The sequence below is a fragment of the Collinsella sp. TF09-1AT genome (assembly GCF_003436895.1).
In the GTDB taxonomy this organism is placed as follows: Bacteria; Actinomycetota; Coriobacteriia; order Coriobacteriales; family Coriobacteriaceae; genus Collinsella.
Genome location: NZ_QSRC01000005.1, coordinates 57,672 through 168,507, shown reverse-complemented (window position 1 = coordinate 168,507; position 110,836 = coordinate 57,672). Strand labels below are relative to the sequence as shown.

Below are 110,836 nucleotides of genomic sequence, written 5' to 3'. Positions count from 1 at the left end.
CACAAGGTCAAAGGCGGCACCATGATCCTCCTGGTCGACAAGATCGAAAAAAGCTTCGGCGCGCGCGTCCTCTTTAGCGGCGCGTCCTTCCAGATCAACCCCGGCGAGCGCTTCGCGCTCGTGGGCCCCAACGGCGCCGGCAAAACCACCATGCTCAAAATCATCATGGGCATCGACAGCCCCGACGCAGGCCAGGTCCAGTATGCCAAGGACTGCCAGGTGGGATACCTAGAGCAGGAAACCAACCTAGAGCAAAAGGACACCACCATCCTTGCCGAGGTCATGGCCGCTGCCAAGGAAATCCGCCGCATGGGCGAGCGCGCCAACGAGCTGCAGGCCCAGATCACCGAGCTCTCCGAACAGGGGAAGGACGTCGACGCGCTCCTCAACGAGTACGGCCAGGTCCAGGACCGCTTTGAGCACCTGGGCGGCTACGAGCTCGAGAGCAACGCCCGTAAAATCCTGTCCGGCCTGGGTTTCAAGGTTACCGACTTTGAGCGCCCTTGCTCCGAGTTCTCTGGCGGCTGGCAGATGCGCATTGCGCTCGCCAAGCTCTTCCTGCGCCACCCAGACCTGCTGCTCCTGGACGAGCCCACCAACCACTTGGACCTCGAAAGCGTCCAGTGGCTGCGCGGCTTTATCGCCAACTACGACGGCGCCGTGCTCATCATCAGCCACGACCGTGCCTTTATGGACGCCTGCGTCGACCACGTCGCCGCTCTCGAAAACCGTCGCGTGACCACCTACACCGGCAACTACAGCAGCTACCTCAAGCAGCGCGAGGACAACCTGGAGCAGATGCGCGCCAAGCGTGCCGCCCAGGAGCGCGACATCGCCCACATGCAGGTCTTCGTCGACAAGTTCCGCTACAAGCCCACCAAGGCAGCCCAGGCTCAGGAGCGCATCCGAAAGATCGAGCAGATCAAAAAGGAGCTCGTCATCCTGCCCGAGGGCCACAAGCACATCGACTTTAAGTTCCCCGATCCGCCGCGCTCCGGCGACATGGTCGTGGGCCTGGAGGGCGTCTCCAAGTCCTACGGCAAAAAGCACATCTACAGCGACATCGACCTCAAGCTCTACCGCGGCGAGCATGTGGCGCTCGTCGGCCCCAACGGCGCCGGCAAGTCTACCCTCATGAAGATCCTCGCCGGTCTGGAGCCGCCAACTACCGGCACGCGTGATCTGGGCACCAACGTGGGCGTGGCCTACTACGCCCAGCACGCACTCGAGGGCATGACCGAGTCCAATACCGTCCTGCAAGAGATCGACACCGTCACGCCCAAATGGACCGTGCCGCAGCAGCGCAGCCTGCTGGGCGCCTTCCTGTTTAGCGACAACGATTCCATCGAGAAGCAGGTCCGCGTCCTCTCCGGCGGCGAAAAGGCGCGTCTGGCACTGGCCAAGATGCTTGTGGCCCCCGAGGCACTTCTGTGCCTGGACGAGCCCACCAACCACCTGGACATCGACTCGGTGGACATGCTCGAGAACGCCCTGCAGAACTTCCCCGGCACCATCGTGCTGATCAGCCACGACGAGCACCTGGTACGCGCTGTGGCCAACCGCATCATTGACATCCGCGATGGCAAGGTCACGGTCTACGACGGCGACTACGACTACTACCTCTACAAGCGCGAGGACCTCGCGGCCCGCGCCGCCGCCGAGGCGGCAGGGGAGGGTGCATCGGCCGCGACCAAGTCCGCTAAGGTCACCGCGGCCCAGCCCGACGCCCCCGCCACCGCTTCCAAGCCTGCCGAAGGCAAAAAGACCAAGGAGCAAAAGCGCGCCGAGGCCCAGGCCCGCGCTGCGCTCAACAAAAAGCTCAAGGGCGTGCGCAACCAGCTCAAGAAGATCGAGGCGGAGCTCGACAAAAAGCGCGCCCGCTATGACGAGCTTATGGAATTGATGGCAAGCGAAGAGCTTTATGCAGATCAGGTCAAGTTCAATGCCGCGCTAGGAGAATATAACGGCCTTAAGCAAGAGCTGCCCAAGCTCGAGGACGAATGGCTGGAGCTTTCCACCCAGATCGAAGAGGAGACCGCGCGTGAACTCTCGTAAGGCCGCTGCCGTGGCGATGAGCATTATCGCCATCGCGTGCCGCATCTGCGGCATCTTTATGAGCGCGATGACCGTGCTGCTGTGCTTTAGCGGCCTGACCGCCAAGCTGCAGATCGTAGGCTTTGTCGTCGAGCTTTCACGCGCGCTGCCGAGCGCCATCGCCGGCTACGGTGTCATCACGTCGCCCTTTGGCGGCGTCTTCCGCCTGGATTACGCCATCGTCGCTGTCATCCTGTTTGTGGCCGACTACCTGCTCACGCGCGCCTCGCGCCGCGTCCGCTAGGGGAGCGATATGTCCAGCAGCTACCTCATGAACCTGCTTGCCAGCGCCGTCGCCGTCATCGTCGGCATCGTGATCCACGAGAGCGCGCACGCCGCCGCGGCCTGGGCACTCGGCGACAAGACGGCGCGTTCGCGCGGCCGCGTGTCGCTCAATCCGCTCAACCATATCGACCCATTTGGCACCATCATCTTGCCGCTGCTCATGCTCGCCGCCGGCGGCCCGGTGTTCGCCTTCGCCAAGCCCGTGCCCGTCTACCTCAACAACCTCAAGCACCCCAAGCGCGACGAGGTCCTGGTGAGCGTGGCCGGCCCTGCGTCGAACATCGCCCTCGCGTGCCTCGCGGCCGCCCTCATGCACGCAACGTACGGCAACCTCTACACCAGCATGTCCTTTGCCGTGGCATCACAGATCATGAACTTCGGCGCCACGTTCATCGTAGTCAACCTGTCACTCGCGTTCTTCAACCTCATCCCGATTCCGCCGCTCGACGGATCGTCGATTATCGTGCCGTTCCTCAAGGGCAAGGCACTCGCCAACTACTATCGTCTGCAGCAATACGCCATGCCTATCCTCATCATTGTGCTGTACCTGCTGCCCATGTGGACCGGCATCGACGTGATCGGCCGCTATTTCGACGTTACCGTGTATCCGCTGGCCGAGTGGCTGCTCAACTTCGCAATCGCCGGCATCTAAGGTAAACTTACAGGTCGACCGTGCAAAATGGTCGTAACATGCACCCAAACCGCGCCGCGAAGGCGCCGTCAAAGGAGGTCGAAGATGTCGTATCGCGTGTCGACGCAGGTCTACAGCGGACCGTTCGACCTGCTGCTGCAGCTGGTAACCCGCCAAAAAGTAGATATCGGCGCCATCTCCATCAGCGAGGTGGCCGAGCAGTACCTTGCCGAGGCCGAGCGCATCGAGGCGCTGGACCTGGACGTGGCGAGCGACTTTTTGCTGGTCGCGGCAACCCTTTTGGACATCAAGGCCGCCTCGCTGGTGCCGCAGGAAGCCCCGCGCAAAGCCGATGACGACGATGACGAGCTCGATGAAGACCTCGAGGAGCTCAGCACGCTCGACGGCGACGCCTTGCGCGAGGTCCTGATCCAGCGCCTGATCGCCTACAAGCAGTTTAAGGGCGCGGCTGCGGCCCTCGGTGCCCGCATGCAGGCCGAAAGCCGCATGCACCCGCGTGTGGCCGGCCCCGACCCGGAGTTTTTGGGCCTCATGCCCGACTACCTAGCTGGCATCACCCTGCGCGGCCTGGCCGTCATCTGTGCCGACCTGGACGGCAAGCGCCAGACCTTCCTGCTCGAGGCCGAGCATGTGGCGCCGCATCGCGTGCCGCTCGACCTGACCGTGGCCTCAGTCGACCGCTTTACGATGGCACACCAAACCTGCACCTTCCGCGAGCTGCTGGACGGCGACGCCACCACCGAGCAGCTCGTCGTCACTTTCCTGGCCATGCTCGAGCTCGCCAAACGCGGCTCGCTTACGCTGAGTCAGGACGAAATCTTTGGGACCATTCAAATCAACCGAGTCGAGGGCGCCGAGGCATACGTGCCCGGCGAGGACCCCGAGCTCACCGAATAGGAGCGGCAACCATGTCAACCCTTTCCACGCTAGAGGCAAACAGCCTCAAAGGCGCCCTCGAGGCGCTTCTGCTGGTGTCGAGCGACCCGGTGAGCGCGCCCGCGCTGGCAGGCGCGCTGGATATCGCCCCCGGCGAGTGCGCGTCGCTGCTCGCCGAGCTCAAGGTTGAGTACGAGGAGGCCAACCGCGGCTTTCAGCTGCGCGAGGTCGCCGGCGGCTGGCGCCTGTTTACGCACCCCGCCTACCACGACGTAGTCGAGGCCTATGTGTTGAGCTGGGACACGCAAAAGCTGTCGCAAGCGGCGCTCGAAACCCTGGCCGTCATCGCATACCACCAGCCCGTGACGCGCGAGGTGGTCAAGGGCATCCGCGGCGTCAATTCCGACGGCGTCATCGCGTCGCTCGTGGACAAAGGTCTAGTGCGCGAGCTCGGCCGCGACCCCCAGCGAGGTCAAGCCATCATCTACGGCACGACCAACGCCTTCTTGGAAAAGTTCGGTCTGCGCTCCACCCGCGACCTGCCCGACCTGGAGCAGTTTGCCCCCGACGAGCAGTCGCGCCAGTTTATCCGCGAGCGCCTGAGCGGCCGCAGTATTCAGTCCACGCTCGAGGAGCAGGCCGAGGACCTAGACGAAGAGCGCGAACTGCTCGATACCGATGTTGAAGATGTTGAGGCAGTCGACGAATCGGAGACCCTAGTCGTCGACGAGACCTCGGAGGATTTGCATGACGAGGACTAACGAAGTGGGGGAGACGCGCGCCATAAGCAACGCAGCACCCGCAACCGACGCCCAGTCCGTCTATCCGCACACTATGCGCCTGCAGCGCTTTTTGGCACGTGCGGGCGTGGCGAGCCGCCGCGGCTCGGAGGACCTGATGACCGCCGGCCGCGTGACCGTCAACGGCCAGGTCGCGACCGAACTAGGTACCAAGGTCGATGTCGACCGCGATCACATCGAGGTCGACGGCATGCCCGTCAAGCTCAACCAGGGCGCCGTGTACCTGATGCTCTACAAGCCGACCGGCTACCTCACCACCATGAGCGACCCGCAGGAGCGTCCCTGTGTGGCGGACCTGGTCCCCCGCGACCGCTTTCCGGGGCTCTTCCCGGTGGGCCGCCTGGACCGCGACACCACGGGCCTTTTGCTCTTTACCACCGACGGCGACCTGTCGCAGGACTTGTTGCACCCCAGCAAGCACGTCTACAAGACCTACCAGGCACTCGTGGACGGGCAGCTGACCGACCGCGATCTCACGCCGCTGCGTCGCGGCATAGAGCTCGACGACGGCCTGTGCCAGCCGGCAATCTGCCGCGTCATCACCGCACGCGAGGCCGAGGCCGTGGCGCCACAGGGCGTCAAGCCCGGCACCACCGCCGTCGAGGTCATCATCCGCGAGGGTCGCAAAAACCAGGTTAAGCGCATGCTGAGCAAGATTCACCATCCGGTAATCCGTCTGCATCGCTGCAACTTTGCCGGCCTTGAGCTCGAGGGCGTGGCCAAGGGCTCGTGGCGCGAGCTCACCGACCGCGAGGTGCAGATCCTCAAAGGCGGCGGCATCCCGCCCAAGCATGCCAGCGCCATGCGCGGCGGCAAGCCCCAAGACACGCCCGCCAGCCGCACGCGTCACCACGGCAGCCACGGCTCCGCACCCAAGCGCAACACCTACCGCGAGCGCTATACGGGCTAGGCAACCCGCCGCGCCCCAACGCCCGCGAACCATACCAGCACATCAACCACCGAAAGGAAGCACTGCATGATCGTCGCCATCGACGGCCCCGCCGGTTCCGGCAAGTCCACCATCGCCAAGGAGATCGCCCGCCAGCTGGGCTTTAACAAGCTCGACACGGGCGCCATGTATCGCGCCGTCACCTTCGCCGCGCTCGACCGCAGCATCGACCTGGACGACGAGGCGGCAATCGACGCCCTCGCCGAGCAGATCGAGATCCGCTTTACCAACGGCACCGGAGAGGACACGCGCCTGACCGTTGACGGCCAGGACGCTTCGACCGCCATCCGCACCCCGCAGGTCGACGCCAACGTGTCCAAGGTCTCGGCCTATCCGGGCGTGCGCGCCGCCATGCTCATCCACCAGCGCCGCGCCGCCGAGGACCGCGATATCGTCGCCGAGGGTCGCGACATCGGAACCGTCGTGTTCCCCAACGCCCAGGTCAAGATCTTCCTGACTGCCGACCCGCGTGAGCGCGCCCGCCGCCGCGTGCTGCAGCGTCACCAAAACGACGCCCAGCCGCTCACGCCCGCGCAACTCGAGGCCGAGGTCGACGAGACCCTCGACGCCCTTAAACAGCGCGACAAGCTTGACAGCAGCCGCGAGGTCGCCCCGCTCGTGCCCGCCGAGGACGCCGTGCACGTCGACTCCACCGCCCACACCATCGACGAGGTCGTCTCGATAATAGAGGACCTCATCAACCAAAGGAGGTAGCCCATGCGCCTGTTTAAGCAGACGCCCGAGGACTATTACAACGCCCCCTACGCCGAGTTCCCGGTGCTCATCCGCGGCACCGTCGTCGTGGTCATGGCCATCCTGTGGGCCTTCTCCAAGCTCATGTGGCGTTGGAAGGTCGAGGATGCCGACCTGCTGTTTGAGCGCCAGGACGACCGCGGCAGCGTGGTCATCTGCAACCACACCTCGATGGCCGAGCTCTTGGCCGTGGAGACGGCGCTGTTCTTTGGGGGCCGCCGCATTCGTCCCATCTTTAAATCCGAGTTTGCCAAGAGCAAGATTGTGCGCTGGGCCTTTAGCCGCGTTGGCGGCATCCCCGTGGAACGTGGTGCTGCCGATATGAAGTGCCTGCGCGCCGCCCAGCATGCGCTGCAGCGCGGCGAGGACGTCCTGATCTTCCCCGAGGGCACGCGCATCCGCTCGCGCGAGATCAAGCCCGAGGTCCACGGCGGTTTTGCGCTCATCGCTCAGATGGGCAAGGCGCCCGTCAACCCGCTCGCCATCTGTGGCTGGTCCGACATCACGCCTGCGGGCAAAATGCTCATGCGTCCCAAGAAGTGCTGGATCCGCGCCGGCAAGGCCGTCTCGCTTTCCGACGCGCCGGCCGGGCTTAAACGCACGGAGCGCTTGGCCTGGTTTGAATCCGAAGCCATGAACCGTGTCTATAAGATGCGCGACGAGCTGTGCGCTGAACATCCGGGCAGGTTCTAGCCATGAGCGACAACGTGACAAACACTGCCGCGACTACGTCCGACCAGGACAACGCGCCCACTATCGAGATCGCAGCCCACGCCGGCACTTGCTATGGCGTACAGCGTGCGCTCGATATGGCGCTAGCCGCCGCGCCGCAGGCAGGGGAGAGCGTTCAGGTCCACACGCTGGGACCGCTCATCCATAACCCGATCGTGGTACGCGAGCTCGCCGAGGCAGGCGTCGGTCTGGCCGACACCTTGGACGACGCCACATCGGGCACCGTGATCATCCGCGCCCACGGCGTGGTGCCGCAGGTCATCGATGCCGCTCGCGAGCGTGGCCTTAACGTCGTCGACGCCACGTGCCCCTACGTGAAGAAGGTCCATGTGGCCGCCGAGCGCCTGGTACGCGAGGGCTACCGCGTGGTAGTCGTGGGCGAGCCGGGCCACCCCGAAGTCGAGGGCATCCTGGGCCACGCCGGCAATGATGCGCAGGTCGTGAGCTGTGCCGCCGACGCCGATGCCCTGCCGCTCAAGGGCAAGGTAGGCCTCGTCGTACAGACCACCCAGACCGCGCAGAACCTCGCCGAGGTCGTGGCCGCTATCACGCCGCGCGTGCAGGAACTGCGTGTGATCAACACCATCTGCGCCGCCACGAGTGAGCGTCAACAGGCAGCAGCCACGCTTGCCAACCGCTGCGACTGCATGGTCGTGGTGGGCGGCAAGAACTCGGGCAACACCCGCCGCCTGGCACAGATTTGCGCGGACGCCTGCGAGCGCACGTATCACATCGAGGAAGCTTCCGAGCTCCAGGCCGCGTGGTTTATCGACGCTCAGCACATCGGCATCACCGCCGGAGCCTCCACCCCGCAAGAACATATCGAACGCGCCGTCACGCGCATCAAGGAGCTTTGCCGCTAACCATGGACCAGACCGTACCCGCATACACCGCCGAGGTGGCCGATTACGGGCGCAGCCGCGACCCTGAGCCGGGTGAGGGCGCGCTCGTTAAGAACGTTCGTCCCGATTCGCCCGCATGGGATGTGGGTATCGAGCCGGGCATGCGCGTGCTCACGGTCAACGGCGAGCAGCTCACCGACATGATAGTCTGGCTCTGGGAGGCCGACGACGACACCGTCGAGCTGGAGGTATTCGACCCGCGCGACGGCACCGTCACCCCCGTGGAGCTCGACCGCTTCCCGGGCGAGGACTGGGGCCTGGAGTTCGATGGCCCCATCTTTGATGGCATGCGTACCTGTGTCAACGCCTGCGTGTTCTGCTTTATGACCATGCTGCCCAAGGGCGGTCGCTCCACGCTCTACATCCGCGACGACGACTACCGCCTGAGCTTTTTGCAGGGCAACTTTGTCACGCTCACGAACCTCTCCGACGAGGACGTACAAAACGTCATCGAGCGCAACATGAGCCCCATGAACGTGTCGGTCCATGCCGTGAGCCCAGATATCCGCCGCCGTATGATGGGCCGAAACGCCCAACGTGGCATGGACGTGCTCGAGGCCATCATGGCCGCCGGCATCGAAATCCACGCGCAGATCGTGCTGTGCCCCGGCATGAATGACGGCGAGGAGCTGCAGAAGACCCTGCGCTTTTGCGAGGAGCACGAGCAAATCACCAGCCTGGGCATTGTGCCCCTTGGATTTACCAAACACCAGAATCGCTTTAGCTGGTCCTACAGCGACAAGCCCGAGCTGGCGCGCGAGACCATCGACATGATCCGGCCCTTCCAGGACCGTGCCTTCGAGCGCTTTGGCCGCCACACCTTCCAGATGAGCGACGAGTTCTATCTGGACGCCGGCATCGAGCCGCCCGAGGCCGATTTCTACGACGGCTACCCGCAGTACTACGACGGCATCGGCATGATCCGCTCGTATCTGGACGAGACCGACGACGTGATGGCTACCGATGCCGAGCGACTGGCCCGCGTCCGCGCTGGCATCGCCGCCCGTGGCCAGCGTCTGCTGTGCCTCTCGGGCGCCAGCGCACGCGATACGGTGGCCCGCTTTGTGGAGTCGCCCCAGGGCCTTGCCGGCACTGTCACGGCTATCAAGAACCGCTACTTTGGCGGCAACGTGGACGTGACCGGGCTTATTGTCGCCTGCGACATCTTGGAGCAGCTGCCACAGGGCCTCTCGGGGGTTATGCTCTTTGTGCCTAAGCTCATGTTCAACGCTGACGGCATGACGCTTGACGAGTATCATCGTGACGATTTACTCGCAAGTCTTACCAGTCGCGGCGCCGAGGTTCATGTGGTGTCGACCATGCCGCATGAGCTGCTCGATACCCTAGAGCACATCCTTGGCATTGTGCCTGCCGACTCTACTAATTCCGCTGACCCTACCCATTAAAGGAGAGCAGATGAAACCTATCGTCGCCGTCGTCGGACGCCCCAACGTGGGCAAGTCCACGCTCGTCAACCGCCTGGCCCAGACTTCGGACGCCATCGTCCACGAGTCCCGAGGCGTCACGCGCGACCGCTCATATCACACGGCCGATTGGAACGGTCGTGAATTCACCATTGTCGACACGGGCGGCATCGAGCCGCTCAAGAGCGATGACGTCTTTGCAACGTCCATCCGCGACCAGGCCCTCGCCGCCGCCGAGGAAGCCGCCGTCATCCTGTTTGTGGTCGACGGCCGCACCGGTGTCACCGAGGAGGACGAGTCGGTCGCCCGCATGCTCAAGCGCTGCGACAAGCCGGTCTTTCTACTGGTGAACAAGCTCGACAACCCCGATCGCGAGAACGACAGCATCTGGGAGTTCTATTCGCTCGGCATCGGCGAGCCCACGCCGCTCTCGGCCCTGCATGGCCATGGCACGGGCGACCTGCTCGACGATATCGTGGCCCTGCTTCCGGAAGAAGAGGACGAGGTCGCCGACGAGTTCCCCGATGCGCTGAACGTGGCCATCATCGGCCGCCCCAACGCCGGTAAGTCCTCGCTGTTCAACCGTATCCTGGGTGCCGACCGCTCCATCGTCTCGAACATCGCCGGCACCACGCGCGACGCCATCGACACGGTCGTCGAGCGCAACGGCAGGCACTACCGCATGGTCGATACCGCGGGCATCCGTAAGAAGAGCACCGTGTACGAAAACATCGAGTACTACTCCATGGTCCGTGGCCTGCGCGCCATCGACCGCGCCGACGTGGCGCTGCTCGTCGTCGACGCCTCCGTGGGCGTCACCGAGCAGGACCAGAAGGTCATGGGCTTGGCCATCGAACGCGGCTGCGCCATCGTGGTGCTGCTCAACAAGTGGGACCTGCTCGACGACGACCGCAAGCGCGAGGCCTGCATGGAGACCGTCGACCGCCGTCTAGGCGTCATGGCTCCCTGGGCCCAGTACCTGCGCATCTCTGCCCTGACCGGCCGCAGCGTGGAAAAGATCTGGGCAATGGTCGACGCAGCCGAAAAGACACGCTCGCAGAAGATCAGCACCTCGCGCCTCAACACGTTCCTCACCGACCTGCGCGAGTTCGGCCATACCGTGGTGGACGGCAAGCGCCGCCTGCGTATGCACTACGTGACCCAGACGGGCGTCAACCCGCCGACGTTCACGTTTTTCGTCAACCACAGCGACCTGGTCAACGACACCTACCAGCGCTATGTAGAGAACCGCATGCGCTCGACCTTCGACTTTGCCGGCACGCCCATTCGACTCTTCTTTAGGAAGAAGGAGCAAAAGGATGCTTAATCCGATTCTGCTGACCGCCATCTGCGCCGTGGTCTCGTTCTTTATCGGAGCGATTCCGTTTGGCCTGATCCTGGGCCGCGTGTTCAACCACACGGACATCCGCAAGGCGGGCTCCGGCAACATCGGCACCACCAACGCCCTGCGCGTGGCCGGTCCCAAGGTGGCCGCGCTCACCCTGCTGCTCGACTGCCTTAAGGGCGCCATCTGCGTCCTTATCGCGCGTCCGCTCATCGCGAGCGTGGGCTACGGCTTTCCGCCGAACATTATGGCGCCCGGTGCCCCTGGCGACTGGATGCTCGGCGTCATTTGCCTGGCAGCCGTGTGGGGCCATATCTTCTCGCCCTACCTCAACTTCCATGGCGGCAAGGGTATCGCAGTTGGTCTGGGCGTGATTCTTGCCTGGTACTGGCCCATTGGCCTGTCGCTGCTAGGCATGTTTATCGTGGCCGTCGCCATCACCAAGTATGTGTCGGTGGGCTCGCTCGCCGCTGCCATCGGACTTCCCATCGCTGCCTGCGCGGTCTTTCCGTACAGCAGCCTGGGCCTCAAGTTTTGCATGGCGATGATCGGCATCACCGTAGTGTGGGCCCATCGCTCGAATATCCAAAAGCTCATGGCCGGTAAGGAGTCCAAGCTCTCGTTTACCAAGCGCGTCACCGAGCCCGACGATAAGTAGGAGAGAGTCATGAATGTTGCGCTGATTGGCTCCGGCTCCTGGGGAACCGCCGTCGCCGGCCTTGCTGCCGCGCGAGCCGAGCGCGTGACCATGTGGGCCCACAGCGAGCAGACGGCCGCCGGCATCAATGGCGAGCACCGCAACCCCCGGTATCTGGTGGGCTACGAGCTGCCCAAAAACGTTGTCGCCACGACGGAGCTGGCGCAGGCGCTCGACGGCGCCGAGGCCATCATCTTTGCCGTTCCTTCGACGCACCTTCGCAGCGTGTGCCACCAGGCCGCGCCCTTTATCGCCGCCGATACCCCGGTTCTGTGCCTCACCAAGGGCATTGAGCCCGAGTCCGGCCTGCTCATGAGCGAGGTCATCGCCAGCGAGATCGACAACGAGGCGCGTGTCGCGGCGCTTTCGGGCCCCAACCATGCTGAGGAAATCTGCCGCGGCGGGCTTTCGGCCGCCGTCATCGCCAGCGAGGACCAGCAGGTGGGGGAGACCTTTAAGGACCTGCTCCTGTCCACTGCCTTCCGAATCTATCTGTCGCAAGACATGACCGGTGTAGAGGTCTGCGGCGCTATGAAAAATGTCATCGCCATCGTGTGCGGCATCTCCGCCGGCACCGGTGCGGGCGACAATACGCTCGCCCTTATCATGACGCGCGGCCTGGCCGAGATCAGCCGACTGGCGCACGCACGCGGCGGTCAGGCCATAACCTGCATGGGGCTCGCCGGCATGGGCGACCTCATCGCCACCTGCACCTCGGAGCATTCGCGCAACCGCACCTTTGGCTACGAGTTTGCCCACGGCGTGTCACTCGACGAGTATCAGGAGCGTACGCATATGGTGGTTGAGGGCGCCGTCGCGGCCCGCAGCGTCAGCGAACTTGCCCGTTCACTGGGCGTAGACATTCCGCTTACCTTTGCCGTGGAGCAAACGCTCTACAACGGTGTTACCTTGGATAGGGCGCTCGAAATTCTTACCGATCGCGTCCCCTCTCAAGAGTTCTACGGACTCACCGACTAACGCAGAAAGGCTTCTACCATGGGTTCCATCAAAATCGCTCCATCCGTCCTCTCGGCCGATATGGCCAACCTCAAGGGCGAGCTCGACAAGATCGCCGGTGCCGACTACGTGCACTTTGACGTTATGGACGGTCACTTTACCGGCAACCTCACCTTTGGCGTTGACATCCTCAAAGCTGTCAAGCGTTCTACCAACGTGCCGGTCGATGCGCACCTCATGGTGTCGAACCCCGACGAGACGGTCGATTGGTACGCCGACGCCGGTGCCGACATGATCACCGTGCACTACGAGGCCTCCACGCACCTGCACCGCACGCTCACGCACCTGCAGCAGCGCGGCGTTAAAGCCGGCGTGGTGCTTAACCCCGCCACGCCCGTCTGCGTACTCGAGAGCATCATCGACGTCGTCGACATGGTGCTGCTCATGAGCGTGAACCCCGGCTTTGGCGGCCAGAGCTTTATTCCCGGTACCATTGCCAAACTGCACGAGCTCAAGGCCATGTGCGAGCGTCACGGCGTTTCGCCCCTCATCGAGGTCGACGGCGGCATCTCTTCCAAGAACATCGCCGATGTCGTCAATGCCGGCGCCAACGTGCTCGTGGCCGGTTCCGCCGTATTTAAGTTCGAAGATCCCGCTGCCGAGGTTGCGCTGCTGCAGAAGCTGGGCAACGAGGCCGCACAGGAGGCATAATCCCTTATGACCGCAGGTCAAAACCGCATACCCGTGAATCTTGACTATGCCGCCTCGACGCCCATGCGCGCCGAGGCGCTCCTTGCGCAGCGCGAGTACGACGACAGCGAGCTTGCCGGCGTCAACCCCAACTCGCTGCATTCGCTTGGGCGCAAGGCCGCTGCGCGCCTAGAAGTGGCACGTCGCGAGATCGCCCGCAGCTTTGGCGCGCGCGTCCGCCCGTCCGAGATCATTTTGACCAACGGCGGCACCGAGGCAAACCAGCTGGCGCTCCTCGGACTTGCCGAGGGCGCTCGTCAGCGCGATCGTAAGCGCGACCGTGTCATCGTTTCGGCCATCGAGCACGATTCGATTCTGGACAACCTGCCGCTGCTGCGCGCCGCCGGCTTTTCCGTCGACCTGGTGCAGCCCTGCCGTGCGGGCTACATTGAGCCCGCCGCGCTTGTCGAACTGCTAGGCGACGACGTGGCGCTCGTGAGCGTTATGGTCGCCAACAACGAAACCGGCGTGGTGCAGCCCATCCGCGAGCTTGCCGCCGCCGCACATGCTGCCGGCGCCTTGTTTCATACCGATGCCATCCAGGGCTACTTACATATTCCGCTCGATGTCACCGAGCTGGGAGTTGACGCTATGACCGTTGCAGCGCACAAGATTGGCGGCCCCGTGGCATCCGGCGCGCTCTACCTTAAGAGCCGCACGCCGCTGCGCCCGCGCATCTTTGGCGGCGGACAGGAGGCCGGTCGTCGTGCCGGCACGCAGGACCTGCGCACGCAGTTGGCTTTTGCCGCTGCCGCTTCCGCGCTGTTGCCGAATGTTGCCCAGGAGCGCACAACGCTGCAGGCCTTATCCGATAAGCTCTACGCTACGCTTACGGCCCATCCTCGCATTCACGCCACGATGGGCGACTATGCGCATGCCGACCGCCTTCCGGGTATGGTTTCAATCTACGTCGACGGCATGGACTCCGAGGAGCTCATCGTCAAGCTCGATGCCGCCGGCTTTGAGGTTTCGGCCGGATCGGCTTGCTCGAGCGGCAGCATGGACCCGAGCCACGTGCTCAGCGCCATGGGCATTGGTCGCGAGCAGGCGCTGGGCGCACTGCGCATCTCCTTCGATGACCGCGTGAACCCGGCTGACCTGGACGACTTTGCCCAAGCGCTGCTGTCGATTGTGGGTGCCGCATGATCGTCGCCGACCTTGAGCGCGCTCTGCTGACGCGCTATCCCAAGACGGACGCCGAGGGCTGGGATCATGTAGGGCTCTCCGTGGGCGACCCTGCCGCCGAGATTACCGGCGTGGCCTGCGCGCTCGATGCGACCGAAGCTAATGTTCGCCGCGCACAAGATGCCGGTGCCAACGTGCTGCTGACGCATCATCCTATCTACATCAAGGCGCCTGAGGCGTTTTGTCCGTCGGATTCCGCACGCCCCCAGTGCAGCGCGGCGCTCTATGAGGCGGCCTGTTGCGGCGTGAGCATCATATCGCTCCACACCAACCTGGACCGCTCGCACGAAGCACGCGTCTGCCTAAGTACGCTGTTGGACGCCGCGCCCGCAAGCTCGCTGGAGCACGTGGACGACCCCGAAGCGACTGGCCTGGGCGCGCTTGCAACGCTCAACGACCCCTGCAGCCTGCGCGACCTTGCCACTCGCGCCGCCACGGTGTTTGGCAGCGACCCACGCGTGTGGGGCGAGGCCGATAGCCCGTGCCGAACCGTCGCCATTTTGGGCGGCTCCCTGGGCGATTTTGGTGAGCTTGCCATCGCCGCAGGCGCAGATGTTATTGTGACCGGAGAGGCCGGCTACCACGTGGCGCAAGACCTTGCCTTGCGCGGGCTGCCGGTGATCTTGCTCGGCCACGACCGCTCTGAGGAGCCGTTCGTTGATATATTGATGAACTCTGCAGTTGACGCCGGGGTCGACCCCCGTCATGCGATTAAAATACTGAACCCTTGCCAATGGTGGACTGTGACAAAAGGAGAGAACTTATGAGCGCCGGCGCTACGCTACTCAAGCTGCAACAGATCGATTTGGAGCTCGCCCGCAACAAGAGCGAACTTTCCAATATGCCGGAGCTCAAGGAGCTCGCTTCCAAGCGCAAGACCTATGTGAAGCTCAAGGCCGAGATGACCAAGCTCTACGCCCAGCGCAAAGACCTGGACATTGAGATCGACGACCTCAACACCACCGAGATTCAGACCAACAACGCCATCGAGGCCGCCAAGAAGCGTCACGTCGACGGCTCCGACTACCGCGAGGTTCAGGACCTGGAGAATGAGCTCGCCACCCTGGCCAAGCGTCTGGACAAGATCGAGCACACCCGCAAGGACGTCGTTGTCGCCCATAAGGAGGCGCTCGACCGTGAGGCTCGCGCACAGGCGATCATCGCCAAGTTCGAGGAGGGCGTGAAGGCCGATACCAAGGCCGCCCGCGCCAAGGCTGCCGACCTGCAGGCTCAGGTCGACGCCGCCACGAAGGAGCGCACCGCGCTTGCCGCTACGCTACCGGCCGACGTGCTCACCGACTACGAGCGCCTGCTCAAGCAGTTCCGCGGGCTGGCCGTCGAGACCATCCAGGGCAACATCCCCACGGTCTGCCACACCGCGCTGCAGGCATCGTCCATGAGCGACCTCAACCACGACGGTAGCGAGATTACGCACTGCCCGTACTGCCACCGCCTCCTGGTACTCCCGAGCAAGGAAGCCTAGCGATGACATCGGCACCCAACAATTCAATGCAACTTGAGGGAAAAACGATCCTGCTGGGCATTACCGGCGGGATCGCCGCCTGTAAGTCGTGCAATATCGTGCGTCTGCTGCAAAAGCGCGGCGCACGCGTCAAGGTCGTTATGAGCGAGCATGCCACGGAGTTCGTGGGGCCGCTCACCTTCCGCGCGCTCACCAATGAGCCGGTCGCGGTTGGACTATTCGACGACCCGTCTGACCCCATCCACCATATTTCGCTGGCGCAGGAGCCCGATCTGGTGGTCGTGGCGCCCGCGACGGCCAATATCATCGCCAAGATGGCCAACGGCATCGCCGACGACCTCATCTCCACCACGCTGCTGGCAACGCCGCGACCCGTCGTGATCGCGCCGGCCATGAACAACGGCATGTGGAAGGCACCGGCTACACAGGCCAATATGGCCATGCTGCGCGACCGCGGCGTGCACGTGGTGGGTCCGGGCAGCGGCTACCTTGCCTGCGGCGACGTAGACACGGGCCGCATGAGCGAGCCCGAGGACATCGTCGAGGCTGTCTGTGAGGTGCTCAACCCCGCGCCTCAGGATCTGGCAGGTAAGCGCATCGTGATTACCGCCGGCCCCACGCACGAGCCAATCGACCCCGTGCGCTTCATTGGCAACCGCTCTTCGGGCAAGATGGGTATCGCCCTGGCAGGGGAGGCTGCTCGCCGCGGTGCTGCGGTCACGCTCGTGTTGGGACCGACATCGCTCGATGTGCCCCACGGCGTGGAGTGCGTGCGCGTGCAGACCGCCGCAGAGATGCTCCAGGCGGCGCTTGACGCCTTCCAGACGGCCGATGCGGCCATTTGCGCGGCCGCCGTCGCCGACTACACGCCTGCCGCCCCTGCGGACCATAAGCTCAAAAAGGCCAACGAACGCCTCGATTGCATCGAACTTATCGAGACGGTCGATATTCTTGCCGAGCTTTCCCGCCAAAGGGGGGAGCGGTGCGTGATCGGCTTTGCGGCCGAGACCGATAACGTCGTGAAATACGCGCAGCGCAAGCTTGCCCGCAAGGGATGCGATGCGATCGTCGCCAACGATGTCTCGCGCGCCGATTCGGGCTTTGGCACCGACACGAACAAGGCCTGGATTGTGAGCACGACGGGCGCGCAAGAACTTCCCGTGCTAACAAAACCCCAGCTCGCAGATACAATTTTGGACTTGCTTCAAAATTTGTAAAAAAGTTCTTGCACAAGTCTAAAGTTTCGGGTTAATATACTCCCTGTTGCGAGCGGGAGCAGAGCAACAAACATAAGCTTCGGGACGTGGCGCAGCTTGGTAGCGCACTTGACTGGGGGTCAAGGGGTCGCTGGTTCGAATCCAGTCGTCCCGACCAGAAGTTTGCAGGTCAGGCACCTAGTGCCTGACCTTTTTTATCAAGAACCAACGTGGTAAGCAGCGAAGAATCAGCGGCTTTCTTGATCGATACTTTCGCTCAACAAAAACTTGTACGCCAGCCTCCAAAAACGTTATTTTTCGACATGTTTGGAGGCTGACATACACAAAAACGGTACATTCACGTTGCGACAGCGCCTTCCTCATGTCTGGACTCTCTATGCTTACGCTGGATAGACATCGCCAGAACGGGTATAGTATCGAAAGTTTTATCGTTAACCAGCGGGGGAGTCCTGTGGGCATCAAAAAGAAGATCAAAAAGGAGCTTATCGGCACTTCCGATTACCCGTCGAATAAGATCTTTACGATCTCCAATTTCATCACCTTTACGCGCCTGATCCTCACCCTGGTATTTCTGTACCTGTTTGTGACGGATAACAACCGCGTCATCGCCATCGTTATCTACGCCGTTGCCGCCTCCACCGACTGGATGGACGGCCAGATCGCCCGCATGACTAAGACGGTCTCGTGGCTCGGCAAGGTCATGGATCCCATTTGCGACCGCGCGCTGCTGTTCACCGGCGTACTTGGCCTGGTGGTCCGCGGAGAGCTGCCCATCTGGGTCTGCGTGCTCATTATAGGCCGCGACATCTATCTGGGCATTGGCACGCTTATCGTGCGTCATTATCACCGTCGCCCCATCGATGTCGTCTTTCCCGGAAAGATTGCCACCGCGCTGCTCATGACCGGCTTCTCGCTCATGCTGCTCGGGTTCCCCGTTGTTGACGGCCTGCGCCTTTTACCTTCAACCCTCACGGCCTTCCCGGGCCTCAACGGAAGCTCGGTGCCCCTCGGCATCTTCTTTGTGTATGGTGGTGTGATCTTCTCCATGCTCACCGCTGTCATCTACTCCATTAAGGGCAGCGTGGCCATTAAACAGGCTCTCGCGCATCCCGAGGACGAGGACATCGACTTTCTTAACCCCGAAATCGAAGACTGATTCGTTGGGGTATGATTACGTACGGTTCATTATTTGCGGCACGTCCGCGATAAGTTAGGGGTTGTCATGGACAACATGGTTAACAATATACCTCAGAATGATAAGACTGCTGACGCTACCTGCGTATTCCGCGTGCCTTCAAGCGACGTCACCGTTCCCGACCTCATGGCCAACGTGCGCATCACCGCCCCCGTTCTGTCCATCGTCAAGGGTCCGCAGACTGGTGCCGCCTTTGAACTCGAGGACGACGTGACCACCATCGGCCGCGATCCCGCGAATGGCATCTTCCTCAACGACATGACTGTCTCGCGCAGCCACGCACGCATTATTCGTGAGGGCCTGGGCGCCCGTATTGAGGATCTGGGCTCGCTCAATGGCACCTGGGTCGACGGTGCCATTGTCAACGCGGCTCCGCTGCACGACGGCTCTTCCGTTCAGATCGGTACGTTTACGCTCATCTACCACGAGAGCACGCCGGAGCGCATCGAAACCGGTGAGTAGGGCATGGCCGAACGCAACTATCTGAGTATCGGCCAAGTCGTCAACCTACTTCGAGGCGCATACCCCGATCTTTCGAACTCAAAAATTAGATTTCTAGAAGATGAGGGGCTCATTACCCCTCATCGTACGCCTAAGGGATACCGTCAGTACTCCAAGGAGGACGTTGACCGCTTGGAGGTCATCCTGCACCTGCAGAAGACCCGCTATATGCCGCTCAACGTGATTAAGCAGCGCTTGGAAAACGCCACGGACCTGTCAACGCTCGCCTACGAGGTGGGCTTGCTGTCCGATGTTCCGCTTAAGACAGAGCCCAAGGAGACCAAACAAAAGCTGCATCCCATCGAGACCATTCCCGATATGCTGGGCGTCGAGATCTCGTTTATCCGCTCGCTCGCCGAGAACGACCTCATTCGCATCATCAAGAGTCCGCAGAACCGTGAGCTCGTCGATGGTCGCGATTTTCCGATCATCCGCTACTGCTCCGAGCTGTCACGCTTCCATATCGAGCCGCGCAACCTGCGTCAGTACGTGTCTTCCGCCAACCGCGAATCCTCGATGTTTGAGCAAGTGCTCGTAAGCATGCTCGGCATGGATACCTCCGATGACGAGCGCGACGCCAAGCTCGAGCGTGCGTTTAAGAAGCTTCACGACCTGACGGAAGGCGTGCACACCGCGTTGCTCAAGAACCGCGTTTTTGAGTCGCTCAACGCCGTGGTCGAGGATGCCGACATCGATGCACTCGATGAGGAAATCGCTCGCTCCGAGTCCACCAAGGCCAAAAACGAAGAAGCTGCCGCGCCGGCTTCACACGAGGATTCTCTCGTAAAGCCGCTCAAGGTCGTCGCCCCCTCGCAATCCGACACTGTCACCGCGGGCAAATAACAGCTACCGCTTATCCGGCAACCCATTGAAAGGTCATGCAATGTACGACTTCGAATCTCAAATCGTCGACATCCCCGACTATCCCGAGCCCGGAGTCATCTTTAAAGACATCACGCCGCTCTTTGGCAATCCCGAGGCACTGAAGGCCATGGTGGATGCGCTGGCCGAGCATTTTGCCGACATGGGCATTACTAAGGTCGTTGGCCCCGAGGCCCGTGGCTTTATGGTTGGCGTACCGGTGGCTGTAGCCCTTGGCGCCGGCTTTGTTCCCGCACGTAAACCGGGCAAGCTACCGCGCGAGACCGTGAGCCAGAGCTATGAGCTCGAATACGGAACGGATTCCATTGAGATCCATGCCGACGCTATCAGCTCTAAAGATACCGTGTTGATTCTGGACGACTTGGTCGCGACGGGCGGAACCGTCGAGGCAACAGGTAAACTGGTGCGAGATATGGGCGCAAAGCTTGTCGGTTACGGTTGTATCCTTGAGCTTGCGTTTCTCAACCCGCGCGAGAAGCTCACGCCGTCTGATGACGATGTGGAGCTCTTTAGCCTGGTGACGGTGAACTAGCCGTTACCCTTAGTTACTGGAAAGGAAGCTACATGCGCACAGCAAACACGCACAAAAACATGGCACGCTGCGCTGCTACGGCAACCCTCGCTTGTGTTTTGGGCTTGGGCCTCGCGGCTCCTGCCTACGCCGATACCGCATCCGACCTTGCCGCTGCTCGTACGAAGCTCGAGCAGATCGGTACCCAAACCCAGCAGATTTACGATGAGCTCGCCACGCAGACGCAGGCGCTCGACCAGACTGCTGGCGAAATCACTCAAAAGCAGCAGGAGATCGCCGATGGTCAGGCCAAGCTCTCGACCTATGTCGCCGGCGAGTACAAAACCGGCGGTCTGAGCCTGCTTCAGGTTCTGACCGGCGTCGATGACCTGAGCGATATGCTCAACCGTCTGTTCTACTACGGCAAAGTTTCCGATAAGCAGGCTCAGACCATTCAAGAGGTTAAGGAGCTTAAGCAGCAGCTCACCGATAAGCAGGCCGAGCAGGAGAAGAACGTCGCCACCACGCAAAAGAAGGTCGACGAACTTAACGCCCAGCAGGCTGAAGCCCAGAACGTCGTAAACTCTCTGGATTCTCAGCTGCAGGCTGAGCTTGCCGCCGAGGCCGAGGCCAACGCCGCGCTGCAGGCCGGCATCAACGCCAGTACCGCCGAGAAGGCCACGGTGAGCAACGAGACTGCCGGTACGACCGAGAACACCAACAACGGTGGCCAGACCAGCAATAACAGCAACCAGGGCGGCAACACTCCGGCTCCTACGCCGGCACCTGCTCCGACGCCGCAGCCCCCGACGCCCGCTCCGGCTCCGGCTCCGGCGCCTTCCGTTCCGAGCCAGTCCGTCGATGGCGGTTCTGTTGTCTCGCGTGCATACAGTAAGCTTGGTTGTGCTTATTCCTGGGGCGGAATTGGCCCGAACAGCTTCGACTGCTCTGGTTTTGTTAGCTACTGCCTCACTGGTCGCTATTGTCGCCTGGGCACCACGGGCACCTTTATGGGCTGGACGCGTGTGTCCGATCCGCAGCCCGGTGATGTTGTGGTCAACTCGTACCACACCGGCATTTACATCGGTGGCGGTCAGATGATTCATGCTTCCGACTACAACACGGGTGTTATCATCAGCTCCGTTGCCGCCGGCATGAACAACAACTATATCTTCGTACGCTACTAAGTATTCAGATAAAGCAAACGGATATGGACCTCGTGGCTTTGAGTCATGGGGTCCATTCTTTTGCCTTTAGTGCAGGCCGCTATCTAGTTTTGAATACTAGATAGCGGCCCAATCGGTTAGCAAGAAGGCTATAATTATATGGGAGCAATTAGAAAGGACCCTCTATGAGCTGGGCACTTATCTCAGATTCAAGCTGCAACCTCCGCGATTGGCAACCGACCGCACCCCATACCACCTTTGCATTTGCGCCCCTCAAAATTCGAGTGGGGGAGCGTGAATTCGTCGATGATCTTTCGCTCGACGTTCATGAGCTCAACTGCGCTGTTCAGGCGGAGACGAGCGCTTCTTCGAGCGCTTGTCCCAGCGTAGGGGAGTGGGTCGAGCTCTTCAAATTGGCAGACAAGACCATCTGCATGCCGATCTCTGAAGGCGTGTCGGGCAGCTACAACGCGGCAGCCACGGCTCGCGATATGGTTCTTGCCGAGGAACCGGACCGCAATATTCATCTTGTCAATTCACGCGCAGCTGGCGGCAAAATGGACCTGATCTTCCTGCTGTTCGACCGTTATCTCGCAAGCAATCCGGATGTCTCATTCGAGGATGCTTGCGCATACTTCGATAGCCTTGAGCAGAACAGCAAAATCCTCTTCAGCTTGTGCAATTACGAAAACCTCGCCAAGGCCGGACGTATCCCTAAGGCAGCCGGCGTCATTGCCAACAAGCTCAATATTCGCATTTTGGGCACGGCGAGTGAGGCCGGTAAAATCGAACTCGTCGGACACACCCGTGGCGAAAAGAAGATGTTTGGCAAGATTATCGATACCATGGAGGCCGAAGGCTTTACTGGTGGCGAGGTCGTTATCGACCATGTCGAGAATGAGGCGGGCGCCCAGGCACTTGCCAGCCGCATTGCGGAACACTGGCCCGGCTCCAAGACCACCATCATGCCCTGTAACGGGCTAGATTCATACTATGCCGAGATGCACGGCCTCATTATCGGCTACGGCATGGGCGTGGCTTCGGGCCGATAATGTCCATCAAGACAAACTCATGGGCGGGATAAGGGGCCAGCGCTCTTTATCCCGCCCGTTTTATACGACGGCTAGCTATTAAACCCGTTGAACTTGAGATAGCTCATCAGGTACGCCTTCGAAACGAAGGACGATACCGCACTGCGCACAAGCAGCGACTCACGCGTTACCTGATGCGCGGTATCGGGAACCGGTGTCTGCTCGACGGAAAACGCCGAACGAATCGACGCCTCGAGCTGATCGACCACATAATTGAAGGCCGTCGGGGCATCGTAGCTCAAACGCTGAATGTTAAAGAGTGCCTGCACCGCAGCAATAGGTAGCACCTGCTTAAAAATGCAGATAGCGATCAGGCAGGCAATCTGCTCGCGGCCATATTGCTTTTTGACCGGAGCGGGCACCAGGCCGACCTTCACATAGTTATTAATCATCGATGGCGTAATGACAGGCTGCTCAACGCAAATGGACAGCGGATCCATCCACAGCGCAACATACTCAATAACCTGGTCGCGGTAGAGCGTCACATTGGGCAACTGCTCATAGCGCGGCAGACTCAACGTATTGAGTTTGCGCACGATATCGGACTGAATAAATGCATCGGGCAGCACCGTGGGCTGAATATCCTCAGGCTTAATGCTGACAGACGAATCGGACATCGGAATAACGTGGTTAACGTGGTTCATAAAGGTCCTCCGTTCCTTTTCAATATTGTATTCTAGATTTCCCAGTTTTGCATACCACATAGCCGCCAAGAAAATTGGCGGGACAGTGCACTGATGCATCTGTCCCGCCATTTAGTAAATTGATAACAACTTTACATAAGATATATTATCGTACTTATCCACGGAGAAATGCGTATGCGCTCGTTGCTGCTATGGCTCCGTCCGAAACGGCGGTCACAACCTGGCGTAAACGCTTGGAACGGATATCGCCGGCTGCGAATAAGCCGGGCGTACGGGTGGCCATCGAATCGTCGGTGACAATGCCGCCGTCAGGAGCCAGATCGACTAGATGCTCAATAAGCTCGGTATGTGGCTGCATCCCCGTAAAGACAAAGATGCCAAACGAGCCAAGTTCAAATGACTCGGTATGAGTCTTACCGGATGCATTGTCCTTAAAGGTGATCATCGTTGGCATGGCTTCGCCCGAGAGCTCCACAATACTTGTTTGGTACCTAACTGTAATATTGTCCTTTTCGAGTACTCTCTGAACAACACCATCAGGCGCACGAAACTGGTCGCGGCGCAGCACGATGGTCACGCTGTTGGCAATGTCTGACAGGAACAGAGCTTCTTCGCATGCCGAATTGCCACCACCAATTACAAAGACCTGTTTGCCGCGGAAGAACATGCCGTCACATGTTGCGCAATATGAAACGCCACGACCGCGATACGTATCCTCGCCAGCGAAACCTGCCGGTCGCGGCGTGGCACCCATGCAAGCGATAACACTCGAGGCCAGCGTATCGCCCGTATCGTGATGCACCGTAAACAGCGCTGCATCGGCATCGTAATCGATACCCGTAACCATGCTCCATGCAACCTGTGCTCCCAGGCCCTCTGCATGCTGCTGAAAACGCTCGCCGAGTTCGGCGCCACTCAAGAGCGGAATGCCCGGATAGTTCTCGATCTCATTGGTTGTGGCGATCTGCCCTCCCGACATGCCCTGCTCAATCACGGTCGTCGTCAGGTTGGCACGCGCAGCGTAAATAGCGGCAGCATAGCCCGCGGGGCCGCCACCGATAATCGCAACATCGATCGGCTGATCGGTAGTCATGGAACATCCTCTCGTCGAAACATTGACGTTCTTTGCGCTCATACCCAAATTTACGTGAACATGACACTCATGCACTACAATGATAAATCCGTGTTACAACGTCTAAGGGGAGTTATCGATGGATCAAACGCAGACGAGCGACGACGCTCCCCTGCCCACGCACAGCACTCCCCAATCGGAGCAAACAGCGCTCTTGGCTCAGCAAAAACCTCTCGTGACCATCGTGCACGCCTCGGTCGGCTCAGGCCATAAGGCCGCCGCAAATGCGATTGCGCAGGCCTTCGACCTCATCCGCGGCACCAATGGCATCCCCGAGGATGTTGAGATTGAAGTGCTCGATATCCTTGATTTTGGACGTATTAAATTCGACGGTAATAAGACCGCGGCTTCTTTTACGGGAGCCACGCGCCCCATTTACGACCTGACCTGGAGATATACACTTACGGGACATCTTCTCTGGGGTGGCGGCACGGCATGGTCTCGAATTATGTTCCCCGCCTTCAACGAATATATTCGTAGCCGCAGGCCCATAGCCGTGGTCGCAACGCACATCACAGCAGCCAATGTTGCCGTGGGTGCCCGCGTAATTACGGGTATCGATTATCCGGTCATCTGCGTACCGACCGACTACGAAGTCGAGGGCTGGTGGCCCCACAAGGACACCGATCTATTCTGTGTTGCCAACGAATTTATGTCCGAAACGCTGCGTCCGCGCAAGGTGCCCGAGGCAAAGATTCGCATTACCGGCATTCCTATTCGCACCGGATTCGACACGGATTACGATCGCGAGGAAGAGCTAGCCAAGTTCAACCTCCCCACCGACAAGACCGTCGTGCTGGTTATGGCCGGCGCCAGTTTACCTCAACCGTACGTCCGCTTTCGCGCGGCGATGGACCAGACCCTCCCCTTCCTACGCAGCTTTGAGGACATGCATTTTGTCTTTTTGCCGGGCAAGGATGAGGAATACGCCGCCCGACTCAAGAAGCTCTTCGACGCCATGAAGCTCGAAAACGTCACGGTTCTGGACTACGTGGACGACATGGCGGCCCTCATGCACGGCTGCGACCTGGCAATTCTCAAATCGGGCGGACTCACCGTCACCGAGTGCCTGTGCGCGCACCTGCCGATGATCCTGCTGGGCAAGTCCTATGGCCAGGAAAAGGCCAACACCACGATGCTCACCGGCATGGGCGCCAGTATGCATGTCACCACCGCACGAGAACTCATCGTAACCCTACGTCACTTGCACGATCATCCCGAATCACTCAAAGCCCTACTCATCAACGGCGAAGTTCTACGCCGCCCCCACGCAGCCGAAGACATAGCCATCGCGACCATGGAACTCGTAGGCAAACCCCAAAAGCGCAAACGAGCCTTCTGCCGCTTCTACTGGGGCGAAAAACCTGCGCATATCCGCTAGTCGAATGTCCGCCGATCTGCCGGAGCCGCCCTTATATCATTCCATGCTCAAACATTCTCGCTGCGCTGCGAAACTGCGCGTGGAACGATATAAGGGCGGCTCCGGCAGAACGGCTGCGTTTACTTATTAGCAGCTACTTCGGTATCCCCTCCATTAGAACCTGCAAAGGCAAAACAGGAAAATATAAATACAGTAAGCCGATGCGACAAAGGGACAGCCCCTTTGTCGCATCGGCTTACTAGAAAAGTAAATACTGTTTCAAGCGAGTAGCCGCCCGCCTGCCTCTCACACATATCGTTCCACGCGCAGTTTCGTAGCGAGCGAAGCGAAGCGAGAATGTTTGAGCATGGAATGATATGTGTGAGAGGCGGGCGGGAGGGATACGAGCGCCCCGCGAGAATGTTTGAGCATGGAATGATATATAGGGGCCTCCCACGGGTGAGCGGACATTACAATACGCCGCTAGAACCGAAACCGCCGGCTCCTCGGTCGGTTTTGTCTAGTTCTTCTGCTTCTATGAGGTTGACCGTGGGGACTTCTTGGATGACGAGTTGGGCTATGCGGTCGCCTTTGTTGATTTGGATGTCGTTGGTGGGATCCAGGTTGATGAGGATAACCTTGAGTTCTCCTCGGTAGTGGGCGTCGATGAGGCCAGGCGTGTTAACTATAGACAGGCCCTGCTTGATGGCCAAGCCGCTTCGGGGCTGCACGAAGCCGGCGTAGCCATCGGGCAGGGCGATAGCCAGCCCAGTAGAGACCAAACGGCGTTCGAAGGGCTTCAGGACGCAGTCCTCGTTGGAGCGCAAATCCAAGCCGGCATCGGTGGGATGGGCGTATTTGGGAAGCTCGACGGTGGGGTCGAGACGCTTTATGTTGACGGTAATGTTGGACATGGAATCACCTTAGCTTGTCGAGCTCTTGCAGAAACTCATCGACGTCTTTGAAATCACGGTAGACCGAGGCAAAGCGGATGTACGCCACCTTGTCGATCTTGGCCAAGCGCTTGAGCACCATGTCACCCAACTCATGGGACGTGACGGCCGTCAGCGTGCGAGAGCGCAGCTCGACCTCGATGTCATCGATAATCTCATTGAGCTTCTTAGTGTCGATATCGCGCTTGATGGTGGCGCGCATCAAGCCGACGAGCAGCTTATTGCGATCAAACCGCTGCTTGGTTCCGTCTGACTTAATGACCTCGATTGGGTCTTCGCATCGCTCGAACGTTGTAAAGCGGTAGTTACACGAGCAACATTCGCGACGGCGCTTAATGGTGTTATTTGACTCCTGCATACGAGAATCAACGACGCGGGTATGTGCCTTGCCGCATTTGGGACAGCGCATGGTACCTCCTCTAAAACGATTACAAGGGTACCATGCGACGGTACTTAAATCTTAGGAACGTGCGGGAACTTTAAGATGAGCACCGGCATCGAGCGAGCCATGCTCCAGGTGGTTGACGTTGCGGATCATATCAGAGGTTTCCTGTGTGGAAAGACCCTCAATCGGATGCTCCTGAGCAAGCGACCACAAGGAATCGCCAGACTGAACACGGACGGTCTCGTAGGTAACGTTGGATACCGACTCGGCATATGCGGCATGACGAGCGCTGAAGATCGAGGTAGCAAGTACAAAGAAGAGCGTGAGCGCAACGGCGACGGCGACAATCGTCGGAACCTTCAGGGCAACGCGGGCCGGCGCGACTACAGCCTGCTGATTGCGCTCAGGCTTTACGGTCAAAGGCTGAAAGCCAGAGCGGCCACCCCGAACAACCGTAAAAGTGGGTTCTGCAGGCGTCTCGAGCTTAAGGGCGAGGTTTCCCTGGACCATATTCGTTGCGTTCATCATGTTCTCCTCTCGCGTGTTTTGCTGAGAACAGTTTTATCAAGCCGCGCGGACAAAAATGTCTAGCGCGAGAACGAATGTTCGGTTATTATTATCTTCGAACAGTTGTTCCTGTCAAGCAAAATTCGAACATTTGTTTGACATGGGTAGAGAGGATGCCCTGATGGCTCGCAAAATTACCAAGCGTCAGCAGCAAATTTACGACTTCATCAAGGAATATCAGCAGGAGAAGGGTTATCCGCCCAGCGTGCGCGAGATGGCTTCTGCCGTGGGCCTTTCCTCCCCCAGCACCGTGCACGCCCATCTCTCTGCCCTGGAGGCGCGCGGGCTACTCAAGCGCGATGCCACCAAACCGCGTGCCCTGGAACTCTTTAACGAGGATGGTTCCTCTGTCTCAATTTCTAAATCTGACGAGCCCACCGCACCTCGCGGAACGGTCTCGCTACCGCTCGTTGGTCGCGTCGCGGCTGGGATTCCCATTCTGGCCGAGCAGAATATCGAAGACACGTTTACTATCCCGACCGAAATCGCCACTGATCAGGGTTCCTTTATCCTTGAGGTGCATGGGAGCTCAATGATCAATGTCGGCATCTTCAATGGCGATTACATCATCGTCCGTGAACAAAAGAATGCCATGAACGGCGAAATTGTCGTGGCCATGATCGATGGTTCAGCGACCGTCAAGACGTTCTACAAGGAGCGGGGACGCGTACGTCTGCAGCCCGAGAACGACACCATGGAGCCTATCTATGCAACGAATCCCGTTATCCTGGGCAAAGTCGTCGGCTTGATGCGCCGGTTCTCGTAATGCAAAAACGCATCACAATCTTTGATACCGTCCGCGGGTTTACGATGATTTCTATGGCAGGTTTTCACGCTTGCTATGATCTTGCCTACCTGTACGGCTGGGATATGCCTTGGTTTACCCAGACTGTCTTTCAAGACGTCTGGCGCGCCAGCATCAGTTGGGTATTTTTGTTTATCGCGGGTTGGATGTGCACTCTTTCGCGCAACAATATCAAACGTGCCGCCAAATACGCCTTAGCAGCACTCGTTGTCTGGTTGGCAACAACACTTGTCTCAGTCGACGATTCGGTTAATTTTGGCATCATCTACTGCATGGCCGCATGCACCGGCATCGTGGCGTTGACCGATCCCGTCCTTAAGAAGATAACGGCGAGATGGGGCATGCCCCTATGCCTTGTGTTGTTCGCCCTCACCTGGAGCATCCCCAAAACGATCTACTCTGTCCCCCACCTGGCGTGGCTGGGATTTCCGAGCCCTGGGTTTGTCTCAGGTGATTACTACCCCATCATCCCGTTTATCTTTATGTATCTTGCAGGATACTTCGCCGCACACATAGCGCAGAGTATCGATAAGACCGTCCCTAGCTGGGCCTACGCCAACCCCCTGCCGGCGCTCGCCAGCCTTGGACGTCACGCTCTCCCCTTTTATCTGCTGCATCAGCCCATCATTCTGGGCATTTTGGAGCTCGTCTACTCGGTGCGATAACGCTCGAGCCGCGGTGCAATACGAGCCGGCAGTTTCGCCACAATACGAACGCCATCCTCAAGATATTCCTCATGCAAAAGGGTCCCCTGCTCATGCACCAGCGTGATGAGGGCGCCTTCGCGATAGGGAATGTCGGCGGAAATCAGCACATCGGTGGCGGCCGCCTCGCGAGCAATACGATCGACGAGATCGTCGAGCCCCTCGCCCGTTTGAGCCGAAAACAGAACGGCCTCGGGATAGCGACGACGGAAACTCAATCGATCAACGCTGTCGAGAAGATCGATTTTATTGAATACGGTCAGCGTCAAACGCTCTCCGGCGCCGATCTCATCAAGCACGCGGTCGACAGCCTCAAGCTGCCGCTTATAGTCCTCGTCAGACGCATCTACGACTTTGAGAATTAGATCGGCACCCAACACCTCGGACAGCGTCGATTTAAAGGCATCGACCAGACCATGCGGCAGCTTTTGAATAAAGCCGACGGTATCGGTGATCGTCATGCCGCGACCGCCGGGCAAGCGATACGAACGCGTCGTCGGGTCGAGCGTAGCAAACAGCTTGTCCTGCGAAAGTACCGTAGAGCCGGTCAGGCGATTGAGCAACGTCGATTTACCGGCATTGGTATAACCGGCTAGCGCGACACGAAATGCCGGTGACTCAATGCGACTCTTGGATTGAACGTCGCGACGCTGTTCAACCTGCCTGAGCTCACGACGAAGTGCAGCGATCTTATTACGAATGAGGCGACGGTCGACCTCGAGCTGACTTTCGCCCTGACCAAAGCGTGAGCCGATGCCGCCGCGCGTCTGCTCCTTGGCAAGATGGCTCCACATGCCGCGCAGACGAGGCAACAGATATTGAAGCTGTGCCAGCTGTACCTGTAGGCGTCCCTCACGCGTCTGAGCATGCAGACCAAAGATATCCAAAATCAGTGCTGTACGATCGATAATCTTTACCGGCTCGCCCACGGCTTTCTCCAAATAGGACTGCTGCGAGGGCGTCAGGTCGTCATCAAAAATAACGACATCGGCATCCATGCGATGCACCAGGCCGCAAAGCTCCTCTACTTTACCGGAACCGATAAACGATTTGGGATACGGCTTTACCAAACGCTGAGACAAGCGAGCCACGCACTGGGCACCAGCCGTGTGGGCAAGGCGCTCCAGCTCATCGAGCGAGCGATTGAGCGGCCATGCATTGTCGCGCCACTCAACACCGACTAAAATGGCACGCTCGGGCTCGGGTGCCGTGGGAACAAGGGGGAAACGGGCCATTAGGCAGCCTCAATACGATGCAGGATATCCTCAACGACCTCATCGATCGTACATTCATCCATATCAAACCACACGATACGGTCATCGCGCTTAAACCACGAAAGCTGACGCTTGGCATAACGACGCGAACGCATCTTAATGAGTTCGCGGGCCTCATCCATGCTCATCATGCCATTGAAAACATCGATGATCTCTTTATAACCAATTGCCTGCATCGACGTCAGGGCATCTCCCAGCCCCTGGTCCATAAGACCGCGGACCTCATCGACAAGACCCTGCTCAAACATCAGATCGACGCGCAGATTAATGCGCTCGTAGAGCACCTCGCGATTACGCGTCAGACCAAACCATAGGGCATGATAATGCTCGTGCGGAACACTAAACTGCGACTTTTGCTGCGCATAGGAGACGCCATCATCATGCATCTCGAGCGCACGAATCACACGGCGCACGTTATGGGGATGAATAACAGCAGCCGATTCTGGATCGCGCTCGGCAAGCAGGGCATGCAGTTCTTCCTCGCCAATACGCTCGGCAAGCTCCTGATAGGCCGCACGGCGATCGTCCTCAAGTTCACCCGAGGGAAAGTCCATCTCATCAAGGGCAGCCTTGAGATACAGCCCCGTACCTCCGCAAAAAACCGGCAGGCAACCCGAACCAAGGAGACGTTCAACATGCGCGCGAGCGTCAGCCTGATAAAGCGCAGCAGAATATGCTACACCCGGCTCTAGAATGTCGACGAGACGCAGCGGCGCCGTACACTCATCGGGCACCATCTTTGCGGTACCGATGTCCATGCCGCGATAGATTTGCATCGCATCGCACGACAGCACTTCGGACGAAAGACGAGCTGCCAAACGGTCGGCAACATCACTCTTACCAACCGCCGTCGGACCGACGATCGCAACGGCGGAAAGGCCTGCCCCGGGAGAAACCATTAGCGCGGCTCGCCCACAACGGAACCGGACAAATACCAGGTCTTGGCAACGTCAACGTTAACATCAACGATCTTGCCAACAAGCTGATCGATGCTGTAACCCTCGGGGATAGGCGCATGCACGGTCTGATTCTTGGGACTCTTGCCCAGCAGGACCGCATCGTTCTTTTTACTCGTTCCCTCAATGAGCGCGGGAACCACAGTATGAAGCTCACCCTGGTTATACTCGTGTGCCGTGGTCTCGATAACCTTAACCAGGCGATTGAAACGCTCGAGAATAACCTCATGCGGCGTAGGATCGTCAATCTCGGCGGCCGGGGTACCGGCGCGCTTGGAATAGATGAAGGTATAGGCCTGAGCATAGCGGACCGTCTCGGCAAGTGAGAGCGTCTGCTCAAAGTCTTCTTCAGTCTCGCCCGGGAAGCCAACGATAATGTCGGTCGAGAGCGCGATATCGGGCATGCGGTTGCGAATGCGATCGACCAGGCCCAGATAGTCCTCGCGTGTATAACGGCGATTCATCTCTTTGAGGATCCGCGTCGAACCTGACTGGACGGCCAGGTGCAGTTGCGGCATTACGGCAGGTGTCTCGGCCATGGCGTCGATGGTCTCGGGCAGCAGGTCCTTAGGATGCGAAGACGTAAAGAAGATGCGCTCCACGCCCGTATCGCCCACGGCACGCAGCAAATCGGCAAAACGCGGCTTGCCAAACAGATCGCGACCATATGAGTTAACGTTTTGGCCCAGCAGCGTAATCTCACGCACGCCCTGGCGCACCAGACCGGTCACCTCGTCGACAATTTCCTCGAAGGGGCGGCTCTTTTCGCGACCGCGTACGTACGGCACGATGCAATAGGTGCAGAAATTATTGCAGCCTGTCATGATGGGCACCCAGGCGTGATACTGGGTCTCGCGATGCCACGGCATGCTCATGGCGTCCGTATCCTCATGCTCATTGGTGCGGATATGACGCTTACCATCAAGGAACGCCTCGGCAATGAGCTCGGCCACATGTGCAATGGAATGCGTGCCAAAGATGACATTGACGTTATCGACGTTGGTGAGCAGGCCCTCGCCATCGCGCTGCGCGATGCAACCGCCAACGGCAACCACGCGCTTGCCCGAAGGCGAAGGCGGCAGGCTTTTGCAGGAATTGCACTGACCGTACAGGCGAGTATCGGCGGCCTCGCGCACGCAGCACGTCATGAAGACAACGATATCGGCATGCGCGGGATCGAGCGCCATGAGGCAGCCATACGAATCAAGCAGACCGCTCACACGCTCGGAGTCGTGCTGATTCATCTGGCAGCCAAAGGTGCGGATAAAGTAGGTTTTACCGGCAAGAATATCGCGTACGGAACGCTGGTCCATGTGCATAAGTCCTAACGATGGGGAGCGAAACAAGGCAAGCAGAAGCTATGCCACAGGCTTAACATCATCCATGACGACGTTATCCATAGCAGCTCGATTGATCTGGTGAACGTAGATAGAAAGGCGGATGGCCGTGCGCGACTCCCCGTTAATGAGGATGTCGGAGAACACGGGCGCGCAGGAAATATCAAAACCGGTTGGAATCAAAAAACCGCGCGCGATAGCAACGGCCTTAATAGCCTGGTTGACGGCACCGGCGCCGACACACTGGATGTTGACGGGTACACCATCCTTGACCATGCCGGCGATGGCGCCGGCAACGGACGCGGGCGATGATTTGCTTGATACCTTCAGGCAATCCATGAAGAAACTCCTGCATTTAAAAGTACGTTTTAACTGCAATAACTGTATCGTACCGAGTGGACTCGGTAAAGGCACTATTCCTCTTTGGCAAGATCAAAGGTCACGGTGATTCGATCACGCGAAACACGGATCTTTGGGTCGCCGCAAAGGTTGAGATAGTACCGGGTGGCAAGGTCATTAAAGTCGCGCTCCACAGCACGCGAAAACTGTGCCATATCATCCTTGGCAATACGTAGCCCGCGACGATCCTTTGCGAGATCGACAGGAGCCGGCGCATGCGAGGACGAATCACGCTCGCGCAGCAGACGCGCGGTCACACCGCGAACGGGCTTAATCTGCCCTGCCAAAATGCGATGAGCCGTGCGCTCGGACATCTCAAGACCCAAACCCGCACAGATACGGATAAAGTCCTCAGCATCAGAGGCAAGGCCTAAACGATCGATAACCGGAAGCTCGCTCTCGTCATCAATGAACAGGAGACGAGACGTATCAAGCCGACTTGACGCCTGAGCATAAAGGGTCGCGGCAATCTCAGACGGAGAGCCCAGATAGACATCGCAACCACGCAACTCCTCGAGCGCAAACTCACAAGCAGCGCGAATAATATTATGCGGACCGCGAGCACAGACATAACGTCCGTCCTCATCCTTGACGGCCTGGGGCCAGCTGGACTGATCGGCACGCTCACTGAGGCGGTCGGCTGCGACGCTCACCTTGAAGGCTGAACCAAGATCGACGCCGGACGTGACCACACGGGCCTCGTCGGTGTTCTGCTTGATCGAAAACAATGCCATGCCACGACCGTGAACGCCCCAACGGTCCATCTTCATGCTCTCGAGCTTGGAGGTAACGCGGGCATCGAAGATTCGCTCTTGCATATCCTGCGGAACGCCCGAACCGTTATCCAGAAAGACAAGCGTGCGGACGCCATCTTCCTTGGTCGTGGCGAGATAGACCTTGTCGGCGCCGGCATCTCGAGCATTGCGGAGCATTTCTATGACGATATCCTCGACATGCTGAATGTCGTGTTTTGCCTGGCGCCGCTCAGCCTCCGAAACGCGGAGGCGGACATACCCCTCGCCAAGGTTCTCCTCGACGCGAAGGTTGCCCTCCCCCGACATCGACGCGATAAATGAGATGAGCTCGTTCGCGTCGCTCATGTTATTTAGCGATATCGACAGCGCGGCTCTCGCGAATCACGACGACGCGCACCTGACCGGGATACTCCATCTCTTCCTCGATCTGATGGGCGATATCGTGAGCCAGAACCGTGGACTGGGCATCGGAGATCTTGTCCGGCTGAACCATGACGTGGACCTCACGACCAGCCTGCATGGCATAGGTACGCTCGACGCCGTCATGGGAGTTGGCGATCTCCTCGAGCTTCTCAAGACGCTTGATGTAGTTCTCGGCAGACTCGCGACGGGCACCGGGGCGAGAGGCAGAGACAGCATCGGCGGCCTGTACCAGGACATCGAGCACAGTGTTGGGGTCGACATCGGCATGGTGAGCCTCGATAGCGTGGACGATAACGGGCTTCTCGCCATAACGACGGGCAAGCTCGGCGCCGATAACGGCATGCGGGCCCTCGACGTCGTGGTCGATTGCCTTGCCCAGGTCATGCAGCAGGCCGGCGCGCTTAGCGGTCACAACGTCCAGGCCAAGCTCGGAAGCCATCACGCCACACAGATCAGAGACCTCGAGAGAGTGCTGAAGCACGTTCTGACCAAACGAGGTACGGTAGCGCAGGGCACCAAGGGTCTTGACGATCTCAGGGTGTAGGTCGTGGATGCCGGTATCAAAGGCAGCCTGCTCGCCAGCCTCGCGCACGCGCTGCTGAACCAGGTCGGCAGCCTTGTAGTACATCTCCTCGATGCGGGCAGGGTGAATGCGGCCGTCGGCGATGAGGTTCTCGAGGGCGACACGGGCGGTCTCACGACGAACTGGGTCGAAGCTCGAAAGAACGACGGTCTCGGGCGTGTCGTCGATCACGAGGTTGACGCCGGAAACCTGCTCAAAGGTCCGGATGTTGCGACCCTCGCGACCAATGATGCGGCCCTTGAGGTCATCAGAGGGAATATGCACGGAGGTAACGGTAACCTCGGCAGTGTGGTCGGCAGCGCAGCGCTGAATCGCCAGGGACAAGATCTCCTGGGCAGTCTTGTGGCACTCGGCGCGAACCTGCTGCTCGGACTCGCGAATGATCGTGGCGGCCTCGTGGGTGACCTCGCCGCGAACCTTATCGAGAAGCTCCTTGTGGGCGTCCTCGCGGGTAAGGTCGGCGATTCGCTCGAGCTCGGAGGTCTGCTTTGCGCAGAGCTCCTCGAGCTCACGGGAGCGTTTCTCGACCTGACCGGCCTGGCTGGACAGCTGATGCTCGCGCTTGTCGAGAGCGTCGTTGCGGCGGTCGAGGGATTCCTCGCGCTGCATCACGCGGTTCTCGAGCGTACGAATCTCGTTCTTACGCTGCTTGTCCTCGGCCTCGGCAGCTTGCTTGTTCTTGATGATTTCTTCCTTGGCCTCAAGCAGAGCCTCTTTTTTGAGGGTCTCGGCCTGACGCTTTGCATCACCGATCAAGGACTCAGCCTGTGCATGTGCCGACTGGATCTTTTCGTCGGCCTCGTGAAGACTACCCTGCTTGGCGGTGCGCATGTAGGCAATGGCGGCGATGGCACCCAAAACGATGCCAACGAGCGCTGCGATGATAGGCATGCTCACTCCTTTTGATGGATTCGTTACACAACAAAGCGAACCGTCCTTATGAACGGCTCGCGACATTTGAGTAATATGGGCGCAGCTTATGCGGGTCGGATACAGATAAACATATAAACAAACTCATCACAGATGAGCACATATCACAAAGCAAATGACAGTGTTTATCGTACGTTGAACCACAACAACTGTCAAATAAATGGCCCCAGTACGGCGGCTAAAACAAGGTGAACGGCAGGGGCACAAAACGCATACGCCTAAACAGCACATTCCTCACGTTCGGCATTAAGACGTGCCTTAACGGCATCGGCGGCGATGTGATACGAGAAGCCCTTGCCCATCAAAAACCGAACCAGTTTTTCGAATCCGCGCGTCTCTGGAACACGCCGCTTGGCGAGCAGGGCTGACGCACGCGCCAAATCGTCTTCGACGGCAAAATAATCCTCGGGATAACCGGGAATGTCATCGAGCACGACATGACGGCGCTTGAGCTCGGTCTCGATCTTACGCTGTCCCCAACCGCGCCGCTTGTGTTCCTCGATAAAGTACGCGCAAAAGCGGTTCTCGTCTAAAAAGCGATACTCGGTGGCGCGCTCGACGGCGAAATCGATCGCGGACTGGTGAAAGCCGTAGCGAGCCAGCTTGTCACGGACCTCACCCGTCGCATGGTCGCGGCGCGATAAAATCTCGGTCACCATGGTAAGTGCACATTTACGCTCGATGAGCTGCACCGCTTCACGAAAGTTATCCCAATCACAGGGAAGATCGGGGCGATTTTTGACATACAGGCGCGCGACCCGCACGGGAATCCAAATGGACCGCTCAAAACCGCCCTCAAGCTCACAATCGATATGTGCGCAAGGCTTTTTGGACGCATACCCGCTCGAGAACGAGGAGGCCGCCTTCTTATCGGGAAAGACGACTGTGGCCTCGGTCACCGTATACGACATGAGCGTAACCGCTACTCGTCGTCATCATCGAGCATGGCGGAACCATCGATGGCGTAAAGCTCGTCAAACTCCTCAGGCGCAGGCTGATCGGTCAGCTCGACCTCGGACGGAGCATCGTCATCAAACTCAAGCCCGCAGGCAAGGCGGACCTTATGCTCAATCTCGTCGGCGCAATCGGGGTGTTCGCGCAGGAACGCCTTGGCGGCCTCGCGACCGTTGCCGAGCTTGTCCTCGCCATAGGCAAACCAGGAGCCCATCTTCTTGCAAATGCCGCACTCGACAGCCATGTCCAGAATCGAGCCCTCCTTAGAGATGCCCGTACCGTACATGATGTCGAACTCAGCAGAACGGAACGGAGCTGCCACCTTGTTCTTAACGACCTTGGCGCGCACGCGGTTACCGATAACCTCATCCTTAAGCTTAATGCTGTCGATGCGGCGAATGTCGATACGCACCGAAGAGAAGAACTTAAGGGCGCGGCCGCCCGTCGTGGTCTCGGGGTTGCCGAACATGACGCCGATCTTCTCTCGCAGCTGGTTAATGAAGATGCATGTCGTGTTGGACTTGGACAGCGAGCCGGCGAGCTTGCGGAGCGCCTGACTCATCAGACGAGCTTGCAATCCGACCGTGGTATCGCCGATCTCTCCCTCGATCTCGGCACGCGGGGTCAGCGCGGCGACGGAGTCGACGACGATGGCATCGATGGCGCCGGAACGCACGAGCATGTCAACAATCTCGAGCGCCTGCTCACCCGTATCAGGCTGGGAAATCAGTACCTCGTCGATATCCACGCCAATGCGCGCGGCATACGTGGGATCGAGCGCGTGCTCGGCATCGATAAATGCCACCACGCCACCCATTGCCTGGGCTTCGGCCAGGATCTCGAGCGAAAGCGTCGTCTTACCGGAGGACTCAGGACCGTAAATCTCGACGATACGGCCGCGCGGCACACCGCCGATACCCAGAGCGGCATCGAGTGCCAGAGCGCCCGTGGGGATGGCCTCAACCTCAAGCTCGGGGCCGCCGTCACCATACCTCATGATGGAGCCTTGACCGAACTTCTTCTCGATCTCGGCCTTGGTGGTGGCGATCATCTCTTCGCGCTCTTTACCCGTCGTGGGTGCATGAACGGTACGTACGGGACCTGAATTCTTGGCCATGAATAGCCCTCCTCTTAACAACCTGCATCGATAATAAACGAACGGCTGTTCGTGGTCAACCGTTCAGGCCAATCATATGCAGGCAGTCTTTCCAAAACCCAACCAAACGCCGACCAAATACTGACCAAATGCTTGACCACAAAGGGCCGAATAAGAACAAGGAAGGCAAGAATACACCTATAACCGGCGCAAACGCTAAATTCGCCAGAGGTCCCTATCTCCACAATTAAGGGGCCCTAAGGCCCCTGAAAACACGTCTATTCCATAGAGTTGAGCACAAGGGCAATGCGTCCCAATGCCTCCGCGACCGCATGGGCACGAACACACGAACGGTCGCCCTCATAGTGGCAGCGCACAGAGTCCACGACCGGCACTTCCCCATCAGTCGCGCGATACGCCCAGCCAATATAGAAAGTGCCAGCCGGATCGTCCTCAGTGCCGCCGCCGGGGCCGGCATAACCCGTTGCGCTCACGGCAATATCGCTCTGGTATAGCTCCAGCGAACCCGCCGCCATCTCGCGCGCGGTCTGATGCGACACCGCGGTATAGCGGTCGAGCGTCTCCTGATCAACACCCAAAACGCGATGCTTGATCTCATCGCAGTAGGTCACCGCACCGCCACGCAGCACCGCCGAGGCGCCCGGGATATCGGCAATCGTCGAGGCGATCATACCTGCTGTCAGCGACTCAGCCGTCGAAACCGTCACGCCCCGAGCGCTCGCGCGCTCGACAATATGACGCGCCAGCTCCTCGTTATGTGCGGAAATCTGCTCAAAAGAGTCCGTCATACCCACCAGGACCTAGACCGAAAAGACGATCTTGCGGCAGTTCCAGAAGTACTGGGCGCCCGAGATAACGGTCAGGACAACGGCAACGGCGTACAGGAAGCGCGATAAAGAGTAGATGCCGAGCGTCAGCGCCACCGGGCCAAGGTGCAAGCCGGCCATCGCAAAGACGCACAGGTAACCGCAGATGGAGACCATCGTGGTCGCCGTCTTGTACTTGCCAAGCTTATCGGCGGCAACGACCACGCCGGCGGCACTCGCAACCATGCGCAGGGCGCTTACCAACAGCTCGCGGAACAAGATGATGAACACGGACCAAACCGACACGGCGCCAAAGTCCAAGAACAGCAGCAAGGCCGAGAACACGAGTAGCTTGTCGGCGATGGGGTCCAAGAATTTACCGAAGTCGGTAATCTCGTTGCGCGAACGAGCCAAGTAGCCATCAACCTTATCGGTGCACGACAGGATGACGTACAGAATAAAGGCGGCGGCGGCGAGCGGGCCGTCGAAGGTGCTCCAATCCGTACCGGCAACGCTCGTGTGAGACAGCGCCGACACGATCATGAACACCGGGATAAAGACGATGCGCACGCACGTCACGATATTGGCGGGCGTCCAGACACTCGTCAGTTCCTTATTGCTCTCGTTAGCCACAACGCGCTCCTACTCCACAACATGACCGATAAGCTCATAGCAGAAGCTATCGGTAAACTCGACGGTCAGAATATCGCCCACAGATGCCTCGCTGGCATCCAGATGCACCGCGCCATCGGAATCGGGCGCCTGGAACCAAGCATGGCCAATCAGCTCGGCACCGTCCTCGGTCTCTTCGATACCGTCGACGATCACCTGGGCGCGCTCGCCCACATGTGCGGCGGTGGCGGCAAAACCGAGCGACTCGGCCAGGTCCATGGCCTCCTGGGCGCGCTCGAGCTTGACCTCTTCGTCGACCTGACCCTCCATCTTGGCGGCCAGGCTGCCCTCCTCCTGCGAATAGGCAAAGACACTCGTGTAGTCAAAGCCCATGGTGTCCATAAAGTCGATAAGATCGCGGAACTCATCGTCGGTCTCGGTCGGGAAGCCGACCATGGCCGTGGAACGAATCACGATGCCGGGGATGCGCTCACGCAGATCGCGGAACAGGTCCTCGAGCTCCTGGCGCGACCCGGAGCGACGCATGGCCTTGAGTATGCGAGCATCGCAGTGCTGCACGGGGATATCGATATAGGGCAGCACCTCGGGCGTATCGCGAATGGTCTCAATGAGCTCGTCGGTCATGCCCTCGGGCTGCAGATAGAGCACACGGACCCAGACGTTCTGCGGACGCACGGCCTCGGCGACGGCGCGCAGCAGCTGCGCCAGATTGCGCGGCGAGCCCTCGGCGACGTCCTCGTCGGCAAAGTCGGTGCCCCAGATGCCCGTGTCCTGACCGATCAGCACGATCTCTCGCACGCCACCGGCAACCAAGTCGCGCACCTCGGAAATAATGCTCTCGGCATTGCGCGAGTGATAACGACCGCGGATGTAGGGGATCATGCAGAAGCTACAGAAACGGTTGCAGCCATCGGAAATCTTGACGTAGGCGACAGCGCCCTCGACAGTGCGCTTGACCTGCGGAATATAGGCGGCGGTCTCACGCTCGACACCCAGCACGCCATCGATGACCGCCACGATGCCGTCCTCTTCGTCGGCCTTCACAAAGGCAGCGACCTCGGGCAGCTCGTCAGGCAGGTCGTCGCCATAGCGCGACGGCACGCAACCGCACATGACGATGGGACAGGAGCGAACGCCGTCCTGCACCTCATTAGCGAGCTCGAGCGTGGTCTCGATGCTCTCAGACGTTGCGGAGGCGAGGAACGAGCATGTATTGACAATGGCGATATCGGCTTCCTGCGGGTCGAATGCCTCCTCGTAGCCTGCGGCGGTCAAAAGAGAACGCATGCGGTCGGTGTCAACCTCGTTCTTAGCGCACCCGAGGGTGATGTAGAGCACGGAGCCCAACGGTGTATCCATGTTGGAGAGCGGTCCTTTCGAATGATATTAGCGGTAGTTGGTGAACTGCAGCGGCTGGCCGTAGTCCTGGTCGCGCAGGAACTGAATCACGGTCTGCAACGCGTCCTTCGAAGCAGAGGAAACACGCAGCTTGTCGGCCTCGATGGCCACCTTGACCTTGAGCTTTTGGTCCTTGATGTCCTTGTTGATCTTCTTGGCGGTCGCCTGGTCGATACCCTCGACGATATGGCCGAGCACGCGCACGGTGCCGCCCGATGCCGCCTGCGGAGCATCCCACGAGACAGCCTTGAGGTCGATGCCGCGCTTGATGAGCTTGGAGCTCAGGACATCGATGATCTGCTTGGAGACAAAGTCAGCCGGGGCGTTGATCGTAAAGAGCTTGTCGCCCTTCGAAAGCTCAATGGTGGCGCCGGAATCCTTCAGGTCATAGCGCTGGGAAATCTCGCGCGTGGTCTGCTGGAAGGCGTTGTCGACCTCTTGCATGTTGACCTCGGACACGACGTCGAAGCTGGAATCTTTAGCCATGATGTTTCCTTTCGCGTACGAGCGGCTTAATAGCTATCGTACGAATAGTCGGTAGAATCGGTGGGCGTCTGACCGTCAGTTGCGGTATCGGCGCCATCCGTGGACTGGGCATCGATGCCGTCGGTGGTATCGGTACCATCAGTGGTGTCGGCACCATCAGAACTTTCACCATTCTCGGAATCAGTCGTCTCCTTCTTGGGAACAGTGATCGTCACACGCGCCACGCCCGAAGTCTTGGTATCGTAACGGACCTTTTCGCCGTTCTTGGTAACGGTGACATCGGAAGGCTTGGACGTGGTGATCTCGATCGAGGACTCGGGCGTGTACTCCTGCTCAAAGGGGCCAGTCGCCTGGGCGCCATAGACCGACTTTCCATCGACCTTGACCTCAATCCACGCGGTCTTTCCCTTGGCAACGGAGACCTTGACCTTCGTTACCTCGTTCTCTTCCTTTTTAGCCGTCGTCTTGGTGGCGTCCGAATCGGTCGACTCATCCGTCGCCTCATCGGTGTCTTCGTCCTCGTCGACCGTTTCGGTCTTCTTAGAAGACTTCTTGGTCGTCGTCTTGGTAGCAGTGGGCGTCTCGGGCGTGCTCTCGGGCGTCGAAGATGCGCAGCCGCGCAGAAGTACCACGATGAGCAAGATCAGCAGCAGCGTCACGGCACCGATGCCAGCGTAGACGATACGCGGATCGAGCCCGTTGTTTTGAGGAGTACGAGATCCGCCGCGTCCGCGACTGGAACTGCTGCGGCCGCCTCCCTGAGGCATACGACCACGATTGCTATCGGAACGACCACGATAGCCACCCTGGCCCTGAAGGCCGCGCTGACCCGAGCGGGGCGCAAGTTCACCGCGGCCTTGATAGCCACGCTGGCCCGAACGCGGAGCCGAAGGGCGCTGGCCACACGGCTGAGACTGAGAGCGAAGACGCGGCGTCACCTGCGTAGTATCGGCATCCGCATAGCCACCGCGAGAGCGTCCGGTGGAGACACCACGGTAACCGCGATCGGAATAGCCGCCGTCGCCGTAGCCGGCACGAGGGTCACGCGCCACGCCGCGGGCAGCGGGGAGTGCACGGTCCTCGGGCATCGGCGCACTGCGGAACCGGTCACGCTGTGAGCGAATCTCCTCGCCCGAACCCGTCTCGGTAATATAACCGGCCTGCTGAGGACGCTGTCCATAGCGGGTCGAACGACCGCCCTGAACCATCAGAAAGCGCCCGTTATCGACCGAGGAACGCGAATTGACGTAGCCGGCGGCGTCCTGAAAACGACCGCCCTGCTGCGACGTCTCGCGTTCGTATGCCATCAGGTCGTCAAAGTAGGCATTGACGACCTCGCGCGGATTGAGGCCCAAAAAGCGAGCATAGCTCGAAATCATGCCCTGCGCATAGCCGCGCGGCGGCATCGAAGCAAAGTTACCGGTCTCGAAAAACTCGATGATCTGCGGCCTGATTTTGATGGTGTTGGCGACCTGCTGAATGGAAAGGCCCATTCGGCGACGCTGCTCGAGCAGCATGTCACCAAAGCGTGCAGCCATCAGAATCCTCCAAACTCACGATCTTCACGTGCCATCTCGGCGTCGACAGATTTCAGCGCGGCAAGTCCCTCCTCGTCCAGCAGAACCTCGCGCGGCTTCGAACCGTCGGGCGGGCCGACGACACCCTTTTCTTCCAGCATGTCCATAATACGCCCGGCGCGCGCATAGCCAACCTTCAGACGACGCTGCAGGCCAGATGTGGAGCCAAGCTGCGAATCCACCACAATATGGGCGGCTTCCCAGATGAGCGGATCATCGTCTTGCGGCTCGGCGACTCCAGTGCGGACAATGCCGCCGCCACCCGCCATGGACATGGAAGCGGGCGCCACGGCAGAAAGGATCTCCTCGTGGTAGTCAGGCTCGCTCTGCGACTTGACGAACTCGACAATCTCGTTGATTTCGTCGTCCGAAACAAAGCAGCCCTGGATACGGCGAGGCTTGCCCCAGTCGACCTTGGAGAACAGCATGTCGCCCAAACCGGTGAGCTTTTCGGCACCCATCTGGTCGATGATGACGCGCGAGTCGATGCCCGTGGCGACGTTAAAGGCGATGCGGTTGGTGATGTTGGCCTTGATGAGACCTGTCACCACGTTGGAGCTGGGGCGCTGCGTGGCCACGATAAGATGAATACCGGCGGCACGGCCCAGCTGAGCGATACGAACGATCGACGCCTCGACATCCTTACCGGCGACCATCATCAGGTCCGAAAGCTCGTCGATGATGATGACCAAGTAGGGCATCTTTTGCGGCGGGTTGTCGTAATGTTCAAACTCGCCGGCGGCCTGCTTTTCGTTGTAGGTCGAGATCTTACGCACGTTGAGACGCTCGAAGACCTTCAGGCGACGCTCCATCTCGGACACGGCCCATTGCAGAGCACTCGCGGCCTGCTTGGGCTCGGTCACTACGGGCACATAAAGATGCGGCAAGCCGTTATAGCCTGCGAGCTCGACGCGCTTGGGGTCGACCATGATCAGGCGAACGTCCTCGGGAAGCGCACGCATGAGCAGGGTCGTGATGATGGAGTTGATCATGACCGACTTACCGGAGCCCGTGGTACCGGCAATCAGCAGGTGGGGCATCTTGGCGAGATCGGCGACGACCGGCGTGCCCTCGGCGTCGCGGCCGATGGCGAGCTCGAGCGGACCGCCCTTCACATAGGGCAGCACGTCGCCCAGGTTGACGTTCTGGCGCTTACGGTTGGGAATCTCGATGCCCACGAGCGAGGTGCCGGGAATCGGGGCAAAGATACGCACCGACTGGGCAGCGAGCGAAAGCGCGATATCGTCCTCGAGGCTCGAAATCTTGCTCACGCGCTCGCCCTCGCCAGGTTGCAGCTTAAAGGTCGTCACCGTAGGACCGGCGATCCAGCCGACCACGCGGGCACTGCGGCCAAACTCAAGCAACGTGGACTGCAGCGACTCGGCAGTCTGTTCAAGCTCCTTGTCCGAAGACGCGGCGGAAGCCGACTGCGGGTTGGCATGCAGGATCTCGAGCGGCGGAAGCTTGAGGCCGTCCTCTTCTTCATCCTCAGCATTCGTAGGAGTTGCGCCCGCTCCCCCATCGCTAGCCATAGCCGATTCGACAGCACTCGTGGCAGGCGTATCTGCAACCTTGGGATGCTTCAAGAAGTCGGGAATCTGAGGTGCTGCCGAGACAGGATTCACGGCAAACGGCGGCTCGGACTCGTCAATCTTATCGGGGTCGTCTTCCATCGAAAGCTGACCGGTTACCTGGTCGCGCTTTACATGGCGACGCGGCAGCAAAGTTGTCTTTGCGGTCTCAATCGGAGCCTCGTCGTCCTCGTTATCGCCCTCGGTGAGCTCAATCTCACTCTCGGACCAAGACGGATCGGGCTCACTCGTATTGAGCTTGGGCGCAGCCTTGCCCTTCTTGGCATGACGGCGCGGTAGCAGCGTCGTCTTAGCGCGCTCGGCCTCCACGGCATCGGACACGTCGACAAACGGATCTTCGTCCACGTCGTCATCGTCCAAAACCGGGTCCGCATCGTTGCCCATGACCGTGGTCATGGCAGTATCAGAGCCCTTTTGACGAAGAATGCTCAGATGCGGATGGGCGACACCAGGCACCGACAGGGCCTCATCGTCACCCCACGGGCTCGCGTTAACATCGGCACGACGGCGTTCGGCAAAATCTGCCGCACGATCGCGGGCGGAGCGCAGCACGCCGCCCACCGAAAAGCCAATGATAACCAGGCCCACGACGACAAGGCCCAGCAGGACTACCATCGCGATAGGCTTACCCAGGGCATTCTGCAGCGCACTCGCAATAAACGCACCGATGTAGCCACCCGAGGCAGACAGATTTTGCGGCGTAAACATGAGGTCACACGAATTGCTCGTACCCGGCACCATCAGCGAAAGAATGGAGACGACGGCGATAAAGACCACGGCGCCGCCCGCAACAGAGCGCACGTTGAGCGGCGAGTCCTCGCCTAAAAAGAGCGTGGCGGCAAACAGCAAGATGACGATCGGCAACACGTAGGCGCCCAGACCAAAGCCTAAGTGGTAGAAACCGGCAACCGCAGCTGTAACGGGTGCAGTCGCCGGCGAAATCACGGCAATAAAGGACGCAATCGCCAAAACGGCAATGACCACGCCGGCGATATCGCGATTGGCTGAGGGCTCGACCAAGGGCTCAAAATCGTCGAAGTCTGCCTCGTGGCCCTTATTGGCACGCAGATGGGAACCGGCACCCTTAGCAGATGCCGGTTGGTTATTGGCCTTATTGCCTTTGGCGTTTTGTGCAGATCCGCGCGCCAAACTAAACCTCCATGACGACCGGGATGATCATCGGACGGGTACGCGTACGGCTCCAGATAAAGTTAGAGAGCGAATCGCGCACGGCCTTGCGAATAGCATCGGAACCGCTGCTCGTAAAGCTGAACTTGCCCTTCTCGATCGTCTTCATGATGGATGCGGAGGCATCCTCGGAGAACTGGTCGTCGATGGCAAACGAAACACCGCGGCCCGAGAACTCGATGGCCTCGATCTTCTTTTGCTTGAGCGAGACGATGGCAACAGCGGTAACCATACCGTCGTTGGCGAGCTTCTGGCGATCGCGCAGGACGATGGGGTCGGTATCGCCGATACGCAGGCCGTCGACGTAGACGACGCCAGACTCGACGGGCGTACCGCGCTTGACGATACCGCCGCGCATCTCGAGCGTGTCACCGTTATCGAGGATAAAGATATGGTCGTCCTTGAGACCCATCTTGCGGGCCAGCTGGGCGTGTGCCCGCAGATGCACGGCCTCACCGTGAACCGGCATAAAGTACGTGGGCTTGGCCATGGCCATCAGGAGCTTGAGCTCCTCCTGGCTACCGTGACCGGAGACGTGGACGAGAGCGCGGTTCTTATCCCACACGTCGCAGCCGAGCTTGGCCAGGCTGTTGACGACCTGCTGGACGGCCTTCTCGTTGCCGGGAACAGGAGTTGCCGAAAGGATAACGGTATCGCCCTCGTGGATGGAGAGCGTCTTGTGCTCGCCATTGGCCATGCGGGACAGGGCCGACAGCGGCTCACCCTGCGAACCGGTGCACATGACGACAATCTTGTCGTCGGGCAGGTTATCAATGTCGAAGGCATCGATGATATCAGCGTCGTCGATGTTGAGGTAGCCCAGCTCACGCGCCACGCGGGTGTTCGTGAGCATGGAGCGACCGGTCACAACGACCTTACGGCCGCACTTGCGGGCGGCATCGCAGATCTGCTGCAGACGATGGATGTGGCTCGAGAACGACGCGACGAACACGCGACCCGGCGCATTCTTGATGGCGTGCAGTAGGTTGGGACCAACCTCGGCCTCGGACTTGGTAAAGCCGGGAACCGTGGCATTGGTAGAGTCGGAAAGCAGCAGGTCGATGCCCTGCTTGGCAAAGCGGCTGATAGCGGCATAGTCGGGCGTAACGCCGTCGATGGGCGTCTGGTCGAGCTTAAAGTCGCCGGTGTGCATAACGGTGCCCTGATTGGTGCGGATGAACACGCCCAGAGCGCCGGGGATGGAGTGTGTCATCGAGAAGAAGTCGAGCGAGATGCCGCCGAGGTTGACATGGCTACCGCCCTTGACCTCGCGGAACTTGGGTGCGCGGATGCGGAACTCGGAAAGCTTGCCCTCGATGAAGCCGAGCGTCAGCTTGCTCGAGAAGATGGGCACCTTGTTGTTGAGGTCCTGCAGCAGATACGGAAGCGAACCGGTGTGGTCCTCGTGGCCGTGGGTGACGATGATACCGCGGAGCTTCTCCTCGTTCTCCAGGACATAGGTGTAGTCGGGAAGCACCAGATCGATACCGGGCTGGGAGTCATCCGGAAACATGAGGCCGGCGTCGACGAGCACCATGTCGTCGCCGCACTCAAAGACCGTCATGTTCTTGCCGATGCCATCAAGGCCGCCGAGCGGGATGATCTTCAAGGGAGATGATTTTTTAGCTGCCATAGGTAAGTGTGGTTTCCTTTCTTCGAAACGGGTCTGGAACAACCGACGGGGCGCTTCTGGCAAACCGACCGCCGGGCACATACAACAAAGCATCGCAGAGTCGATGCAGTAACCTCAGTATGATACCCATTTGCCCACCAACAGACCACCCATGCATTAAAGCCCCATCTGAACTGGTCCATCCCGCCGGTTTCCCGTGGGGCGGGCACTGATGAAGTTTCCTGCTCTACAGTCCTGCTCACGACGGAGGCCACATTAAGTGGCCTCCTGTTCGTGCGGAACTCGCGATAAACTTCATCAGTGCCCGCCCCACGGGAAACCTACCAAAAAAGGACAGGTTTGTTTTGGTCGTTTTTATCTGGGAAGATGCTGCTGCGGCTATCTACAGATCTGAAATCTGACTACTGAATAGACTGTCTAACTGAATAGCGAGCGGCACTAACCAGCCCTTTTGCTTGCGACCGGGAGGGGCGCATATGAAGTTTATCGCGAGTTCCGCACGCAAAGGAAAGCACTTAATGTGCTTTCCGTCTTGCGCAGGACTGTAGAGCAGGAAACTTCATATGCGCCCCTCCCGGGCGCAAGCAAAAGGGCGACCCCTGTCCGGAGTCGCCCTTGGTGAGCTGCTTGTGTGTAGCTGTTACTCGGCGTCGTGGTGACGGCGGGGCTTGCGGCCTCCGTTGTCGCCGGGACGGCGCGGACGGTCGCTGCGCTCGGAGCGCTCGCGACGCGGACGCTCACGGCGCTGGAAGTGCTCGCCGTCGCCCTCGGAGGCACCCTCGGAGCGAGCCGGGGCCTCGGGCTTGTCAAGACGATCGAGCGAGATCTTGCCGCGATCGTCGACCTCGATGACGACGACCTTGACCTCGTCGCCAACGTTGAGGACGTCCTCAACCTTCTCGACGCGGCCCTTGGCAACGCGGGAAATGTGCAGCAGGCCGTCCTTACCGGGCAGCAGGTTCACGAAGGCGCCGAAGGGCTGGATGGAGACGACGCGACCGGTGTACTCCTCGCCCGGCTCGGGAACCTTGATGATGAGCTTGATGCGCTCGACGGCCTGGTCCACGGACTCGCCGGTGCCGCCGACAAAGACGGTGCCGTCCTCCTGGATGTCAACCGAAGCGCCGGTCTCGTCCTGGATGCCGCGGATGACCTTACCGCCGGAACCGATGACGTCGCGGATCTTATCGGTCGGAACCTGGATGGAGACGATGCGCGGAGCGGTGCTGCGCGTGGTATGACGCGGCTCGGGGATCACATCGAGCATCTTCTGCAGGATGTACGCACGACCCTCCTTGGCCTGCTGCAGGGCGCGGGCCAGGATGTCGAAGGTAAGGCCGGTGGCCTTGTTGTCCATCTGCAGGGCGGTAATGCCCTCGGTGGTGCCGGTGACCTTAAAGTCCATGTCGCCCAGGAAGTCCTCGAGACCCTGGATGTCGGACAGGACCACGGTCTTGCCCTCCTCCTGGATCAGGCCCATGGCGATACCGGAGACCGGGCGCTTAATGGGCACGCCGCCGTCCATAAGGGCGAGCGTGGAGCCGCAGGTCGAAGCCATCGAAGAGGAGCCGTTGGACTCCATGACCTCGGAGACGACGCGGATGGCGTAGGGGAACTCGTTCTCGTCGGGGAGCACCGGAAGCAGAGCGCGCTCTGCCAGATTGCCGTGACCGATCTCGCGGCGCTTGGGGCTGCCCATACGGCCGGTCTCGCCGGTGCAGAACGGCGGGAAGTTGTAGTGGTGCATGTAGCGCTTGCCCTCGGTGGGCTCGATGGTATCCAGACGCTGGCCCTCGTTGAGCATACCGAGCGACAGGACGGAAAGCACCTGGGTCTGGCCACGCTGGAACAGACCAGAGCCGTGAACGAGCGGCAGGTAGTTGTCCTTCACCATGATGGGACGGATCTCGTCGGCGGCACGGCCGTCGACGCGCTCGCCGGTCTCAACGACCATGGTACGCATGGCCTTCTTCTCGAGCTTCTTGAGCGCCACGGGGATCTCGCGCTCCCAAGCGGCCTGCTCCTCCTCGGTGAACTCGGCGCGGATGGACTCCTTCAGAGCCTCGACCTTACCGATACGGGAGAGCTTGTCGGCGTCGCGAAGGGCGGCAGCCATCTCGTCGTAGTGGGCGAAGATGCGCTCCTGGACCTCCTCGACGGGCTGGTCGAGCGGGTACTCCTTCTTGACGATGGGGCCGTTAACCTGCTCCCACTCGGCGACGAACTCGTCCTGAGCCTGGCAGAAAGCAGCAAGGGCCTCCTGGCCAAACTTCATAGCGGCGAGCATGTCGTCCTCGGAGATCTCCTCGGCGCCGGCCTCGACCATCGAGATGAAGTCGGCAGAGCCGCCCAGCTCCAGGTCCAGATCGGAGTTCTCGCGCTCCTCGTAGGTGGGGTTGACGATAAATTCGCCGGTCTCCACGTTACGACCGATGCGCACGCAGGCAAGCGGGCCCTCGAAGGGCACGCCGCCGAGCGTCATGGCCAGAGAGGCACCCATAACGTTGATGACGTCAAAGGGGTTGACCTGGTCGGCGACAAGCGAGGTGGCGACGATGTGCACCTCGTTGCGGAAGCCGTCCGGGAAGCTCGGGCGAATCGGACGGTCGATCATGCGCGCGGTGAGCGTGGCCTTCTCGCTGGGACGGCCCTCACGCTTAAGGTAGCCACCCGGGATGCGGCCAGCGGCGTACATCTTCTCGTTGAAGTCGACGGTCAGCGGGAAGAAGTCGTAGTTCTTGCGCTCCTTGGAGACGACCACGGTGTCGAGCATCGTGGTGTCGCCCTGCTTGACCAGGCAGGCGCCGGTTGCCTGCTTGGCAAGCTCGCCGGACTCGAAGGTGTAGGTCTTGCCGTACAGCTCAAAGGTCTTGGATACGAGTGTCATTGTTCTCCTTTACCCCACAGGCCCCTTGCCTGCGGGCTTCTCATGTGACGCGGGCCCCCTGCCCCCGCCACGCTTCAGAGCGTGATTGTTCACGCCCTTACACAAAAAGAGCGCCCCGCTGCGCAGGACGCTCTTAGCATGTACAAATCCGTTACTGGATGTTGTCGCGGATGCCCAGAGCCTTGATGAGCTCACGGTACTCGACGATGTCGTTCTTCTTGATGTAGGAGAGAAGACGACGACGACGGCCGACGAGCATGAGCAGGCCACGACGGGTGTGGAAGTCCTTCTGGTGGGACTTCATGTGCTCGGTCAGCTCCTTGATGCGCTCGGACAGGATGGCGACCTGAACCTTGGGGTTGCCGGTGTCGACCGGGGTGTTACCGAACTGGGCAGTCAGCTCCGCCTTGCGCTCTTTGGAAACAGTCATTGTTTCACCTTTCGTTTCTTGTCGCCCGCGGGCGACACTATTCGCCTCGGACTGGGAAGCCGCCGGTGGAGCGAGCATCCAAGGTCGAGGTACCAACAGGTCGGTATGTTACCACAAGCAGCCCGCGCCTGCGCATCATCACCGACCCAACATGAATTCCATCGCACGGAGGCGCTGATCGGTGTGCGTCGCAGCCCACACATGCGAAAGCCCGAGCAAGAACGCCGCCGTATGCGGGTCGATTCGCTCGACCATGAGTGCATCGAAGGTCATGGACATGAGGGCGCGCAGCCACGCGACCTCACCGGTCGACACCAGCTCGGCACCCGGAACGCTCGACGCACACGACCCGCACATGAGCCCGCCGGCCTGGGGCGAAAAATACGACAGCATAGGGTCTCCGCACAGCACGCAAGCCGAAAAATCGGGTCGGTAGCCAACGTGCGATAGCAGCTTAAAGACATATGCCGCCACGAGCAGGTCCATATGCGCCGCGTCGAGCCCGCTGCCCACCAGGGCAAGCGCCCGCTGCGTGATGGCAAAGGTAAACGGGTCCTCGGCGTCCTCGAATGAGCACACACGCGCGACCTCGGCAATCGCGCTTGCGGCGCAGGTCGTCTCGTAATCGGGCGCGGCGCCGAGCGGCGCTTCCATAAGCTCGGCCTGGGAAACCACATCGAGCGAGCGTCCATGTGCGAGCAGCATATCGACGGTACAGAACAGCTCGCAGCGCGCTGCCAAGCGCCCACCGGGTTTGCGCGCGCCCTTTGCCACGGCACGAACCTGCCGACCCCGCTCGTCAAGCATCGTCAGAATCAGGTCGGTCTCTTTGAGCTTCGTCTTATCGAGGACGAGGACCTTCGTGCGATATGTCCGGGAGCCTGCCATGCGCGTCGCGCGTCCTTAATCTTCGGCATTGTAGCCAAAACGGCGAATCTGAGCCTCGTCGTCGCGCCAACCGGCCTTGACCTTTACGTCCAGCTCCAAAAAGACCTGCGTGCCAAAGATGCGCTCAAGATCACGACGGGCATCGATGCCGATATGTTTGATCATCTCGCCGCCCTTGCCGATGATGATGCCCTTTTGGCCCTCGCGCTCGACGTAAATGGTGGCATGTACGCGCAACACCTTTTTGGTCTGCTCGAGCGCATCACAGATCACGCCCACGGAATGCGGAATCTCATCACGGGTGCGGTGAAGAACCTTCTCGCGCACAAACTCGGCAACGAGCGTCTCGTCGGAAGCATCGGTGCCCATGTCCTCGGGGAACCAGCGAGGACCCTCGGGCAAAAAGTGCGCAACGGTCTCGATGAAGGCATCGACGTTAAAGTTCTTGACCGACGACGTCACGATCTCGTCGTCATAGTCCATGAGCTCGTGGGCTGCCTTGAGCTGCTCCATGACCTGTGCGGGGTCGGCCTCATCGGCCTTGGTGAGCACCAGGACCTTCTTGCAGCGGGCGCTCTTGACGCGCTCGGCAACCCAGGCATCTCCCCTGCCGATCGGCTTGGTGGCGTCAATCAAAAACGCGACGACGTCAACATCGTTCAGCTCGAACAGCGCACTCTTGTTGAGCTCGGAACCCAGGCCATCCTTGGGCTTATGAATACCCGGGGTATCGACAAAGACCAGCTGGTAGCCGGGACGATTGACGATGGCGCGCATACGGCGGCGGGTCGTCTGTGCCACCGGCGAGGTGATGGCAACCTTTTTGCCGTAGCAGGCATTAAGTAGCGTGGACTTGCCGGCGTTAGGGCGACCGACCAGGGCCACGAAGCCGCTGCGGAAACCGGGTTCCACGTCACCAAAGCCCATAGGACCGTCGTCCTCGTCGCATAGGGCGTCGAGTTCCTCATCGCTCATGCCCTCAAACGGGTCGAACTCCTCGACTTCCTCGAGCTCCTCAGTATCCACCGCGTCCAGGGACTCGTCGTCCAGAATCTCATCGGTAGGCTGCATATTGTCGGACATGGGACTCCCTTTCTAAATAAAGCCGAGCGCGTGGGCAAATACCAGCAAGCCCACAATCGCGGCGGTGATGGAAAGAACGTATACAGAGGCGGCGGCGATGTCCTTCGCACGCTTGGCCAGCGGATGAAGTTCCTGGGTCGCCAGGTCGACGATGGCCTCCATAGCGGTGTTGCACAGCTCGCCGTGAATCACCAGGCCACAACAGATGATAATCGTGGCCCACTCGGCAATGTCGAGCCCCACGATGCAGCCGGCAACGACGGTGCACACGCCCGCAACGAGCATGACCTTAATGTTGCGCTCGGTCTTGACGGCGGTGACGAAGCCCTCCATGGCGTAGGAAAACGACTTTAAGAAGGACGGATGGTCCTTGTTCGATCCGGGAATCATAGACGGCTCCTAGTCGTGGACGTGGTTGGTGATGGGGCCGACGTGGACTAGCTTGGGGTCCTCGCCGCGCTCGAGCGCCAGATCGCGCAGGATGGCGTCCTCGCGGGCCTCCATGACCTCGGCCTCGTCGTCCTCGATGTGGTCATAGCCCAGCAAGTGCAGCATGCCGTGTACGAGCATCAGACGGCACTCGCCAGCGGGGCTATTGCCAAAACCGGGGGCCTGACGGGCAATAACCTGCGGGGCCAAGATAATATCGCCGAGCTCGAGCGTCTCATCGGCGGGAATATCCTCGTCAAAGGCCGAATCGCACTCGAACGAGAGTACATCGGTGGTGCGGTCGATACCGCGCCACTCGTGGTTGAGCCCGTGCATCTCGTCCTCGTCGACATACGAAAGGGAAATCTCGACTTCACGTTCAACGCCCTCAGCGGCGAGCACAACCTCGCAGATGTGTTCCACCTCTTGCGCGTCGAGCAGCGTATCGAGCTCGGCATCGTTGCTGATCAATACACTCAACGGGACTCCTTTCGGTCATGCGAGCGCTGCTCACGCACGTCATCATAAGCATCATATGTTTCGACGATACGACCCACCAGGGCATGGCGCACCACGTCGGCATGCTCCAGGTGTGCAAACGCCACATCGTCGACACGACCTAAAATCCGCTCAACATCGGCAAGGCCGCCACGGCGACCCACCAGGTCGCGCTGACTCAGGTCGCCGGTAATCACAAACTTGGAGTTAAAGCCCAAGCGCGTCAGGAACATCTTCATCTGCTCGGGCGTGGTATTTTGTGCCTCGTCGAGTACCACGAAGGCATCGCTCAGCGTACGGCCGCGCATGTAGGCGAGCGGGGCAATCTCGATCACACCGTGTTCCATAAGCTCATCGGTGCGCTCGCGATCCATCATGTCAAAAAGGGCGTCGTAGAGCGGGCGCATATACGGGTCGATCTTTTCCTCGAGGGTGCCGGGCAAAAAGCCCAGGTTCTCCCCCGCCTCGACAACCGGGCGCGTCAAGATTAGGCGACCCACCTCGTGACGCTTAAGCGCGGCGACGGCGAGCGCCATGGCCAGATAGGTCTTACCGGTACCGGCAGGACCCAAGCCAAAGGTGATGGTATGCGAGCGGATAGCATCCACATAGCGCTTTTGCCCGAGCGTCTTGGGGCGAATGACGCGGCCGCGATACGAAAGCAGCACGTCATCGCGAAGCGACGTAGCCTCGTGCTCACCGTCGCGCAAGACGGCTAGGCAACGCGAGACATCGTCGGCAGAAAGGGTACGGCCGGCCGCCGCCTCACGAAAAGCATGCTCGAAAAAGCGCGCAACGAGCTCGACCTCATCCGGGTCACCGCTCACGGCGATGCTATCGCCACGGGCGACCACGTGGGCGCGAACCAAGCTTTCGAGCGCACGAAGGACGCCGTCGCCAGCGCCCAAAACGCGCGAGGGGTCAACTCCCTCGGGAACGGTAAGTCTAATCTTCGAGGCTTCCATGAACCTCCCTGCGTGCATGGACCAAGCCGGAATCATCGACTCCGATAATAGCAACATCGAGCAGGCACGGGGCTGTAAGTCCACAGGTATCGTCAAGACGGGCATGATGGAACGAGCCGAGCGTCAGGTTGTCACCATACTCGAGCACGGCGCGCTCAACGGTTCCCACGCGACGACGAGCGTCGGCAATGGCGAGCTCCTGAGCAGCCGCGCGCATGCGGCGGCTGCGCTCGGCCATGACCTCAGGTGGTACCTGGTCGGGCATGTCGGCGGCGAGGGTGCCGGGGCGCTTGCTATAGCGGAACACGTGCATGCGCGAAAAGCCCACGCGACGGCATAGCGCCAGCGACTCCTCGAACTCCCCATCCGTCTCACCGGGAAAACCGACGATAACGTCGCACGAAAGAGACGCCTGCGGCAGGTTGGCGCGAATCATGCGCACCGTGTCCTCAAAAGCCTCGGCACTATAGGGACGGCCCATGCGATGCAGGGTCGCCGTGCAGCCAGACTGCACAGGCAGGTGCAAAAACGGGGCGATACGCTGCGGGTAGCGCGCCATAACCTTAAGCAGGTGCTCAGAGATATCCATGGGCTCGACCGAGGAAATGCGCACATGCGGAATAGACGTGCGCTCCATAATGACCTCGAGCAGCTCATCGATCTCGACGTGTTCGTCGGTCGTACTCTTGCCATCGTAGGCACCAAGGTTCACGCCCGTCAGCACCACCTCGGGCACGCCGGCCTCCTGGGCCTCGCGAACTTGCTCGAGCACGGACTCGACGGGCACGGAGCGCTCGGGGCCGCGTGCCTTCCACACAATGCAATAGGTGCAGCGATGGTTACAGCCGTCCTGAATCTTCACGCCCAGGCGAGAGCGACCGAGCGCATCGACCACCTCGCCATCACTGCAGGCGGGAACGCTATCGGACTCAACGCCCAACACCTCGCAGACACGTTCGGCGACATCGATCTTGGACGGCTCGGCGATCACGCGATCCGAAAGCTCCAGCAGTTCCTCGGGATGCAAATTGACCACGCATCCGGTCACGACCACATAGGGGTCGTTTGGATGGGCCAGCGCATGACGGACGGCCTTACGGGTCTTGGCCTCGGCCTCGCCCGTAACGGCACAGGTGTTAATGACGATCAGATCGGCATCCTGGGGCTCCACCATGGCAAAGCCCAGGCGCATAAGATCGGCAGTGATACGGTCAGACTCAACCCGGTTGACACGACATCCGAGGTTGACGACGGAAATATGGGGTGCGAGCACGCGGGCTCCTTAATCGAGGATATCGTCGAGGGCACTCTTGATACGGTCGGTCACCGACTTCTTACCGGAAGCGACGTCATCGCCCATCTCATCGGCAAAAGCACGGAGCAGCTCGCGCTGCTTATTGGAAAGATTGGTGGGAACGACCACGCGCAGTTGCACGATCAGGCGGCCACGCGAACCGCCACCGCCAATGCGCGGCATGCCGTAATTATTGACGCTCACGGTGTCGCCGTACTGGGCACCGGCGGGAACCGTCACCTTAACGACCTCGTCGGGCATAATGCCCTCGACCTCGATCTCGCAGCCGAGCGCAGCCTGTGCAATCGAAATATCGCTCACGAGGTACAGGTCGTCACCGTTGCGCTTAAAGCGCTCGTGGTCGGCGACGCGCACGTTGACAATCAAGTCGCCCGAAGGCTCGCCGCGAAGGCCGGCCTCGCCAAAGCCGCTCACACGCAGCTGGCGACCGGTCGAAACGCCGGCGGGAATATCGATGTCGATCTTTTCATGCGAAGGCGTGCGGCCCTGACCGTCGCAGGTCTCGCAGGGATGGTCGATAACCGTGCCCTCGCCATGGCAGTCGGGGCAAGGCGAGGAGGACTGAACCTGGCCCAGGAACGAACGCTGGACCGTCGTGACATAGCCCGTACCGTGGCAGCGGCCGCACTGCTTTTCCTGTGCACCCTCGGCCCTACCGGTGCCATTGCAATCCTCACAGGGAGCAAGGCGGTCATAACTAATCGTCTTTTTGCAACCGAGCGCCGCCTCCTCAAGGGTCACCGAAAGAGAGATGGCCATATCGCGGCCGCGACGACGCTCACGACGGCTGCGGGCGCCACCGCCGGCACCGCCGCCAAAAAACGACGAGAACAAGTCGTCCATGCCCATGCCACCAAAGATATCGTTGATATCGACGTAGCCCGAACCACCAGGGCCGTCGACAGTGCCATAACGGTCGTAGTTAGCACGCTTCTGCTCATCGGAAAGAACGGAATAGGCCTCGTTGAGCTCCTTGAACTTGGCCTCAGCATCGGGGTCGTCCGAAACGTCCGGGTGTACGGTACGGGCCTTCTTTAGAAACGCGCGCTTAATCGTCCGCGCGTCGGCATCCTTGTCAACGCCAAGTACCTCGTAGTAATCCCTATTTTCCGACACGACCGAATCCTTCCAACTTTCATTATTGTCACAGTGCGTCCTATACCCAAGCTGGGCCGACCGCAAACAGAGGGTTTGATGTTATTGCATTTAATACGGCGAAAGCATGGCCCGTTGCGAGCAGCTCGCAAACCAAACAGACACGAGCGCGAACATGAAGCCGTTGGCAAAACCGTTGGCAAACTGCATCGCACCACGCTTCCACCACAGCAGGCTGCGATGAAGCACACCGTCCGAAAGCACCATGAACAGGCCCATGGTAAACGGAATAAAGCACATCATGGCAAAGGCCGAGAACACGCCCGAGATGGCCGACAGCACCAAAAACGGCGCCACAATGCCCATCAGGTAAAAACCGGTACGAGCTTTGCCTTCCAAGCGCTCGGCCTCAACATGGGCGCGGCCGACCAGGTCGCCGCCCGCGGCACCGTTGGTGCCAGCATGACCCATGCCGCTAATGCGGACCTCGTCGCTATCGTGCGTGCCGGCAGGAAACTCAATCGTCTGCTCGGAGGTTACGCGAGTACGACCGCTGCCACCGCAATCGGGGCAGGGGTCGGCCACGACCTTACCGGAACCGCCGCACTCGGGGCAGACCGACTGGAACGTGCCCGCACCAAACAGGAAGGACAGGTCGACGTCGATGTGGCCGCGGCCACCGCAGCTCGGGCAGGTATGCGCATGCTCGGACGAAACGGAGCCCGAGCCGCCGCAGTTGCTACAGGTGTCGAAGCGCGTGTAGCGGACGGTCTTGCGGGCACCGCCCTTGGCCTCCTTGGCGTCGAGTTTGATATCGACGACCACGTTGGCGCCGTTCTCGGGATTGTAGGCAGCCTGGCCGCGTCGCTGCTGGCCCCAGGCACCACCAAAGGGAAAACCGCCCTCAAAAGGATTGCCATAACCCGTGCTGCCGGCATAGCCGCCACCATAGGGCGAAGCCGTAGGAGCACCGGCAAAGGGATTGCCAGAACGCATGGCGTCGTAGCGCGCACGTTTTTGCTCATCCGAAAGCACGGCGTAGGCCTCGGAAACCTCTTTAAACTTTTCCTCGGCATCCGGCTCTTTGTTGACGTCCGGATGGAGCTTGCGGGCCTTTTGCTGAAAGGCCTTTTGAATATCACGCGAGGTGGCGTCCTTGGAGACGCCCAGGATCTCGTAGTAATCTTTTTCGTTCATCGTCGCCATGCGCGGCAACCTCCTGCTCACAGCAGCGTATATATTCCGGTAATTCTACCCGAGCGGCTTAAGCTAGATCCCAAAACAGCTCGAACAGAACATTTCCATCGAGCCAGCCCAGGTGGGTCGGCGCCAGTCGAGCGCGAACGCGGCCCGAGACGACATCTGCCGAAGTAAAGGGTCCCTCATGGACCCCGAGCGCCTCGGGCAACCAAGTGGCAAGACCCAATTCGAGCGCGCGATCGCAGGCAGCTGCCAGCTCGCCCGTTGGGATGACGCAAGCTGCACGAACCAACAGGTCGGACGCAACACCGCGCGTCATGCGACAAGCGAGCATCAGGTCTTCGGCCGAAGCCTCGCGCTGCGACAGATATTCGGCCTCGAACGCCGTCGCGTCATCGTCGCGCTGAACCAAGCGCACACGGTACGCATCGCCTCGAGAAGGCGCGCCAGGGAACAACATAGCCAGGTGATCGAAATCCTCGGCATCGAGCATACCCGCGGCAGAGCGTCCTAGACCCAAATAGCCCTGTCCAGTCCAATAGGCAATGTTATGGGCGCACTCATGGCCGTCGAGCGCGTAGCTCGCCACCTCATACGGGTGATAGCCGGCGGCACCCAGGAGCTCGTGTGCCACGTCCATGCATGCGGCCTGAAAATCCTCATCAGGCTCGAGCGACTCGTCACGGCACGCCATGCGATAAAGGGGCGTCCCCTCCTCGAGCGTGAGCGGGTAGACCGACACATGATGCGGAGCCGCCGCCAGCACGCCATCGAGTGTGCACTGCCAACTCGCCGCCGTCTGCCCGGGAAGGCCACACATAAGGTCGCACGACACATCGAGACCAGCGTCCTTCACCGTCGCGATAGCCGCAAGTGCCCGATTAGCATCGTGAATGCGGCCAATAGCAGCCAGCTCGATATTGTCGAGGGTTTGCACGCCCAGAGAAATGCGCGTGAAACCCGCCTCGGCAAGCGCCGGGGCGAGCTCAGCGGTCAACGACTCAGGATTTGCCTCGCAGGTAAATTCAACGGGCTTGCACCACATGGAGATACGACGGGCAAGTTCTACCAGGCGCTCCCCTGCCAGCGACGGCGTGCCGCCGCCTACGTAGACTGTGCGGATCTGCCTGAGTGCCCCAGCGTTGCCAAAGGCATCGAGCCGCGCATACAGCTGCTCAAAATAGGCATCGAGCGCAGCGTCCAGGTCGCACGGGGCAAAGCTGCGCGAGTCAAAGTCGCAATAGCGGCATTTTTGAGCGCAAAACGGCACGTGCACATACAGCGCGGTAACGGACACCTTTAGGCCTCCAGCGGATGAGCGGGCACCGACTCGCCGGCGGCAAGCGCGGCCTCGCAGGCCACCACATCGCGCTCGATATCATCGACCAGCCCCATAAACTCCTCGTATGTGGAACAGCGCACCACCTGGGCGCGCCAAGCGGCTGCATGGGGCATACCCTTTAAGTACCAGCTTGCATACGTACGGGCGCGCGACATAAGCGGCAAAAGCTCGTGCGTCAGCGTCAGGTGTTCGCGCAGGGCGCCCAGGCGCTCGACCGAGGAGCGAGAAGGAACCGGCGTGCCATCGAGTGCAAGGGCTCGGGCATCGCCGAACACCCACGGATTGCCGTAGATGCCGCGCGCGATAAATACCGCGCTGGCACCCGAATTGCGCAGATGCTCCGCGGCATCCTCGGCAGTGAACACGTCACCCGAACCAATCACGGGAATCTCGACAGCGTCGGCAACCTCATCGACGACCGACCAATCGGCCTGGCCCGTATAGAGCTGCGTGGCACAGCGACCATGCACCGCCACCGCTGCGGCCCCCGCCCCCTCGAGCATTTGGGCAAACGTCGCGGCATTACAGTCCTCGGCATAAAAGCCCTTGCGGATCTTCACGGTCACGGGAACGTGTGCCACGCCCACTGCCGCCTGGACGATTTTCTCGGCCAGGTCGGGCGTGCGCATGAGCGCCGAGCCCTCGCCCTTGGTGACGACCTTGCGAGCCGGGCAGGCCATGTTGATATCGATCAGCGACAGGCGATCGCCCACGCGTTCCTCGACGGCAGCGACAGCGCTCGCAAATTGATCGGGCTTGGAGCCAAAGAGCTGCACGCAAATCTGCTGCTCCTCGTCGGCCGGCAGCACCAGACGCCACGTCTTATTGCTGGCATAGGCAAGGCCCGCCACGCTCACCATCTCGCTATAGGCAAGATTGGCACCGCGGCGGCGGCACATAATGCGATACGCGGGATCGGTCACGCCCGCCATGGGAGCCATAAGGAACGGCTGCTCGGCATAGGCGCCCAGCAGCCGCGTACTGTATTCAGAAAGCGCCATGGTCCTACTCGTCCACCTTGAGGATCGCCATAAAGGCCTCCTGCGGGACCTCGACCGAACCAATAGCCTTCATGCGCTTCTTGCCCTCTTTTTGCTTTTCGAGCAGCTTGCGCTTACGCGAGATATCGCCGCCATAGCACTTGGCCAGAACGTCCTTGCGGCGCGCCTTGACGGTGGAGCGGGCGATGATCTTGTTGCCGATGGCGCCCTGAATAGGTACCTCGAACAGCTGACGCGGGATGATCTCCTTGAGCTTGTCGCACAGGCCGCGGGCCAGGCCATAGGCCTTGTCCTTGTGCACGATAAACGAAAGCGCGTCGACCTCGTCGCCCGAAAGCAGGATGTCGAGCTTCACAAGCTCGGAGGGACGATATTCGTTGAACTCGTAGTCGAGCGACGCATAGCCCTTGGTGCGGCTCTTGAGCTGGTCAAAGAAGTCCAGGATGAGCTCGGCAAGCGGCATGTCAAAGCGCATCTCGACCGATTTGCTCGTGAGGTGGATCATATCGGTGGTAACGCCGCGGTGCTCGATAGCGAGCTGCATGACAGCACCCGTATACTCGGGCGGGCAGATGATCTTGGCCTTGAGGTAGGGCTCCTCGATACGCTCGATGCGCGTGGCCTCGGGCAGGTCCTGCGGGCTGCGGACATCGATCATCTCGCCGTCGGTCTTGTAGACGTGATAGTCCACCGAAGGGCTCGTGGCGATAAGGTCCAGGTTGAACTCGCGCTCCAGACGCTCCTTGACGACCTCCATATGCAGCAGGCCCAGAAAGCCCACGCGGAAGCCAAAGCCGAGCGCCACCGAGGTCTCGGGCTCCCACACCAACGACGGGTCGTTGACATGCAGCTTATCGAGCGCGTCACGCAGGTTCTCGTAGTCCTTGTTATCGATCGGGAACAGGCCCGTATAGACCATGGGCTTGGCCTCGCGGTAGCCCGGAAGCGGCTCGGGGCAGGGATTCGATGCCCACGTGAGGGTGTCGCCCACACGCACGGCCTCGGGGTCCTTCAGGCCCGTGACCACGTAGCCCACCTCGCCGACCGTCAGCGCGTCGACCGGCGTCTCGGCGGGACGCTTGACGCCCACGCCGTCGACCAAAAAGTCGCCCTCGGCCTGCATCATGCGCAGGGTATCGCCCTTTTTGATGGAGCCGTCAAAAACACGGACCGTGGCAACCACGCCGCGGTATTCATCAAAATAAGAATCCAAGATGAGTGCTTTGAGCGGCGCATTCGCATCGCCCTTGGGCGGCGAGATCAAGAAGACGATGGACTCCAGCAGGTCGTGGATACCCTCGCCAGTCTTGCCCGACACGCATACGGCATCGTCGGCAGGGATCGCGAGGTCGTCCTCGATCTCGGTCTTGACCTCGTCGGGGTGTGCCGACGGCAGGTCGATCTTGTTGATCGCGGGCACAATATCCAGGTTGGCGTTCATGGCGAGCGTCGCGTTGGAGACGGTCTGCGCCTCGACGCCCTGCGTGGCGTCGACAACGAGCACCGCGCCCTCGCAGGCGGCCAGCGAACGCGAGACCTCATAGGTAAAGTCCACGTGGCCCGGCGTATCGATCAGGTTGAACTGATACGTCTCGCCGTCGTCGGCGTCATAGGACACGCGGACGGCATTGGACTTAATCGTAATGCCGCGCTCGCGCTCGATATCCATGGTGTCGAGCAGCTGCGACTCCATGTCGCGCTCGTCGACGGTATGGGTGAGCTCGAGGATGCGGTCACTGATCGTGGACTTGCCATGGTCGATGTGCGCAACAATCGAGAAGTTACGGATGTGGGAAATGTCAATTGAAGTATTCATGCGGACTATCTTACCCGAGGGGCACAAAAAATGGAGCCTGTTCCATAAAACAGGCTCCATTTATGCGCGTAATCTGTGTGGTGTGAAATTTACAACTTAGGCGTTGATGCTGTTCACGAGCTTGGCAAGACCGGACTTGCGGTTGGAAGCCTGGTTCTTGTGGATAACATGCTTGGCAGCAGCCATGTCGAGACGCTTGGTGACGGTCTTGAGGGCAGCCTGGGCCTTCTCGGCGTCGCCCTCGGCGACAGCGGACTGGACGTGCTTGGTCAGCGTCTTGAGCTCGGACTTGACAGCCTTGTTACGCATGCGAGCTGCCTCATTGGTGCGGATACGCTTCTTCTGAGACTTGATGTTTGCCACTTCTGGAGTTCCTTTCGAGTTCCTTGCAAAAAATGTATGACACCTCTGAGACACGGTGAGGTCATGCAAGCGCCTACTATAGCACGCTCCCCCTCAAAGGGATAGAACGAATTTGTCAAATAGGCAGGTATCATCACGATTTTCTCAAGATGTTCGTAATCCAGAGCAAAAGCGCGGTCTCAGAATCGGCCGAACCCTTGAGCGCGAGCTCCACATCAACGGCGCCCTCGAGCGCTGCGACGAGCTCGGTCATCGAAAAACGACGTGCCCAGGTCAGGTGATTTTTGACCTGCCAGGGCTGAAGCTTGAGCGTCGCGGCGAGTTCACGCCCCTGCCCACGAGAGTCGAGCGCCTTGGCGACGATCAGCTCACGAATGCGACCGCATAGCAGCGTGTAGGTCCACACGTAGCTCTTGGAGGGCAGAAGCTTAAAGAGCTCGAGCGAACGCCGCATATCGCGAGCCGAGACGGCGTTGAGGAAGTCCCAGGGCTGAACCTCGGCCGTACGCACGATCCAACGCTCCACGTCGGCGAGCTCAATCTGGGGCGCCTCGACCATCTGGGAGAGCTTTGCCAGGTCGTTATCGAGCATGCGCGTGTTTTCGCCCGAGCGCGAAACGAGCTCCTCGGCGGCCGCCGTCGAGATCGACTTGCCGTGCTGCGTCGCCATCTGCTGCACGCGGCGCGGTAGCTCCCAGCGCTTGGTACCCGAGCAATCGACGATAGCCTTCTTGTCGATTTTGGCGATCGCCTTATACAGGCGCGTGTTCTTGGCAAGCGAGTCGGCGATGATGAGACAGACCGTTGTGGGGCTGGGACTCGCCAGATACTCGACGAGCGGCTCCGAAACCGCCTTGGCAAGCTTTGAGCAGCCATCAAGGATTACCAGGCGAAACTCGTTGCCCATGGGAAAGGTATTGAGCGATCCGATAATGGACTCGATATCGGAGTCTTTGGTCATGTCGCGCTCGTCGAGGTTGAACTCGACCATTCCCGACTTTTCCAGACGCGCTTTCATACGCGAGACGGCGTGATCGCGCTTGACGCCGTCGGTACCGACGATCAGGTATGCCGGCAGCAGACCGGTTTCGGACATTGCGCTCCCCTCCCGCAGGCCTTCGTATTCATTCCGTGCCATTCTAGCCCAGGGGCCCACCACACGCCAACGATGTCGTCACGGTCGCTGGCATCGCATCGCAAAACCATTCGCAGTCGGCGCGACGGTAATGTCGCCGTGTTCGATAGTGCACGCGAACACACCGCCCGCTTCCTTCACGGAATCGATGCAGGCATCGGACGGATGGCCGTATCGATTCCCCTCGCCCGCGCTCGCGAGGGAAAGCTCGGGCTTCAGGACGTCCAGCAACTCACCATCGACTGAAACCTTGGAGCCGTGATGCCCAAGTTTAAGTACATCGATATCCCCCACCTCCTGCACGAATTCCCGTTCTTGGTCGAGTTCGGCATCACCGGTGAGGAGCATGCGCAGGCCCATGCCTTCCTGAACATAAGAGAGCAGCAGGACAAGCGAGTCCTCATTTCCCTCGCCATCCACGGACTCGAATGGCCACATCACGCGGGCGCAAAATGAGCCGATGTCGACCATATCCCCACGGCGCACCTGTCGATACTCCACGCCAGGTCGGTTCAATACCTCGACAGGAGCATCCTCCAGCGCTTCGGCCGCCACGGCAATCGTTCCAACCGAAAACTGTTCGAGCACGGCAGGCAGACCACCCCAGTGATCCTCATCCCAATGCGTCACAAAGACGGCATCGATATGGTGCACGTTATTGCGAACCAACGCCGCTACCACGCGCTCGTCGACCCCGCAGTCGACGAGCGCTACTGCGCCGCCCTGGCGGATAAGAATCGCATCGGCCTGGCCCACATCGAGCACCGTCACCGAAGGCGGAGCGAATCGATCCCAGTAGACGTACGGAATCGCAGCCAAGAGCACCAGACATGCAAACCCCACCGCCATAGGCCGTGCCTGAGGGCGCGGCCACCAGACCAGGAGAACCGCCAGCAAACACGGCGCTAGGTAAATCCACATGCTATCCGGCGGCACACTCACGGATGCACCCGGCACGGCGGCAAACAGCTGCTCGAAGAACAGCGTGCAACGGGCGGTAATCATGGGCACAACGAGCGCCCAAGTGCGCAACGGCGCCACGAGCGAAAAGGGAACCAGCACGATCGACACAGCAAGCAGCAGACTCACCACCGGACCGATGACCGCATTTGCCAGCGGAGCAATGAGCGAGAACGTACCGAAGGCAGGAATGGTAATGGGAAGAGTCGCCAGCTGCGAGCACAGCGTGACGGAAAGCATGCTGGCAATGCCCGATGGCACACCCAGCTCACCCATAGCGTAGGTCGCATAGGGGCAAAAGCACAGGATGGCTAAGACGCTGGCGCATGAAAGCTGAAAGCCCATCTCGAACAGCACCGTCGGCCGCAGTAGCACAAAGATGGACATGGTTACGAAGAGTGCCGATGCGCCGTGCCGGCGACGGCCCGCGCCGTTTACGACAAGCGTCGCGAACACCATGCAGCACGCACGCACGGCCGAGGGAGACGCGCCCGTAAAGGCAGCGTAGCCTACAAGCGTTATCGCCAATATCGCCCGCTGAAGGCCACGTGAGCACCGAGTCTTTTGCAATACGCCCTCGATTACAAACCCCACGATAGCCAAATGGCTGCCCGAGACGGCGATAAGATGCGCCGTTCCCGTCACCGAAAACCAGTCGCCCGCCGGCTGGGCGCGCAGCTCGGCCGAACGACCGCAGACGACACCGGCTATGAGCGCACGCGCCGGGTCGGTCGCAGGCGCGATGGAAGCAAGCAGCCCATTTCGCAGCCGAGGCAGCGGCCCCGGAGAGCCCTCATCGACCGACACAATCCGAACGGCTTTAACCTTGCGCACCTCGCCTCGGAGCATGCGCGATCGTCCATGCGCATCGTTCTCAAAACGTGAAACGCGACCGATAACACACACGTGCGCCCCGACCTTGAGCTCGCGGCCACACGATAGGCGAACCGTTGCCAAGCTCTTGCCGTCCGCGCGTGCCTCGCAAGTATAGGAATACACGTCGTCGTTTATGGATGGATCACCCTGCACGACAAACTCGAGGCTGCTTGCCGCTCGACCATCGAGCGCCTTCGAGGCGCTGAGCGCGCCCACAGCCCACCACGCCGAGACGACCGCTCCCGCCACGAGACCGACGGACGCGGCATACAGCCACCGCTTAAAAGGGGCAAACCGCGCACAAGATTGAGCCAGCGCAACGAATACCGCCGCCGCAACGGGAATAGCCCATAGCGGCCCGAACGCTGGCGCCTGCTCCCCCAGTAGCGCATCAGCGGCCACGTTGAGCACCAAGGCGCAGCTCACGCACATGCCGACACACAGGGCCATCGTCCACGGAATCAGGGGCCGCGGAGGCATCACATGCTCGCGCTCGGTCGCACTCATACGCAGATGCAATCTTTGATTTTGGCAAGCTTCTTCTCGCCGATTCCCGACACACGCATCAGATCGTCAACCGAGGCAAAGGCACCGTTCTTTGTCCGCTCATCGATAATCGACTGAGCCATGGAGGGACCGATGCCCGAAAGCGTCTGCAGCTCTGCCGCGCTTGCCGTATTGATGTTTACTAGGCCTTTTGCGCCACTCACGCCCGATGATGCTGAAGCCCCACCATCGACACCGGCTTCCGCAATGGACGCCCGCTGTTCCCCTACCGTTGGAACGTGAATCTTCTGTCCATCGATGACCTTAGATGCCCGATTGAGCCCCGTAACGTCTGCCTCGGGCGCCAGCCCGCCGGCGGCATCAATCGCCTGAGCCACCCGCGCGCCGTCCTTGAGGCGATATACACCGGGCGACACAACGGCGCCATCGACATCGACATAGACCTCTGCCGCGGCAGAAGCCTTAGTCGAAGATCCTTCGGATGTCTTTCCGCTCGAAGCATCGCCGGATCCCGGCTCCACTAACGAGCCCGAACCATCAGTGCGCTCAAACGACACACCGCCGGCACCGCCGCCAAGGTTCGCCATCGCCAAGCCGCTCGCCATCGCAATGACGCCCAGCATCGCCACCACCACTGCCTTATGACCGAGCAGCTTGCCCGCCCAGCGGTCCATCTTTTTGACCCGTTCGTGTTGTTCGCGCTGCGCCATAGCAAAACCTCCCAACAACATCGTGTCAGGAAAAGAGCCCTGCAACAGCCATGCTTCAAAACCGGTTATCGCGGTCAAACCAAAAGCCGACCAAAACCTTGCACAAATCTGTCCATTTATTCAGGCACACGTCAGCAAATGAACACTTAGTCGCAAAATGCCCAGATAGCAAAAGACTGACGATACAGGCGCATCGTCGGTCTATGCACAAATTTACTCGTGATCTTGGTAAATCTCACGCGGAGCAAGCTCCGAATGTTTGCGTTTTAAGGTCTTAGGCGCCTTATACGTGTTGCTATCGAAGTCGATGTACTCGGTCTGCTTGAGCAGACGCTCGATCATCTCCTCGTGATCGAACAACTCCCAGGCCTCATGCACGGCATCGAGTTTAGCATGCGTCTCGGGACGGCGCGGCATAAACAGCGTGCAGCAGTCGGGAGCGGCCTCAGTCGAGATATCGAACGTACCGATCTCCTCGGCGCGCGCGATGATCTCCTGCTTGTCCGAACCGATGAGCGGACGGAACACAGGGATCTTCGCGGCCTCGTTGACGGCCATGATGTTCTCGAGCGTTTGGGAGGCAACCTGCCCAAGTGATTCGCCCGTAACGATGGCCTTGGCACCCTCGATGTGTGCAATGCGCTCGGCAACCGAATACATAATCCGACGATACATGATCACACGCAAGTTGCTGGGGCAGGTGACCGAAATCTCACGCTGGCAGTCGCCAAACGGGACTACGTACAAGCGGCCGATCTGGACACCCGGTGCAAGCGCACGGATGATGTCCTGTACCAAATACTCGCTCGTATCGGGCGTCTGCGGACGACCGGAGAAATGCACCGGCACGCACACCGCACCGCGACGCGCGAGCATCCAGGTCGCCACCGGAGAATCGATACCCGACGACAGCAGCGTCACGACCTTACCGGCAGAACCCACCGGCAGGCCACCCACGCCGCGCTCGGAACGCGCATACACATAAACGCTGCCCTGGACCACCAACACATGCACCATCGCATCGGGGTCGTGCATTTGAACCTTTTTATTGGGGAAGGCCTCACACAGCACCTCGCCCACCTGACGATTGATATCAATCGAGGTGAGCTCATAGTCGGTGTTGGAGCGCTTGGCGTGCACCTTAAACGAATCGAAGGAACCAAACTCGCGCAGCGCCTTCACGGCGGCGGCGCAGTACTCCTGCGGGTCGCGGTTGGTGTGATACGCCAAAGACACACGAGCAACGCCGGGAACGGTGCGAATGACACGCGCCGCCTCGTCGGCCTGATGCTCGTTAAAGGTCACGAGGATATAACCGGAAATTCGAGACACGGCATTCACGGAAAAGGCGGCCAAGGCCGCCTTGATGTTATCCATGAGGATATGCTCAAAATGTGCGCGGTTCTTGCCCTTCAGTCCAACCTCGTGATAGTGGACCAGGCAGACGCGAGCTGCCATTTAGGCTTCAGCAACCTTGTGGCCGAGCGCCTTCTCGTAACGAGCCTCATCGTAAGAGATGTCGCCATCGACAATCTCGTCCATAGCCATCGAGATAGTATCGGCACCGGAAAGCCCGATGGTGATGTCATCGACATCCTGGACGGCAAGCACGCGGTTGTGCTGGCCACGCAGCATGCTATTGATGTCGCAGGCGCGCTTGGAGGCAAGCGAAGCGAGCAGGAAGCGGTTGTGATCGGTCTTCTCCAGAAGGTCGTCAATGCAAGGCTTTACAACGGACACGGACCTCAGATCCTTTCATGCATATCGAGAACGCGAACGAGCTCATCGGTCGCGCGGTCGAGATCGTCATTAACCACGACATCGTCGTAGCGGTCGGCAAGGGCAAGCTCATCGGCGGCGTTTGCCATACGCAGCTCAATCGTCTCGGGCGTCTCGGTACCGCGACCGACTAGACGCTCGCGAAGCACCTCAAGCGAAGGCGGCTTGATAAAAATCAGCACGGCCTCGGGGAAACGCTCCTTCACCTGCAGGGCGCCCTGGACATCGATCTCCAAAATCAGAGACGCACCCGAGGCGAGCTTGGATGTGACCTCGCTCACCAACGTGCCGTAGCAGTTACCGTGGACCTCGGCCCATTCAACAAACTCACCGTTTGCCACGCGGCGGTCGAACTCCTCGCGCGTCAGAAAAAAGTAGTTGACGCCGTCGACCTCACCTTTGCGTGGTGCTCGCGTGGTAGCCGAAACCGTCAGGCCCAGGTTCGAGCGGAGCCCGCGCACACGAGTGACGAGCGTGCCCTTGCCTGCGCCTGACGGTCCAGAAATCACAAAGAGCTTGGAATCCTGAGCGCTCACTTATTTGGTCAGCTGCTCGAGGAGCTGCTCGCGCTGACGGACGCCGAGGCCCTGGACGCGACGGGTAGCGGAGATACCGAGCTCCTCCATGATCTTGGCGGCCTTGGCCTTGCCATAGCCAGGGAGAGACTCGATGAGGGTGGAAACCTTCATGCGGGAAGCGATGGGGTCATCGGAGTTGAGCACGGACTCGAGGGACTTCTCGCCCTTCTTGATCTGCTCGCGAAGCTCAGCGCGGGCGTGACGTGCGGCAGCAGCCTTCTCAAGAGCCTGCTTGCGCTGCTCGTCGGTAAGCTGAGGGAGTGCCATTCGAACCTCCAAATAGTTGGGTTATATCTGATGCAGTAATTGGCATTTTAGCACGTCAAACGCACTAAATGCCCAATCGACGGCTCCATAGATTAGACGATACCTACGAAAAGTGCAATATGCGGAGGTCAAAGTTAAGCCCCTGCCCTGCGATTCCACACAAAGGGTAGGAAAGTTTTCGCAGGTACAGGGGCAAATTTGTGCTAATGATACCCAAAAGTGGTGACTTGAGGGAATCTTTTAGGCGACGTTTTCGACCAGCTCGGCAACAATAGCGTCAAATGCGGCAACCGGATCGTCGGCACCAGTAATGGGACGGCCCACCACAATGTGGCTTGCGCCACGCTCGATAGCCTGGGAAGGCGTCGCCACGCGAGACTGGTCACCAAGAGCGGCACCCATCGGACGCACACCCGGAGTAACGATCAGGGCATCGGGACCCAGCAGCTCACGCATGTCGTGAGCCTCCATCGGCGAGCACACGATGCCATCGATGCCGTTGGCCTGAGCGAGCTTTGCCAAGCGGACGGCCTCCTCGGCCACAGGCGACTCGACGCCGATCTCGCTCAAGGCATCCTGATTCATGCTCGTGAGCACGGTGATGGCGACGAGCTTGGCGCGGTCCTCGCGCGCCTCCTCGGCACCCTCACGGCAGGCGGCGAGCATAGCACCCGAACCCAAGCCGTGAACCGAAAGCAGGTCGGCACCGGCAAGCGAGGCCGAGCGGGCGGCACCGCGAACCTGATGCGGAATATCATGGAACTTAAGGTCAAGGAAGACCTTAAAACCCAGGTCCTTGAACGTCTTGACGATCTCGGGACCCTCGGCGTAATAGAGCGTCATGCCCACCTTGAGCCAGGCGGCATGGCCCGAAAGCTCATGGGCGAGCTCGAGCGCACGCTCACGGTCGCAGTCGAGGGCGACGATAACACGGTCGCGGGCATCGGTCTCTAGCATTCGAAAGCACCTACCAGCTCGTTGATGTCCTTGACGCCCTGGGACTCAGCCCAAGCCTCGAGCTCATGCGCGATCTTGAGCGAAGCACACGGATCGACAAAGTTGGCCATGCCGACCGACACGCAGGTGGCACCGGCCAGGATAAACTCAGCCGCATCCTCGCCGGTCATGACACCGCCGACACCGTTGATGGGGATATCGACGGCCTGGGCAACCTCCCAGACCATGCGCACGGCGATGTGGTGGCACAGCGGGCCCGAAAGGCCGCCCTTGGGCTTGGCCACGCGGGACTTACGGGTATGGACGTCGATGGCCATGCCCTGAATGGAGTTGATGACCGAAAGGCCGTCGGCGCCGGCAGCCTCGAGGGCCTTGGCGATCTCGGCGACGTTGACCGGCGCCATCTTCACGAACAGCGGCTTATCGGTCACCTTGCGGCAGGCAGCCATAACGGAAGAGGCGCCCTCGGGCGTGGAGCCCATGGCGGCACCGCCGGCGGCGATATTAGGGCAGCTCACGTTGATCTCGTAGCCGGCAGCCCAGGGGCACAGCTCGACATACATCTCGAGTGCGCGGACAAACTCGTCAACAGAGTGACCGGCAACCTGGCAGATGACCTGGCAGCCGTCCTTGGAAAGCTGCTCCAGCCAAGGGCCGGACTCACGGGCAAAGGCGGCAACGCCGGGGTTCTGAAGGCCCACCGAGTTGATCATACCGCCGGGGATCTCGGCCATACGGGGTGCGGGGTTGCCGGGCCAGGGCTCGGCAGCGCAGCCCTTGGTGGTGATGGCGCCCAGCTGGGAAACATCAAAGAAGTTCTGGAACTGCCAGCCGTAACCAAAAGTGCCGGCTGCGGTGTTGATGGGGTTTTGCATCTTGACGCCGCCGAAATCGACGGCCATGTTCACGGTACCCACTAGAAGACCACCACCTTGGAAGCATCGAACACGGGGCCGCACATGCAGGCGCCCTTCATACCGTCAACCGTCTCGACGTTACAGGTGTTGCAGGCGCCAAAGCCGCAGCTCATCATGCGCTCAAGCGACACCTCGCAGTACACACCGGCCTCGGCGGCAGCGGCGGCGACCTTCTTCATCATGACGGCGGGACCGCAGCTGGCGACATAGTCGTAGCCACCCTCGCCAAGCAGCTCGGCGGCCGGATCAGTGCAAAAACCATGCGTGCCAAGCGAGCCGTCGTCGGTGCATACATTGACCGTGGCGCCCAACGCGCGGAACTCATCGATACCCACGGCCTTGGACGCGGTGCCAAAGCCCAGGCACACGTCGACGGCCACACCCTGCTCGGCAAGCATGCCCGCCAGGCAGAGCACGGGCGGGACACCGATGCCGCCCGCCACGAGCAGCGCCTTCTTGGCGCCCTCGGGCACCAGCCAGCCGCGACCGCCAGGGCCCAGCAGGTTAGAAGTGGAACCAGAGGCCATCTGCGACAGACGGCGGGTGTCGTCGCCCACGACGGTGTACCACAGCTCGACGGTGCCGGCCTGGGCGTCGGCGCGATAGAAGCTCAGGGGCACGCGAAGCAGCGAGGACGCATCGCCGGGCACGGCGATGTTCACAAACTGACCGGGCTTGAGCGCACTTGCAAGCTTGGGGGCCGAGATTACGAGCGAGAAGATGCCCTCGGCGATCTCCTGGTTCGAGACGACCTCGAAGTCGTGCATGCGTGCAGTGGAAGGTGTGGGCATAGACGCTCCAATCCCCCATGCGGTTGCATGGTCAAAACGAACAGAAAGCGCGGCACCGCAAGGGCACCGCGCACAAAAACGATAAGGCTATGCTAGCAGATGTAGCCGTCGGCAAGCGTCTGTTTACCGCCGACAAACACATCGGTGGCACGACCGGTGAGCGTGCGGCCGGCAAAACCGGAGTTCTCGGCGCGCGACTCGTAACCGTCCTCGCCGACCGTCCAAGTGGCGGACGTGTCGAACACGGTCAGGTCGGCGACGGAGCCCACCTTGACCTGAACCTGGTCGAGGCCCAGGATCTCACGCGGTTTGATGGCCATGAGCTCGACCATGCGGCCCATGCTCATCTTGCCCGTATTGACCAGCTCGGTGAGCACGAGCGACAGCGAAGTCTCGAGGCCGATCATGCCAAAAGGTGCAAGCTCGAACTCGCGGGCCTTCTCCCACGGGGTGTGGGGAGCGTGATCGGTGACGATAACGTCGACGGTACCGTCGATGACGCCCTGACGGATGGCCTCGGCGTCCTCCTCGGTACGCAGCGGCGGATTGACTTTGAGCGAGGTGTTGTAGGTCTCGTCCAGGTCGTTCTCGGTCAGGAACATGTGGTGCGGGGTGGCCTCGCAGGTAACCTGAACGCCAGCGGCCTTACCGGCACGCACGATCTCCAGGCCATGGGCGGTGGAGATATGCTGGATGTGCAGCTTGGCACCGGTCAGCTTGGCAATCTCGATGTCGCGGGCGATCTGGAGCTCCTCGCCGGCAGCCGGCCAGCCCTCGAGAGCCAGACGGGTCGAGACCTTGCCCTCGTTGATCTGGCCGTGGCCGACCAGGTCCTCGTCCTGGCAGTGGCTCATAAAGACCTTGCCGAACATCTTACCGTAGTCCATGCAGCGGCGGAGCATGCCCGCGCCCTGCACGCCGCGACCGTCGTCGGTGAAGGCGACGGCGCCGTGGGCGACCATATCGCCCATCTCGGACATGGCCTCGCCCTTAAGACCGCGGGTCATGGCGCCCGACGGATAGACGCGGCAGTGACCGACCTCGGCAGCACGGGACTTGACGAACTCTACGACGGTGCCGTTATCGGTGACGGGATCGGTGTTGGGCATGGAGCACACGCCGGTAAAGCCGCCCTTGGCAGCTGCGCGGGTGCCGCTCTCGATGTCCTCTTTGACCTCGTAGCCGGGCTCGCGAAGGTGAACGTGCATATCCACCAGGCCGGGGACGAGGTACTTGCCGGAAAGGTCGCGGACCTCGGCCCCCTCGACGGCGAGATTCTCGCCGACCTCGGCGATCTTGTCGCCGTCAATCAGGACGTCAACGACACCGTCAAGCTCGACGGACGGGTCGACGACGTGGGCATTCTTAAGAAGCAAGGCCATTATCGGCACCTCCAAGCAGCAGATACAGGATAGCCATACGCACGCAGATACCAGCATAGACCTGTTCCAGGATGACGGAGCGTTGCGGGTGGTCGGCCATATAGGAGTCGAACTCGACGCCGCGGTTGATGGGGCCCGGGTGGCAGATGATCGCATCGGGCTTCATGAGCTTCTCGCGATCCTTGGTCAGGCCGAAGAGCTTGTGGTACTCGCGAATGGTCGGGAACGGGGCGCCCTCGAGGCGCTCCTGCTGCACGCGCAGCATGTAGATGACGTCCAGCTCGGGCAGGACGGAATCGAGGTCACTCGTCACGTGGTCGCAGCCCAGGACCTCGGGCGCCGGCGGCAGCAGCGTGCCGGGAGCGACGGCGTAGGTCTCGCAGCCCATGATCTTAAGGGCGGGGATCAGCGAGCCGCAGACGCGGGAGTGCGCGATATCGCCGACGACGGCGACCTTCAAACCATGGAAGTCACCCTTATGCTCCCAGATGGTGTACAGGTCGAGCAGGGCCTGCGTGGGATGGTTGTGCTTGCCGTCGCCGGCGCAGATGACGCTCGCAGGCGAGTTCTGCGTGACGATATAGGGAGCGCCGGCGTGCTTGTCGCGCACGACGATGCAGTCGATCTTGTAGGCGTTGAGGGTCTCGACGGTGTCGACGAGGCTCTCGCCCTTGACCGTAGAGGTCGAGGAGCCGCCGAAGTTGAGGCTGTCGGCCGAAAGACGCTTCTCGGCAAGCTCGAAGGAGCTACGGGTGCGCGTCGAGGGCTCGTTGAACATGTTGACGATGGTCTTGCCCTTGAGCGTGGGGACCTTCTTGATCGCACGCTCGTTGACCTCGGAGAACGCCTTGGCGGTCTCGAGGATGAGCTTGATGTCCTCTTCGGAGTACTCGGTAATGTCGATCAGGTGCTTATGATTGAACGCCACGGTACTACTCACCTCCCAGCGGCGCGGAGCCCACGCGGGAACCCGGCGCGACGTCGTTGATCTCGACGGCGGTGTGGCCGTCGACTTCTTTCATATATAGGTGCACGTTCTCCTCATGCGACGAGGGAACGTTCTTGCCGACAAAGTCCGGCGAGATAGGGAGCTCGCGGTGGCCGCGGTCGACGAGGACCGCCAGCTCGATGCGGCTCGGACGACCCAGGTCCATGACGGCGTCGAGAGCGGCGCGGATGGTACGGCCCGTATACAGGATGTCGTCCACCAGCACGACGCGTTTGCCGTTGACGCTAAAGGGAATGTTGGTGGCGTGGATCGCGGGAGCGAAATTGGTAGCGTAGTCATCGCGGTAGAAGCTGATGTCGAGGCTGCCGAGCGGAACGTCGACGCCCTCGATCTCCTTGATCTCCTCGACGAGCTTCTTTGCCAGAAGGTCGCCGCGCGTGACGATGCCGACCAGAGCGAGGTCTTCACAGCCCTCGTTGCGCTCGAGAATCTCGTGCGCGATGCGGGTCATAGCTCGATTGACGGCGGTCTCGTCCATGATGACCGCCTTGGGGGAAGTCGTGCCCATCGATCTCCTTCCTCACATGTCTTGACTGCTGACACAGTCAAAAAAAATAGATGCCCGACCGCTTAAAGCGGACCAGACACCCACAGGAAGGGCTGCTCTTTGGCAGCTATGTAATTCCATGTGGGTATCTCGTACCCCTTTAATGGTCAACGACTAGTGTAGCCAACCTCGAGCGTAATTGCGAGCATAATACAAAGCAATCCATAAACGGGCGCAGGCGCTCCATAAACCTATATATATTTGCGGGACGAACTTGAAAACCTCGGTTCGAGCTGGCATAATCCCCTCTGCTGCACGCAAATCGGATCTACGTCCAGGGCCGTGGCGTGCGCACTATCGCCAAAAGAGAAATATCTCTGTGTAGATTGCGCACAGGGAGCGACTTCTGTGCTATAGTTCAGGCTTGTTTGTTAACGCGACATGTTCGTTTGTCGCCCAAGGAGGGTCAGTTATGTCCAAAGTTTGCGAAGTTTGCGGTAAGCACCCCGTTGCCGGTCGCTCCATCAGCCACTCTCACCGCGTCACCAACCGTAAGTTCCGCCCCAACATCCAGCGTGTCTACGTCGTCGTCGATGGTCACCGTCGCAAGATGAACGTTTGCTCCACCTGCCTCAAGTCCGGCAAGGTTGCGCGCTCCTAAATAAGGTCTTACCAACAAGTACCTCGGACTCTCCGGGTCAAAGACCTCGCGTTCACATAGAACTTACCAAGGGCGTCCTCCCCTACGGAGGGCGCTTTTTTGCACTCATTGGGGACAGACTTACATAAGTGTTTTCACGCATTGGGGACAGACTTAGATGAGCGCTTTCCTAAGCTCGCAGCACATCGATGAACTCACGGCGTTTCGATCGGCCCCAATCCATACCTCACGCCGACTCTTTCCAGCCTGTGGTGGCCTTGGTTACGCTCGTAGCGCCGATACCGGTGATACGGGCAATTTGCTTGACCGTGAGATGCGCCCGCCTGAGCCTCAGCAGACACGCATCACGTTCGGGACGAGGCAGGGGCTTGAGCAGCGCAGGATCTATGCTCGGCAACACTTCGTGCGCGACGGCAAGGGCATCCTCATCGGGGATCCGCCGGCGTGGAAGAACCCCCACTGACCAGATGCGCCCAGCAACTTCCTTGAGATGCTCGCAATAGCAACGGGAGCCTCCGACAATATCGAGCATGGGGGCCGCATCGCAGATATCAAAGGGATCATAGCCCAGCTGATATGCCTTGTAGCTTGACCAGCGGTATGCCTCGAGTGAGTCGAGCGCACCTTTCACGGGATTGAGATGAATATAGTCGAGCAGCTGCACCGCTTGCGTGTCCGTCTCAACAGCGACCCGCGAATAGCGATTGTCAAACAGATGGCCCGTTCTTCCCGTTTTCCCATTGAAATACTTAGCATACGCCGTCAGTGCGCACTGCATTGCCTTTGAAAGGTTGTCATATGGGTCATCAACCATCAAATGGAAGTGGTTGTCCATAAGGCACCAAGCCAACACCGCCACTTTATGACGCGCAAACCTGTCCGAGATGTCCGATAAGAAACGATAACGGGCGGAATCATCTTCAAAAATAATCTGTTTGGAGTTGCCACGGTCCAAGACGTGGTAATAGCCGGTGAGCGAAACGGCGCGGGCACATCGGGGCATAGCCTCTCCTTTCAAAACTGTACAGGCAACACCTAAAAGGAGAGACGCAACGCGAAATGCTGAGCCTGTAACCTATTTATATCCAATGAGCGGCAAGAACAGGCCCAGAACGGCAAAATGGCAAAACGATGTCTGTCCCAAATGAGTGAAAGCACTCATGTAAGCCCGTCCCCAATGAGCGGGGCGATGCAGCAGGCAGATTGTATTAGTTGAAACGTTTCAGTTTGTTGAAGCGTTTTAGTGTGCCTTTTACAGGAATCTTGCCACTCACCGAATTATTTATTGCTATCATTCAAGGCGTAGGGTAAATCTCCGATCGCAAGGAGACACAAATGGTGAAAAAGTCACCGGAAAACACTACTCCCGCAATTGTGGACAACGTAGAGGCGCTTGAGGCTAAGCTCGCTCAGATGCGAGAGGCCCAGGCGCTTTTTGCTACGTACACGCAGGAGCAGGTCGACAAGATCTTCTACGAGGCCGCCATGGCCGCCAACAAGGCTCGTATCCCGTTGGCGAAGATGGCCATCGAGGAGACCGGCCGCGGCGTTCTTGAGGACAAGGTCATCAAGAACCACTACGCCGCAGAGTACATCTACAACGCTTACAAGAACACCAAGACCTGTGGTGTCCTGGAGCGCGACAAGGCCTACGGCATCACCAAGATTGCCGAGCCCATCGGCATCGTGGGCGCCGTCATCCCGACGACCAACCCCACCTCCACCGCGATCTTCAAGACGCTGATCAGTCTGAAGACCCGCAATGCCATCATCATCTCCCCGCACCCGGCTGCCGCCAAGTGCACCATCGCCGCCGCCAAGCTCGTGCTTGACGCCGCCGTCAAGGCCGGCGCCCCCGAGGGCATCATCGGTTGGGTCGATGTCCCCTCCATCGAGCTGACCAACATGGTCATGCGCGACGTCGACATCATCCTCGCCACCGGTGGCCCGGGCATGGTCAAGGCCGCCTACTCCTCGGGCAAGCCCGCCCTGGGCGTTGGCGCCGGTAACACCCCGGTCATCATCGACGACACCGCCGACGTGCTGCTCGCCGTCAACTCCATCATCCACTCCAAGACCTTCGACAACGGCATGATCTGCGCTTCCGAGCAGTCCGTGACCGTCATCGACAGCATCTATGACCAGGTTAAGGCCGAGTTCCAGAAGCGCGGCTGCTACTTCGTCAAGCAGGGTGCCGAGATGGAGGCCCTGCGTGGCGCCATGTTCAAGAACGGCGCTCTCGACCACCGCATCCCCGGCATGGCTGCCGCCAAGATCGCCGAGCTCGCCGGCATCGAGGTTCCCGCCAAGACCAAGATCCTGATCGCCGAGGTCACCTCCACCGATCCGGCCAAGGAGGAGTTCTCCCACGAGAAGCTCTCCCCGGTCCTGGCCATGTATCACGCCAAGGACTTCCAGGAGGCCGTCGACAAGGCCGAGCACCTGGTGCTCGCCGGTGGCCCGGGCCACACCGCCTCTCTGTACGTGCACCCCGCCCAGGCCGAGAAGATCAGCCTGTTCGAGCACGTCATGAAGGCCTGCCGTATCGTCATCAACACCCCGTCTTCGCATGGCGGCATCGGTGACCTGTACAACTTTGGCATGAAGCCGTCTCTGACCCTGGGCTGCGGCTCCTGGGGCGGCAACTCCGTCTCCGAGAACGTTGGGGTGAAGCACTTGATCAACGTTAAGACTGTGGCCGAGCGCCGTGAGAACATGCTGTGGTTCCGCGCTCCCGAGAAGGTCTACTTCAAGAAGGGTTCCACGCCCGTCGCTCTCGACGAGCTCGGCACCGTCATGGGCAAGAAGCGCGCCTTCATCGTCACCGACCAGTTCCTCTTCAAGAATGGCAACACCCGCGCCATCGAGGCCAAGCTCGACGAGATGGGCATCGCCCACGACTGCTTCTACGACGTCGAGCCCGATCCGTCGCTGCAGTGCGCACGTCGCGGCGCCAAGCAGATGGCTCTCTTTGAGCCGGACGTCATCATCGCCGTCGGCGGTGGCTCCGCTATGGACGCCGGCAAGATCATGTGGATGATGTACGAGCACCCCGAGTGCAAGTTTGAGGACATGGCCATGGACTTCATGGACATCCGCAAGCGTATCTTCACCTTCCCCGAGATGGGCAAGAAGGCCTACTTCGTCGCCGTCCCGACCTCTTCGGGTACCGGCTCCGAGTGCACGCCGTTCGCCATCATCACCGACAAGGAGACCGGCATCAAGTGGCCGCTTGCCGACTACGCGCTGCTCCCCAACATGGCTATCGTCGACGCCGACAACTGCATGACCGCCCCGCGCGGCCTGACCGCTGCCTCCGGCATCGACGTCATGACCCACGCCATCGAGTCCTATGTCTCCATCATGGCTTCCGACTACACCAAGGGCCTCTCCGAGCGCGCTGCCAAGCTCGTCTTCGAGAACCTGCCCTCCAGCTTCGAGAACGGCGCCAAGGACCCGCACGCCCGCGAGGAGATGCACAACGCCTCATGCATGGCCGGTATGGCCTTCGCCAACGCCTTCCTGGGCCTCAACCACTCCATGGCCCACAAGCTCGGCGCCTTCCATCACCTGCCCCACGGCATCGCCAACGCCATCATCCTGACGCGCGTCATGCGCTACAACGCCGCCGAGGCTCCCGTCAAGATGGGCACGTTCTCCCAGTATCCTTACCCCAACGCGCTGCACAACTACGCCGAGATGGCCAAGTACTGCGGCATCGAGGGCAAGGACGACAAGGAGGTCTTCGAGAACTTCATCACGAAGCTCGAGGAGCTCAAGGACTTCATCGGCGTCAAGAAGACCATCGCCGACTACGGTGTTGACGAGCAGTACTTCCTCGACACCCTCGACGAGATGACCGAGCAGGCATTCAACGACCAGTGCACCGGCGCTAACCCGCGCTACCCGCTCATGAGCGAGATCAAGGAGCTCTACCTGGACGCCTACTATGGCCGCGAGCCCCAGGACTACGCCGTCTGCTAGTCTTTAGCACGGTTATTTGCGGCGGGGGTGCACGGGTGTACGCACGCCCCCGCCGTTGCTTCTATCGCATCGTTGAAAGGATGCAATCATGCTGCTTCCCGATTCCAAGACCGAGCTCGTCCGTCGTGGCAACAAGGTCGTTTACGACCTGGGCGACAAGATTGTCAAGGTCTTTAACGAGACCAAGCCCGTCTCCGACGTGTTCAACGAGGCTTTGAATCTTGCCCGCATCAATGAGTGCGGCATCCGCAGCCCCAAGGCGCTCGAGGTTTCTCAGCTCGAGAACGCCAACGGCTGGGCGCTTGTGACCGAGAAGGTTGCTGGCACCACCCTCGCCGACAAGATGACTGCCGAGCCCCAGCGCTTTGGTGAGTACCTCGAGATGTTCGTCGACCTCCAGATCGAGATCCACGGCTACACCTCCCCGCTGCTCAACCGTCAGCGCGACAAGTTCGCCCGCATGATCGACAGCCTTGATCAGCTCAATGCCACCACGCGCTACAACCTTCAGGAGCGTCTGGACGGCATGACCAAGGAGTTCAAGGTCTGCCACGGCGACTTCAACCCCTCCAACGTCATCGTTGGCGACGACGGTCAGCTGTACGTCTGCGACTGGGCACATGCCACCCAGGGCTCCCCTGCTGCCGACGTTGCCACCACCTACCTGCTCTTTGCCCTCAGCAGCAAGGACCAGGCCGAGGCCTACCTGGAGCTCTACTGCGACCGCGCCGACATGCCTATGCAGGTCGTGCGTCAGTGGACGAGCATCGTCGCCGCTTCCGAGCTCGCTCGTAAGCGCAACGTGAACGATGAGTTCCTTAAGAACTGGATCGACGTCGTCGATTATCAGTAATATCTGAGCGATTTATTTCGCATCGGAGGCACAAAAGGAAACCCCGCAGCTCGCATGGGCCGTGGGGTTTTCCTTTTAGATATCGAGGATGCCACAAGATAAAAGGATGGCCCCACATCTCCCCGATCAGGAGAAATGCGGGGCCGCCCCGTATATCGAACTACAAGCGAAATCGCCGATTAACGGCGGCCAGCCTTAACAAGCTCGGCAACCTTGGCGACGATCTCGTCAATCGCCACGTCCTCGCGTTCGCCCGTGGCACGGTCCTTGAGCTCGACGGTGCCATTCTTAAGACCGCGCTTGCCCAAAACCACCTGATACGGGAAGCCCATGAGGTCGTTATCGGCAAACTTAAAGCCGGGACGCTCATCGCGGTCGTCGACGACGACCTCGATACCCTCGGCGCACAGACCGTCGACGATCTGCTCACAAACGGTAGCGCACTCCTCCTTCTTGGGATCGAGCGGAATCACCGCGACCTCGTACGGGGCAACGGAGACCGGCCAGACGATACCGTGCTCATCGTTGTGCTGCTCCACGACGGCAGCGAGCGAGCGGGACACACCCACGCCGTAGCAACCCATGATGAGCGGCTTCTCCTTGCCGTCCTCGTCCATAAAGGTGGCACCCATGGCCTCGGAATACTTGGTGCCCAGCTGGAACACCTGGGAGACCTCGATACCGCGAGCAGCGGAGAGCGGCTTGCCGCAGTGCGGGCAGGGATCGCCGGCGACGACGGTGACCAGGTCGGCCCACTCATCGACGGTAAAGTCGCGCTCGGGGCAGGCACCGGTAAAGTGGTAGTCGACCTCGTTGGCGCCACAGGCCCACTGCTTAGACTCACGCAGGCTCTCGTCGCACACCAGACGGATGCCCTCGGGCAGGTTCACCGGTCCGATAAAGCCCTTGTGCAGACCGTAGGTCTGGAGCTCCTCGTCGGTCATCATGCGATAGCCCTTGCCAAAGACATGCTCGGCCTTGCAATCGTTGAGCTCGTGGTCGCCCGGGACAATGGCCACGACCGGCTTGCCCTCGGCGTCGATGAGCGCCAGCGACTTGCGCGTACCGTTCTCGGGGAAGCCGAAGAACTTGGCGACAGCCTCGATGGTGCCCATGCCCGGAGTCTCGACCTTGGTGAGCGTGCCGTCGCCGGGGCCCTCGGTAACAACGACTTTGGTGCTTGCAGCCTCGTCATCGGCAGCAAAACCGCAATCGTCGCAGTAGACGAGCGAAGCCTCGCCGGCGTCGGCCAGCGCCATGTACTCGACGGAGGTGTCGCCGCCGATCTCGCCGGAGTCGGCGACAACGGGCAGAGCCTTGATGTAGCAGCGCTCGCAGATGTTGGCGTAGGCCTGCTTCATCTTGTCGTACTCCTCCTGCAGACTCTCCTGCGTGGCAGAGAAGCTGTAGGCGTCCTTCATGATGAACTCACGACCACGCATCAGGCCAAAGCGGGGACGGAACTCATCGCGGAACTTGTCCTGAATGTGGTACAGGTTGACGGGCAGCTGCTTATAGGAGCGCAGCTCGTTGCGCACCAGGGCCGTGACGGTCTCCTCATGCGTGGGGCCCAGCACAAACTCGCGACCGTGACGGTCATCAAAGCGCACGAGCTCCTTGCCATAGGCATCGATACGGCCGGACTCACGCCACAGCTCGGCATCGACCATAATGGGCATCATGAGCTCCTGGGCGCCGGCAGCATCCATCTCGTCACGCACGATATTCTCGATCTTACGAATCGAGCGCCAAGCGAGCGGCAGATAGGAATACAGGCCGGCGGCCTCCTTGCGGATCATACCGGCACGAAGCAGCAGACGATGGCTTGCAAGCTCGGCGTCGGCCGGATCCTCTTTGAGCGTCGGTGCATAGAGCTTAGACATATACATTGCTCGAGTCATTTATTTCTCCTCAATAAGCTTGTCGACCTCGGCCATAAGCGCGTCGACAATTTGATCCTCAGCTACTTTACCAATGATCTGGCCATGCGAAAAGAGCAGAGCCTGACCACGTCCGCAAGCAACGCCCAGGTCGGCATCAGAAGCCTCACCGGGGCCATTAACGGCACATCCCATGACGGCAATCGAAAGCGGCGCGGCATAGTTCTTAAGTCGCTCGGTTACTTCCTCAGCGATTGCGATCAGGTTAACCTGGCAGCGGGCGCACGTGGGGCACGAGACAATCTCGGGACCACGGCGACGCAGGCCCAGCGACTGCAAAATTCCCCAGGCGACCGGCGGCTCCTCAACCGGATCGGCCGTAAGCGAGACGCGCATGGTGTCGCCAATACCCTCAGACAGCAGGATACCAAGACCCACCGAACTCTTGATGGTGCCCTGCAGCTTGGTACCCGCCTCGGTTACGCCCAAGTGAAGCGGAACGTGGGGAATCTCACGCGACAGGGCTCGATAGGTATCGAGCGTCGTTTGCACGCTATGGGCCTTGGCCGAAAGCACAATGTTCGTAAAGCCGCGGTCTTCAAAATGTTTGACGAAACGCTCGCTCGACATCACGAGCTTTTCGGGCTGCGTGAGGTCGTCACGCTCGGCGATATCCTGCTCAAGTGAACCGGCATTGACGCCGATACGAATCGCGCAGCCCGCGGCACCCGCAGCATCGATCACCGCGTCAACCTTGGCCCAATCGCCGATATTGCCGGGATTGATGCGCAGCTTGGCGGCACCGGCCTCAACGGCACCAATGGCAAGCTTATGGTTAAAGTGGATATCGGCGACAATCGGCACTGGAGACTCGGCACAGATGGTGCGGAAACCCTCAAGCGCGGCCTCGGTGGGCACGCTCACGCGCACGATATCGCAGCCAGCCTGCGCCAAAGCACGCACTTGCGCAAGCGTTGCCTGGGCATCAGCGGTATCGGTGCAGGTCATGGACTGGACCACCACCGGCGCGCCGCCACCGATCTGCACGCCGCCCACATGCACGGGACGCGTCAGCTCGCGAGGCAAAGGATGGGATAAAGACAGTCCAACCACTCCCCTACAGAATAAATCGAAGGACGTCGGAACGAAGCATATAGACAAACAACAGCGCAAAGAGCGCGATGCCCACATAGCTCACAATCGTCTGGACCTTGAGCGGAAGCTCGCGGCCCGCAATCTTTTGAATGATCTCGATGACCAGCTTGCCGCCATCGAGCGGTGGGATGGGCAGCAGGTTCATAAAACCAAGCGAGAACGAAATGAGGGCGGCAAACGAAAGGAACGTGGCAGGGCCGGCAGCAGCAGCCTGCGAGGACATAACGCTAATACCCACGATCGAAGAGGACTGATCGAGGATCTCCATCGTGTGCTGCGGCTGGAGCAGGCGCATCACGCCCTCTGCTGTCTGCACGACATAGGAGAAGGACAGACGAGCCGACGTGATGGGGTCTAAACGGACCACCTGCGTAGAGGCATACACACCTAGGCGCTCGTCCTCTTTGAGTGCAACCGTGGTCGAATGCCGCTTGCCGTCACGCTCGTACTCGATGGCGATATCGTCCTTACCGGCAGCCTTGCCGATGGCATCGTAAACGTCCATCCAGGTAGAGCACGATACTCCGTCGACCGAAAGGATCGCGTCGCCACCCTCGATACCCGCCTTGGCGGCAATAGACCCCTCGTCAACCTGACCGATCACGTTGGTATCGATCGGCACGGTGACACCCGCAATGGAATAGATGCTCATAAGGAGCAAAAAGCCCGTCAAGATATTGACAATAATGCCCGCGAGCAGCATAAAGGCACGCTTGAGAAAGCCTTGGCCAAGATAGGTGTGCGAACGTTCTTGCGCAAGGAACTCGGCCTCGCCGCACGGCAGCTCCCACACATCGCCCTCGGCAGTTGAATGTTCGCGATCGAAACGGCGACCGTCAAAGGTGGTATAGCCTGCCGTGTCTCGCGGCAGCGTCTGATACTTGGTGGGATAGTAGCTCGGCGAGGGCTTCTCCCCTTCCTCATACCAGGGTGCGATGGAGCCCCAGCCCAGCAATAGGGCGCATGCCTCGAGCACATCCTCCTCGGAAAGCTCGAGCTCGACAGCAAGGTCGGCCACGGTCACGCGACCGTGACGATAGATAGCCGCGAGCACGCGATCGGCGCACGAAACGTCGGTCGGGTCCATACCGCAGATGGCAGCGTAGCCACCCAGCAGCAGCGGGGTCACGCCAAACTTGGTTCCAATGCGACGCGACGTGTAATGGATGTCAAAGCGGCACGGCAGGCCCAAAAAGAACTCGGTCACACGGACGCCGCAGGCACGAGCCGCCAAAAAGTGGCCGCCCTCGTGCAAAAACACGAGGACGGAAAGCATCAGCAGGCCCCAAAAGACCGATGAGAGAACGCTCAGAACAGTATCCATAAAACGAAATAGCAATCCTTATGGGTTAGGAACGGGTTGCGACGAGCACCTGCGCAGCCTTTTCACGCGCCCACGCATCGATGTCGCGAAGCTGCTCAAACGAATCGACCGCCTGCATATCGTGGGCATCCATGCAAGATTCCACAATGCGATCGATATCAGTAAAGCTGCAGCCATCGTGCAGGAAGGCATCGACGGCGACCTCGTTGGCGGCATTGAGCACGCACGGCATGGTGCCGCCTGTCTTGCCGGCACGCTCGGCCAGTGCCAGACAGCGGAAGGTATCCATGTCGGCAGCATCAAACGTGAGCTGCCCCAACTCGCGAAAATCGATACGAGGCGCCGGGGTATCCCAACGCTCGGGATACGAGAACGCGAACTGGATGGGAATACGCATGTCGGAAGCACCGAGATGCGCCATCACGGAGCCGTCGGCAAACTCGACCATAGAGTGAATCTTGGACTGACGCTGCACGACCACGTTAATGAAATCGAGGTCGCAGTTAAACAGATGCATGGCCTCAATACGCTCCAGGCCCTTGTTCATGAGGGTGGCGGAGTCGATGGTGATCTTGGCACCCATGGCCCACGTGGGATGTGCGAGGGCATCGACACGCGTCACGCAATCGAGCTCGTCGCGCGTGCGGCCAAAGAACGGACCGCCCGAGCAGGTGAGCCAAATACAATGAGCCTCGCGCGGGTTCTCCCCCAGATAGCACTGGTAAATGGCGGAGTGCTCAGAGTCGACCGGAATAAGCTGGCCCGGTTGCGCCAACGGCATAAGCAAGTCGCCACCGACGACGAGGGACTCCTTGTTGGCAAGAGCAAGGCGCTTATTCGAGGTCAAGGCCGCATGGCTCGCCTCGAGACCGGCGGCGCCCACAATAGCGACAAGCACGCAGTCGACATCATCGCGACGTGCGAGCTCGCAAACCGCCTGCGCGCCAACGCCGAGCTTCGTTCCCTCGGGCAACTCCTGCAGCACGGCGTCATCGCCATGAGCGACATCGGCTACGGCAACCGCCGGAACCGAAAACTCGCGGGCAGCGGCAACGAGCTCCGAGGTGCTGGAATTAACGGACAGCGCCGTCACCTGTAGGCGATCGGCATGCTGGCGGCACACATCGAGCGCCTGGGTGCCGATAGAGCCCGTACAACCCAGGATGGCAACACGGAGGCGTCCATCGGGGCCATACGTCGTCTGGAATGACATTACAGCACGCCTCCGATCATCAAAAGCAGCTGCGCGGTAATGCAGCCAAAGATAAGCGAGTCGCTACGATCAAGCATACCGCCATGGCCCGGGATAAGATTGCCGGAATCCTTGACGCCCACGCCACGCTTGATGCGTGACTCGATGAGGTCGCCGATAACGCCCAGGACGGACACGACCACGCCGCACAGCAGCGCATAGGGCAGGCTGAGCTTGTAGAAGTGCGTCGCCCACAGGATGAGCCAAATCAAAACCGAGCCCAGGATGCCACCAACAAACCCCTCCCAGCTCTTTTTGGGAGAGATCTTGGGAACCATCTTGTGCTTGCCGATACGGCTGCCCACGATGTAGGCAAACGAATCGGAGACCCAAAGGGACGCGCAAACGCCCACCGAAAGCAGAGCGCCGGCAAAACCGGGCACGGCATCGCGCAGCAGCACGATAGCCGACAGCATAAAGCCAGTGTAGATGGGACCCATGAGCGTCACGGCCACATCAGAGATGCGGGTACGCGGCGACCAGACATACCAAATGCCCACCGCGAGCATCAGGGCAAAAAGCAGGGCATTCAACAACATCGAATCGCCCAACGCCGACAGCGGAAAGAGCACGGCAGCAGCGATACCCATACGCTCGTTCGCCATCTTGCCATCGAGCCTTGTCATACGAAAAAATTCATAGCAGCACAGACCGCTCATGACGGAAACAAAGATGGCCGTGGGCACGATACCCAAAACCAGGCACAGGATAAAGACGACGGCATAGACGATACCGGCGGCGGCACGGGTAATAAAGCCCGCCAGCCACGAACCGGTGCCGCTCTTCGCTGCAGGCGCTCCCGCAGCGGCAGCTTTGCGCGCAGGCGTCTTGGGAGCAGATCCCTTGGGACGATCGGACACGATTAAGCCTCCTCGGTCTTGCTCAGTCCACCAAACCTACGGTCACGGCCCTGATAGGCCAAAATGGCGTCGACAAGGCCCCAGCGATCAAAGTCGGGCCAATAGGTATCGGTGACGTAGAACTCGGAATAAGCCACCTGCCACAGCAGATAGTTCGAAAGGCGCAGCTCACCAGAGGTGCGAATCACAAGCTCAGGATCGGGAAGACCGGCGGTATAGAGGTGGGAAGCAACCATGTCATCATCAATTGCGGCAGGATCGATCTTACCGGCGGCAGCGTCGAGCGCAATCTGACGGACAGCGCGGGTAATCTCGGCACGCGCGCCGTAGTTGACGGCAAGCGCCAGCGTCATACCGGTGTGATCGGCGCACTCGGCAAGACCGCGTTCAAAAACGTCGCGGGTCTTCTTGGGCAGCGCGGAAATGTCACCCAAAAAGACAACGCGCACGTTTTCGCGCTTCAGAAGCGGCAGCTCGTCGATAAACGTCTTGGCAAACAGATGCATCAAGACGTTGACCTCATGCTGCGGGCGGTTCCAGTTTTCGGTAGAAAACGCATAGGCAGAAAGCACGTCGACGCCCAGACGCACGCAGGCGGTAATGATCTCGCGAAGGGAGACGATACCCGCCTTGTGGCCCTCAGTGCGTGCAAGACCGCGCGACGTGGCCCAACGACCGTTGCCGTCCATGATGCATGAGATATGATGCGGAATGTTATTGAGGTCAAGGTCGGAAAAACCGACGCCCGCAGGGGCGTCGGCAAAGTACTCGACCAGTTTATGCTCGTCGTATTGCACCTTAGATCTCCATGACCTCGGCTTCTTTTTCCTTCAGAAGCTCCTCGACCTTGGCGACATACTCATCGGTGTGCTTCTGGACCTTAGCCTGCTCGCGACGGACATCGTCCTCGGTGAGCTCCTCATCGCGCTCGAGCTTGTTGTTGAAGTCGCGACGGATGTTACGGATAGACACCTTGGCCTGCTCAGCGTACTCGCGGCACTCCTTGACGAGCTCGCGACGGCGCTCCTCGGTGGGAGCCGGGAACGGCAGACGAACGACGGTGCCATCGGAGTTGGGGGTAATACCCAGATCGGAAGCGCCGATGGCCTTGACGATAGCGTTGATGAGCGCCTTGTCCCACGGCTCGATGAGCAGCATGTGGGCCTCGGGGGTCTTTACAGCGGCAACCTGCGTGACCGGCGTGGGAACACCGTAATAATCGACGGTGATGTCGGACAGAATGTTAGCGTTGGCGCGACCGGTACGGACCTTGGAGAAGTTATGCTTGAGGGACTCGAGCGACTTGTCCATGTGGGCGGTGATGTTCTCTGCCATGCTTAATCCTCCTGATAGACGAGCGTGCCGACGGGCTCACCCGAAAGCGCGCGCTTGACGGTGTCCTCGCCATCGATGTTGAGGACCAAAATCGGCATACGGTTATCCTGGCACAGTGCCGTAGCCGTGGAATCCATAACTTGCAGACCGCGGACGAGCACCTCATGGTAGGTGATCTTGTCAAACCGGACGGCGTCAGCACACTTGACGGGATCCTTGTCGTAGATGCCGTCAACCTTGGTGGCTTTAATCAGAATCTCGGCGCCGATCTCGCACGCACGAAGAGCCGCAGCGGTGTCGGTCGTAAAGTACGGATTGCCCGAACCGGCGGCAAAAATAACGACGTTGCCCTTGGAAAGGTGATTGATGGCGCGACGGCGAATATAGGGCTCGCAGATCTCGTTCATCTGGATAGCGCTCATCACGCGGCAGGGAACATCGTTATGCTCGAAGGCATCCTGCAGGGCAAGCGCGTTCATAACGGTTGCCAGCATGCCCATGTAGTCGGCCTGAGCACGCTCCATGCCACCGGCAGCGCCGGCCATGCCGCGGAAAATATTGCCACCGCCGACAACGACGCCGACCTCATGACCAACGGCGAGCAGCTCCTTGACCTGCTTGGCAAGATGGTCGGTAACCTTGGGGTCAATGCCATATTGGCCGTCGCCCATCAGTGCTTCGCCGGAAAGCTTCAGAAGCACGCGTTTATATCGGATGTCGGACAAAGCGATCCTCCTTTAATTAGACTTTTAATATGATAACAAAGGCTTAACGGGGAGCCATGAAAAAGCAGGCTGTGAGTAAAACCCACAGCCTGCTCATTACCAGCTACAAGAGCTTATTTACTCGCCACGGACCAGACGGTCAAAGGCAACGACGGTAATGGTGTCGCCGAGCTCCTTGGAGACCTGCTCAGCGTACTTCTTGATGGTGAGGGAGCTGTCCTTGATGAACTCCTGCTCGGTGAGCACGGACTGCTTGTAGAACTTCTCCAGACGGCCGACAGCCATCTTCTCCTGGATAGCCTCGGGCTTGCCGGACTCGGCAGCCTGAGCCATGTAGATCTGCTTCTCGTGCTCGACGGTCTCGGCCGGAACCTGATCGCGGGTAGCGCAGATCGGGGCGACGGCGGCAACCTGAAGGGCAACGTCGTGAGCGAAGGTCTTGAAGGACTCAGCCTGAGCGGTCTCGGCCTTCTCGAAAGCAAACTCGACGAGGACGCCGATCTTACCACCCATGTGGATGTAAGAAGCGAGAGCGCCGTTCTCGGCCTTACGGGCGGCGAAGCGGGAGATCTTCATGTTCTCGCCCATGATGTGAATCATCTCGGTGAGCTCGGAGGAAACGGTCTCCTCGCCCATCGGCTTCTCAAGCAGAGCGTCGACGTCAGCAGGCTCGGTGGTAGCGACAACCTCAGCGACCTTGGAAGCAAAGCCGGTGAACTTGGCGTTGGAGCCAACGAAGTCGGTCTCGCAGGAGAGCTCGAGCAGAGCGCCGGTCTTGCCATCCTCGGAGACGAACGCGGCGACAGCGCCCTCGTTGGTCTCACGGCCAGCCTTCTTGGCGGCCTTGGCAAGGCCGTTCTTACGCAGAACGTCGACAGCGGCGTCCATGTCGCCGTCAGCCTCGACGAGAGCCTTCTTGCACTCCATCATCGGGGAGTCGGTCATCTCGCGAAGCTGCTTGACCATAGCGGCGGTAATCTGGGCCATTGTGGTTCCTTTCAAAGAGATGAAAAAGAATTAACTAAGACTGATTTACTCGGCCTTGGGCTCAGCGGCCATCTCGGCCTCGGAGACCTGCTCCTTGCCGGAGCCAGCGAGGCAGGCGTCAGCCATGAGCTCGCACATAAGGGTGACAGCGGAGATAGCGTCATCGTTGCAGGGGATGCCGTACTCGACCTCGTCGGGATCGGAGTTGGTGTCGATCAGAGCGACGACGGGGATGTTCAGGCGCTGGGCCTCCTTGATGGCGTTCTCCTCGCGCTTGGTGTCGATGACGAAGAGAGCCTGGGGCAGACCCTTCATGTCGCGGGCGCCACCGAGGTTGGTCTGGAGCTTGGTGAGCTCCTTGCCGAGCACAGCCTGCTCCTTCTTGGGGAGCACTGCCATGCGGCCGTCATCGACCATGGCCTCGAGCTCCTCCATGCGGTTGATGCGGGAGCGGATGGTGACGAAGTTGGTCAGCATGCCGCCGAGCCAACGCTGGTTGATGTAGGGCATGTTGGCGCGCTCAGCAGCGTTCTTGACGGCCTCCTGAGCCTGCTTCTTGGTGCCGACGAACAGCACGTTGCCACCTTTGGCGACGTTCTTGACGAAGGTGTAGGCCTGGTCGGCGTCGAGGATGGTCTGCTTGAGGTCGAGGATGTAGATGCCGTTGCGCTCACCGAAGATGAACGGCTTCATCTTGGGGTTCCAGCGACGGGTCTGGTGACCGAAGTGGCAGCCGGCCTCGAGCAGGGTGCGGATATTAATCTTGGTAGCCATGTTAAACCTCCTGTGGTTTGCCTCCGCGCGGGGTCATCCTCCAAAACCAACCCGGACATGTGCTACCAAAGCCCGGGCACCACGGTATGAAGTAGCCGCGCGTGCGTGATAAAAACCTGTTGCCGTGAAGCAACCCGATGAATGATAGCAGGAATGCATCTTCCTGCCAACCCGCAATCAAAACCACACACCTGAGTGCGGCGCAGGACGTCCCAGCCACTATTCGCCGCGGGGATGGGCTTGAGCCACGGCCCGCTTAAGCCGATCGGGCGTGAGATGCGTGTAGATCTGCGTCGTGGACAGGCTCGCATGACCCAGCAGCTCTTGAACCGAGCGCAGGTCCGCACCGCCCTCGAGCAAGTCGGTCGCAAAGGTATGGCGCATCGCATGCGGGGCGATGTCGGCCGGAATGCCGGCGAGCGTCGCCAGCGTATGGAACCGCCGCCTGAGCATGGCGGCGCTCATGCGATTGCCGCGCGCCGATAAAAGCAGCGGATGCACGCCGTTTGCGCCGTCGCTTCGCCTTGCCTGCGCAAGGAGCTCCGGCCTCCCCTCCTCTATATAGAGACGGGCCGCCTCGAGAGCACGCCGATAGAGCGGCACAATACGCTCCTTGCTCCCCTTACCCCAAAGTCGCAACGTTCGCTCGGACCAAGCGATGGACTCCACATTGAGCGCCGCGAGCTCAGAGATGCGGGCGCCGGAGGCATAGAGCAGCTCGAGCATCGCCGCATCGCGCAATCCCGCGGGAGTTGAGGTATCGGGGGCTTTGAGGAGCGCCTCCACCTGTTGGTTCGTCAGCACACCGGGCAGATCACGCGGGAGCTTGGGCGAGGATATCGCCGAGACCGCATCGCCCTCAACGATCCCCTCGGCAGCCATCCATCGATAAAGTGAGCGAATGGCAGACAAGTGCGCCGCAAGGGTCCGAGCCGCCACCTGGTCACGCGACAGCTCGGCCAAATAGGAGCGAACCGTCCGTACGTCGGCGGCACGCGCATCGACGCCTTCGCGCTCGCACCATGAAGCGAAACGCTCCAGCCGCGAAGCGTAGGCGGTCACCGTGTTGGGAGCGAGCCCTTCGACGCGAGCAATATAGGCGATGAACGAGTCGATGGTGTCGTACAGGTCAAAGGCTATGACCGGTCGCCTCCAAACAGATCGGGGCGAGTGGCCAGATAGGCATCAAGAGCTTCGAGCGCACGGTCCGCATAGGCCTGGTAGCGGTCGCGCTTACTGCGGCGCTTGCCGTCCTCGAGCGGTGGCACGAGGCCAAAGTTGACGTGCATGGGCTGATAGCCCACGGTGGCAGGATCGGTCGCATAGCCCACGAGCGCACCCAGGGCGCCCACGCGCGGCAGCTCAACAGGCTCCGCCTCGATTGCCTCGGCATAGGTGTTGAGCGCGGCGAGCAGACCGGTCGCCACGGCCTCCATATAGCCTTCGGTGCCGGTGATCTGGCCGGCAAGGCGCACGCTCGTACCGGGCACGGCAAAGGTGCCATCGAGCACGTGCGGGGCGTCGACAAAGGTATTGCGGTGCATGACACCGTAGCGGAAGAACTCGGCGTTCTCCAGGCCCGGCACCATATGGAAGACGCGCTTCTGCTCGCCAAAGGTCAGGTTGGTCTGGAAGCCCACCAGGTTATAGGCAGTCTTCTCCTTGTTCTCGGCACGCAGCTGAATCGCTGCCCAGGGGCGACGTCCGGTACGCGGGTCGGTGAGGCCGACGGGCTTCATGGCGCCAAAGCGAATGGCGTCCTTGCCGGTGCGCGCAACCTCCTCGGCAGGCTGGCATGCCTGGAACAGATCGCCGCCCTCAAAGTCCTTGAGCACCACGCGGTCGGCCGTGGTGAGCGCCTCGATAAAGGCCTCGTACTCTTCCTTGTTGAGCGGGGCATTGAGGTAGTCGCCACTCCCCTGTTCCTCGTAGCGCGACTGCGAGAACAGCACGTCCATATCAAGCGTGGAGGCATCGACGATCGGTGCCGCGGCATCGAAGAACGCAAGGGCGTCGCCACCGACGAGCTTCATGACCTCTTCGCTCAGCGCCGGCGAGCACAAGGGGCCGGCGGCAATGACCACGTGACCCTCGGGAATCCGCGTGACCTCGCCGTGAATGATCTCGATATTGGGACGGGCGGCAACCTCGGCCTCGACAAGCTCGGAAAACTTGACACGGTCGACCGCCAGGGCACCACCGGCGGGAACAGCCGCGCGACGGGCGCAATCGAGCAGGACCGAGCCCATGCGCTCAAGCTCGGCCTTCAGCAAACCAGCCGCAGAGTCCGGACGGGTCGACTTAAACGAATTGGAGCAGACGAGCTCTGCCAGGTGATCGGTATGGTGGGCCGGGGAGCTCACCTGGGGGCGCATCTCGCACAGCTTTACGGCGAATCCGCGGTCTGCCAGCTGGATCGCGCATTCCGAACCCGCCAAACCGCCACCGATAACCGTCACCTGATCAAACAGCATCTGCAAACACCTTTCTAATTGACACGTTTTCCATTGTGACCGAAGGGGGTCTGGGCGTGAAGGGCAAACTTGGAGGGCGCATACCTTCCATCCATCATGCGCTCGATAAGACCCTCGAGCTCAAGCGAACCTAGGAGTTTGAGTACGCCGACGGCATCGAGCGAGACGAGCGCCGCGATGTCATCGACCTTGAGCGGAGAGGCGATGAGCGCATGCATCACGGTCTGCCGTGTTGGATCCAAGTCGGCAATACCGGGAGCATCGGGGCGCGAGTAGCGCAGGGTGCCGTAGATGCGTGAAATAGCCATCTCAATAGATTCCTCGTCGATGATGCAGCAGGCACCGTTCGCAATGAGGTAATTCGTGCCACGCGACTCGGGCGATAGGATCGACCCCGGCACGGCAAGAAGTTCGCGCCCCAAATCCATAGCAGCCTCGGCTGTAGAAAACGTCCCGGAAGGCATACCCGCCTCGGATACAAAGAGGGCTTGCGACAGGGCCGCGATCACACGATTGCGGCGCGGAAAGGCAAACCTGCGCGGACCCATGCCCCACGGAGAGATCGACACGATCGCGCCACCCGTATCGAGCGTGCGAGTAATAAGCCCCGCGCTCGAACGCGGGTAAACCACGTCGGCGCCCGTCCCCAGCACCACGACGTGTTTGCCGCCGGCGTTGACCGCAGCCCAACCCGAGGCCTGGTCACAACCGACCGCGCCGCCCGAAACAACCGTCACTCCCGCCTCGACCGCCACCTTTGCCGCAAGCTCTGCCACGGCAAGACCATACGGAGAGGCCTTGCGCGCGCCGATGATGGAGAGCGCAGGCGTCGAAAGCACCTCGGGGTTGCCGCGCACAAAGAGCGTCTGGGGTACATCAGAAAGCTCCAAAACGGTCTCGGGATACAACGCGTCACCTGGATGCAGCTCGAAGGTCCCCTCGGCCATCATTGGTCCCTCCTTCCCTGGTACATCGCCGCCTCGAGCACGTGATCCTGCGTCACCTGCTCGCTCTCGGCGACGTCGGCGATGGTACGTGCGATACGCACCAGGCGCACGATGCCGCGGCCCGTGAGATGCGTGCGCTTTGACAGGCCGAGCACACACTTCTCCGCCGCATCATCGAGCTCAAAGGTCGAAACGACGCCGTCAATGGACCGCGTCTCATCATCCTCGGCCTCGGCGTCCGCATCGTCCATACGGGATTCGCGCCAAGCGCGAAAAGCACGACCGCGCACAACGAAGTCACGCAACTCGGCCGACGACATACCCTCCGCACCCTCGATAATCACTTGGGGGTCGGGACGGGTCACATCGATCATCATGTCGATACGGTCGGCCAAAGGACCGCGCAGCTTTGCCCGATAGCGCTCCACCATCGATGCCGAGCAGCGGCATGGCACCTCGCGATCGCCCAAAAAGCCGCAGGGACAGGGATTGCTCGCGGCCAGCAGCTGAAAGCGCGACGGGAAGGTAAAGGCCCCGTCGACGCGTACGATCCTCACATAGCCGCGTTCGATGGGCTGACGCAGCGTCTGCAGCACACCCGTGGGAAACTCGGCAAGCTCGTCCAAAAAGAGCACGCCGCCATGAGCAAGGCTGATCTCACCCGGATGCACCGGGCGTCCTCCGCCGATAAGGCCTGCGGTCGAAATACTGTGGTGGGGACTGCGGAAGGGCCGGTGCCCCGCCAACAAGCCATCAATGTTCTCACCCAAAACCGAATGGATGCACAGCGCCTCCTGTTGATCTTCAACGGAAAGCTCGGGCAGGATGCCGGTCATACGGCGCGCAAGCATCGTCTTGCCCGATCCCGGGGACCCAATCATGAGCAGTCCGAGTTCTCCTGCCGCCGCAAGCGCCATGCCGCGTTTAGCGACTTCCTGCCCCAGTACGTCGGCATAGTCGAGCTCGGGCTCAAAGGTCGCCTCGAGCACTTCAGAATCCAGATAATGCCGCGCGGCGTCCCCCATGCCATGGGCAAGCTGAGATAGATGGTCGATAAACCCGCAGTCAACGCCCGCAAGCGGCACATGCTGATCGGACCTGCCGGCGATAAAGGACAGCCCCATATCACGTGCCAATAGCTGAAACGCCACCTCGCCCTTGACAGGAAGCACCGTACCGTCCAAGCCAAGCTCACCTGCGATAAGACAACGATCGAGGTTGTCGCGGGGAATCTGACCATCGGCCGCCAATACCGCAATGGCGATGGGCAAATCAAAGCCGCTACCGGTCTTGCGAATATCGCCGGGCGCCAGATTGACCGTAATGCCCGAGCGCGGAATCTCGAACCCGGCGGAGCGCATCGCGCAGCGAATACGACCGCGTGACTCCATCACCTCCATACTCGGAATGCCGAGCATCTGGATGCCCGGAACGCCACCGGCAAGCGAGACCTCGACCGTGACGTGAATCGCCTCGACGCCGCGGATGCAGGCCGCGTGAACGGCAAACGTCTCGAACGCCATCACGACACCTGCCAATCGAATGCGTTGTACTGATGCTCGATCTCGGCGATATGCCCGCCGCGGATGGTGACGCCCACGGCATCGAAGCGAATCGCCTTGAGCGGATAATGCTCCATGAGATAGCAACTTGCGATGCGGCGGTAGCGGCGTTGTTTTTGGGCGTCCACGGCCTCCTCGGGAAAGACCCGCGTGCTGCAATCCAGTGCAACGCGTCTGGTCTTGACCTCGGCCATCACCACGACATCGTCGAGCTCATCGAGCAGCACCAGATCGGCCTCACCCTCGGTGCAACGATAGCCCTGCTCCAGCAAGGTGTAGCCGCGCTCGTTAAAGTAGTCGATGGTGATCAGCTCGCCCAGCATGCCCAGCTCGCGGGGGCTGAGTCCCTTGATAAGCTCGGGCGTCATCGCCCCACAATCGAGCTCGCCGTTTTCCCAACGCTCCTTGAGCTGCTGCGTCTTGCTCTTTTTGCTTGCGGCACTCATGGGTCTCCTTTCCCGCACACTGCATTGCCCCGATGATGAGGGCACCTTTCATGCGGGTAAGTACCGGATGCAAACCAAAAGCTGACCAAATACCGACAAAAAATGGGCCGTACGCAACAATCACGTTGCACACGGCCCGCTACCAGCAGGTTTATAAAACGCCAGGGGTCCCTTTCTCCACAATTGATCTAGAAAAGGCGCTCAGTCTGCAAAAAGTTTCCGCAAAAGCTCACGCGGTGCAGTGGACAAAGTCCATGTTTGCGAATGGCCTCGATATGCTCGGGGCTTGCATAGCCCTTCGACTCGGCCAGATGGTACTCGGGGTACTCGGCGTCGTACTCGACCATCATCTCGTCACGCGTGACCTTGGCCATGATGGACGCAGCGGCGATGCAGGCGATTTTGGCATCGCCCTTCACCACATCGCGCTCGTTAGGAACGGCGCCCAAGGGGTTGCCATCCATGAGGACGCAGTCGGGCTCGAGGCGCGTATCGGCCACGGCGCCCGCGACGGCAGCGCGGATGGCGCGGGCCATGCCCATATCATCGATATCCGTAGGCGCGATATGGCAAAAACCGATCGCCGTCGCCACCTCGGCAATCTTCACCGAGAGCAGCTCGCGGCGCGCCGGCGTGAGCTTTTTGGAATCGTTGATACCCCAGACGCGCGGCTCCATAGGAAGACAGACGGCGCACACCGTCAGAGGACCGGCCACCGATCCGCGACCCACCTCATCGACACCAACGACCACCCCATCGCCGCCAAGCTCATGCATAAGCTCGTACATGTCATTGACGCGCTCACGCTCTGCAAGCTCTTTGGCATGGCGTTTGAGGGCGCGTTCACAAGCCTTGATCACCTGCTGGCGCGGGTCCTCGCGATAATGCTCCACGAGGGCGGGAATCTCCTCAAACGTAGCGCTCGCCAACTCACCGGCAACCTGCGATGCCGAAACCGAGCTCGTCATGTTGGCCATACCAGGCCCTCCTTGCATGCAAATCAGATAAAAAGAAGGGCCACCCGAAGGTGACCCTTGTGTCCAAACGAGTGGACAGACGCTGCGATCTTCTTAGCGCTTCTCGGGGATGCGAGCAGCCTTGCCCACCTTGTCGCGGAGGTAGTACAGCTTGGCGCGACGGACGCGACCATGACGAACGACCTCGAGCTTGGCGATCTTGGGGCTGTGAAGCGGGAAGGTACGCTCAACACCGACACCGAAGGACATCTTGCGGACGGTGAAGGTCTCGCGGGCACCGGCGCCGGCCATGCGGATGACGTCGCCCTGGAAGACCTGGATGCGCTCGCGGTCGCCTTCCTTAATGCGGTAGTGAACCTTGACGTTGTCGGCGACGCGAACCTGAGGAATGTCCTCGCGGATCTGCTGACGCTCGATTGCGCGGATGTAATCCATGTGCAATTCCTTACTCTTCTAGAGGTGCCGTACCATCTTGGCCGGCACGTAGTTGAACAAACGTATTTGAGTATACACGCGCGGGTTTCTGCTGCAAGAACAATTTTTTACGCAGACAAAAAGACAAAACCCGCACATGATAACCGCCCGCCTCACGAATGAGACGGGCGGCATGAAGGGGGGACTACACTAGGCGTCTACACCCAAAACGTTAGGCAGAACGCTTGGCCTCGAGCTTGGCCTGAGCGGCGGCCAGGCGCGCCAGGGGCACGCGGTAAGGCGAGCAGGACACATAGTCCACATCGGCCACGTTGAACAGGCCCTTGATAGACTTAGGGTCGCCGCCGTGCTCACCGCACACGCCAAAGTGCATGCCGGGGTTGGTGGCGCGGCCCTTCTCGACAGCCATGCGCACCAGCTCCAGCACCGCCGCGTCGATGGTCTCGAAGGGGTTGTCCTTCAGGATCTTCTTATGCATGTACAGCGGGATGAACTTGGCCTCGGCGTCGTCGCGCGAGAAGCCAAAGGTCGTCTGGGTGAGGTCATTGGTGCCAAAGCAGAAGAAGTCGGCGTGCTGGGCGATCTCGTCGGCGACCATGCAGGCGCGCGGCAGCTCGAGCATCGTGCCCACGGGAATGTTGAGCTCGACGCCCTCCTCGGAGGATACCTCGGCGATGGCACGCTCGATGACCTCGCGGGTTTGGACATGTTCGGCAGTGATGGAGACGAGCGGAACCATGATCTCGGGACGCGGGTCGACGCCTTCCTTGATAAGGCGGGCGGCAGCCGTGGCCACAGCGCGGACCTGCATGAGCGGCAGATCGCCAAAGACGACGGACAGGCGCACGCCGCGCAAGCCCAGCATGGGGTTGGACTCGACCATGCCGTCAATGCGACGCAGGCGGGCGCGCAGGGCAGTGAGCTCCTCCTCGGGAGCGCCGGCGGCCTCCTTCTTGGTGATGGCGACCTCGAGCTCGCGAGGATTATCCAAGAACTCGTGCAGCGGCGGATCAAGCAGGCGAACGACCACATCGCGACCGGACATGGTCTTGAACATCGCCAAGAAATCCTCAGTCTGGACCTTGAGCAGATCGGCCAGGGCCTGCTGCTTCACAGCCTCGTCGTCGGACAGGATGAAGCTCTGGATAATGTTCTTACGGTCGCCCAGGAACATGTGCTCGGTGCGGCACAGGCCTATGGCCTCGGCGCCAAACTCGAGCGCGAGCGCGGCATCCTCGGGGTTGTCGGCGTTGACGCGCACGTGGTTGGCGTGACCGTCGGTCTCGTCCAAGCGGATCTCGTCGGCCCAGGACAGGATGGTGTCCAGATCGCCGGTGAGCTCAGCGGAGACCAAATCGACAGCGCCATCGACGACGATGCCCTGAGTGCCATCGATGGAGATGATGTCGCCCTCGTGCAGCACGCGGTCGCTGCCCTCGATGAGCACGACCTTCTCGGCCGCGTCGATATGGAAACGCTCGACACCGCAGACGCAGGGGGTACCCATGCCACGGGCGATAACGGCGGCGTGGCTCGTCTTGCCACCATGGCTCGTCAAGATGCCCTCGGCGGCGACCATACCCTTCAGGTCATCGGGGTTGGTCTCCCAGCGGACCAGAATGACCTTATGGCCCTCGGCAGAACGCGCGACGGCGTCATCGCTCGAGAACACGACCTCACCCACGGCGGCACCGGGGCTGGCGTTAAGGCCGTGTGCAAGCGCCTCGTACTTCTTAGAGGAGTCGAACTGCGGGTGCAGGAGCTGGTCGAGCTGCGCGGGGTCGATGCGGCTCACGGCCTCCTCACGGGTGATGAGGCCTTCCTCGACCATCTCGATAGCGATGCGCAGAGCGGCGGTGGCGGTACGCTTGCCCACGCGGGTTTGGAGCATCCAGAGCTTGCCCTGCTCGATGGTAAACTCGATGTCGCACATGTCACGGTAGTGATCCTCAAGCGTCAGGAAGACACGCTCAAGCTCCTCACCTGCGGACTCGAGGCCCGGGGTGGTCTTGAGGTCGGCAATGGACTCGGTGTTGCGGATGCCGGCGACGACGTCCTCGCCCTGGGCGTTGACCAGAAAGTCACCGTAGAACTCCTTGGTGCCGTCGGCCGGGTTGCGCGTAAAGGCGACACCGGTCGCCGAGGTCTCGCCCTTATTGCCAAAGGCCATAGCCTGAACGTTGACGGCGGTGCCAAGGTCGTCGGAAATGCCGTGCTGCTTGCGGTAGATGCAGGCGCGCTCGTTCATCCAGCTGCCGAAGACGGCCTGGATAGCAAGGCGCAGCTGGAGCTCCGGATCGTGCGGGAAGACAGGCTTGCCGTCGGCGACCTCGAGCTCGGGGTACAGGGCGGCCTCGACGTTGTCGGAGAAGATGCCCTTGAACGTCTCGACGAGCTCCTGCAGATCCTCGGCCGAAAGCTCGGAGTCGACGCGGGCGCCGGCGACCAGGCGGGCCTGGGTCAGGGCATTCTCGAATAGGTCGGCGTCAACGCCCATGACAACGTTGGAGAACATCTGGATAAAGCGACGGTAGCTATCCCAGGCAAAGCGCGGGTTTTGCGTCTGGGCGATGAGACCCTGAACCGAGTCGTCGTTGAGGCCCAGGTTGAGAACCGTGTCCATCATGCCGGGCATGGAAAACGGAGCACCCGAGCGAACCGACACGAGCAGCGGATCGTTAGCGTCACCAAGCTTCTTGCCGCAGCGGTCCTCGAGGTCTGCCTCGGCGGCAACGATCTCATCGAGTGCGCCCTCGGGCCAGACGTTACCGGCACCGGAGTACTCAACACAGGTCTGGCAGGTAATGGTAAAGCCACCGGGGACCGGCAGGCCGATGCGGCTCATCTCGGCAAGGTTTGCGCCTTTGCCGCCAAGCACAAAGTTCATGGACTTGTCGCCCTCAGTGACACAGGTGCACTGGGCGTCGGTTCCAAAACGGAAAACCCTCTTGCAATCGCTCACGATACTTCCCCTTCCATGCACTTTCGCGCACGACCGTGGTAACGAATCGACCCACCGGATGCGGGCCGTGAGGGAACTATACGGCGCGTTTTGGGCAGGCTTGCGCAGAGGACGCGGGGGTTGGTAAACGTGCTAAATATGGCGGTAAACGGTAGGTAAAGGTGGTCACCTTATGAAGATACCAATGCAAGTAACTTGCAGGTCAAAAGCGGTAATAACTGCTAAATCGCTTTACCATAATCATGCATTATTTTGAGGTAGTCTCTTTGGGTGGCTAATTTGGGACGGGGCTATTTTAGCTACCCCACACGAGCGTTCGGCCCCAAGCCGTATCCGGATTATGGGTAGCTAAAATAGCCCCGTCCCAAATTAGCTACCCAAACACAACCTTATCCCAAATGGGCTACGTTTGTTGGGCCCGACGGGCGGCGCGGCGTGCGCGGGCTTCTTTGATTTCCTCCAGATGGCTAATGATCTCGGAGGCGCTCTCCTCGATCGCCTTGCCGTCGGTACGCACCACAAAGCAGCCCAGGCGCTTCATGAGGGCACGGGCTTCCTCGAGCTCGCTGCGCACGCTCTCGGGCTCGGCATAGGAGCCGGCAACGGCACGGGCATAGTCGTCCCCCAGGCGGCTATCGCGAATCTCAGAGATTACGTCGACGGTCGAAATCAGACCGAAGAGGCGCATCGGATCGACCTCGTAAATCGACTTGGGCGGCTCCATACCGTGCGCCAACGGGACGTTGGCGACCTTGTAGCCCTGATAGGCCAAATACATCGACAGGGGCGTCTTGGACGTGCGCGACACGCCCAGCAGCACGATATCGGCACCCGACAAATCGTCGCAACCACGCCCGTCATCGTGCTCGACAAAATACTCCATGGCCTCGATGCGGTGGAAATACCGGTCATCGGTCTTATGGATCACACCCGCCACTCCTTTTGGCGGCACGCCAATAAGCGACGACAGCACCGCAAGCGTCGGACCGATCAGATCGACCGAGCGAATGTGCAGCATACCCAAGTAGTCGAGCACGCGAGCACGAAGCGCCGGGTCGACGATGGTGTGGAACACGGCAATATCGCGATGGTCGGCATCGACGCGCGGGCCCACAAACGACTCGACCTGCCCCACTGAGTTCACCTTGGGCAGGCGCAAGAGACGAAAAGCCCCTTCATCAAATTGCCCGGACGCCGCAAGCACCACCTCACAAGCGGTATCACCGAGCGAGTCGGAGATAACGATAACGGTGGGACGAGCGGCGACCGGGCAATCCATGCGGGGCTCCTTTTGCGCTTATGCGCAGGCTAGCTTACTTTTTGCGGGCAAGCTCACCGATATTGGCGATGCCGGAGAACACGGCCTCGAAGCGGTTGAGCAGCTTAAGGCGATTATCGCGGAGCTGCTCGTCCTTGTCCATGACCATAACCTCGTCAAAGAAGCGGTCAATGGGGGCACGCAGGGCGGCAAGGGCGGCAAATGCCGCAGGGTAATCCTCGGCAGCAAGGGCTGCGTCGACGGCAGTCTGAGCGGCCTCGGAGGCGTCGGCGAGAGCAAGCTCGGCATCGCCCATCAGGCTACGGTCGTACTCCGCACCCAGCTCGGGCTTGGAGATATGCGCGGCGCGGGCATAGGCGGTGGCCAGGTTGTCGAAGGTCTCGGCGTCGTTCCTGCGGGCCTCGTCGAGGGCGGCGCAGCGGGCGAAGAAGACGGACGGGGCAATGATGTGCACCGCGGAGACGGCGGCAACGGTATCGGCCGGGATCTTCTCGTCGCGGGCCATGCTCACCAGGCGGCCATGGAAGAAGTCGCGAACCTGCTGGGCGACCTCGGCGGCGTCGAACTCAATGCCCTGCTCACTGTAGAGCTCAAGGGCGAAGTCGATCAGCGACGTGGGATCGATCGGCAGACGGTCGCGCAGGATGTTGATGATGCCGATAGCGGCACGACGCAGCGCATAGGGGTCCGAAGAGCCGGTCGGGGGCTCGCCGATGGCAAAGATACCGGCGATGGTATCGAGCTTGTCGGCGCAGGCCACGATGCAGCCAGCGGTGCCCTCGGGCAGCTCGTCACCGGCAAAGCGAGGACGATAGTGATCGCGAATAGCATGGGCGACCTCGTCGTTCTCCCCCATCGCGGTCGCGTAATAACCGCCCATCACGCCCTGCTGACTCGTGAACTCGACGACGGCGTTGGACACCAGGTCGGCCTTGCACAGGTGCGCGGCGCGAGCAGCGTCGGCGGCAAGATGGGCGCCCAGGTGGGCCTCGCGGGCGATAGCGAGCGCGAGCTGCTCGATGCGCTCGGACTTGGCGAGCACGCTACCGAGCTTCTCCTGGAAGGCAACCTTGGCCAGACGCTCACGGAACTCGTCGAGGGAGATCTTCAGGTCCTCCTCGTAGAAGAACTTTGCGTCATCCAGACGGGCGCGCACGACGCGCTCGTTGCCGTCGATCACGCGCTCGGCGTTCTCGGGCTTGCTGTTGGAGACGACCACAAACTCACGCGTGAGCTTGCCATCGCCGTCATAGATTGGGAAGTAGCGCTGGTTGGTGAGCATGGACTCGCAGATAATCTCGTGCGGGACCTTGAGGAACTCCTCATCGAAGGTACCGACGAGCACCGTCGGCCACTCGCAAAGGTTGATGACCTCTTCAAAGACCTTCTTGGGCGTATCGACATGGCAGCCGGGACGGGCAGCCTCGACCTCGGCGATACCGGCGAGGATGGCCTCACGACGACGCTCGGCAGAAAACACGCCGGCATCCTCGAGCACCTGCTCGTAGACGGCGGGGCTGGCAACCACATGGTCACCAGGGCCAAGTACGCGATGACCACGCGTGGTGTTGCCACTCGTCACGTCGGCAAACGACACGGGCACAACATCCTCGCCCAAAAGACAGCAGATCCAGCGGACCGGACGCACGAACGTCGCGTGCTCGTGGCCCCAGCGCTGGCTGCGGTAGTTGGGCCACTGCAGGCCGGCGATGGTCTTCTCGCACAGGGCCGTCAGGATCGGGGTAGCCGGGGCGGAAGGAATGTTCTTCTCGGCGAACACATATTCGCGACCGTCGGTGTCCTCGCGACGGACCAGGTCCTCGGCAGACACACCGCACTTGCGGGCGAAGCCCTGGGCGGCCTTAGTGGCGTTACCGTCAGCGTCGAAGGCAATGTTGGCCGCGGGGCCACGCTTGACCTCATGAACCTCATCGGTCGCGGTGGCGACGTTAGCCACGAGTGCAGCCAGGCGACGCGGGCTCGAGATCACGCGGACCTCGCCGTGGGCCAGACCGGCCTCGTCGAGGCCCTTGGCGATCATGGTGCCGAGCTGCTTGACGGCATTGTTCAGCGGTGCGGAGGGCATTTCCTCCGTACCGATCTCAAACAGGAAATCCTTAGCGTCTGCCATGGCTTACGCCACCTCGCCTTCCTGATCGGCATTCTCGTTGACTCCGGCGACCTCGGCCATGTAGGCCTCGCAGCACGCCTTGGCGACGGCGCGGACGCGCAGGATGTAGTTGGCACGCTCGACCGCGGACAGCGCGCCACGGGCATCGAGCAGATTGAAAGCGTGGCTGCACTTCATGACGCAGTCGTATGCGGGCAGCGGCAGCTTGCGCTCCAGGCAGGAATGGCACTCGGCCTCGTAGTCGTCAAACTTCTGACGCATCATCTCGACGTTGGCGACCTCAAAGTTATAGGCACTGAACTCGCGCTCGTTCTCGAGGAACACGTCGCCGTAGGTCATGGGCGTGCCGTCGGGCAGGTAGCTCCACACCAGGTCGTAGACCGAGTTGACGCCCTGAGCGTACATGGCGATACGCTCCAGGCCATAGGTGATCTCGACAGGCACGGGGTCGACCTCGATACCGCCCACCTGCTGGAAGTACGTAAACTGCGTGACCTCCATGCCGTTGAGCCAGACCTCCCAGCCAAGGCCCCAGGCGCCGAGCGTCGGGCTCTCCCAGTCGTCCTCGACAAAGCGGACGTCATGATCGTTGGGGTCCAGGCCAATGGCGGCCAGCGAACCCAGGTAGAGCTCCTGGGCGTTAACCGGCGAGGGCTTGATGAGCACCTGGAACTGATAGTAGTGCTGCATGCGGTTGGGGTTCTCGCCGTAGCGGCCGTCGGCGGGACGGCGGCAGGGCTGCGCATAGCAGGTGCGCCACTCGGCGGGACCGAGCGAGCGCAGCGTGGTCGCGGTGTGGAAGGTACCGGCACCGACCTCGGAGTCATAGGGCTGCATAATGACGCAGCCCTGCTCGCCCCAGTACTGCTGGAGACGCAGGATGATGTCTTGGAAGGAAAGCGATGAAGCGTTCATGCCTCTAATATCCCCTCGTCGAAACGATTACACGGTTAGGTACTGTACTATAGCGGTTTTTAGTCGATAGCGCCGATACGGTTGAGCGGCCAGTAGCGAACAAGCGCCACGGCGATCAGGTCCGAACGGTCGACCGGGCCAAAGTAGCGGGAGTCGGCAGAGTTCTCGCGGTTGTCGCCCATCACCCACACGCACCCGTCAGGGACGGTGTAGGGATAGCTCACCTGAGCGCCAGGGGCCTGGACCGAAAGCGGCCAGCTCATGCCGGTCGTATAGTCCTCATCGAGCGTCTGGCCGTCAACGACCACGTGTCCGTCCTGAAGGTCGACCGTCTGGCCGGCCGTGGCAATAACTCGCTTGACGAGAACATCGTGTTCGGAGGTGCCATCGGGGTTGTGGAATACCACAATATCGCCCTGTTTGACGGGCTGACCGAGCTCGAGGCTCACCTTTTGCGCCAGAATCTGATCGCCAATCTCGATCGTAGACTCCATGGAGCCGGTAGGCACCACAAAGGGTTCAACCACAAACGAGCGAATCAAAAAGGTGGCGACGAGCGCAATCGCGACGACCACGATCCACTCAAAGGCACCCTTTAGCACGGAATGCTGCGATGGAACCATTCTCACTCCTCGCTTAGCGAATACGACGCGTCCAAAATCTCTTGCGCGTACGCGCGCTCCTCAGGCGTAAGCCGCGCCGTCTCGATCAGATCGGGTCGCCAGCGGCAGGTACGCTCAATGGCATTCTTACGGCGCCAGGCGTCAACCTTGGCATGATCGCCACTCACGAGCACCGGGGGCACACCCTCGCCGTTGAACTCGGCGGGGCGGGTGTACTGCGCATATTCGAGCAGGCCACCGTCCTCGGCAGTCGAGAAGGACTCATCCACGTTGCTCATCTCATCGCCCAGGGCGCCGGGGATGAGGCGAACGACAGCATCGGCCACGACCATGGCGGGGAGCTCGCCGCCCGTGAGCACATAGTCGCCGATCGACAGGCGCTCGTCGGCATACGCATACGCGCGCTCATCGACGCCCTCGTAGCGACTGCACACAAACAGCAGGCGCTCACTTTTGAGTAGGCGCTCGGCCACATGCTGCGTAAAAGACTCGCCACAGGGGGTAAAAAACACCACAGTGGGCTTGGGACCCTCTGCGCTAATGGCCTCGACGGCCTCGGCAATAGGCTCGACCTTCATGAGCATGCCCTGCCCGCCGCCGTACGGCTCGTCATCGACGGTACGATGGCGGTCGTGCGTCCAGTCGCGCAGGTTATACGCCTTAAAATCAAAAAGGCCGGCCTTGCGGGCGCGGCCCAAAATCGACGTGGACATGACGGGCTCAAACATCTCGGGAAAGACCGAAAGGGTCTCGATCAGCATGTTGTCCTCCCTACTTGTCCATATCGATCAAACCATCCATAACGTGGACGGAAATTGCCCCCTGATCGGGAAGATCGAGCACAACCTGCTCGATCACGGGAATCAGTACCTCGCCGTACCGATCGCCCTCGACAACCCAAACATCGTTGGCGGGCGTCGACATAATCTCGACAATCGTGCCGAGCGAGCCAAAGCGCTCATCGACCACCTCGCGACCCATCAGGTCGGTATAGGCGGCGTCGAGTGAATCAAGCTCAAAATCGTCACGATTTGCCAGCACATAGCATCCCGTGATGCCCTCGGCGGCCGTCAAGTCATCAATGCCCTCAAACGCGACCAGATCGCCATCGCCCGTATCGTTAACGGATGCGACCGTGCAAAAGCGGTCGCGCTTGAGTGCCGGCGGCGTCAAGGCGACGCGCATACCCGGCTCCAATACAGAAGGAAGCCCCCGCAGCGGCTGCGCGAGGACCTCCCCCTTCCTTCCGTGCGGCTTGACCACACGGGCGATGTTTTTGTACTGGGACCTCAAGGTCCTAGCCCAGAACCTCTACCTCGACTGCAGTGTCGAGGCGAGCGGCCAGTGCACGGGCGAGCGTGCGAATGGCCTTGATGGTGCGGCCACGACGGCCGATGACCTTAGCGACGTCATCCTCGGCAACCGAAACCTCAATAGTAGAGGCGTCTTCGCCATCGATGACCTCAAGGCTCACGGAATCCGGGTCGTCGACGATCTGAACAACGAGATATTCGACGAGATCGGCGATGCGATCTGAGAGCATTGCCTCACCCTCGAGCTGTGCAGCGTCAACCTCAGGCACGATTTACTCCTCGGCGCCCTCAGCGGCCTCAGCGGCAGCCTTAGCGGCCTCGGCCTCTTTGGCGAGCTGCTTCTTGGACTTCTTGACGACGGTCTCGGTCTTCTCGCCCTCGTTGGCGGCCTTGACCAGAGCGACGACAGCGTCGGTGAGCTGAGCGCCCTTGGCCTGCCAGTCGGCGATCTTCTCGAGATCGAGGTTGATGGTCTTGGGGGCGGTCATCGGGTTGTAGCGGCCAACCTCCTCGATGATACGACCGTCACGCGGGGCGCGGGAATCGGCGACGACGACACGGTAGTACGGACGCTTCTTAGCGCCGTGACGAGCAAGGCGAATCTTGACTGCCAAAGGAAACTCCTCCAACCAAGCAGCTTTAGGCTGCAACTACAAACAAACATTTGAATATAATACGCCATCGACGCGGGCAGGTGAAGTCCGTGAGACCAACTTCTTCGGTGTAGTCGAAGGCAAATCCATATCTTAGACAAGAATTCGCGATTTGCAAGCACATCCACGCACCCCACATGAGCTGCGCGGTATACTCATGCCATGAAAAGACGCGAACATACATACGGTTATGAGGATGCTGCGGGCGTCACGCCGCCGCCCTGGACGGGACCGGCGGTGGGCCTCATGGACCTCGACGCGTTTTTTGCGAGCGTGGAGATGCTCGACCACCCCGAGTGGCGCGGCAAGCCGCTCATCGTGGGCGGTGACGCCGATTCTCGCGGTGTTGTATCGACCTGCTCCTACGAGGCACGTCGCTTTGGCGTGCATTCCGCCATGCCCTCGGCCGAGGCACGGCGCCTGTGTCCGCAGGCCATTTGGACGCATGGGCATTTTGATCGCTACCGCGAGGTCAGCGCGCAGGTCATGGCGATTCTCGCCGACGAGACCCCGCGCGTTGAGCGCGTATCCATCGACGAGGCTTTTATCGATATCACACCGGGTCGCTTTGCGCCCGAAGACCCGTTGCAGGTTGCACGACGCATAAGCGACCGCGTGGCAGCGCTCGGCGTGACCTGCTCCATCGGTGTCGGCTGCAACAAAACGGTCGCAAAGATCGCAAGTGAGCAGGACAAGCCGTTTGGGTTGACCATCGTGCGTCCCGGAACCGAACAGCGCTTTTTGGCCGCGCTGCCGGTATCTGCCATGAGCGGCATCGGGCGCTCGGCCGAGGAGCGACTGCGCCGCATGCGCATCTACACGCTCGGCGAGCTGTCACGTGCACCGGAATCCACCTTGGCCTCTATTTTTGGTGTCAACGGCGTACGCATGCGCCAGCGTGCTCTGGGACTCGAGGTTTCCGAAGTCACGAGTCTGGACGAGGAACGCGAGGTTAAATCGGTGAGCAATGAGCGCACCTTTGCGAAAGATTTGACTGAGCGTGGGGACATCGAAGCGGCGATTGCACTGTTGGGAGAGTCAGTGGGACGCCGCCTGCGCCGTCAGGGACTAACGGGCGCCACGGTGACGCTCAAGCTCAAGTATTCGTATGGAAGCGGGCGAACGGCGCAGCGGCGGCTTCCCCACCCCACCGACGACGAGAATATCTTTGTTGCCGTGGCGCTCAAGCTGCTCGATAATATCTGGCAAGAAGGCATGCACGTGCGTCTGGCAGGTATCGGTATGAGCGACTTCAACCACCAAGGCGGTATCCAAACCGACCTGTTCTGCGAAGTCGATGACCGCGGGGCCCAATCCAGCGACCGTCGCGACCTCTCAGTCGCCATCGACGCCGTCCGAGACAAATTCGGCGACACCGCCCTATCCTTCGGCCGCCAATCCCGCTTCAACGATTAACCACCTTTGGGTAAAAAGAAAGCCGGGTAGCTGCGGAAAACCGCAACTGCCCGGCGATATGCGTGAGGTTAGCTAAACCCCGTCTCAAATGAGCTACTAGAGGAGGTTGAGGGGGAGCTGGGGGGCGTCGCCCCAGAGCTTTTCTAGGCGGTAGAAGTCGCGGGCTTCGGGAGTGAAGACGTGGACGACAACAGAACCGTAGTCCATGAGCATCCAGGTCTTCTGCTCACGGCCCTCGATGGAGAACGGATGCTCGCCGCAAGCCTCGGCGACCTTCTCCTCGATCTCGTCGACGATCGAATCGACTTGGCGGTTGTTGGTACCGGTGGCGAGCACAAAGTAGTCGCACACATCGGAAAGCTCGGTCAGGTCGAGCACCTGCACGTCCTCGCCCTTCTTGTCGTAGGCGGCCTGCGCGGCGGCGCGGGCGACATCCTCGGCGGCGACACCGCTCGCGGACAGCGAGGCGGCGGTGCGGTCGGACGTGGCGGCGAAGCTCTTGTGCTCCACACCCTCAAGAATCTGCTCGTCGGTCATGGTCTCGTCGGCCATGGAATACCTCTTTCTAGACAGCCCGAGCTAGCGCAGCTGGGCGTAATGGTTGTAAATCGTAATAGCCGTGGGATAAAGATAACGCCCGGTCTGAATCACATAGACCAGACCCTGCGCAAAACAGGAGAAGAACAACTCGTCGAGCGAGGACTTCCCCACCATCTTGCGCAGCGCATGGGCATAATCGCCGTGGCGGTTGGGTTCGATGGCATCGGCAACAAAGACCACCATATCGAGCGGCATCATGTCGCAAGCGCCCACGGTGTGACGGTCGACAGCCTGAAAGACCGCCGGCGACAGCTCGGGAAAAAGCTGCGGAAGCTCACAGGCGGCAACAGGGCCATGCAAAAGCGGCGTCGCAGCGGAAGGAGAGCCGGCAATCTTAATGCCATAATGCAGAGCGCGCGTGACCAGCTCGTCGTCGGAGAGCGCCTTGTCCCAGTCATGGATCAGGCCGGCGGCGGCGGCATCAAAGCGGTCGACACCGTACACCTCGGCTAGGTGCAACGCAGTCTCGGCAACACCAAGCGAATGGACATAGCGCTTGCGCTTATCCTTCATGCGAACATCGAGCAGCCCATGAATACGCGCCAGCAGCGCGCGCTCATCGCCCTCAAACTGATCCTCTACCGGCAACGTAGACCCCCATCACTCAAAATCTTTTTGACCCAGATCGGCATACAGCCCGCGTTTACGAATATAGCCGAGCACGGACTCGCTCGTAAGATAGCGCACACTCATACCGCGGGCAACTCGCTTACGAATGTTGGTCGAGCTGATCGCCAGCGCCGGAATCTGGATATAGCGCACGTCGAACGGCAGACCCGACTCTTTGATTCGGGCACGCGCCGTATCGATATCAAAGCCCGGTCGCGTCGCCGCAATAAAGGTAGCAAGCTCAGCGATTCGTTCGGCATCATGCCAGGTCACAATATCGATAATTGCGTCGGCGCCCGTAATAAAGTAGAGCTTTACCTGCGGCGGGTAAAAGTCGCGAAGGGCATGAAGCGTATCGGCCGTATAGGTTACGCCCGGACGGTCGATCTCGAACCGGCTCGCCAAAAAGGCCGGGTTCGCGGCGGTGGCGAGAACCGTCATGGCATAACGGTCCTCGGCAGGCGTCACCGGCTTGTCAAGCTTAAAGGCAGGCGTGCCCGCCGGCATAAAGAGCACGGCATCCAAGTCGAGGGACTCGCGCGCCTGCTCAGCGGTCACCAGGTGTCCGTAATGGATGGGATCAAAGGTGCCACCCATAATGCCAAGCCTAAACTCCTGCCCAACCTCTAGAGGAAGCTCGGGCAGACCGATTCCACCGCGCAGCGACATGGCTTACTCGCCCTCCGGAGTCTCGACATCGTCCGCGGCATCCGCCACATCGACAACCTCGACGCCCTCATCCGCAGCATCGGCCACGTCAATGGCCTCAACGGCAACGTCCTCGCCAGCATCCTCGAGCTCCTCGTACTCCGAGAAGTCCTCGGCGCCCTCAAAGTCAAAGGCGCGCTGGCAAATGCGGACCTCGTCGCCCGCACGGCAGCCGGCCTTCTCGAGCGCATCGTCGACACCCATGCGCGCAAACTTATGCTGCAGGTAGATGATGGCTTCCTCGTTTTCCCAGTCGGTCTGGATGACCATGCGCTCAATCGCGCGACCAAC

Annotated in this window: 109 protein-coding genes and 1 tRNA gene (1 of these 110 running past the window's edge); 32 read left to right on the top strand and 78 right to left on the bottom strand. The window is 60.4% G+C overall.

Features of this window, described 5'->3' with window-relative positions; genetic code table 11:
• Window positions 1-21 precede the first annotated feature (21 nt).
• The 25 genes from DXC90_RS06315 to DXC90_RS06195 all read left to right on the top strand — a co-directional run bounded on the left by DXC90_RS06315 (window position 22) and on the right by DXC90_RS06195 (window position 22,408).
• A complete protein-coding gene (locus tag DXC90_RS06315) occupies window positions 22-2,055 on the top strand; it encodes an ABC-F family ATP-binding cassette domain-containing protein (RefSeq protein WP_117735223.1) in 2,034 nt (677 codons plus the stop codon).
• Window positions 2,042-2,338, top strand: coding sequence for a hypothetical protein (locus tag DXC90_RS06310; RefSeq protein WP_164473297.1), 297 nt, complete (start codon window positions 2,042-2,044; stop codon window positions 2,336-2,338). Before DXC90_RS06315 ends, DXC90_RS06310 begins: the two co-directional genes overlap by 14 nt.
• Before the next feature lie 9 nt (window positions 2,339-2,347).
• Entirely contained in the window at window positions 2,348-3,031 is a 684-nt protein-coding gene (locus DXC90_RS06305; RefSeq protein WP_117735222.1) for a site-2 protease family protein, read from the top strand.
• Between the two features lie 84 nt (window positions 3,032-3,115).
• Entirely contained in the window at window positions 3,116-3,928 is an 813-nt protein-coding gene (locus DXC90_RS06300; RefSeq protein ID WP_117735221.1) for a ScpA family protein, read from the top strand.
• Window positions 3,929-3,939: 11 nt separating this feature from the next.
• Complete coding sequence (scpB, locus tag DXC90_RS06295) at window positions 3,940-4,668, top strand: SMC-Scp complex subunit ScpB (RefSeq protein WP_117735220.1); 729 nt, start codon at window positions 3,940-3,942, stop codon at window positions 4,666-4,668.
• Window positions 4,655-5,617: a pseudouridine synthase gene (locus DXC90_RS06290; protein ID WP_117735219.1), complete on the top strand. Its 963-nt coding sequence runs from the start codon at window positions 4,655-4,657 to the stop codon at window positions 5,615-5,617. The genes scpB and DXC90_RS06290 overlap by 14 nt, the downstream gene beginning before the upstream one ends.
• Window positions 5,618-5,683: 66 nt before the next feature.
• Window positions 5,684-6,370, top strand: a complete 687-nt coding sequence (gene cmk, locus DXC90_RS06285) for a (d)CMP kinase (RefSeq protein WP_117735218.1) — start codon at window positions 5,684-5,686, stop codon at window positions 6,368-6,370.
• A 3-nt stretch (window positions 6,371-6,373) separates the two neighbouring features.
• Window positions 6,374-7,102: a lysophospholipid acyltransferase family protein gene (locus DXC90_RS06280; protein ID WP_117735217.1), complete on the top strand. Its 729-nt coding sequence runs from the start codon at window positions 6,374-6,376 to the stop codon at window positions 7,100-7,102.
• A 2-nt stretch (window positions 7,103-7,104) separates the two neighbouring features.
• Window positions 7,105-8,004, top strand: coding sequence for a 4-hydroxy-3-methylbut-2-enyl diphosphate reductase (locus DXC90_RS06275; protein ID WP_117735216.1), 900 nt, complete (start codon window positions 7,105-7,107; stop codon window positions 8,002-8,004).
• Window positions 8,005-8,006: 2 nt separating this feature from the next.
• Window positions 8,007-9,449, top strand: a complete 1,443-nt coding sequence (locus DXC90_RS06270) for a DUF512 domain-containing protein (RefSeq protein ID WP_117735215.1) — start codon at window positions 8,007-8,009, stop codon at window positions 9,447-9,449.
• Between the two features lie 10 nt (window positions 9,450-9,459).
• Entirely contained in the window at window positions 9,460-10,794 is a 1,335-nt protein-coding gene (der, locus tag DXC90_RS06265) for a ribosome biogenesis GTPase Der (RefSeq protein ID WP_117735214.1), read from the top strand.
• Window positions 10,787-11,470 (top strand): glycerol-3-phosphate 1-O-acyltransferase PlsY, encoded by a 684-nt coding sequence (gene plsY, locus DXC90_RS06260; protein ID WP_117735213.1) that lies wholly within the window; start codon window positions 10,787-10,789, stop codon window positions 11,468-11,470. Before der ends, plsY begins: the two co-directional genes overlap by 8 nt.
• Window positions 11,471-11,479: 9 nt before the next feature.
• Entirely contained in the window at window positions 11,480-12,487 is a 1,008-nt protein-coding gene (locus DXC90_RS06255; protein WP_117735212.1) for an NAD(P)H-dependent glycerol-3-phosphate dehydrogenase, read from the top strand.
• A gap of 18 nt (window positions 12,488-12,505) precedes the next feature.
• A complete protein-coding gene (gene rpe / locus DXC90_RS06250; protein ID WP_117735211.1) occupies window positions 12,506-13,177 on the top strand; it encodes a ribulose-phosphate 3-epimerase in 672 nt (223 codons plus the stop codon).
• A gap of 6 nt (window positions 13,178-13,183) precedes the next feature.
• On the top strand, window positions 13,184-14,362 hold the full coding sequence (locus DXC90_RS06245) for a cysteine desulfurase family protein (RefSeq protein ID WP_117735210.1): 1,179 nt from the start codon (window positions 13,184-13,186) through the stop codon (window positions 14,360-14,362).
• On the top strand, window positions 14,359-15,168 hold the full coding sequence (locus DXC90_RS06240) for a Nif3-like dinuclear metal center hexameric protein (protein WP_117735209.1): 810 nt from the start codon (window positions 14,359-14,361) through the stop codon (window positions 15,166-15,168). The genes DXC90_RS06245 and DXC90_RS06240 overlap by 4 nt, the downstream gene beginning before the upstream one ends.
• A complete protein-coding gene (locus DXC90_RS06235; RefSeq protein WP_117735208.1) occupies window positions 15,165-15,884 on the top strand; it encodes a zinc ribbon domain-containing protein in 720 nt (239 codons plus the stop codon). The genes DXC90_RS06240 and DXC90_RS06235 overlap by 4 nt, the downstream gene beginning before the upstream one ends.
• 2 nt (window positions 15,885-15,886) lie before the next feature.
• Window positions 15,887-17,101, top strand: a complete 1,215-nt coding sequence (gene coaBC / locus DXC90_RS06230; RefSeq protein ID WP_233502209.1) for a bifunctional phosphopantothenoylcysteine decarboxylase/phosphopantothenate--cysteine ligase CoaBC — start codon at window positions 15,887-15,889, stop codon at window positions 17,099-17,101.
• An 80-nt stretch (window positions 17,102-17,181) separates the two neighbouring features.
• Window positions 17,182-17,258, top strand: a tRNA-Pro gene (locus tag DXC90_RS06225).
• Between the two features lie 294 nt (window positions 17,259-17,552).
• Window positions 17,553-18,257, top strand: a complete 705-nt coding sequence (locus DXC90_RS06220; RefSeq protein WP_117735207.1) for a CDP-alcohol phosphatidyltransferase family protein — start codon at window positions 17,553-17,555, stop codon at window positions 18,255-18,257.
• Between the two features lie 66 nt (window positions 18,258-18,323).
• Window positions 18,324-18,758: an FHA domain-containing protein gene (locus DXC90_RS06215; RefSeq protein ID WP_199406639.1), complete on the top strand. Its 435-nt coding sequence runs from the start codon at window positions 18,324-18,326 to the stop codon at window positions 18,756-18,758.
• 3 nt (window positions 18,759-18,761) lie between these two features.
• Window positions 18,762-19,640 carry a MerR family transcriptional regulator gene (locus DXC90_RS06210; protein ID WP_117735206.1) on the top strand — a complete coding sequence of 293 codons (879 nt, stop codon included), beginning with the start codon at window positions 18,762-18,764 and terminating at the stop codon, window positions 19,638-19,640.
• 40 nt (window positions 19,641-19,680) lie between these two features.
• Window positions 19,681-20,211: an adenine phosphoribosyltransferase gene (locus DXC90_RS06205; protein WP_117735205.1), complete on the top strand. Its 531-nt coding sequence runs from the start codon at window positions 19,681-19,683 to the stop codon at window positions 20,209-20,211.
• A 32-nt stretch (window positions 20,212-20,243) separates the two neighbouring features.
• Window positions 20,244-21,377: an NlpC/P60 family protein gene (locus DXC90_RS06200; RefSeq protein WP_199406638.1), complete on the top strand. Its 1,134-nt coding sequence runs from the start codon at window positions 20,244-20,246 to the stop codon at window positions 21,375-21,377.
• A 164-nt stretch (window positions 21,378-21,541) separates the two neighbouring features.
• A complete protein-coding gene (locus DXC90_RS06195) occupies window positions 21,542-22,408 on the top strand; it encodes a DegV family protein (protein ID WP_117735204.1) in 867 nt (288 codons plus the stop codon).
• 71 nt (window positions 22,409-22,479) lie between these two features.
• On the opposite strand, the gene DXC90_RS06190 is transcribed toward DXC90_RS06195, so the two are convergent.
• The gene (locus DXC90_RS06190) at window positions 22,480-23,091 is read right to left on the bottom strand and encodes a DUF1836 domain-containing protein (RefSeq protein WP_199406637.1); all 612 of its coding nucleotides are present in this window, start codon (window positions 23,089-23,091) and stop codon (window positions 22,480-22,482) included.
• Window positions 23,092-23,245: 154 nt separating this feature from the next.
• A complete protein-coding gene (locus tag DXC90_RS06185; protein ID WP_117735203.1) occupies window positions 23,246-24,184 on the bottom strand; it encodes an NAD(P)/FAD-dependent oxidoreductase in 939 nt (312 codons plus the stop codon).
• Window positions 24,185-24,302: 118 nt separating this feature from the next.
• Between DXC90_RS06185 and DXC90_RS06180 the strand changes: the two genes are divergently transcribed.
• Complete coding sequence (locus tag DXC90_RS06180; protein WP_117735202.1) at window positions 24,303-25,604, top strand: glycosyltransferase; 1,302 nt, start codon at window positions 24,303-24,305, stop codon at window positions 25,602-25,604.
• 449 nt (window positions 25,605-26,053) lie between these two features.
• On the opposite strand, the gene dut is transcribed toward DXC90_RS06180, so the two are convergent.
• Genes dut through DXC90_RS06165 form a run of 3 tightly spaced genes read right to left on the bottom strand, consistent with a single transcriptional unit; the run spans window position 26,054 to window position 27,446 of the window.
• Entirely contained in the window at window positions 26,054-26,497 is a 444-nt protein-coding gene (gene dut, locus DXC90_RS06175; RefSeq protein WP_117735201.1) for a dUTP diphosphatase, read from the bottom strand.
• A 4-nt stretch (window positions 26,498-26,501) separates the two neighbouring features.
• A complete protein-coding gene (gene nrdR, locus DXC90_RS06170) occupies window positions 26,502-26,945 on the bottom strand; it encodes a transcriptional regulator NrdR (protein WP_022093781.1) in 444 nt (147 codons plus the stop codon).
• A 51-nt stretch (window positions 26,946-26,996) separates the two neighbouring features.
• A complete protein-coding gene (locus tag DXC90_RS06165; protein ID WP_158550232.1) occupies window positions 26,997-27,446 on the bottom strand; it encodes a LysM peptidoglycan-binding domain-containing protein in 450 nt (149 codons plus the stop codon).
• Window positions 27,447-27,609: 163 nt separating this feature from the next.
• Between DXC90_RS06165 and lexA the strand changes: the two genes are divergently transcribed.
• Together lexA and DXC90_RS06155 are read left to right on the top strand one after the other, a co-directional pair.
• Window positions 27,610-28,254 carry a transcriptional repressor LexA gene (gene lexA / locus DXC90_RS06160; protein ID WP_147326612.1) on the top strand — a complete coding sequence of 215 codons (645 nt, stop codon included), beginning with the start codon at window positions 27,610-27,612 and terminating at the stop codon, window positions 28,252-28,254.
• Window positions 28,254-28,958 (top strand): heparan-alpha-glucosaminide N-acetyltransferase, encoded by a 705-nt coding sequence (locus DXC90_RS06155; protein WP_117735199.1) that lies wholly within the window; start codon window positions 28,254-28,256, stop codon window positions 28,956-28,958. The genes lexA and DXC90_RS06155 overlap by 1 nt, the downstream gene beginning before the upstream one ends.
• Here DXC90_RS06155 and hflX read toward each other — a convergent pair.
• The 42 genes from hflX to pyrR all read right to left on the bottom strand — a co-directional run bounded on the left by hflX (window position 28,943) and on the right by pyrR (window position 74,726).
• A complete protein-coding gene (gene hflX, locus DXC90_RS06150; protein WP_117735198.1) occupies window positions 28,943-30,232 on the bottom strand; it encodes a GTPase HflX in 1,290 nt (429 codons plus the stop codon). The two genes, DXC90_RS06155 and hflX, sit on opposite strands and share 16 nt — an antisense overlap.
• The gene (gene miaA / locus DXC90_RS06145; RefSeq protein ID WP_117735197.1) at window positions 30,232-31,170 is read right to left on the bottom strand and encodes a tRNA (adenosine(37)-N6)-dimethylallyltransferase MiaA; all 939 of its coding nucleotides are present in this window, start codon (window positions 31,168-31,170) and stop codon (window positions 30,232-30,234) included. Before miaA ends, hflX begins: the two co-directional genes overlap by 1 nt.
• The gene (miaB, locus tag DXC90_RS06140) at window positions 31,170-32,540 is read right to left on the bottom strand and encodes a tRNA (N6-isopentenyl adenosine(37)-C2)-methylthiotransferase MiaB (protein ID WP_117735196.1); all 1,371 of its coding nucleotides are present in this window, start codon (window positions 32,538-32,540) and stop codon (window positions 31,170-31,172) included. Before miaB ends, miaA begins: the two co-directional genes overlap by 1 nt.
• 45 nt (window positions 32,541-32,585) lie before the next feature.
• Complete coding sequence (locus DXC90_RS06135) at window positions 32,586-32,903, bottom strand: stage V sporulation protein S (protein ID WP_006235982.1); 318 nt, start codon at window positions 32,901-32,903, stop codon at window positions 32,586-32,588.
• Between the two features lie 74 nt (window positions 32,904-32,977).
• On the bottom strand, window positions 32,978-34,063 hold the full coding sequence (locus DXC90_RS06130) for an ATP-binding protein (RefSeq protein WP_117735195.1): 1,086 nt from the start codon (window positions 34,061-34,063) through the stop codon (window positions 32,978-32,980).
• Between the two features lies 1 nt (window position 34,064).
• A complete protein-coding gene (gene rny, locus DXC90_RS06125; protein WP_117735194.1) occupies window positions 34,065-35,615 on the bottom strand; it encodes a ribonuclease Y in 1,551 nt (516 codons plus the stop codon).
• Window positions 35,616-35,872: 257 nt separating this feature from the next.
• Entirely contained in the window at window positions 35,873-36,565 is a 693-nt protein-coding gene (locus DXC90_RS06120) for a regulatory protein RecX (RefSeq protein ID WP_117735193.1), read from the bottom strand.
• Window positions 36,566-36,576: 11 nt separating this feature from the next.
• On the bottom strand, window positions 36,577-37,725 hold the full coding sequence (gene recA / locus DXC90_RS06115; RefSeq protein WP_099431786.1) for a recombinase RecA: 1,149 nt from the start codon (window positions 37,723-37,725) through the stop codon (window positions 36,577-36,579).
• Between the two features lie 257 nt (window positions 37,726-37,982).
• Window positions 37,983-38,513, bottom strand: coding sequence for a CinA family protein (locus DXC90_RS06110; RefSeq protein WP_117735192.1), 531 nt, complete (start codon window positions 38,511-38,513; stop codon window positions 37,983-37,985).
• A 12-nt stretch (window positions 38,514-38,525) separates the two neighbouring features.
• Window positions 38,526-39,074, bottom strand: a complete 549-nt coding sequence (gene pgsA / locus DXC90_RS06105; RefSeq protein WP_233502217.1) for a CDP-diacylglycerol--glycerol-3-phosphate 3-phosphatidyltransferase — start codon at window positions 39,072-39,074, stop codon at window positions 38,526-38,528.
• Window positions 39,075-39,173: 99 nt separating this feature from the next.
• Window positions 39,174-40,523 (bottom strand): 30S ribosomal protein S12 methylthiotransferase RimO, encoded by a 1,350-nt coding sequence (gene rimO / locus DXC90_RS06100; RefSeq protein WP_117735190.1) that lies wholly within the window; start codon window positions 40,521-40,523, stop codon window positions 39,174-39,176.
• A gap of 27 nt (window positions 40,524-40,550) precedes the next feature.
• On the bottom strand, window positions 40,551-41,048 hold the full coding sequence (locus DXC90_RS06095) for a YajQ family cyclic di-GMP-binding protein (protein ID WP_117735189.1): 498 nt from the start codon (window positions 41,046-41,048) through the stop codon (window positions 40,551-40,553).
• A 26-nt stretch (window positions 41,049-41,074) separates the two neighbouring features.
• Entirely contained in the window at window positions 41,075-42,586 is a 1,512-nt protein-coding gene (locus DXC90_RS06090; RefSeq protein ID WP_117735188.1) for a RodZ family helix-turn-helix domain-containing protein, read from the bottom strand.
• Complete coding sequence (locus DXC90_RS06085) at window positions 42,586-45,366, bottom strand: DNA translocase FtsK (protein ID WP_233502208.1); 2,781 nt, start codon at window positions 45,364-45,366, stop codon at window positions 42,586-42,588. Before DXC90_RS06085 ends, DXC90_RS06090 begins: the two co-directional genes overlap by 1 nt.
• A 1-nt stretch (window position 45,367) precedes the next feature.
• Window positions 45,368-47,038, bottom strand: coding sequence for a ribonuclease J (locus tag DXC90_RS06080; protein ID WP_117735187.1), 1,671 nt, complete (start codon window positions 47,036-47,038; stop codon window positions 45,368-45,370).
• A gap of 640 nt (window positions 47,039-47,678) precedes the next feature.
• Entirely contained in the window at window positions 47,679-49,925 is a 2,247-nt protein-coding gene (locus DXC90_RS06075; RefSeq protein WP_117735186.1) for a polyribonucleotide nucleotidyltransferase, read from the bottom strand.
• 151 nt (window positions 49,926-50,076) lie between these two features.
• Window positions 50,077-50,355 (bottom strand): 30S ribosomal protein S15, encoded by a 279-nt coding sequence (gene rpsO, locus DXC90_RS06070; RefSeq protein WP_035138510.1) that lies wholly within the window; start codon window positions 50,353-50,355, stop codon window positions 50,077-50,079.
• A 138-nt stretch (window positions 50,356-50,493) separates the two neighbouring features.
• On the bottom strand, window positions 50,494-51,243 hold the full coding sequence (gene recO / locus DXC90_RS06065; protein ID WP_117735185.1) for a DNA repair protein RecO: 750 nt from the start codon (window positions 51,241-51,243) through the stop codon (window positions 50,494-50,496).
• 15 nt (window positions 51,244-51,258) lie between these two features.
• A complete protein-coding gene (gene era, locus DXC90_RS06060; RefSeq protein WP_199406636.1) occupies window positions 51,259-52,326 on the bottom strand; it encodes a GTPase Era in 1,068 nt (355 codons plus the stop codon).
• Between the two features lie 12 nt (window positions 52,327-52,338).
• Window positions 52,339-52,716 carry a diacylglycerol kinase family protein gene (locus DXC90_RS06055; RefSeq protein WP_117735184.1) on the bottom strand — a complete coding sequence of 126 codons (378 nt, stop codon included), beginning with the start codon at window positions 52,714-52,716 and terminating at the stop codon, window positions 52,339-52,341.
• 9 nt (window positions 52,717-52,725) lie between these two features.
• Window positions 52,726-53,235 carry an rRNA maturation RNase YbeY gene (gene ybeY / locus DXC90_RS06050; RefSeq protein ID WP_117735183.1) on the bottom strand — a complete coding sequence of 170 codons (510 nt, stop codon included), beginning with the start codon at window positions 53,233-53,235 and terminating at the stop codon, window positions 52,726-52,728.
• Window positions 53,232-54,218, bottom strand: coding sequence for a PhoH family protein (locus tag DXC90_RS06045; RefSeq protein WP_117735182.1), 987 nt, complete (start codon window positions 54,216-54,218; stop codon window positions 53,232-53,234). The genes ybeY and DXC90_RS06045 overlap by 4 nt, the downstream gene beginning before the upstream one ends.
• A complete protein-coding gene (locus DXC90_RS06040) occupies window positions 54,199-55,491 on the bottom strand; it encodes a MiaB/RimO family radical SAM methylthiotransferase (RefSeq protein ID WP_117735181.1) in 1,293 nt (430 codons plus the stop codon). The genes DXC90_RS06045 and DXC90_RS06040 overlap by 20 nt, the downstream gene beginning before the upstream one ends.
• Window positions 55,492-55,500: 9 nt before the next feature.
• A complete protein-coding gene (gene dnaJ / locus DXC90_RS06035) occupies window positions 55,501-56,649 on the bottom strand; it encodes a molecular chaperone DnaJ (protein ID WP_117735180.1) in 1,149 nt (382 codons plus the stop codon).
• 90 nt (window positions 56,650-56,739) lie between these two features.
• Window positions 56,740-57,834, bottom strand: coding sequence for a DnaJ domain-containing protein (locus tag DXC90_RS06030; protein ID WP_199406635.1), 1,095 nt, complete (start codon window positions 57,832-57,834; stop codon window positions 56,740-56,742).
• Between the two features lie 58 nt (window positions 57,835-57,892).
• Window positions 57,893-59,125 (bottom strand): radical SAM family heme chaperone HemW, encoded by a 1,233-nt coding sequence (gene hemW, locus DXC90_RS06025; protein WP_117735179.1) that lies wholly within the window; start codon window positions 59,123-59,125, stop codon window positions 57,893-57,895.
• 2 nt (window positions 59,126-59,127) lie between these two features.
• The gene (dusB, locus tag DXC90_RS06020) at window positions 59,128-60,171 is read right to left on the bottom strand and encodes a tRNA dihydrouridine synthase DusB (RefSeq protein ID WP_117735178.1); all 1,044 of its coding nucleotides are present in this window, start codon (window positions 60,169-60,171) and stop codon (window positions 59,128-59,130) included.
• Between the two features lie 4 nt (window positions 60,172-60,175).
• On the bottom strand, window positions 60,176-61,987 hold the full coding sequence (lepA, locus tag DXC90_RS06015; RefSeq protein WP_117735177.1) for a translation elongation factor 4: 1,812 nt from the start codon (window positions 61,985-61,987) through the stop codon (window positions 60,176-60,178).
• 96 nt (window positions 61,988-62,083) lie between these two features.
• Window positions 62,084-62,350, bottom strand: coding sequence for a 30S ribosomal protein S20 (gene rpsT / locus DXC90_RS06010; RefSeq protein ID WP_022094714.1), 267 nt, complete (start codon window positions 62,348-62,350; stop codon window positions 62,084-62,086).
• Between the two features lie 133 nt (window positions 62,351-62,483).
• Window positions 62,484-63,446 carry a DNA polymerase III subunit delta gene (gene holA / locus DXC90_RS06005; protein WP_117735176.1) on the bottom strand — a complete coding sequence of 321 codons (963 nt, stop codon included), beginning with the start codon at window positions 63,444-63,446 and terminating at the stop codon, window positions 62,484-62,486.
• A 78-nt stretch (window positions 63,447-63,524) separates the two neighbouring features.
• Complete coding sequence (locus tag DXC90_RS06000; protein WP_117735175.1) at window positions 63,525-65,828, bottom strand: DNA internalization-related competence protein ComEC/Rec2; 2,304 nt, start codon at window positions 65,826-65,828, stop codon at window positions 63,525-63,527.
• Window positions 65,825-66,538: a helix-hairpin-helix domain-containing protein gene (locus DXC90_RS05995; RefSeq protein ID WP_117735174.1), complete on the bottom strand. Its 714-nt coding sequence runs from the start codon at window positions 66,536-66,538 to the stop codon at window positions 65,825-65,827. Before DXC90_RS05995 ends, DXC90_RS06000 begins: the two co-directional genes overlap by 4 nt.
• A gap of 213 nt (window positions 66,539-66,751) precedes the next feature.
• Window positions 66,752-67,996 (bottom strand): tRNA uracil 4-sulfurtransferase ThiI, encoded by a 1,245-nt coding sequence (gene thiI, locus DXC90_RS05990; protein ID WP_117735173.1) that lies wholly within the window; start codon window positions 67,994-67,996, stop codon window positions 66,752-66,754.
• A complete protein-coding gene (locus DXC90_RS05985; protein ID WP_035138532.1) occupies window positions 67,997-68,278 on the bottom strand; it encodes a DNA-directed RNA polymerase subunit omega in 282 nt (93 codons plus the stop codon).
• 5 nt (window positions 68,279-68,283) lie between these two features.
• On the bottom strand, window positions 68,284-68,853 hold the full coding sequence (gene gmk, locus DXC90_RS05980) for a guanylate kinase (RefSeq protein WP_117735172.1): 570 nt from the start codon (window positions 68,851-68,853) through the stop codon (window positions 68,284-68,286).
• Complete coding sequence (gene mihF, locus DXC90_RS05975; protein WP_006236130.1) at window positions 68,854-69,162, bottom strand: integration host factor, actinobacterial type; 309 nt, start codon at window positions 69,160-69,162, stop codon at window positions 68,854-68,856.
• Between the two features lie 240 nt (window positions 69,163-69,402).
• The gene (gene pyrF, locus DXC90_RS05970; RefSeq protein WP_117735171.1) at window positions 69,403-70,119 is read right to left on the bottom strand and encodes an orotidine-5'-phosphate decarboxylase; all 717 of its coding nucleotides are present in this window, start codon (window positions 70,117-70,119) and stop codon (window positions 69,403-69,405) included.
• Entirely contained in the window at window positions 70,113-71,021 is a 909-nt protein-coding gene (locus DXC90_RS05965; protein ID WP_006236128.1) for a dihydroorotate dehydrogenase, read from the bottom strand. Before DXC90_RS05965 ends, pyrF begins: the two co-directional genes overlap by 7 nt.
• Window positions 71,022-71,035: 14 nt before the next feature.
• The gene (locus DXC90_RS05960) at window positions 71,036-71,803 is read right to left on the bottom strand and encodes a dihydroorotate dehydrogenase electron transfer subunit (protein ID WP_117735232.1); all 768 of its coding nucleotides are present in this window, start codon (window positions 71,801-71,803) and stop codon (window positions 71,036-71,038) included.
• Window positions 71,804-71,919: 116 nt separating this feature from the next.
• The gene (locus DXC90_RS05955) at window positions 71,920-73,209 is read right to left on the bottom strand and encodes a dihydroorotase (RefSeq protein WP_117735170.1); all 1,290 of its coding nucleotides are present in this window, start codon (window positions 73,207-73,209) and stop codon (window positions 71,920-71,922) included.
• Window positions 73,193-74,137 carry an aspartate carbamoyltransferase catalytic subunit gene (locus DXC90_RS05950; RefSeq protein WP_117735169.1) on the bottom strand — a complete coding sequence of 315 codons (945 nt, stop codon included), beginning with the start codon at window positions 74,135-74,137 and terminating at the stop codon, window positions 73,193-73,195. The genes DXC90_RS05955 and DXC90_RS05950 overlap by 17 nt, the downstream gene beginning before the upstream one ends.
• A 4-nt stretch (window positions 74,138-74,141) precedes the next feature.
• On the bottom strand, window positions 74,142-74,726 hold the full coding sequence (pyrR, locus tag DXC90_RS05945; RefSeq protein ID WP_117735168.1) for a bifunctional pyr operon transcriptional regulator/uracil phosphoribosyltransferase PyrR: 585 nt from the start codon (window positions 74,724-74,726) through the stop codon (window positions 74,142-74,144).
• 451 nt (window positions 74,727-75,177) lie between these two features.
• Between pyrR and rpmB the strand changes: the two genes are divergently transcribed.
• Window positions 75,178-75,366, top strand: coding sequence for a 50S ribosomal protein L28 (gene rpmB / locus DXC90_RS05940; RefSeq protein WP_022094725.1), 189 nt, complete (start codon window positions 75,178-75,180; stop codon window positions 75,364-75,366).
• Between the two features lie 226 nt (window positions 75,367-75,592).
• Here the strand turns inward: rpmB and DXC90_RS05935 are convergent, their stop codons facing one another.
• Window positions 75,593-76,369 carry a transposase gene (locus DXC90_RS05935; RefSeq protein WP_117735167.1) on the bottom strand — a complete coding sequence of 259 codons (777 nt, stop codon included), beginning with the start codon at window positions 76,367-76,369 and terminating at the stop codon, window positions 75,593-75,595.
• Between the two features lie 332 nt (window positions 76,370-76,701).
• Here DXC90_RS05935 and adhE point away from each other — a divergent pair, with 332 nt between their 5' ends.
• Complete coding sequence (adhE, locus tag DXC90_RS05930; RefSeq protein WP_117735166.1) at window positions 76,702-79,350, top strand: bifunctional acetaldehyde-CoA/alcohol dehydrogenase; 2,649 nt, start codon at window positions 76,702-76,704, stop codon at window positions 79,348-79,350.
• 88 nt (window positions 79,351-79,438) lie between these two features.
• Window positions 79,439-80,203, top strand: coding sequence for an aminoglycoside phosphotransferase family protein (locus DXC90_RS05925; RefSeq protein ID WP_117735165.1), 765 nt, complete (start codon window positions 79,439-79,441; stop codon window positions 80,201-80,203).
• Between the two features lie 179 nt (window positions 80,204-80,382).
• On the opposite strand, the gene DXC90_RS05920 is transcribed toward DXC90_RS05925, so the two are convergent.
• The 26 genes from DXC90_RS05920 to rpsP all read right to left on the bottom strand — a co-directional run bounded on the left by DXC90_RS05920 (window position 80,383) and on the right by rpsP (window position 107,173).
• Window positions 80,383-82,104 carry a proline--tRNA ligase gene (locus tag DXC90_RS05920; RefSeq protein WP_233502207.1) on the bottom strand — a complete coding sequence of 574 codons (1,722 nt, stop codon included), beginning with the start codon at window positions 82,102-82,104 and terminating at the stop codon, window positions 80,383-80,385.
• Complete coding sequence (ispG, locus tag DXC90_RS05915; RefSeq protein ID WP_233502206.1) at window positions 82,105-83,196, bottom strand: flavodoxin-dependent (E)-4-hydroxy-3-methylbut-2-enyl-diphosphate synthase; 1,092 nt, start codon at window positions 83,194-83,196, stop codon at window positions 82,105-82,107.
• A gap of 4 nt (window positions 83,197-83,200) precedes the next feature.
• Window positions 83,201-84,562, bottom strand: coding sequence for an RIP metalloprotease (locus tag DXC90_RS05910; RefSeq protein ID WP_117735164.1), 1,362 nt, complete (start codon window positions 84,560-84,562; stop codon window positions 83,201-83,203).
• A 25-nt stretch (window positions 84,563-84,587) separates the two neighbouring features.
• Complete coding sequence (gene dxr, locus DXC90_RS05905; RefSeq protein ID WP_117735163.1) at window positions 84,588-85,775, bottom strand: 1-deoxy-D-xylulose-5-phosphate reductoisomerase; 1,188 nt, start codon at window positions 85,773-85,775, stop codon at window positions 84,588-84,590.
• Window positions 85,775-86,674, bottom strand: coding sequence for a phosphatidate cytidylyltransferase (locus DXC90_RS05900; RefSeq protein WP_233502205.1), 900 nt, complete (start codon window positions 86,672-86,674; stop codon window positions 85,775-85,777). The genes dxr and DXC90_RS05900 overlap by 1 nt, the downstream gene beginning before the upstream one ends.
• A gap of 2 nt (window positions 86,675-86,676) precedes the next feature.
• On the bottom strand, window positions 86,677-87,471 hold the full coding sequence (locus DXC90_RS05895) for an isoprenyl transferase (RefSeq protein WP_117735162.1): 795 nt from the start codon (window positions 87,469-87,471) through the stop codon (window positions 86,677-86,679).
• A gap of 1 nt (window position 87,472) precedes the next feature.
• Window positions 87,473-88,009, bottom strand: a complete 537-nt coding sequence (gene frr / locus DXC90_RS05890; protein ID WP_006236112.1) for a ribosome recycling factor — start codon at window positions 88,007-88,009, stop codon at window positions 87,473-87,475.
• 2 nt (window positions 88,010-88,011) lie between these two features.
• Entirely contained in the window at window positions 88,012-88,734 is a 723-nt protein-coding gene (gene pyrH, locus DXC90_RS05885) for a UMP kinase (protein WP_035138557.1), read from the bottom strand.
• A 117-nt stretch (window positions 88,735-88,851) separates the two neighbouring features.
• Window positions 88,852-89,721 (bottom strand): translation elongation factor Ts, encoded by an 870-nt coding sequence (gene tsf, locus DXC90_RS05880; protein ID WP_022094736.1) that lies wholly within the window; start codon window positions 89,719-89,721, stop codon window positions 88,852-88,854.
• Between the two features lie 45 nt (window positions 89,722-89,766).
• On the bottom strand, window positions 89,767-90,495 hold the full coding sequence (gene rpsB / locus DXC90_RS05875) for a 30S ribosomal protein S2 (protein ID WP_117735161.1): 729 nt from the start codon (window positions 90,493-90,495) through the stop codon (window positions 89,767-89,769).
• A gap of 219 nt (window positions 90,496-90,714) precedes the next feature.
• On the bottom strand, window positions 90,715-91,611 hold the full coding sequence (locus DXC90_RS05870) for a tyrosine recombinase (RefSeq protein WP_117735160.1): 897 nt from the start codon (window positions 91,609-91,611) through the stop codon (window positions 90,715-90,717).
• A gap of 20 nt (window positions 91,612-91,631) precedes the next feature.
• Window positions 91,632-92,969, bottom strand: coding sequence for a methylenetetrahydrofolate--tRNA-(uracil(54)-C(5))-methyltransferase (FADH(2)-oxidizing) TrmFO (gene trmFO, locus DXC90_RS05865; RefSeq protein ID WP_117735159.1), 1,338 nt, complete (start codon window positions 92,967-92,969; stop codon window positions 91,632-91,634).
• Between the two features lie 14 nt (window positions 92,970-92,983).
• Window positions 92,984-93,919, bottom strand: a complete 936-nt coding sequence (locus DXC90_RS05860; RefSeq protein WP_369831512.1) for a DNA-processing protein DprA — start codon at window positions 93,917-93,919, stop codon at window positions 92,984-92,986.
• Window positions 93,916-95,439 (bottom strand): YifB family Mg chelatase-like AAA ATPase, encoded by a 1,524-nt coding sequence (locus tag DXC90_RS05855; RefSeq protein ID WP_117735158.1) that lies wholly within the window; start codon window positions 95,437-95,439, stop codon window positions 93,916-93,918. The genes DXC90_RS05860 and DXC90_RS05855 overlap by 4 nt, the downstream gene beginning before the upstream one ends.
• On the bottom strand, window positions 95,439-95,924 hold the full coding sequence (locus DXC90_RS05850; protein WP_117735157.1) for a YraN family protein: 486 nt from the start codon (window positions 95,922-95,924) through the stop codon (window positions 95,439-95,441). Before DXC90_RS05850 ends, DXC90_RS05855 begins: the two co-directional genes overlap by 1 nt.
• Before the next feature lie 188 nt (window positions 95,925-96,112).
• Window positions 96,113-96,901: a ribonuclease HII gene (locus tag DXC90_RS05845; protein ID WP_117735156.1), complete on the bottom strand. Its 789-nt coding sequence runs from the start codon at window positions 96,899-96,901 to the stop codon at window positions 96,113-96,115.
• A gap of 93 nt (window positions 96,902-96,994) precedes the next feature.
• Window positions 96,995-97,336 carry a 50S ribosomal protein L19 gene (gene rplS / locus DXC90_RS05840; RefSeq protein ID WP_006236098.1) on the bottom strand — a complete coding sequence of 114 codons (342 nt, stop codon included), beginning with the start codon at window positions 97,334-97,336 and terminating at the stop codon, window positions 96,995-96,997.
• Between the two features lie 211 nt (window positions 97,337-97,547).
• Entirely contained in the window at window positions 97,548-100,298 is a 2,751-nt protein-coding gene (gene ppdK / locus DXC90_RS05835; protein ID WP_117735155.1) for a pyruvate, phosphate dikinase, read from the bottom strand.
• A 403-nt stretch (window positions 100,299-100,701) separates the two neighbouring features.
• Window positions 100,702-101,577, bottom strand: a complete 876-nt coding sequence (locus DXC90_RS05830; protein WP_117735154.1) for a pyruvate, water dikinase regulatory protein — start codon at window positions 101,575-101,577, stop codon at window positions 100,702-100,704.
• 34 nt (window positions 101,578-101,611) lie between these two features.
• The gene (gene glyS, locus DXC90_RS05825) at window positions 101,612-103,708 is read right to left on the bottom strand and encodes a glycine--tRNA ligase subunit beta (protein WP_117735153.1); all 2,097 of its coding nucleotides are present in this window, start codon (window positions 103,706-103,708) and stop codon (window positions 101,612-101,614) included.
• A 3-nt stretch (window positions 103,709-103,711) separates the two neighbouring features.
• Entirely contained in the window at window positions 103,712-104,623 is a 912-nt protein-coding gene (locus tag DXC90_RS05820) for a glycine--tRNA ligase subunit alpha (protein WP_006236091.1), read from the bottom strand.
• 59 nt (window positions 104,624-104,682) lie between these two features.
• Window positions 104,683-105,246, bottom strand: a complete 564-nt coding sequence (lepB, locus tag DXC90_RS05815; protein WP_117735152.1) for a signal peptidase I — start codon at window positions 105,244-105,246, stop codon at window positions 104,683-104,685.
• A 2-nt stretch (window positions 105,247-105,248) separates the two neighbouring features.
• Entirely contained in the window at window positions 105,249-106,007 is a 759-nt protein-coding gene (trmD, locus tag DXC90_RS05810; RefSeq protein ID WP_117735151.1) for a tRNA (guanosine(37)-N1)-methyltransferase TrmD, read from the bottom strand.
• Window positions 106,008-106,017: 10 nt separating this feature from the next.
• Entirely contained in the window at window positions 106,018-106,509 is a 492-nt protein-coding gene (rimM, locus tag DXC90_RS05805) for a ribosome maturation factor RimM (RefSeq protein ID WP_233502215.1), read from the bottom strand.
• 34 nt (window positions 106,510-106,543) lie between these two features.
• Entirely contained in the window at window positions 106,544-106,789 is a 246-nt protein-coding gene (locus DXC90_RS05800) for a KH domain-containing protein (protein ID WP_229042092.1), read from the bottom strand.
• A gap of 42 nt (window positions 106,790-106,831) precedes the next feature.
• A complete protein-coding gene (gene rpsP, locus DXC90_RS05795; protein WP_117735148.1) occupies window positions 106,832-107,173 on the bottom strand; it encodes a 30S ribosomal protein S16 in 342 nt (113 codons plus the stop codon).
• Window positions 107,174-107,374: 201 nt separating this feature from the next.
• Here rpsP and dinB point away from each other — a divergent pair, with 201 nt between their 5' ends.
• A complete protein-coding gene (dinB, locus tag DXC90_RS05790) occupies window positions 107,375-108,628 on the top strand; it encodes a DNA polymerase IV (RefSeq protein ID WP_117735147.1) in 1,254 nt (417 codons plus the stop codon).
• Between the two features lie 96 nt (window positions 108,629-108,724).
• Here dinB and rsfS read toward each other — a convergent pair whose 3' ends face one another.
• The 4 genes in view from rsfS to obgE are tightly spaced (at most 27 nt apart) and all read right to left on the bottom strand, a layout consistent with a single transcriptional unit that may run on beyond the window.
• Entirely contained in the window at window positions 108,725-109,180 is a 456-nt protein-coding gene (gene rsfS, locus DXC90_RS05785; RefSeq protein WP_022094751.1) for a ribosome silencing factor, read from the bottom strand.
• A 27-nt stretch (window positions 109,181-109,207) separates the two neighbouring features.
• Window positions 109,208-109,816, bottom strand: a complete 609-nt coding sequence (yqeK, locus tag DXC90_RS05780) for a bis(5'-nucleosyl)-tetraphosphatase (symmetrical) YqeK (RefSeq protein ID WP_117735146.1) — start codon at window positions 109,814-109,816, stop codon at window positions 109,208-109,210.
• A gap of 12 nt (window positions 109,817-109,828) precedes the next feature.
• A complete protein-coding gene (gene nadD, locus DXC90_RS05775) occupies window positions 109,829-110,506 on the bottom strand; it encodes a nicotinate-nucleotide adenylyltransferase (protein ID WP_117735145.1) in 678 nt (225 codons plus the stop codon).
• Between the two features lie 3 nt (window positions 110,507-110,509).
• A protein-coding gene (gene obgE / locus DXC90_RS05770; protein ID WP_199406634.1) for a GTPase ObgE crosses the window boundary here: on the bottom strand, window positions 110,510-110,836 show its end. Its footprint extends 1,140 nt past the window's final position; the window shows 327 of its 1,467 coding nt (coding positions 1,141-1,467); the start codon falls outside the window, past its right edge — the gene reads right to left on this strand; the stop codon is at window positions 110,510-110,512.

Coding starts and splice junctions, on each gene's coding strand:
- scpB (WP_117735220.1), top strand. CDS start 3,940: ATGTCAACCCTTTCCACGCTAGAGGCAAACAGCCTCAAAGGCGCCCTC.
- DXC90_RS06130 (WP_117735195.1), bottom strand. CDS start 34,063: ATGAGCGACGCGAACGAGCTCATCTCATTTATCGCGTCGATGTCGGGG.
- DXC90_RS06280 (WP_117735217.1), top strand. CDS start 6,374: ATGCGCCTGTTTAAGCAGACGCCCGAGGACTATTACAACGCCCCCTAC.
- DXC90_RS06155 (WP_117735199.1), top strand. CDS start 28,254: ATGCAAAAACGCATCACAATCTTTGATACCGTCCGCGGGTTTACGATG.
- DXC90_RS05820 (WP_006236091.1), bottom strand. CDS start 104,623: ATGAACGCTTCATCGCTTTCCTTCCAAGACATCATCCTGCGTCTCCAG.
- adhE (WP_117735166.1), top strand. CDS start 76,702: ATGGTGAAAAAGTCACCGGAAAACACTACTCCCGCAATTGTGGACAAC.
- dinB (WP_117735147.1), top strand. CDS start 107,375: ATGAAAAGACGCGAACATACATACGGTTATGAGGATGCTGCGGGCGTC.
- recA (WP_099431786.1), bottom strand. CDS start 37,725: ATGGCCAAGAATTCAGGTCCCGTACGTACCGTTCATGCACCCACGACG.
- DXC90_RS05830 (WP_117735154.1), bottom strand. CDS start 101,577: ATGGATTGCCCGGTCGCCGCTCGTCCCACCGTTATCGTTATCTCCGAC.
- lexA (WP_147326612.1), top strand. CDS start 27,610: ATGGCTCGCAAAATTACCAAGCGTCAGCAGCAAATTTACGACTTCATC.
- DXC90_RS06120 (WP_117735193.1), bottom strand. CDS start 36,565: ATGTCGTATACGGTGACCGAGGCCACAGTCGTCTTTCCCGATAAGAAG.
- rpsO (WP_035138510.1), bottom strand. CDS start 50,355: ATGACTGTTTCCAAAGAGCGCAAGGCGGAGCTGACTGCCCAGTTCGGT.
- DXC90_RS06315 (WP_117735223.1), top strand. CDS start 22: ATGATCCTCCTGGTCGACAAGATCGAAAAAAGCTTCGGCGCGCGCGTC.
- pyrF (WP_117735171.1), bottom strand. CDS start 70,119: ATGCTAGAGACCGATGCCCGCGACCGTGTTATCGTCGCCCTCGACTGC.
- cmk (WP_117735218.1), top strand. CDS start 5,684: ATGATCGTCGCCATCGACGGCCCCGCCGGTTCCGGCAAGTCCACCATC.
- nrdR (WP_022093781.1), bottom strand. CDS start 26,945: ATGCGCTGTCCCAAATGCGGCAAGGCACATACCCGCGTCGTTGATTCT.
- holA (WP_117735176.1), bottom strand. CDS start 63,446: ATGTCCGAAACCGGTCTGCTGCCGGCATACCTGATCGTCGGTACCGAC.
- DXC90_RS06275 (WP_117735216.1), top strand. CDS start 7,105: ATGAGCGACAACGTGACAAACACTGCCGCGACTACGTCCGACCAGGAC.
- hflX (WP_117735198.1), bottom strand. CDS start 30,232: ATGGCCCGTTTCCCCCTTGTTCCCACGGCACCCGAGCCCGAGCGTGCC.
- trmFO (WP_117735159.1), bottom strand. CDS start 92,969: ATGCTGTTTGATCAGGTGACGGTTATCGGTGGCGGTTTGGCGGGTTCG.
- DXC90_RS06240 (WP_117735209.1), top strand. CDS start 14,359: ATGATCGTCGCCGACCTTGAGCGCGCTCTGCTGACGCGCTATCCCAAG.
- miaB (WP_117735196.1), bottom strand. CDS start 32,540: ATGGACCAGCGTTCCGTACGCGATATTCTTGCCGGTAAAACCTACTTT.
- rpmB (WP_022094725.1), top strand. CDS start 75,178: ATGTCCAAAGTTTGCGAAGTTTGCGGTAAGCACCCCGTTGCCGGTCGC.
- rimO (WP_117735190.1), bottom strand. CDS start 40,523: ATGGATACACCGTTGGGCTCCGTGCTCTACATCACCCTCGGGTGCGCT.
- recO (WP_117735185.1), bottom strand. CDS start 51,243: ATGGCAGGCTCCCGGACATATCGCACGAAGGTCCTCGTCCTCGATAAG.
- miaA (WP_117735197.1), bottom strand. CDS start 31,170: ATGGTTTCTCCCGGGGCAGGCCTTTCCGCCGTTGCGATCGTCGGTCCG.
- DXC90_RS06195 (WP_117735204.1), top strand. CDS start 21,542: ATGAGCTGGGCACTTATCTCAGATTCAAGCTGCAACCTCCGCGATTGG.
- rpe (WP_117735211.1), top strand. CDS start 12,506: ATGGGTTCCATCAAAATCGCTCCATCCGTCCTCTCGGCCGATATGGCC.
- DXC90_RS06165 (WP_158550232.1), bottom strand. CDS start 27,446: ATGAACGCAACGAATATGGTCCAGGGAAACCTCGCCCTTAAGCTCGAG.
- DXC90_RS05935 (WP_117735167.1), bottom strand. CDS start 76,369: ATGCCCCGATGTGCCCGCGCCGTTTCGCTCACCGGCTATTACCACGTC.
- dusB (WP_117735178.1), bottom strand. CDS start 60,171: ATGGCGCTTTCTGAATACAGTACGCGGCTGCTGGGCGCCTATGCCGAG.
- DXC90_RS05910 (WP_117735164.1), bottom strand. CDS start 84,562: ATGGATACTGTTCTGAGCGTTCTCTCATCGGTCTTTTGGGGCCTGCTG.
- DXC90_RS05960 (WP_117735232.1), bottom strand. CDS start 71,803: ATGCACGACTTCGAGGTCGTCTCGAACCAGGAGATCGCCGAGGGCATC.
- nadD (WP_117735145.1), bottom strand. CDS start 110,506: ATGTCGCTGCGCGGTGGAATCGGTCTGCCCGAGCTTCCTCTAGAGGTT.
- glyS (WP_117735153.1), bottom strand. CDS start 103,708: ATGGCAGACGCTAAGGATTTCCTGTTTGAGATCGGTACGGAGGAAATG.
- der (WP_117735214.1), top strand. CDS start 9,460: ATGAAACCTATCGTCGCCGTCGTCGGACGCCCCAACGTGGGCAAGTCC.
- dxr (WP_117735163.1), bottom strand. CDS start 85,775: ATGTCATTCCAGACGACGTATGGCCCCGATGGACGCCTCCGTGTTGCC.
- DXC90_RS06305 (WP_117735222.1), top strand. CDS start 2,348: ATGTCCAGCAGCTACCTCATGAACCTGCTTGCCAGCGCCGTCGCCGTC.
- thiI (WP_117735173.1), bottom strand. CDS start 67,996: ATGGCAGCTCGCGTCTGCCTGGTCCACTATCACGAGGTTGGACTGAAG.
- DXC90_RS06300 (WP_117735221.1), top strand. CDS start 3,116: ATGTCGTATCGCGTGTCGACGCAGGTCTACAGCGGACCGTTCGACCTG.
- DXC90_RS05965 (WP_006236128.1), bottom strand. CDS start 71,021: ATGGCCGTCGATTTCGGCGGCGTCAAGATGCAAAACCCCATCAACACC.
- DXC90_RS06110 (WP_117735192.1), bottom strand. CDS start 38,513: ATGACGGACTCTTTTGAGCAGATTTCCGCACATAACGAGGAGCTGGCG.
- DXC90_RS06080 (WP_117735187.1), bottom strand. CDS start 47,038: ATGGCAGCTAAAAAATCATCTCCCTTGAAGATCATCCCGCTCGGCGGC.
- DXC90_RS05995 (WP_117735174.1), bottom strand. CDS start 66,538: ATGGCGCAGCGCGAACAACACGAACGGGTCAAAAAGATGGACCGCTGG.
- DXC90_RS06135 (WP_006235982.1), bottom strand. CDS start 32,903: ATGGATTGCCTGAAGGTATCAAGCAAATCATCGCCCGCGTCCGTTGCC.
- DXC90_RS06270 (WP_117735215.1), top strand. CDS start 8,007: ATGGACCAGACCGTACCCGCATACACCGCCGAGGTGGCCGATTACGGG.
- DXC90_RS06290 (WP_117735219.1), top strand. CDS start 4,655: ATGACGAGGACTAACGAAGTGGGGGAGACGCGCGCCATAAGCAACGCA.
- DXC90_RS06205 (WP_117735205.1), top strand. CDS start 19,681: ATGTACGACTTCGAATCTCAAATCGTCGACATCCCCGACTATCCCGAG.
- DXC90_RS06095 (WP_117735189.1), bottom strand. CDS start 41,048: ATGGCTAAAGATTCCAGCTTCGACGTCGTGTCCGAGGTCAACATGCAA.
- DXC90_RS05850 (WP_117735157.1), bottom strand. CDS start 95,924: ATGAGTGCCGCAAGCAAAAAGAGCAAGACGCAGCAGCTCAAGGAGCGT.
- DXC90_RS06055 (WP_117735184.1), bottom strand. CDS start 52,716: ATGATTCCCGGATCGAACAAGGACCATCCGTCCTTCTTAAAGTCGTTT.
- pyrR (WP_117735168.1), bottom strand. CDS start 74,726: ATGGGCACGACTTCCCCCAAGGCGGTCATCATGGACGAGACCGCCGTC.
- DXC90_RS06245 (WP_117735210.1), top strand. CDS start 13,184: ATGACCGCAGGTCAAAACCGCATACCCGTGAATCTTGACTATGCCGCC.
- DXC90_RS05920 (WP_233502207.1), bottom strand. CDS start 82,104: ATGACTCGAGCAATGTATATGTCTAAGCTCTATGCACCGACGCTCAAA.
- DXC90_RS05800 (WP_229042092.1), bottom strand. CDS start 106,789: ATGCTCTCAGATCGCATCGCCGATCTCGTCGAATATCTCGTTGTTCAG.
- DXC90_RS06180 (WP_117735202.1), top strand. CDS start 24,303: ATGGATCAAACGCAGACGAGCGACGACGCTCCCCTGCCCACGCACAGC.
- DXC90_RS05855 (WP_117735158.1), bottom strand. CDS start 95,439: ATGGCGTTCGAGACGTTTGCCGTTCACGCGGCCTGCATCCGCGGCGTC.
- plsY (WP_117735213.1), top strand. CDS start 10,787: ATGCTTAATCCGATTCTGCTGACCGCCATCTGCGCCGTGGTCTCGTTC.
- DXC90_RS05860 (WP_369831512.1), bottom strand. CDS start 93,919: ATGATGGCCGAGGGGACCTTCGAGCTGCATCCAGGTGACGCGTTGTAT.
- mihF (WP_006236130.1), bottom strand. CDS start 69,162: ATGGCACTCCCTCAGCTTACCGACGAGCAGCGCAAGCAGGCTCTTGAG.
- tsf (WP_022094736.1), bottom strand. CDS start 89,721: ATGGCCCAGATTACCGCCGCTATGGTCAAGCAGCTTCGCGAGATGACC.
- DXC90_RS06000 (WP_117735175.1), bottom strand. CDS start 65,828: ATGAGTGCGACCGAGCGCGAGCATGTGATGCCTCCGCGGCCCCTGATT.
- DXC90_RS06255 (WP_117735212.1), top strand. CDS start 11,480: ATGAATGTTGCGCTGATTGGCTCCGGCTCCTGGGGAACCGCCGTCGCC.
- DXC90_RS05845 (WP_117735156.1), bottom strand. CDS start 96,901: ATGGCCAACATGACGAGCTCGGTTTCGGCATCGCAGGTTGCCGGTGAG.
- trmD (WP_117735151.1), bottom strand. CDS start 106,007: ATGCTGATCGAGACCCTTTCGGTCTTTCCCGAGATGTTTGAGCCCGTC.
- DXC90_RS06075 (WP_117735186.1), bottom strand. CDS start 49,925: ATGACACTCGTATCCAAGACCTTTGAGCTGTACGGCAAGACCTACACC.
- rpsB (WP_117735161.1), bottom strand. CDS start 90,495: ATGGCTACCAAGATTAATATCCGCACCCTGCTCGAGGCCGGCTGCCAC.
- lepA (WP_117735177.1), bottom strand. CDS start 61,987: ATGAATACTTCAATTGACATTTCCCACATCCGTAACTTCTCGATTGTT.
- lepB (WP_117735152.1), bottom strand. CDS start 105,246: ATGGTTCCATCGCAGCATTCCGTGCTAAAGGGTGCCTTTGAGTGGATC.
- era (WP_199406636.1), bottom strand. CDS start 52,326: ATGTCCGACAATATGCAGCCTACCGATGAGATTCTGGACGACGAGTCC.
- rny (WP_117735194.1), bottom strand. CDS start 35,615: ATGCCTATCATCGCAGCGCTCGTTGGCATCGTTTTGGGTGCCATCGCC.
- DXC90_RS06090 (WP_117735188.1), bottom strand. CDS start 42,586: ATGGCTGCACGCTTTGGTGACATGCTGCTCGAGCAGCGTCGCCGAATG.
- DXC90_RS05925 (WP_117735165.1), top strand. CDS start 79,439: ATGCTGCTTCCCGATTCCAAGACCGAGCTCGTCCGTCGTGGCAACAAG.
- DXC90_RS06210 (WP_117735206.1), top strand. CDS start 18,762: ATGGCCGAACGCAACTATCTGAGTATCGGCCAAGTCGTCAACCTACTT.
- DXC90_RS06215 (WP_199406639.1), top strand. CDS start 18,324: ATGGACAACATGGTTAACAATATACCTCAGAATGATAAGACTGCTGAC.
- DXC90_RS06185 (WP_117735203.1), bottom strand. CDS start 24,184: ATGACTACCGATCAGCCGATCGATGTTGCGATTATCGGTGGCGGCCCC.
- DXC90_RS06190 (WP_199406637.1), bottom strand. CDS start 23,091: ATGAACCACGTTAACCACGTTATTCCGATGTCCGATTCGTCTGTCAGC.
- DXC90_RS06030 (WP_199406635.1), bottom strand. CDS start 57,834: ATGGCGACGATGAACGAAAAAGATTACTACGAGATCCTGGGCGTCTCC.
- rplS (WP_006236098.1), bottom strand. CDS start 97,336: ATGGATTACATCCGCGCAATCGAGCGTCAGCAGATCCGCGAGGACATT.
- dut (WP_117735201.1), bottom strand. CDS start 26,497: ATGTCCAACATTACCGTCAACATAAAGCGTCTCGACCCCACCGTCGAG.
- coaBC (WP_233502209.1), top strand. CDS start 15,887: ATGACATCGGCACCCAACAATTCAATGCAACTTGAGGGAAAAACGATC.
- rsfS (WP_022094751.1), bottom strand. CDS start 109,180: ATGGCCGACGAGACCATGACCGACGAGCAGATTCTTGAGGGTGTGGAG.
- DXC90_RS06045 (WP_117735182.1), bottom strand. CDS start 54,218: ATGGAAGCCTCGAAGATTAGACTTACCGTTCCCGAGGGAGTTGACCCC.
- DXC90_RS05955 (WP_117735170.1), bottom strand. CDS start 73,209: ATGGCCTTGCTTCTTAAGAATGCCCACGTCGTCGACCCGTCCGTCGAG.
- DXC90_RS06235 (WP_117735208.1), top strand. CDS start 15,165: ATGAGCGCCGGCGCTACGCTACTCAAGCTGCAACAGATCGATTTGGAG.
- pgsA (WP_233502217.1), bottom strand. CDS start 39,074: ATGATCGTGTCGGCGCTGTCTCACACGAGCGTTGCCGGTACGGATTGG.
- DXC90_RS06200 (WP_199406638.1), top strand. CDS start 20,244: ATGCGCACAGCAAACACGCACAAAAACATGGCACGCTGCGCTGCTACG.
- frr (WP_006236112.1), bottom strand. CDS start 88,009: ATGGCAGAGAACATCACCGCCCACATGGACAAGTCGCTCGAGTCCCTC.